The sequence below is a fragment of the Arenibacter flavimaris genome, from assembly GCF_030291335.1.
GTDB lineage: Bacteria > Bacteroidota > Bacteroidia > Flavobacteriales > Flavobacteriaceae > Arenibacter.
Map to the genome: position 1 here is coordinate 1 of NZ_JASWIM010000027.1, position 83,768 is coordinate 83,768.

At 39.5% G+C, this 83,768-nt stretch carries 67 protein-coding genes and 1 tRNA gene; 24 read left to right on the plus strand and 44 right to left on the minus strand.

Features of this window, described 5'->3' with window-relative positions:
- Positions 1 to 268: 268 nt before the first annotated feature.
- Positions 269 to 565 (minus strand): isoamylase early set domain-containing protein, encoded by a 297-nt coding sequence (locus tag QSE00_RS17955; protein ID WP_110357491.1) that lies wholly within the window; start codon positions 563 to 565, stop codon positions 269 to 271.
- A gap of 153 nt (positions 566 to 718) precedes the next feature.
- Positions 719 to 1,801: an aminotransferase class V-fold PLP-dependent enzyme gene (locus tag QSE00_RS17960; protein WP_286106956.1), complete on the minus strand. Its 1,083-nt coding sequence runs from the start codon at positions 1,799 to 1,801 to the stop codon at positions 719 to 721.
- Between the two features lie 56 nt (positions 1,802 to 1,857).
- Here QSE00_RS17960 and QSE00_RS17965 point away from each other — a divergent pair, with 56 nt between their 5' ends.
- Together QSE00_RS17965 and QSE00_RS17970 are read left to right on the plus strand one after the other, a co-directional pair.
- The gene (locus QSE00_RS17965) at positions 1,858 to 2,247 is read left to right on the plus strand and encodes a 2TM domain-containing protein (RefSeq protein ID WP_110357494.1); all 390 of its coding nucleotides are present in this window, start codon (positions 1,858 to 1,860) and stop codon (positions 2,245 to 2,247) included.
- Positions 2,244 to 2,747: a dihydrofolate reductase gene (locus tag QSE00_RS17970; RefSeq protein WP_110357495.1), complete on the plus strand. Its 504-nt coding sequence runs from the start codon at positions 2,244 to 2,246 to the stop codon at positions 2,745 to 2,747. Before QSE00_RS17965 ends, QSE00_RS17970 begins: the two co-directional genes overlap by 4 nt.
- Positions 2,748 to 2,768: 21 nt before the next feature.
- On the opposite strand, the gene murI is transcribed toward QSE00_RS17970, so the two are convergent.
- Both murI and QSE00_RS17980 read right to left on the minus strand, forming a co-directional pair.
- Positions 2,769 to 3,560: a glutamate racemase gene (gene murI / locus QSE00_RS17975; protein WP_286106957.1), complete on the minus strand. Its 792-nt coding sequence runs from the start codon at positions 3,558 to 3,560 to the stop codon at positions 2,769 to 2,771.
- 138 nt (positions 3,561 to 3,698) lie between these two features.
- Positions 3,699 to 5,060 (minus strand): UDP-N-acetylmuramate--L-alanine ligase, encoded by a 1,362-nt coding sequence (locus QSE00_RS17980; protein ID WP_110357497.1) that lies wholly within the window; start codon positions 5,058 to 5,060, stop codon positions 3,699 to 3,701.
- Between the two features lie 77 nt (positions 5,061 to 5,137).
- Between QSE00_RS17980 and QSE00_RS17985 the strand changes: the two genes are divergently transcribed.
- The 5 genes from QSE00_RS17985 (at position 5,138) to QSE00_RS18005 (ending at position 13,254) form a co-directional block, all read left to right on the plus strand.
- Positions 5,138 to 5,320, plus strand: coding sequence for a hypothetical protein (locus QSE00_RS17985; RefSeq protein WP_286106958.1), 183 nt, complete (start codon positions 5,138 to 5,140; stop codon positions 5,318 to 5,320).
- Positions 5,321 to 5,374: 54 nt separating this feature from the next.
- On the plus strand, positions 5,375 to 5,692 hold the full coding sequence (locus QSE00_RS17990) for a cupin domain-containing protein (protein WP_286106959.1): 318 nt from the start codon (positions 5,375 to 5,377) through the stop codon (positions 5,690 to 5,692).
- A 45-nt stretch (positions 5,693 to 5,737) separates the two neighbouring features.
- The gene (locus QSE00_RS17995; RefSeq protein ID WP_353477484.1) at positions 5,738 to 6,523 is read left to right on the plus strand and encodes an SDR family oxidoreductase; all 786 of its coding nucleotides are present in this window, start codon (positions 5,738 to 5,740) and stop codon (positions 6,521 to 6,523) included.
- Positions 6,524 to 6,727: 204 nt separating this feature from the next.
- Complete coding sequence (locus QSE00_RS18000; protein ID WP_286106961.1) at positions 6,728 to 12,802, plus strand: alpha-2-macroglobulin family protein; 6,075 nt, start codon at positions 6,728 to 6,730, stop codon at positions 12,800 to 12,802.
- Positions 12,803 to 12,879: 77 nt separating this feature from the next.
- Positions 12,880 to 13,254: a DoxX family membrane protein gene (locus QSE00_RS18005; RefSeq protein WP_110357501.1), complete on the plus strand. Its 375-nt coding sequence runs from the start codon at positions 12,880 to 12,882 to the stop codon at positions 13,252 to 13,254.
- 113 nt (positions 13,255 to 13,367) lie between these two features.
- Here the strand turns inward: QSE00_RS18005 and QSE00_RS18010 are convergent, their stop codons facing one another.
- The 3 genes from QSE00_RS18010 to QSE00_RS18020 form a co-directional block, all read right to left on the minus strand.
- The gene (locus QSE00_RS18010) at positions 13,368 to 13,895 is read right to left on the minus strand and encodes a DUF4136 domain-containing protein (RefSeq protein ID WP_286106962.1); all 528 of its coding nucleotides are present in this window, start codon (positions 13,893 to 13,895) and stop codon (positions 13,368 to 13,370) included.
- A gap of 172 nt (positions 13,896 to 14,067) precedes the next feature.
- On the minus strand, positions 14,068 to 15,069 hold the full coding sequence (gene obgE / locus QSE00_RS18015; protein WP_110357879.1) for a GTPase ObgE: 1,002 nt from the start codon (positions 15,067 to 15,069) through the stop codon (positions 14,068 to 14,070).
- Between the two features lie 165 nt (positions 15,070 to 15,234).
- Positions 15,235 to 16,350 carry an adenylate kinase gene (locus QSE00_RS18020; protein WP_110357938.1) on the minus strand — a complete coding sequence of 372 codons (1,116 nt, stop codon included), beginning with the start codon at positions 16,348 to 16,350 and terminating at the stop codon, positions 15,235 to 15,237.
- 144 nt (positions 16,351 to 16,494) lie between these two features.
- Here QSE00_RS18020 and QSE00_RS18025 point away from each other — a divergent pair, with 144 nt between their 5' ends.
- From QSE00_RS18025 to QSE00_RS18035, 3 genes are read left to right on the plus strand one after another with little or no spacing between them, the layout of a single operon-like run.
- Positions 16,495 to 17,649 (plus strand): 5-(carboxyamino)imidazole ribonucleotide synthase, encoded by a 1,155-nt coding sequence (locus QSE00_RS18025; protein ID WP_110357880.1) that lies wholly within the window; start codon positions 16,495 to 16,497, stop codon positions 17,647 to 17,649.
- 13 nt (positions 17,650 to 17,662) lie between these two features.
- Positions 17,663 to 18,163, plus strand: a complete 501-nt coding sequence (gene purE, locus QSE00_RS18030; RefSeq protein ID WP_110357881.1) for a 5-(carboxyamino)imidazole ribonucleotide mutase — start codon at positions 17,663 to 17,665, stop codon at positions 18,161 to 18,163.
- 48 nt (positions 18,164 to 18,211) lie between these two features.
- Positions 18,212 to 20,242 (plus strand): M3 family metallopeptidase, encoded by a 2,031-nt coding sequence (locus QSE00_RS18035; RefSeq protein WP_286106964.1) that lies wholly within the window; start codon positions 18,212 to 18,214, stop codon positions 20,240 to 20,242.
- 85 nt (positions 20,243 to 20,327) lie between these two features.
- Here the strand turns inward: QSE00_RS18035 and QSE00_RS18040 are convergent, their stop codons facing one another.
- Together QSE00_RS18040 and QSE00_RS18045 are read right to left on the minus strand one after the other, a co-directional pair.
- Complete coding sequence (locus tag QSE00_RS18040; protein ID WP_286106965.1) at positions 20,328 to 20,738, minus strand: PH domain-containing protein; 411 nt, start codon at positions 20,736 to 20,738, stop codon at positions 20,328 to 20,330.
- A 72-nt stretch (positions 20,739 to 20,810) separates the two neighbouring features.
- Positions 20,811 to 21,170 (minus strand): rhodanese-like domain-containing protein, encoded by a 360-nt coding sequence (locus tag QSE00_RS18045; RefSeq protein ID WP_286106966.1) that lies wholly within the window; start codon positions 21,168 to 21,170, stop codon positions 20,811 to 20,813.
- A gap of 72 nt (positions 21,171 to 21,242) precedes the next feature.
- Here QSE00_RS18045 and QSE00_RS18050 point away from each other — a divergent pair, with 72 nt between their 5' ends.
- A complete protein-coding gene (locus tag QSE00_RS18050) occupies positions 21,243 to 21,803 on the plus strand; it encodes a sigma-70 family RNA polymerase sigma factor (RefSeq protein ID WP_110357884.1) in 561 nt (186 codons plus the stop codon).
- Between the two features lie 212 nt (positions 21,804 to 22,015).
- On the opposite strand, the gene QSE00_RS18055 is transcribed toward QSE00_RS18050, so the two are convergent.
- Positions 22,016 to 22,846, minus strand: coding sequence for a UbiA prenyltransferase family protein (locus QSE00_RS18055; RefSeq protein WP_286106968.1), 831 nt, complete (start codon positions 22,844 to 22,846; stop codon positions 22,016 to 22,018).
- Between the two features lie 140 nt (positions 22,847 to 22,986).
- On the opposite strand from QSE00_RS18055, the gene gcvP reads away from it, so the two are divergent.
- From gcvP to QSE00_RS18075, 4 genes are all read left to right on the plus strand, one after another.
- Positions 22,987 to 25,836 carry an aminomethyl-transferring glycine dehydrogenase gene (gene gcvP, locus QSE00_RS18060; protein WP_286106969.1) on the plus strand — a complete coding sequence of 950 codons (2,850 nt, stop codon included), beginning with the start codon at positions 22,987 to 22,989 and terminating at the stop codon, positions 25,834 to 25,836.
- A gap of 168 nt (positions 25,837 to 26,004) precedes the next feature.
- On the plus strand, positions 26,005 to 27,063 hold the full coding sequence (locus tag QSE00_RS18065) for a 3-oxoacyl-ACP synthase III family protein (protein ID WP_286106970.1): 1,059 nt from the start codon (positions 26,005 to 26,007) through the stop codon (positions 27,061 to 27,063).
- A gap of 106 nt (positions 27,064 to 27,169) precedes the next feature.
- Positions 27,170 to 27,727: a methyltransferase gene (locus tag QSE00_RS18070; RefSeq protein WP_286106971.1), complete on the plus strand. Its 558-nt coding sequence runs from the start codon at positions 27,170 to 27,172 to the stop codon at positions 27,725 to 27,727.
- Positions 27,728 to 27,847: 120 nt separating this feature from the next.
- Positions 27,848 to 28,702, plus strand: coding sequence for a glycosyltransferase family 2 protein (locus QSE00_RS18075; RefSeq protein ID WP_286106972.1), 855 nt, complete (start codon positions 27,848 to 27,850; stop codon positions 28,700 to 28,702).
- A gap of 39 nt (positions 28,703 to 28,741) precedes the next feature.
- On the opposite strand, the gene pafA is transcribed toward QSE00_RS18075, so the two are convergent.
- Positions 28,742 to 30,445, minus strand: a complete 1,704-nt coding sequence (gene pafA, locus QSE00_RS18080) for an alkaline phosphatase PafA (RefSeq protein ID WP_286106973.1) — start codon at positions 30,443 to 30,445, stop codon at positions 28,742 to 28,744.
- Between the two features lie 115 nt (positions 30,446 to 30,560).
- On the opposite strand from pafA, the gene QSE00_RS18085 reads away from it, so the two are divergent.
- The gene (locus QSE00_RS18085; protein ID WP_110357892.1) at positions 30,561 to 31,298 is read left to right on the plus strand and encodes an MlaE family ABC transporter permease; all 738 of its coding nucleotides are present in this window, start codon (positions 30,561 to 30,563) and stop codon (positions 31,296 to 31,298) included.
- Positions 31,298 to 32,065, plus strand: coding sequence for an ABC transporter ATP-binding protein (locus tag QSE00_RS18090; protein ID WP_110357893.1), 768 nt, complete (start codon positions 31,298 to 31,300; stop codon positions 32,063 to 32,065). The genes QSE00_RS18085 and QSE00_RS18090 overlap by 1 nt, the downstream gene beginning before the upstream one ends.
- Here QSE00_RS18090 and QSE00_RS18095 read toward each other — a convergent pair.
- Genes QSE00_RS18095 through QSE00_RS18105 form a run of 3 tightly spaced genes read right to left on the minus strand, consistent with a single transcriptional unit; the run spans position 32,062 to position 35,218 of the window.
- Entirely contained in the window at positions 32,062 to 33,522 is a 1,461-nt protein-coding gene (locus tag QSE00_RS18095; RefSeq protein ID WP_110357894.1) for a DUF389 domain-containing protein, read from the minus strand. The two genes, QSE00_RS18090 and QSE00_RS18095, sit on opposite strands and share 4 nt — an antisense overlap.
- Positions 33,523 to 33,524: 2 nt before the next feature.
- The gene (locus tag QSE00_RS18100) at positions 33,525 to 34,604 is read right to left on the minus strand and encodes a mannose-1-phosphate guanylyltransferase (protein WP_110357895.1); all 1,080 of its coding nucleotides are present in this window, start codon (positions 34,602 to 34,604) and stop codon (positions 33,525 to 33,527) included.
- An 11-nt stretch (positions 34,605 to 34,615) separates the two neighbouring features.
- Positions 34,616 to 35,218: a SprT-like domain-containing protein gene (locus tag QSE00_RS18105; protein WP_110357896.1), complete on the minus strand. Its 603-nt coding sequence runs from the start codon at positions 35,216 to 35,218 to the stop codon at positions 34,616 to 34,618.
- Positions 35,219 to 35,410: 192 nt separating this feature from the next.
- On the opposite strand from QSE00_RS18105, the gene QSE00_RS18110 reads away from it, so the two are divergent.
- Complete coding sequence (locus QSE00_RS18110) at positions 35,411 to 36,454, plus strand: AI-2E family transporter (RefSeq protein WP_110357897.1); 1,044 nt, start codon at positions 35,411 to 35,413, stop codon at positions 36,452 to 36,454.
- A 19-nt stretch (positions 36,455 to 36,473) separates the two neighbouring features.
- Here the strand turns inward: QSE00_RS18110 and QSE00_RS18115 are convergent, their stop codons facing one another.
- The 7 genes from QSE00_RS18115 to porV form a co-directional block, all read right to left on the minus strand.
- Entirely contained in the window at positions 36,474 to 37,118 is a 645-nt protein-coding gene (locus tag QSE00_RS18115; RefSeq protein WP_286106974.1) for an HAD family hydrolase, read from the minus strand.
- 14 nt (positions 37,119 to 37,132) lie between these two features.
- A complete protein-coding gene (locus QSE00_RS18120; RefSeq protein WP_286106975.1) occupies positions 37,133 to 37,813 on the minus strand; it encodes an SDR family NAD(P)-dependent oxidoreductase in 681 nt (226 codons plus the stop codon).
- Complete coding sequence (locus QSE00_RS18125) at positions 37,813 to 38,844, minus strand: M28 family metallopeptidase (protein ID WP_286106976.1); 1,032 nt, start codon at positions 38,842 to 38,844, stop codon at positions 37,813 to 37,815. Before QSE00_RS18125 ends, QSE00_RS18120 begins: the two co-directional genes overlap by 1 nt.
- Positions 38,845 to 39,027: 183 nt before the next feature.
- Complete coding sequence (locus tag QSE00_RS18130) at positions 39,028 to 40,668, minus strand: pyruvate dehydrogenase complex dihydrolipoamide acetyltransferase (RefSeq protein ID WP_286106977.1); 1,641 nt, start codon at positions 40,666 to 40,668, stop codon at positions 39,028 to 39,030.
- A 4-nt stretch (positions 40,669 to 40,672) separates the two neighbouring features.
- Complete coding sequence (gene pdhA / locus QSE00_RS18135; protein WP_110357901.1) at positions 40,673 to 41,671, minus strand: pyruvate dehydrogenase (acetyl-transferring) E1 component subunit alpha; 999 nt, start codon at positions 41,669 to 41,671, stop codon at positions 40,673 to 40,675.
- 196 nt (positions 41,672 to 41,867) lie between these two features.
- On the minus strand, positions 41,868 to 42,353 hold the full coding sequence (gene cdd, locus QSE00_RS18140; RefSeq protein ID WP_110357902.1) for a cytidine deaminase: 486 nt from the start codon (positions 42,351 to 42,353) through the stop codon (positions 41,868 to 41,870).
- A gap of 88 nt (positions 42,354 to 42,441) precedes the next feature.
- Entirely contained in the window at positions 42,442 to 43,587 is a 1,146-nt protein-coding gene (porV, locus tag QSE00_RS18145) for a type IX secretion system outer membrane channel protein PorV (protein WP_286106978.1), read from the minus strand.
- A 439-nt stretch (positions 43,588 to 44,026) separates the two neighbouring features.
- Between porV and gldJ the strand changes: the two genes are divergently transcribed.
- Both gldJ and QSE00_RS18155 read left to right on the plus strand, forming a co-directional pair.
- A complete protein-coding gene (gene gldJ, locus QSE00_RS18150; RefSeq protein ID WP_286106979.1) occupies positions 44,027 to 45,691 on the plus strand; it encodes a gliding motility lipoprotein GldJ in 1,665 nt (554 codons plus the stop codon).
- Positions 45,692 to 45,758: 67 nt separating this feature from the next.
- Positions 45,759 to 47,033, plus strand: a complete 1,275-nt coding sequence (locus QSE00_RS18155) for a UDP-N-acetylmuramoyl-tripeptide--D-alanyl-D-alanine ligase (RefSeq protein WP_110357905.1) — start codon at positions 45,759 to 45,761, stop codon at positions 47,031 to 47,033.
- 23 nt (positions 47,034 to 47,056) lie between these two features.
- On the opposite strand, the gene QSE00_RS18160 is transcribed toward QSE00_RS18155, so the two are convergent.
- A tRNA-Val gene (locus tag QSE00_RS18160) sits at positions 47,057 to 47,131 on the minus strand.
- A 233-nt stretch (positions 47,132 to 47,364) separates the two neighbouring features.
- Positions 47,365 to 48,768 carry an arylsulfatase gene (locus QSE00_RS18165; protein WP_286106980.1) on the minus strand — a complete coding sequence of 468 codons (1,404 nt, stop codon included), beginning with the start codon at positions 48,766 to 48,768 and terminating at the stop codon, positions 47,365 to 47,367.
- Between the two features lie 691 nt (positions 48,769 to 49,459).
- Here QSE00_RS18165 and QSE00_RS18170 point away from each other — a divergent pair.
- Positions 49,460 to 50,692 carry an alkaline phosphatase family protein gene (locus QSE00_RS18170; RefSeq protein ID WP_286106981.1) on the plus strand — a complete coding sequence of 411 codons (1,233 nt, stop codon included), beginning with the start codon at positions 49,460 to 49,462 and terminating at the stop codon, positions 50,690 to 50,692.
- Between the two features lie 97 nt (positions 50,693 to 50,789).
- Here QSE00_RS18170 and QSE00_RS18175 read toward each other — a convergent pair whose 3' ends face one another.
- On the minus strand, positions 50,790 to 50,933 hold the full coding sequence (locus tag QSE00_RS18175) for a hypothetical protein (RefSeq protein WP_181422943.1): 144 nt from the start codon (positions 50,931 to 50,933) through the stop codon (positions 50,790 to 50,792).
- A 92-nt stretch (positions 50,934 to 51,025) separates the two neighbouring features.
- Here QSE00_RS18175 and QSE00_RS18180 point away from each other — a divergent pair, with 92 nt between their 5' ends.
- Positions 51,026 to 51,199, plus strand: a complete 174-nt coding sequence (locus QSE00_RS18180; protein WP_181422944.1) for a hypothetical protein — start codon at positions 51,026 to 51,028, stop codon at positions 51,197 to 51,199.
- Between the two features lie 1,339 nt (positions 51,200 to 52,538).
- Here QSE00_RS18180 and QSE00_RS18185 read toward each other — a convergent pair.
- The 15 genes from QSE00_RS18185 to QSE00_RS18255 form a co-directional block, all read right to left on the minus strand.
- Entirely contained in the window at positions 52,539 to 54,047 is a 1,509-nt protein-coding gene (locus tag QSE00_RS18185; protein WP_286106983.1) for an aminotransferase class V-fold PLP-dependent enzyme, read from the minus strand.
- A gap of 18 nt (positions 54,048 to 54,065) precedes the next feature.
- Positions 54,066 to 56,048, minus strand: coding sequence for a protein-disulfide reductase DsbD family protein (locus tag QSE00_RS18190; RefSeq protein WP_459076850.1), 1,983 nt, complete (start codon positions 56,046 to 56,048; stop codon positions 54,066 to 54,068).
- Positions 56,049 to 56,128: 80 nt separating this feature from the next.
- Entirely contained in the window at positions 56,129 to 56,575 is a 447-nt protein-coding gene (locus QSE00_RS18195) for a protein-disulfide reductase DsbD domain-containing protein (protein WP_286106985.1), read from the minus strand.
- A 101-nt stretch (positions 56,576 to 56,676) separates the two neighbouring features.
- The gene (locus QSE00_RS18200) at positions 56,677 to 59,481 is read right to left on the minus strand and encodes a M16 family metallopeptidase (protein ID WP_286106986.1); all 2,805 of its coding nucleotides are present in this window, start codon (positions 59,479 to 59,481) and stop codon (positions 56,677 to 56,679) included.
- Between the two features lie 159 nt (positions 59,482 to 59,640).
- Positions 59,641 to 60,771 carry a TlpA disulfide reductase family protein gene (locus QSE00_RS18205; protein ID WP_286106987.1) on the minus strand — a complete coding sequence of 377 codons (1,131 nt, stop codon included), beginning with the start codon at positions 60,769 to 60,771 and terminating at the stop codon, positions 59,641 to 59,643.
- A 10-nt stretch (positions 60,772 to 60,781) separates the two neighbouring features.
- Entirely contained in the window at positions 60,782 to 61,441 is a 660-nt protein-coding gene (locus QSE00_RS18210; RefSeq protein ID WP_286106988.1) for an MORN repeat-containing protein, read from the minus strand.
- 11 nt (positions 61,442 to 61,452) lie between these two features.
- A complete protein-coding gene (locus QSE00_RS18215) occupies positions 61,453 to 62,937 on the minus strand; it encodes a RagB/SusD family nutrient uptake outer membrane protein (RefSeq protein ID WP_286106989.1) in 1,485 nt (494 codons plus the stop codon).
- A gap of 19 nt (positions 62,938 to 62,956) precedes the next feature.
- Complete coding sequence (locus QSE00_RS18220; protein ID WP_286106990.1) at positions 62,957 to 66,349, minus strand: SusC/RagA family TonB-linked outer membrane protein; 3,393 nt, start codon at positions 66,347 to 66,349, stop codon at positions 62,957 to 62,959.
- A gap of 96 nt (positions 66,350 to 66,445) precedes the next feature.
- Positions 66,446 to 67,585, minus strand: a complete 1,140-nt coding sequence (locus QSE00_RS18225) for a FecR family protein (RefSeq protein ID WP_286106991.1) — start codon at positions 67,583 to 67,585, stop codon at positions 66,446 to 66,448.
- Between the two features lie 153 nt (positions 67,586 to 67,738).
- Positions 67,739 to 68,308, minus strand: coding sequence for an RNA polymerase sigma-70 factor (locus QSE00_RS18230; protein WP_286106992.1), 570 nt, complete (start codon positions 68,306 to 68,308; stop codon positions 67,739 to 67,741).
- 472 nt (positions 68,309 to 68,780) lie between these two features.
- Complete coding sequence (locus QSE00_RS18235; RefSeq protein ID WP_286106993.1) at positions 68,781 to 69,344, minus strand: DUF1572 family protein; 564 nt, start codon at positions 69,342 to 69,344, stop codon at positions 68,781 to 68,783.
- Between the two features lie 385 nt (positions 69,345 to 69,729).
- Complete coding sequence (locus tag QSE00_RS18240) at positions 69,730 to 71,007, minus strand: hypothetical protein (RefSeq protein ID WP_146216356.1); 1,278 nt, start codon at positions 71,005 to 71,007, stop codon at positions 69,730 to 69,732.
- 460 nt (positions 71,008 to 71,467) lie between these two features.
- Entirely contained in the window at positions 71,468 to 72,520 is a 1,053-nt protein-coding gene (locus QSE00_RS18245) for an FAD-dependent oxidoreductase (protein ID WP_286107001.1), read from the minus strand.
- Positions 72,492 to 73,259, minus strand: a complete 768-nt coding sequence (locus tag QSE00_RS18250) for a carboxypeptidase-like regulatory domain-containing protein (RefSeq protein WP_286106994.1) — start codon at positions 73,257 to 73,259, stop codon at positions 72,492 to 72,494. Before QSE00_RS18250 ends, QSE00_RS18245 begins: the two co-directional genes overlap by 29 nt.
- Before the next feature lie 153 nt (positions 73,260 to 73,412).
- Positions 73,413 to 74,576: a FecR family protein gene (locus QSE00_RS18255; RefSeq protein ID WP_286106995.1), complete on the minus strand. Its 1,164-nt coding sequence runs from the start codon at positions 74,574 to 74,576 to the stop codon at positions 73,413 to 73,415.
- A 119-nt stretch (positions 74,577 to 74,695) separates the two neighbouring features.
- Between QSE00_RS18255 and QSE00_RS18260 the strand changes: the two genes are divergently transcribed.
- A complete protein-coding gene (locus QSE00_RS18260; RefSeq protein WP_286106996.1) occupies positions 74,696 to 75,289 on the plus strand; it encodes an RNA polymerase sigma factor in 594 nt (197 codons plus the stop codon).
- Between the two features lie 963 nt (positions 75,290 to 76,252).
- Positions 76,253 to 77,122: an AraC family transcriptional regulator gene (locus QSE00_RS18265; protein WP_110357932.1), complete on the plus strand. Its 870-nt coding sequence runs from the start codon at positions 76,253 to 76,255 to the stop codon at positions 77,120 to 77,122.
- A gap of 362 nt (positions 77,123 to 77,484) precedes the next feature.
- On the opposite strand, the gene QSE00_RS18270 is transcribed toward QSE00_RS18265, so the two are convergent.
- The 5 genes from QSE00_RS18270 to QSE00_RS18290 form a co-directional block, all read right to left on the minus strand.
- Complete coding sequence (locus QSE00_RS18270) at positions 77,485 to 78,210, minus strand: ThuA domain-containing protein (RefSeq protein WP_286106997.1); 726 nt, start codon at positions 78,208 to 78,210, stop codon at positions 77,485 to 77,487.
- 82 nt (positions 78,211 to 78,292) lie between these two features.
- Positions 78,293 to 80,983: a PVC-type heme-binding CxxCH protein gene (locus tag QSE00_RS18275; protein ID WP_286106998.1), complete on the minus strand. Its 2,691-nt coding sequence runs from the start codon at positions 80,981 to 80,983 to the stop codon at positions 78,293 to 78,295.
- Between the two features lie 79 nt (positions 80,984 to 81,062).
- Complete coding sequence (locus QSE00_RS18280) at positions 81,063 to 81,473, minus strand: cupin domain-containing protein (RefSeq protein WP_110357935.1); 411 nt, start codon at positions 81,471 to 81,473, stop codon at positions 81,063 to 81,065.
- A 7-nt stretch (positions 81,474 to 81,480) separates the two neighbouring features.
- Entirely contained in the window at positions 81,481 to 82,341 is an 861-nt protein-coding gene (locus QSE00_RS18285) for a phosphoenolpyruvate hydrolase family protein (protein ID WP_286106999.1), read from the minus strand.
- 75 nt (positions 82,342 to 82,416) lie between these two features.
- Entirely contained in the window at positions 82,417 to 83,658 is a 1,242-nt protein-coding gene (locus tag QSE00_RS18290) for a Tm-1-like ATP-binding domain-containing protein (protein WP_286107000.1), read from the minus strand.
- Between the last annotated feature and the right edge of the window lie 110 nt (positions 83,659 to 83,768).

Here is an 83,768-nt window from a genome sequence, read left to right on the forward strand (position 1 = left end):
AAGAGCATACCTCCTGTCCAAAAATCATGATCGGGCATAAAAAAATGACCCTAAATAAAATCTAAGGGCAGTTAATATTCTATGTGTTCTACAAAATTAAGCTAACTCCTGAAAGTGCCTAGGAATCCATTAAGGGCTATTTACAAGGCCCTAAACTTCCTATAAATCCGCATTTATTTATAATTCATGCACTTTCAGGAGTAGCCATTACCTTAATAAATCCGATACCATTAAAGCTCTAGACCCAATGGTATCGGAGGTAGATAAATTAAAGCTCCAATACTGAATTTTCAGCACCGGCAAATTCGTTCCACTGGTAACGATCTGCATCAGCGTCGTTTACGTAATTGCCATCCACTATATATTTAAATTCATATGTACCTTCCTTTGGCAAATTGAAAGTTCCTTTAAAGGTTCCGTTTTTCAATTTCTTCAATGCACTTCCTTTTGGGCTCCAATTATTAAAATCCCCAACTACCACCACCTTCTTTGCATCTTCAGCAGGCACAGAGAAAGTCACCTTGCATATTGGCTTGCTCTTTAAATATTGTTTTGTAATTCCCATAACCTCTATATTTTAAATTAAAATTCAAAATTACACCATTAAAGTCCTCATTCCCAATGACCAATATCATTTTTATCATTTTCTTAAAATAAGTTTAACAATTGATCTTCTTTGACAATAATACCAAGTAAAATTCATAAGTAACTAACATGGCTAACTTCCTTTTAAGATCCCAATAATCTTATCTATCTCCCTTTCTGTATTGTAGAAATGAAAGCTTAGTCGTATACCATTTCCACGTTGCGCACACACCACATCCTGCTCCATTAATTTGGCATACAATTCCTTATCCCCAGCAATATTAAAAATAGAGCTATGTATTTTTCTCTTTACCACAGACTCTTCCAACAACCCCAAATTTTCAAATTCGCTCTTTGCCTTTAACGAAAGCCCTCTAATCTGGTCGGAAATAGCCGCCATACCAATGCCGGAAAGAAACCCCAAAGAATAGTTTAAACTACCAAAGTTAAAGGTATCCAAATGTCCCGGCTCCAATTGTTTGACAAAGGATATCTTCTCCCTACCTTCCATATCCGCATCAGCAGCATTAAAACCTGTAGAACTGCAATTGAATTTGGCCGGAACATCATCTGCAAACAACATAAACCCGTTGCCATAGCCACCAAGCAACCACTTATAGGAACTGGCGCCCAACACATCTATACCAGAATCCTCAAAGTTAAAGGTTTCCGTACCTAAAAACTGTGTACCATCCGCAATGATCAATAGATCGGGGAACTCCTTTTTCAATTTTCCCAAGAACTCTAGATCTACCTTAATCCCATTTAACCACTGCACCAAACTAAGTGCCAACACATTTATGTTATCCAACCTTATCCTATCGTAAATATTCTCCTCCAAAGCCTCTGTAACTTTTATATAGAAGGTATGGCAGTCCCTACTTTCAAATGGCCAGTTCAAAGAAGGGTAATCCCCTTCCAACAACAAAACGTTTCTTGCACTCCCCATGCCTTCCAACAACAAATTGAGCCCAATGGAGAAATTGGGCACCAATGCCACATTATCCGCCTTGCAACCAAAAAATTCCCCTATGGTATTTCTAGTTTCCGAAAGAAGCAGGTGACCTTTCATCTTCATGCTACTCCCTCCAATGAGAAAATCAAGATCATGTTCCTGTCTCCAATCCAGAAGATCATCATAAAGAAGACCGGATGTAGCCGTATTTACATAGGTATATTGACTTAAAACTGGGAATTGCTTTATAATTTTTTGCATATCCAAAGAGGTAAAATTTGTATTTATGGTATCTTTGTATAAAGATAGGAATTAGGATGTTCTCCAAGGATAAAAAAAAGTCACTTTTAGAAATAGAGCAGCATGAACTAATGGAACATGCCCAAACTAGAATAAAACAAAAAAAGCGACTTTATAATCATTTTGTTGTGTTTTTGATCGGAAGTGTATTTATCGTCTTCATCAACAAAGTATTAAAGTATGGCTTGGAATACAACTGGTTTGTTTGGGCCATTACCTTTTGGGCATTTTTGTTTGCAATCCATATCTTCAATGTTTATATCACCAATAAATTTATGGGTCTGGATTGGGAAAGGGCGCAAAGGGAAAAGTTGGTATTGAAACAGAAACAAAAAATTGCTGCACTGCAAAAAGAAATTGAAACGGAATTTCCATTATCCAACATCAATAAAAAAAAAGAAGAGTGAACATTCTATCCATAATAGCCGCCGCTGCAGAAAACAATGCCTTGGGAAAGGACAATGACCTGCTTTGGCATTTACCGGATGACTTTAAACGCTTCAAAAGTCTTACCTCCGGACATAAAATAATCATGGGACGAAAAACCTTCGAGAGTTTCCCAAAACCATTGCAAAACCGAACCCATATCATTATTACCAGAGATAAGGGCTATACTGTAAAACACAAGGATTGTATAGTGGTACATTCCATGCAAGAGGCCTTGAACCTTGTGAAACTGGAACCCTTATCCTATATTATAGGTGGGGGTGAAATATATAAACAGGGATTGGAATATGCCAACCAAATAGAACTGACAAGGGTACACGGAACTTTTGAGGCAGACACCTTTTTTCCAGAATTCGACAAGGACAAATGGCAACTTACAAAAGAGGAATACCACCCCAAGGATGAGCGACATAAATATGATTTCACATATTTGACCTACACCAAAAGACAAAAGGAATAAGCAGCCCTAGTGGCAAAAAAGCTAAAAATTTAGAAACTGTGCCTTATTTGGTACACTTACATCCCTTAAAAAAAAATTTAGTACTTCAACGTCACCATTAGTAAAAAACTGCTGCGAACCACTAGGACCATCCTCTGTCGCCAATAAATTGTTTAATTGCAATACATTCCTGGTTTGTCTGGCTACCCCCTCTCCAGAGTCGATAATCTTTATATTTTCAGGTAAAATTTCCCTTATCAAGGGTATTAAATAGGGATAATGTGTACATCCCAAAACCAATTGATCCATGCTTTGGCTTAACATTGGCCCCAAATAACTTTGCAATAACTCCCTAGTTTTTGAAGTATTGATCTCCCCTTTCTCTATCTGCTCAACCAGACCAGTACCAACCTGATCCAGTACCTTTATACCACTTGCATAAATTTCCGAGGTATTATTGAATAAGGCGCTGGACAAAGTACCCTTGGTTGCCAAAACACCTATTGTTTTGGTTTTGGAATTTAAAGCGGCAGGCTTAATGGCAGGTTCAATTCCGATCATGGGAACACTATAACTGGCCCTAAGCTCCTTAATAGCGTTGGTGGTAGCTGTGTTACAGGCAATAACTATAAGTTTACAACCCTTTTGCAGAAGTAGTTCAACATTTTTTATACTAAGTTGGAGTATCCGCTCCTTTGATTTCTCCCCATAGGGGGCATTTTTACTGTCGGCCAGGTAAACAGTGGATTCATAAGGAAGAACCTTGTTGATCTCCCGCCATATGGAGGTACCGCCAATACCTGAATCAAAAATACCTATGGGACCTTTATTCATTTAAAATAAAAAGATTAAACAGCCTTAAAGTTACATTAATAATACTTTTTGGAGTCGTTCTTTTCGGGAAATAAAATGTCCGATTTTTCAAATTTTATTTTAATCCACTTGATTCAACACTACCAAAAGACCAACTACCTAATACTTTTGAACCAACATTTTTACTTCCTCCAAATTGAGTCCACCATAATTGCCCGAGCTCATTAAAAGTAGTACGGAATTATCATATTGTTGACCAAACACAAAGTTTTTGAAATCCTCGGCATCTGTAAAAATCCGTAAATCGTCACGAACAAAAGCTTCCGAAATTTGTTCTGCCGTAACCTCCTTCAGCTTCTTTATCCTTACCGATTCCGGCAAGTAGAAAACCGCTGCTACATCCGCAGCCGCCAAAGCACCATTATACTCCTTTAAAAATTCCGGGTTAAAACTGCTATAGGTATGCAGTTCCAAACACGCAATTAATTTTCTATCCGGGTACTGCTCTTTTACGGCATTGGTAGTGGCCATTACTTTACTGGGGGAATGCGCAAAATCCTTATAGGCAACACATGTCTTGCCTTCTGCTATTTTTTCCAGTCTTTTTGAAGCACCTTTAAAGGATGCAATGGCCTCATAGAAATCATCTTCATCCACACCCATATTCTGACATATCCATTTGGCCCCAGCCAAATTGCTAAGATTGTGCTTCCCGAAAACTTCGATCGGCATAGGACCCTCCGGAGTTTCCAAAATGGTTTGTCCATTTTCAACCACATATTCCGGTGTTGTATAAGGAAGCTTTCGAATGGCATTCTCAGAAGCTTTTACTACCTTGTCCACCTCTGGGTCTTCCTCATTATAGGTTATACTACCTCCCTTAACAATGCTATCCACAAATATCCGGAATTGCTCCACATAATTGTCATAGGTAGGAAATACATTGATGTGGTCCCAGGCAATGCCACTCAACAAGGCAATATTGGGTTTGTACAAATGAAATTTAGGCCTCCTATCTATGGGCGAGGACAAATATTCATCCCCTTCCAACACTATAAAATCGTTCTCCTCCGTAAGATGTACCATACGGTCAAACCCCTCCAATTGGGCACCTACCATATAATCTACTGCTCTGTCGTGATAATCCAATACATGTAATATCATGGAAGTAATGGTGGTCTTGCCATGACTTCCTCCAATAACAACCCTGGTCTTATTTTTGGACTGTTCGTACAGGAACTCCGGATAGGAAAAAATTTTTAATCCCAATTCCTGGGCCTTTAGTAGTTCTGGGTTGTCGGCCTTGGCATGCATGCCCAAAATCACCGCATCCAAATTGGAATTCAATTTCTCTGGAAACCAGCCAAATTGTTCCGGCAATAGCCCTTTGGCTTCCAGCCTAGTTTTGGAGGGTTCAAAAATTACGTCATCGCTACCTGAAACAATATACCCCTTGTGATGTAAGGCCAAGGCCAAATTGTGCATAGCGCTACCCCCTATGGCAATAAAATGAATGTGCATGAAAAAATCGGTTTATGGGGTAAAGATAATCATTGTTGAAGGCTATCAAAAAAAGTTATTGCCATGAACTATTTTTTATGGAAACAACAGCCATAAGCCCTAGACAGGGAGCTGTCCCCCTTCAAGAAAAGGGTTCGTGGAACAGAGGCATTAAACCAGGTTCCCTGCCAAAAATAGCAGGAGTGGTTCAACTATCCCATTTCAAGAAACCTAGGACATTTATAATACGGATCTCAAGAATAAATCCGGAATATGACTAAAAACGATAACCGAACCTTGAATATTTTTTAATTTAGTACCCAAGAGCATTATCCATGAAAATAAAACTTGCCGAAATTGTCCCAAAGGAAATTATGCCTGGCTACCATGGCAAACTCATTCATACCCAAAATATGAGTCTAGCTTTTTGGGAGGTGGAGGCCGGAGCCAAAGTTCCTGAACACGCACACATGAATGAACAGGTGATGCAGGTTTTGGAAGGAAATTTTGAATTTACCCTTGACGGCATTACCAAAATCTATGAGCCTGGGGATCTGGTGATAATTCCACCCCACGTTTCACATAGTGGCGTAGCACTTACCCCTTGTAAATTGCTGGATGTTTTTAGTCCCACTAGGGAAGAATATAAATAAACCTATCATTGTCCTACTGGGATAGTGTTAAAACAAATTACCAAGATGAAGATATCACTCCATAACAAAAAAGCATTGATCGGTGGTAGTAGTCGTGGAATCGGCAGGGCCATTGCCCAACAATTGGCAGCCAGTGGGGCAAGTGTGACCGTCATGGCCAGAAGTGGGGACCAATTGAGATCCCTGATCTCCAATTTACCCACAGATAACGGACAGCAACACCAATATTTGGCCGTAGATTACTCCGATTTTGACACTTATAAAAAAAGTATAGTTACCTACTTCAAAACGAATACGGTTGATATATTGGTCAACAATACCCAGGGACCATCGGCCGGGAGTGCTTTGGATAAAAATATAGATGATTACCAACAAGCTTTTGACCTTCTTTTTAAGACCGTGGTATTTACCACGGAACAGGCACTAAAGGGAATGATATCCCAAAAATACGGTCGCATTATCAATATTGCCTCAGTTTCCGTAAAGGAACCCCTGTCCTATTTGGCCCTTTCCAATAGCATACGCGCTGCAGTTGTTACCTGGTCCAAAACCTTGGCTTCCGACATAGGAAAATATAACATCACTGCAAACTGTACCTTAACCGGATATTTTAACACGGATAGACTAAAGGAGCTTAACGGTGCCAAGGCCAAATCCTTGGGCATCCCTCTTACTGAAGTTGAAAATCATATGCTGGCCCATGTCCCTGTGGGACGATTTGGAGACCCAACAGAATACGGGCACTTGGTTACTTTTCTGGCCTCGGAGTATGCCTCTTTTATTACAGGGACCAATATTCCCATAGATGGCGGAATGCTCAAATCCCTATAAATGTCTGCCATTAAAACAGAAAATTGCCCTGAAGGTCAATACTTCCATGGGTACTAAAAAAATACCCACTCCATAAAGCAACGTTGGTATTCTTTTTGTATCTATTCCTGCATGGCATGTTTACTCACTTAAAATGGTGTTTCACTCATTAAGGATTGTAAACCCAAGAAATAAACGCCAATTTTGTTTTATATATTCATACAGATGAAAAAGATAGCAACAATTTTTACCTTAATCCTCTTCTCCCAAATGGGACATTCCCAATCCCCTAAGGATACTTACTCCTCCTTATGGCAGAGGGTCCAAAAATTTGAGAACCAGGCCTTGACCAAATCCGCATTGGAGATAGTGGCCATAATTTCAAAAAAGGCCAAAAAAGAGCAGAATTCCGTACAGATCATACGATCGCTTTTATACACCTCCAAATATGCGCTCACCTTGGAGGAGGACGCCCAATTAAAAATTGTACGCGATTTTAAAAAGGAAATAGACCATAGCCAATTCCCCACCAAAAATATCTTGGAGAGTTATTTGGCAAATATGTATTGGCAGTATTTCCAACAAAATAGGTATCGATTCTACGATAGGACAACAACCGAGCAAAAAGTGGATAGCATTGATTTTAGAACATGGGATCCCAATACTATCTTCCATGAAATAAATGTACATTTTGATGCTTCATTGGAAAAGCCCTTAGAATTACAACACTTAAAAGTGGAAGCTTTTAAAGAAATCCTCAATGAACAAAAAGGCTCTGGCATATTTAGACCCACCCTGTTCGATCTATTGGCCCATTCGGCATTGGATTTTTATAAGACCAGCGAAAATAGCATTACAAGACCGGCAGATAAATTTGAATTGGACAGCCCAGAAATATTATGCGAGGGAAAACAGTTTGTGGAACAACGGATCAACACCAAGGACAATACTTCTTTACAGTCCAAAGCCATAAAAATCTATCAGCAACTCTTGGATTTCCATGATCCCGCGGAGGAAGCCTATGTGGATGTTGATATTGAACGCCTAAAATATATAAGGGAAAATGCGGTATTCCCCAACAAGGACCAGCAGTACCTGGAGGTTTTACAAAATACCGCCGAATCTATCAAAAAGAATAAAAACTCGGCTTTATATTATTTTGAAATTGCCCAGCTATATCGTGATTGGGGAAATAGCTATCAACCGAAGATAAAAGAGGAGTACAGATGGAAACAGAAGGAAGCTATGGCGTTATGCCAAACCGTAATAGAAAAATTCCCAAAAAGTAGGGGCGCCGAAAAATGTAAGGCGTTACAATCGGAGATCCTATCCAAAGACCTGCGTTTGACCGGGGAACGACATATACCAATCAACCAACCTTCCCGATTATTGTTGCAATACAAAAATCTCCACACACTACAATTATCGGCCCGTAAGATTACCCAAAAGGAGATAAAGCAGCTCAATGCCCTTTATCGTGAGGAAAAAATATTGGCCTTTATTAAAAAACTCCCTGAAGTTAAGAGTTGGGATACCAAACTTATCAACGAAAAGGATTATCAATCCCATAAAATAGAAATCCTTTTGCCAGAATTGGACAACGGCTCGTACCTTATTTTGGCCACCCCCAATACCGATTCTGGCTACACCTTTGCCTATAGCCCCATCCAAGTTACCAATTTGGCATTAGTGGAAGGACAAACCGGTTCTGAACATAACTTCCAAGTAATTGATCGCAATAGCGGAAAACCTATATCCGGAGCTACCCTAAAATTCTCCTATCAACGCAACTACGAAAGGCCTATTCTGACCAATACCTTTGTTTCCGACGAAAAAGGGATGGTAAGCCTTCCCTTATCGAGCGAGCGCTGGAACAACGTGGATATCCTGATCAACACCAAAAATGAAGAGGCCTTCTTTGAAGATTTCTATGTCAATGCCAAATATGACCAAGGGGAGGAAGACGACCGCTACTCCTGTTTTTTATTTACGGACCGCAGCATTTACAGGCCGGGACAACCCCTATATTTTAAAGGGTTGGCCATGGTACAGAAAGATGATAAATCCGCCGTGCTTACCAATACAAGAATAAGGGTAAGCCTTATGGATGTTAATCGACAAGAAGTTGCCCAACAAGATTTTAGAACCAATGACTACGGTTCCTTTTCAGGTGAATTCATTTTACCCAATAATGGGCTTACTGGCAATTATTATTTGAAATTGGATTCTGAAGATGTTGAAATTAACGGCAATAGTTATTTTTCAGTTGAAGAATACAAACGACCGAAATTTGAAACTTCATTGGAAGCCATTACGGAGACGTATAGGGTTAACGATACCATTGCTGTTCAGGGAAAGGCGAAGGCCTACGCCGAAAGCTTTATTACAGATGCCAAGGTGAGCTACACCGTAAGGCGAGTGGTGTATTACCCTAAATGGTATTATTGGCACCTGCCCTATTTTGATGCCACCCCTCAAGAGATTGCACATGGTGAAACGGCAACCGACGCCAACGGTAAATTCGAGATCAATTTCATGGCCATACCAGACCTAAGTATCGCCAAGGAAAATATGCCCACCTTTAACTATGAGGTTACAGCAGATGTTACGGACCTTAATGGCGAAACACACAGTGCAACTACTATGGTCAATGTGGGTTATCATGCCCTTACGGCCGATATCCAAATTGAAGATCCTTTAAACAAGGATAGCCAAAATTCTATTATAACCATCTCCACCAATAATCTTAACGGTGAATTTATTGCGGCACAGGGAAGCCTCAAAATGTATAAATTAAAGGCGCCAGACAATGTCCTTAGGCCAAGACCATGGCCAGCTCCTGATTATGATGGCTTTGGAAAAACCAAATTCAAAGAACTTTTCCCCCATGATGCCTTTGCAAAGGAAGATAATCCAGCCTTTTGGGAGAAAGGGGAATTAGTATGGAAATCCGGCTTTGATACAGGGGAGTCCAAGGAAATCGACTTGGGCAACGTAAAGAAATGGTTGTCCGGAAAATATGTTATTGAATTGGAAACAAAGGACAAATTTGGTCAATTGGTAAAGGACGTTGCACAAACTACTTTCTACAGTGATAAGGACAAAATACCGGCCGATAATCAGCTTTTTCAAATAAAGATCGATAAAAACTCCTATAACATTGGGGAGAAAGTGAAACTTAGTTTACGTTCTGCTATGGAAGGTCTTACTATATCCTTGTTCATTGAAAAGGGTCAAGAAATTGTGGCAACACATCTAATTGAATTGCACAATAATTCAAAGACCATCGAAATTCCTGTTACTGCCGATGACTTGGGTGGATTTGCCATAAATTATAGCTACTCCGCATACAATGCCTTTCAATCGGGTAGCCTTACCATTACGGTCCCCTACCCCAATTCGGACCTAAAAATTGAAACAATTACCTTTCGCGATAAGCTTCAGCCTGGAAAAGAGGAAACATGGTCCTTTAAAATTAAAGGTCCTAAAGGTGACAAGGTATCGGCCGAACTACTGGCAGGTATGTACGATGCCTCATTGGATGCCTTTAAGGGACACCATTGGAATTTCTCTCCAAACTACAAGGGGCAATATTACACCAGCAGACATCTCAATGCTTATAAAAGTTATGGGATTACTTCCTTTAATACCTATCTAAATTTTGGTGACAGGTTTGCCTACGAATCTCAATATTATGACTCCTTTGATTGGTTCGGCCTTCATTTTGGATTTGGGTATGCACTAAGAGACAGAATGATGATGAAGAGTAGTGCTACAGGAATACACAGGGAGGAATTGGCCGAGAGTGAAGCCTTGGATGAAACAATTATTACCGGCAGTGTGGCCCAAGCTCCGGAAAACAATGGGAAACACAACCCAATAACCCCAACAGGGAATAACAGCAAAAATGGCTTTGACGATATCCAAATCAGGAAAAACCTACAGGAAACTGCCTTTTTCTTTCCCCAGCTTCTAACCGATAAAGACGGAAATGTATCCTTTAGTTTCACTACCCCCGAAGCTTTGACCAAATGGAAGCTACAGCTACTGGCACATACCAAAACCATGGAAACTGCCACCTCCACCTTGCAAACCGTTACGCAAAAGGAATTGATGGTTATCCCAAATGCCCCACGTTTCTTACGTGAGGGTGATAAAATAACGATCAGCACCAAAATCGCGAATCTAACCAACAAATTGCTCAATGGCAATGCTAGGCTGGAATTGGTGGATGCCTTTAGCGGAAGGGATATAACCCAAGAGCTTTTGATCAGTAGCCCCGAAACCGTTATACCCGAAAACACTTTTACGGTAGACGCCATGGGGAATACCCAGGTTTCATGGAGTCTAGAAATTCCTGAAGGAATTGGAGCCGTACAGTATAAGGTAATGGCCAAGGCCGGTGATTTTAGTGATGGGGAACAAAATGTACTTCCGGTACTCTCCAACCGAATGTTGGTTACCGAAACCCTGCCAATGTGGGTCCGGGGCAATGAAACCAAAACCTTTACCTTGGACAAATTAAAGAACACTACCTCCTCTACCCTAAAGCATCATCAACTTAGCCTGGAGATAACTTCCAACCCGGCATGGTATGCAGTACAGGCCCTTCCATACTTAATGGAATATCCTTATGATTGTAATGAGCAAATATTTTCGAGATACTACGCCAACACTTTGGGAGGGTATATTGCCAATTCCTATCCAAGAATACAACAAGTATTTGACCAATGGGCCAACTCCGATGCGCTGTTGAGCAATCTTGAAAAGAATGAAGAATTAAAATCGATCTTAATTCAGGAAACACCATGGTTGCGCGATGCCCAAAACGAAACCGAACAAAAGAAACGTATAGCACTGCTTTTTGATCTGAACAAATTAAAAAATGATCAGGACAATGCCTTCAACAAACTTATACAGAATCAAATGTCATCCGGGGCTTGGGCCTGGTTCAAGGGAGGTCCCGAAAACCGATTTATCACCCAACATATTGTTACCGGCTTAGGACATTTAAGAAAATTGACAGCGACCTCTGAAAATGAACAAAAATCCGGGGTTGAAAACAGTGATGATCCCAAAAAATTACAAATAATAACAAATGCGGTTTCTTATTTGGATGAAGAGTTTGTAAAAGAATACGAACAAATGAAAAAATACAGCACTGACCTTAAAGAAGACCATTTAAGCCATACCCAAATACATTATCTGTATATGCGCAGCTATTTTCCAGAACTCATGATCTCCAAAAAAGTGGCTGAAATAATGGAGTACTACAAAATTCAGGCACAAAAATATTGGGTAAAAAAGGATCTGTATTCAAAAGGCCTGCTTTCCCTAATTCTCTATAGGAACGGAAATACAGCTACCGCCAATAAAATAATACAATCCTTGGAGGAAAATAGTATTTTGAGTGAGGAATTGGGTATGTATTGGAAGGAAAACAACAATTCCTGGCATTGGTACCAAGCTCCCATTGAAACCCAATCCTTGCTAATAGAGGCTTTTTCCGAAATTAAAGATGATAATAAAACAGTAGACAATCTTAAAATTTGGCTGTTGAAGAACAAACAGACCAATCAATGGAAAACTACCAAAGCTACCACGGATGCCATTTACGCCCTTCTTTTAAAAGGAAGTGAATGGTTGTCTGTTACAGAGGCAGTAAACGTATTGGTGGGAGGTGAAAAAATTGACCCCTCCAAACTGGAAAATGTACAGGTGGAAGCCGGAACCGGCTATTACAAAACCTCTTGGACCAAGAACGAAATAAGTCCAAAAATGGCAGAGGTACAGCTGAACAAAAAAGGGGATGGTATTGCTTGGGGAGCTTTGTACTGGCAATATTTTGAAGATTTGGACAAAATAACCTCTGCCGACTCGCCTTTGAAATTAAAAAAGAAAGTGTTCTTAAAAACGAATACCGATACTGGTGAGGTTATATCCGAAATTAACAATGAAACACCTTTACATGTTGGGGATTTAGTTCGTATAAGAATTGAATTAAAAGTAGATAGACCCATGGAATATGTACATATGAAAGACATGAGGGCCGCGGGAATGGAACCCATCAATGTGATGTCTAGCTATAAATGGCAAGATGGTCTTGGGTACTATGAAAGCACAAAAGATGCCAGTACCAATTTCTTTTTCGATTACCTGCCCAAAGGTATTTATGTGTTTGAATATGATTTAAGGGTCAACAATGCCGGGGATTTCAGCAACGGGATTTCTACCATTCAGAGTATGTACGCACCCGAATTTAGTAGTCACAGCGAAGGAGTCAGAATTCTAATAGAATAACAAAAAATAAAATATTGCTAAAAAGGTATTGCTTTTTTTCATAAATTGATAAATAACTAACATAAAATCAAGGAATTATGAACTCTACCTTTTTTATTGCGTTACGCTTTGTTTTTGGAATTTTTCTGATCGTCTTCGGGGCGAATAAATTCTTACATTTTATGCCGGCGGGGCAGATGTCCGAAGCCGCCATGAATTATTTTTCGGCCTTGATGAGCACCAATACCCTATATGTGGTAGCCATAGTTGAAATTCTTTCGGGGATATCCTTATTGACCAATAAATTTGGGGCGTTAATGATGATCATATTGATGACCATCTCAGTGAATGCGTTATTGTTCAATGCCTTTTTGGAACCTGGTTCCATTGGCCTCACTCTGGTATTGCTTATTCTTAATATAGTAATGCTGTACGCTTACAAAGAAAGGTATAAAGATATACTGAGAGCATAATTCCAACAATTGGTACATAGCCTTAAAAAATAGGAAGGGGGATCCATTATGGATCCCCCTTCCTATTTTTATTATAGCTATTTCGCCTCTACCCTTACCTTGGGAAGTACGGGTTACTTTCTACTCTTAGGGGGGTATTTTTCAAAAGTTTTGGTCACCAATTCCTGAATTTTTGCCTCCCTTACACTTGGAGAACTATTTTCCCTAAGGCTGCTTACTGTTACGGCCTGCCAAAAAAGCTCATCCTTTTCACTATCCACAAAATCGAACTGAATTTCACGTTCCACATTTGCTGCTCCCACTGGAATTCCAATTGTCATTCCTCCACCAACATTCCTCCCAGAACCTCCTATACCTACCCCTACCGTATTATTTCTAGGCGCCTGAAAAGAGCTGCTCAAAATATTTATTAAAAATTCGGGTTCTTCGGATAATAAAAGACCCTTAGCCCGTAAAGTGGAATCAATAGCCCTTACTAATCGGCGGGTATCCAATTCACTTAAACCGGTATCCATGTCCGAATAGTAGTTATAGGTAGTATATTTAGAATAGTCAGTATCCCTATCATAATCATAATTTACACGAATGGCGCCGCAGGAAACTAAAAATAGCAAGAGCAAGAATGGGATTATACTTTTCATTATTCCAATTTTTATAAGAACCCGTTTAAGAAATTGTGATTGGCATTTCCTAAATAGACTCTAAAATAGTGAAAATTATTCTTGCCGTTTTTTATGAGGGTAAGTTTTCGTTAAAACGCAAGGCATTATAAATACCATAAACGGGCATCTGTATATCCAATGAAAATTGGGACTATCTATTCAGCATGGCCCACAGTCTGTCTTTAAGTTCCACCAGCCCAATCTGGGCTACCGAAGATATGAACATATAAGGTACATCCTTGAAATCCTTGTCCAGTTCAATTCTCATTTCTGCAATAAGCTCCTCGTCCAACATATCGGTTTTGGAGATCGCTATCAAACGGTCCTTATCCAACAGTTCTGGATTATATCTGCGCAACTCGTCCAACAGTATTTCATATTCTTTGGAAATGTCCTTGCTGTCTGCAGGAATCAGGAAGAGCAAGGTTGAATTACGCTCTATATGTCTTAAAAAATAGTGCCCAAGTCCTTTTCCCTCGGCCGCCCCTTCAATAATACCGGGAATATCCGCAACAACAAAACTTTTAAAATCCCTATACTCCACAATCCCTAAATTGGGTTTAAGGGTCGTAAACTCGTAATCAGCTATCTTGGGCTGGGCAGAGGTAAGGACCGAAAGAAGAGTAGATTTACCCGCATTTGGAAAACCTACCAAGCCTACGTCGGCCAATACTTTCAACTCCAGGATAAGGTCCAATTCCTGGCCACTTATGCCGGGTTGGGCGTATCTTGGCGTCTGATTGGTAGCTGTTCTAAAATGCCAGTTGCCGCGACCTCCCATACCGCCTTCCAAAAGAATTTTCTCTTCCTGGTCCTCGGTAATTTCCATTAAGACTTCTAGTGTTTCTGCGTCTTTAATAACGGTGCCCAAGGGCACTTCCAAATACACATCCTGTCCGTCCGCACCACTACTTCTGTTTTTACTGCCATGCTCACCGTGCCCGGCCCTAAAGGTTCGGGTAAACTTAAAGCCCAAAAGGGTCCATAAATTTTTATTGCCACGGACAATTATATGCCCACCACGACCACCGTCACCACCATCTGGCCCACCTTTTGTGATAAACTTCTCCCTATGCAAATGCACAGAGCCTTTCCCTCCGTTACCGGATTCAAGGTGCACCTTTACATAATCCACAAAATTCCCTTCCGTCATTTTTTTAGTTTATTATAGCAAGTTCTATCACAGTAGAACCACAGAACTCTTATAGCTCCCCATTTAATTAAGAACTTATGGGTAGGCAGACAACCGGATCCCGCGAGGTTCATTTATATTAATTCCCTTTCCTAAACTGGGAATACATTCCCAAAGGCCACAAACTTATACCGCCTGTAATTCCTCTATTACTTTTGCCAAGCGGCTGGTAATATCCTCTATGGAACCTATTCCATTGACGCTGTGAAATTTCCCCTGATCATCGTAGTAATCCTTTAATGGAGCCGTTTTTTCATTATATTCATCAAAGCGGTTACGAATCATTTTTTCATCCTGGTCATCGCTCCTACCACTAACTTTACCGCGTTCCAATAGTCTTTGTATCAATACCTCATCATTGGCTTCCAAGGCAATGGTTGCATCGATCCGCATCTCCTTACTTACCAAGAAATCATCCAAAGCCTGGGCCTGGGCCGTAGTCCTAGGAAATCCGTCGAAGATAAATCCACTGGCATCGGGATTCTTCTCTACCTCATCCTGTAGCATTTTAATGGTAACCTCATCCGGTACTAATTCTCCTTTGTCTATATATGACTTTGCCAATGTTCCCAGTTCGGTACCATTCTTAATATTATAACGAAAGACATCTCCGGTCGAGATATGCTTTAAATTATATTTATCCTTTAAAAATGAAGCCTGTGTGCCCTTTCCTGCGCCAGGTTTTCCAAACAAAACTAGGTTTATCATATGCTTTTGGTTTAGTTGATATACTTCTCTTAAATTTCTTCCCAATTCATTATAATCCAATCCATATCCTACTATAAACTTATCTTCGATTTTCATGCCGAAATAGTCTATATCGTACTCTCCGTTGTACACTTCTGATTTATAAAACAGGGTTGCAATTTTAAATTCCTTTACCTTGGTATTGGAGAATAGGTCGATTAATTTTTTTACGGTCCTACCTGTATCTATAATATCTTCTAGAATAATAACACTTCTGCCCTCAATATTCTCCGGAACATCCAAAAGTGTTTCCACAATTCCCGTAGAAGTAAGGCCCTGATAGGAGCTTAACCTCACAAAGGACACCTCACAAGGGTAGGGATAAGCTTTTAGAAAATCCGAAACGAACATAAATGCCCCGTTAAGTACGCCCACAAAAATGGGAGTTTCCTTCTTGTAATCCACAGCCACTTGTTCCGCAATTCTCTTTATCGCGGCGGTAATCTCACCTTCACTTATAAAAGGCTTAAAATATTTGTCGTGTAGCTTAATCAAGACTAATGTTTCTATAATAATTTCAAGATGCCAAATATAGCACTTTGATTTCTCTTTTTTAAGGGTCCAGGCCTAGTTTCTAAGATTTAGCTGTATTTTTGTTTCTAAAATACAATCTACTTTAATACAAGCGAATCTTTTCCAATGAACTATTTTTCTTCTGAATTTAAATTAGGAATACTAGGAGGCGGTCAATTAGGTAAAATGCTTTTGTACGAAACAAGAAAATTTGACATCCATACCAAGGTATTGGACCCATCGGACGAAGCCCCTTCCAAAATAGCCTGCAACGAATTTTTTAAGGGCGATTTAATGGATTTTGATGCAGTTTATGCGCTTGGCAAAAAAGTAGATGTGCTTACCATAGAGATCGAGAACGTAAACCTGGATGCCTTGGAAAAACTGGAAGAGGAAGGATTGAAGGTTTTTCCGCCTACACGTGCACTGCGCATAATACAGAACAAGGCAAAACAAAAACTGTTTTATGTAGACCATAATATTCCCACTGCAGATTTTCAGCGTTTCGCTTATAAAAGTGAGATCGAAGACAGTGTTGCCAACGGCGGCCTTAAATTTCCTTTTATTTGGAAAGCAACCCAATTTGGATATGACGGACAAGGGGTAAAGGTAGTTCGCAAACTGGAAGATCTGAACGGCCTGCCTGCTGGGGAATGCATTACCGAAGAAATGGTGAATTTTAAAAATGAGCTTGCGGTGATCGTGGCTCGGAGTGCCAGCGGCGAAGTAAGAACATACCCCGTGGTGGAAATGGAGTTCCATCCCGAGGCCAATCAAGTGGAATATGTTATCTGTCCCGCACGCATAGATACCAAGGTTGCGGAAAAAGCTCAGGAAATAGCACTGCAACTATCCCATAAAATAAAGCATGTTGGGCTGTTGGCCGTGGAAATGTTCCAGACCCAGGACGATAAAATTCTGGTAAACGAGGTGGCTCCAAGACCCCATAACAGTGGCCATTACAGTATTGAAGCAAGTTATACCAACCAATTTGAGCAACATATCCGTGCCATTTTGGACCTTCCGTTAGGAAATACGGCCAGCAAGGTAGCCGGTATTATGGTAAATTTGGTCGGTGCAGAGGGCCATACAGGTAATGTGGTATATGAAAATATGGAGAAGATTTTGGGCCTAGATGGTGTTACACCCCATATTTATGGTAAAAAACAGACCCGGCCTTTCAGGAAAATGGGTCATGTTACTATTGTGAACAACGACGTTAAGGAGGCTAGAAAAATAGCCGAACAAGTCAAAAATACTATTAAAGTGATTAGTGAATAAAATTTTCAATGATATGAGTAAAGTAGCCGTAGTTATGGGAAGCACCAGCGACCTTCCCGTTATGCAAGAAGCCATTGATATATTAAAAGGTTTTGATATTGAGGTAGATGTTGATATTGTCTCTGCCCACCGTACCCCGGAAAAATTGTTCGATTTTAGCAAGAATGCCCATAAAAACGGATATTCTGTAATCATTGCCGGCGCAGGAGGTGCAGCTCACTTACCGGGAATGGTAGCCTCCATGTCCCCGCTACCAGTAATAGGTGTTCCCGTAAAAAGCAGCAATTCCATAGACGGTTGGGATTCCGTACTTTCCATTCTACAAATGCCGGGAGGCGTCCCCGTTGCAACAGTGGCCCTAAATGGCGCAAAAAATGCCGGAATATTGGCGGCGCAGATTATAGGAAGCTCGGACAAATGTGTCCTGGACAAAATCATTTTTTACAAAGAGGGCTTAAAACAAAAGGTAATGGATGGTGCCGAGGAAATGAAAAAAGCAAACCTTAAAAAATAAACTGTCCCTACCAATTATTGTACCATTAAATAAACGCAATTCCTATATATGAATCCATTATTGACCCCATTTGATACAGCGCCATTCTCCAAAATAAAAAACGAACATTTTAAGCCTGCATTTTTGAAGGCCATAGAGGATGCCAGGGCAGAAATCGATGCCATTGCAAACTCCAAGGAGGTTCCTACTTTTAAAAATACTATAGCCGCCTTGGATTTTGCCGGACAACAATTGGATAGGGTATCAAGCGTTTTTTTTAATTTGAATTCTGCAGAAACCAATCCGGAAATTCAGAAAATAGCCCAGGAGGTATCTCCCCTATTGTCCGAATTCAGCAATGATATTACGCTGAACGAGGATTTATTCAAGCGGGTCAAAGCGGTATACGAACAAAGGGATGATTTGGAATTGACTACAGAAGAACATACCCTACTCGATAAAAAATACAAGAGTTTTAGTAGGAACGGGGCCAATTTGCCTACGGAGAAAAAGAAACGCCTTAGGGAAATTGATGCCGAACTGTCCAAACTAAAGCTTCAATTCGGGGAAAATGTTTTGGCGGAGACCAATAAATACGAAATGCACCTTACTACCGAGGCCGATTTGGACGGTCTGCCCGAAGGAGAAAAAGAAGCTGCTGCGCAATTGGCAAAATCTAAAAATAAGGAAGGGTGGTTGATCACCTTGGATTACCCCAGCTATATTCCTTTTATGAAATATGCCAAGAACAGAGAATTACGAAAAGAACTGTCCATTGCCTTTGGAAGCAAAGGTTTTCACAATGACGAATTGGACAACCAGAAAAACATAATCAGTATTGCCAACCTCCGGCACGAAAGAGCCCAGTTGTTGGGATACAAAACACATGCCCACTACGTATTGGAAGAGCGTATGGCAGAAACCCCTGAAAAAGTCCACCAATTTCTTCAGGAATTGCTGGAAAAAGCAAAACCGGCCGCTGAGAGGGAATTTGCAGAACTGGAAAATTTTGCAAAGCAATTGGACAATATAGATCGGTTGGAAAAATGGGACGGCGCCTATTATTCTGAAAAATTGAAGCAAAAACTGTTCGATTTGGACGACGAAAGACTTAAACCCTATTTTAAGCTGGAAAATGTTATTGCCGGCGTATTTAAGGTAGCTGAAAAACTATTTGGTCTGCAATTTGAAGAGGTGTTTGATATTGACAAATACCATCCGGATGTTAAGACATATCATGTTTATGATCAAGACAAAAATCCAGTGTCCCTATTTTACGCCGACTTCCACCCTAGACCGGGAAAACGCGGGGGAGCCTGGATGACCTCTTACAAAGCGCAGTACGTCCAAAACGGGATTAATATACGTCCGCATATTTCCAACGTCTGTAATTTCACTAAACCTACAGAGAGCAAGCCCTCCCTACTTACTTTTAATGAGGTCACCACCTTGTTCCATGAGTTTGGCCACGGTCTGCACGGTATGTTGGCAAATACGGTTTATCCGGGCCTGTCCGGCACTTCTGTCTATTGGGATTTTGTGGAATTGCCCAGCCAAATAATGGAAAACTGGTGCTATGAAAAGGAAGCATTGGAATTATTTGCCACCCATTACCAAACAGGCGAAACAATACCAATGGAATTGGTTCAGAAAATAAAAGATTCGGCCACCTTCCAAGAAGGAATGGCCACTATAAGACAAATCAGTTTTGGACTATTGGATATGTCCTGGCACGGAATGGACCCCTCAGGGATTACCAACGTTAAGGCTCAGGAACAGCTTGCTTTTAAAGAAACCGACTTGTATCCAGAAAGCCCGGAAACTTGCATGAGCACCTCATTTTCCCATATATTTCAAGGCGGATACTCCTCTGGATATTACAGTTACAAGTGGGCGGAGGTTTTGGATGCGGATGCCTTTGCCTACTTTAAGGAGGAAGGTATTTTCAACCAAGAAGTGGCCACTAAGTTTAAGGACAATGTACTGTCTAAAGGCGGAACTGAAAAGCCTATGGAATTGTATAAGCGCTTTAGAGGGAGCGAACCAAAAATAGAGGCCTTGTTAAAAAGGGCAGGCCTGTTGGCTGAGACTTCCAATTAATTACAGGTTTCGATTAAGGCATTAATCTAAACCGCTAAAGGGATATCCCGCTGTTTCCATTTTATCTTGAAACAGAGTAAACAATTTACAATCCCGTATTATCCTGAATATTGGGATTTAGCTGTTTTAAATGGGCTATAAATGCGCGTTTGTCTTTAGGGGAAATGATGACGCTTTCATATTTGTTATAAAACACCTCCAACCTGTCGAAGGATGTGGCAGGGGCACTTATGGGATTTTTTGTAGCCTCAATTTTTGTAATGGAACTTATTGGAATGGAACGGTTGAGCAGAAATCCACTTCTGACCCTTAGAGCCCCATTTCCAATTTCATAATAGGTAGACATAAAGATGTAACCAATAAAAATTGAAGGTAACAACAACAAGAAAGGCCCAATACTCAAAGAGTGTTCCAAGAACTGGAAAACTGGAGCCAATAGCAAGAGCAGGATTACCACTACCAGAATCCAACCAATTTTTGACTTATATCTTACCATAACCATTAAATTGTCCTGCCCTATTCATAGTCCATGAAATATGACGAATACTGCCCAGCCTATGCCATAGGATCAATTGTTCGCCTTAACGGCATCATATCCCCCCTCCAAGTTAACTACATTGGTAAAACCCAGGGATTTTAATTTTTCCTGTGCCTTGGCGCTACGCCCACCCATCTTGCAGTAGAGGTAAATGGTTTTACTTTTGTCCACTGTTTTAAATTGTTCCGGGAAATCAGGGTCAAACCAATTAATATTATTGGCATTCTCCAGGTGCCCCGCATTAAATTCTTCAGGGGTCCGGACATCTACCAAAATAGCATTATCCAGTAATTCCTGCTTAAAGTCGCCAATCGGCATTTTGCCCACATTTTCCTGTGAACAACTGGTTTGCAGTACAAGTACCACCAAAAAAAGGAATATTGCTTTCATATCTTAAAGACTTATTCAAAAATAAGAATTCTACTTGAGAAAAATCACTTATTTTTGAAACTACAAACAGGTATGACAAAACAAGATTTAAATCCGGATATATGGGTCGATAGTTATTCCGACTACCTCTTTAACTATGCGGTAAGCCGGGTCAACGATTCTGAAATTGCCAAAGACTTGGTACAGGAAACCTTTTTTGCCGGATTAAAATCTGCCAAAAATTTTAAAGGGGAAGCTGCTGAACGCACATGGCTGATTTCCATTTTAAAAAGAAAGGTGATTGATCATTATCGCAAAATAAATTCCAAGAAGGCGAAATCCATGATCCGCATTACCCAAAACCAAAACAGTGAAGCCAATAGCAACTACCTGGAGGAGCAAGTAGCTGATCCTATGAGTCTTTTGGAAAACAGCCAATTGGAAAATGAAGAATTGGGCATGGCCATTCAGGAATGTATAGCCAAGCTTCCAAAAAAACACGCTTTGGCATTCACCCTAAAAACCATAAACGGCCTCAGTACAGAGGAGGTTTGTAAGGAGCTAGATATCAATCCGTCTAATCTTTGGGTCATCCTCCATAGAGCAAGAACAGTTCTTATGGATTGCCTAAACAACAATTGGTTCAAGATATGAAAAGCTGCAAGGACGTTGAAATAATTTGTACTAAAGTACAGTATAAGGAAGCCTCTCTCCTGGAGAAAATCAAGATTAAACTTCATGTTTTATTTTGTAAGACCTGTAAAACATTTTCCAAAAAAAACACCGAATTAACCTCACTCTGCTCCCAAGCCAACATCAAAACGCTTCCTATTGAAGAGAAGGAAAAGATGAAAACGGAGTTAAAATCAAGGACTTAAAAAGGCATCCATCACCAAAATACAGGCCCACCAAAAAATTGGAACGGATTCTACCCAGAATGAAGAAAAAAATTGGGACTGGTTTCTTTTGGTGACCAACAGTAAGCCTCCCAGAACGAAAAATACCAGACCTTTACCCAATACCTCCAAATGTGTCAGGTGATCTTTCATAAAAGTCAATAGAAAAAAAACAACCATCCCGGCGGCACCCAAAATCTTTGTTCTTGGGTACCCAAATCGTTGCGGCAAGGTTCTTAGTTCCGGGTCATCATAATCCAAATCCCTAATTTCAAATGGCAACATTAAGACCAGTACCATTAAAAATCTTTGAGTCAACTCCACCATTATATCCCAATCCAAAGCCATCTCTGCAGCCACAGCAGGTAAAACCACCGTTGTACCCCCCCATACCAAAGCCACAATAAAAATTTTGAGTCCCCCAAAACTCCTAAGGTTTTTTGCGTTGGGCAACAACGGAACGGCATATAAACTAGTTAACACCAACAAAACGGCAATCCCTATCCAAGTTTCAAAGGACACAAACAAAGAATGATACACGGCAAAGGCCCCGGCCATAAAGCTGACTACCTGAATATTCTTATGATAGGTGTTGGAAACTAGAAAATACTTTTTGGCCTCTACCCCATATTTCACAAAATTGTAGCAGGCAATTGTTCCGAAAAATACAAGATACGAGATATGGTTGTCCCTGGACAACCCAAAAAATACACAGGTGATTTCAATGAATGCAAAAACTGATAATGCTACATGTATACTGGCATCCAGGTAAAAATGAAATAAATAGCTACGCCAGTTCATAAATCAAAAGTAACCAAAGTGTTCATAACCTCTTATTTTAGTTAAAAACTTTGAAGGAGTTGGAGGTAAAAGCTGCAAAATAAACATAAATAATGAGTATTTTTGCTGACCTTTATTTTAGATTAAAATAGCTTGAATTTATGAGGACAGACGTATTTGCCTTGCGCCATATTGGCATTAGAGAAGAAGACCTTCCACAGATGCTTAAAACAATCAATGTCAACTCAGTGGACCAGTTGATAAATGAAACCATTCCTAACGATATTCGTTTAGCAAAACCCTTGGCCTTGGAGACGCCCATGAGTGAGCACGAGTATTTGTCCCATATCCAAAATTTATCCGAGAAGAATAAAGTTTTTAAATCCTATATCGGTTTGGGGTATCATGAAAGCATAACTCCTTCAGTGATAAAAAGAAATATTTTGGAAAATGCCGGATGGTACACGGCCTATACCCCTTACCAAGCTGAAATTGCCCAAGGGCGCTTGGAGGCCTTATTGAATTTCCAGACCGTAATAGCGGAACTTACCGGAATGGAATTGGCCAATGCCTCCCTTTTGGACGAGAGTACTGCCGCCGCAGAAGCCATGACCATGCTCTTTGATGTGCGCAGTAGGGATCAAAAGAAAAATAACGTTTTAAAATTCTTCGTTTCCGAAGAGATATTACCACAAACCTTATCACTTTTAAAGACAAGGTCAACTCCCCTAAAAATAGAACTAATTGTAGGCAACCACGAAAACTTCGAATTTCACGATGATTATTTCGGTGCCCTGCTGCAGTATCCGGGAAAACACGGCCAGGTATATGATTATGCCCCATTCGTGGCCAAAGCGGCAGCAAAAAATATAAAAGTTGCCGTTGCAGCCGATATTTTAAGTTTGGCAATATTGACCCCTCCTGGTGAATTTGGAGCCGATGTAGTGGTTGGAACCACTCAACGTTTTGGAATTCCATTAGGCTATGGAGGCCCCCATGCCGCCTTTTTTGCAACAAAGGAAGAGTACAAAAGAAATATCCCAGGCAGAATTATCGGAGTTACCAAGGACACCGATGGCAAACCGGCGTTGAGGATGGCGCTTCAGACAAGGGAACAGCATATAAAACGGGATAAAGCTACCTCCAACATCTGTACAGCTCAGGTACTGTTGGCAGTAATGGCTGGAATGTACGCCGTTTATCACGGTCCAAAAGGACTGAAGTACATTGCAAACAAAGTTCATTCCACAGCCGTAACCCTAGTGGATAGCCTTGAAAAACTGGGGCTGTACCAAACCAATACTACATATTTTGACACCATTAGCATAAAGGCCAATTCCTCCAAAGTGAGACCTATAGCTGAAAAACACGGGGTTAATTTCCTATATGTTGATGCAGATACCATATCCATTGCGTTGAACGAAGCCACTTCCATTAAGGATCTACAATTAATAGTCACTATTTTCGCGGAAGCCCTTGGGAAGCAACCCATTGCAATCAATGGCCTCTTGCCCCATTCCCTCCTTGAGAACAAATTTGGGCGCACCTCAACGTTTTTAGAAAATAGCGTATTCAATACCTATCACTCGGAAACCGAATTGATGCGGTATATCAAAAAACTGGAACGAAAGGATTTGGCGTTGAACCACTCCATGATTTCCTTGGGATCCTGTACCATGAAATTGAACGCGGCCTCGGAAATGCTTCCGTTGAGCTTGGCGCGTTGGGGAAACATCCATCCCTTTGTTCCCGTTGAACAAGCCGAAGGGTATCAGATCATCCTTAAGGAATTGGAAAAAGACCTTAATATCATTACTGGATTTGCAGGTACTTCTTTACAGCCAAATTCTGGAGCACAAGGAGAATTTGCCGGCCTAATGGTCATAAGGGCATATCACGAATCCAGAGGGGAAGGCCACAGAAATATCTGCTTAATACCTGCCTCGGCACACGGTACCAACCCTGCTTCCGCAGTAATGGCAGGCATGAAGGTAGTAGTTACAAAAACAGACGGAAACGGTAACATAGATGTGGCCGACCTAGCTGAAAAGGCCGAGTTGCACAAGGACAATTTATCCGCCTTAATGGTAACCTACCCATCTACCCATGGTGTATTCGAATCTTCCATAAAGGAAATTACAAAATTGATCCATGACAATGGAGGTCAAGTCTATATGGACGGTGCAAACATGAACGCACAGGTAGGATTGACCAATCCCGCCACCATTGGGGCCGATGTATGCCATTTAAACTTGCATAAAACATTTGCTATCCCACACGGTGGAGGCGGCCCTGGGGTTGGCCCCATATGCGTAGCGGAACAATTGGTGCCATTTTTACCAGGAAACCCCGTGATTAAAACGGGGGGAGAAAAGGCTATTACAGCCATATCGGCAGCACCGTGGGGAAGTTCATTGGTCTGTCTAATTTCTTATGGATATATAAAAATGTTGGGGGAAAGTGGATTGACCCAATCTACCAAGACCGCAATCCTAAATGCCAATTACATTAAGAATAAGCTCAGTGGAAAGTTCGAGGTACTTTATACAGGGGAAAAAGGAAGAGCTGCCCACGAAATGATTATAGACTGCAGGCCCTTTAAAGAAAATGGCATAGAAGTTACCGATATCGCCAAAAGATTAATGGATTATGGATTCCATGCCCCTACGGTTTCTTTCCCAGTGGCAGGAACACTTATGATAGAGCCTACGGAGAGCGAAGGCTTGGCCGAACTGGACCGGTTCTGTGGTGCCATGCTATCTATTCGTGAAGAGATTGATGCCGCATCCGCTGAGGACAACAACAATGCCCTGAAGAATGCACCCCATACCTTGGAAATGATTACCACTGACAAATGGGAATATCCATACTCCAGGCAACAGGCTGCCTTTCCATTGCCCTACATTTTGGAAAACAAGTTTTGGCCTAGCGTAAGACGTGTGGACGATACATATGGAGACCGTAATTTAATTTGCACCTGCGCGCCCATAGAAGCGTACGCAGAAGCCTAAAAAACTCAATAAAATAGAGCCTTTTAAAGCCTTTCACTCAATTGCGAAAGGCTTTTTTTTTGACATTTGCAAAAGTGGAATTATCTTGAACATCATATCAAATACCAGGGACACAAATTACCCCGGTCCAATTAGTTTATATTTATATTATTAAAATTGCACATTATTATGAACATTGGCATTACTGGCACTGGTTCTTACCTTCCAACTATCGTAACAAAGAATTCAGATTTCAAAAATCACAAATTTTTAAATGCGGACGGGACCCCTTTTAAACATCCGAATGATGTGATCATTCAAAAATTCCAAGGGATTACCGGAATTAGCGAAAGGCGCTATGCCGAGGATAACATGAACACTTCCCAATTGGCATTTTTTGCCGCAGAAAAGGCAATTGCCGATGCAAAAATTGACAAAGAGGAATTGGACTACATAATTTTTGCCCATAATTTTGGAGATGTGACCTTTGGCCGATCACAAGGGGATGCACTTCCCAGTTTGGCCACAAGGGTAAAACATCAACTGCAGATTAAGAATCCCAAATGTGTTGCCTATGACCTCTTATTTGGTTGTCCAGGTTGGATAGAAGGTGTAATCCAAGCAAATGCATTTATCAAAAGTGGTATTGCCAAAAAATGTCTTGTAATCGGCGCAGAAGCTTTGTCAAGGGTCGTGGACAAGCATGATCGGGATTCCATGATCTATTCTGATGGTGCCGGGGCCACCATTGTTGAAGCCAAGGAAAATGCTGGCGAAATCCTGGCGCACAAAAGCGCAACTTATGCCAATGAAGAAGCCTTTTTTCTCTTTTTTGGTGAGTCCTACTCCAAAACTTCAAAAGAAGACACACGATATATAAAGATGTATGGTAGAAAGATATATGAATTTGCGGTAACCCATGTTCCTCAGGCTATGAAAGATAGTTTGGATAAAAGCGGGGTGCCTATCAATGAAGTAAAAAAAATATTCATTCACCAAGCCAATGAAAAAATGGATGAAGCCATAATAAAACGTTTTTACAAACTTTTCAATATGGAAATGCCAGATGGAATTATGCCCATGAGCATTGAAAAATTAGGTAATAGTTCCGTAGCTACCATACCCACCCTGTTCGATATGGTAAAAAATGGAAAAATGGAAAATCAATCGATAAAAAAGGGAGATGTTGTTATATTTGCGAGTGTTGGTGCAGGTATGAACATAAACGCCATTGTCTATAGAGTATAATCCTTGGACTTCTTAACACTTTTTCAAATATACTTGTTTTCGTTTATAAGGTCCGCTGCCTGTTGAACCGAAATATACATGTTAAAAACAAACCAGATCACTGCCGATGTACGAAAGAACCTTCCCGAACAAACGTTTTAAACATACCCTGGAATTCCTACAGAAACACATATCTACCGACCAACCCATTTTAGATCTTGGGGTAGAGAATCCCTTTTCCAGGATTATGAAAGAAAATGGTTACCAGGTAGAAAACACAAGGGGTGAGGATTTGGACCTCGATTTTTCAGCTGCCTTGTCCACCAAGGCCGAAGTTGCCACTGCCTTTGAAATCTTTGAACATCTTTTGGCCCCATTCAATATTCTAAGCCAAATTAAAACCGATAAATTAGTGGCCAGTATCCCACTAAGATTATGGTTTTCATCGGCCTACAAGAGCAAGACCGATCCTTGGGATAGGCATTATCACGAATTTGAAGACTGGCAGTTCGATTGGTTACTGGAAAAGGCGGGGTGGGAAATTAAAGATCGGGCAAAATGGACGAACCCCGTAAAAAAAATTGGGATAAGACCATTACTCCGGAGTTTTACCCCTAGATATTATATAGTTTATGCAGAAAGAAAAAATAGCCTTGAATCCGACCCGTCAAAGATTAGAAAGTAAAACCTTCAAATAAATATACCCCAAACCCAAATTGGGAATACTTATTGAAATATTTACATGTTTACTAAAACAAACTTAAAGCAGACCGGTCCGATACCCAAAGCAAATAAAATTTTATAGGTGAACTACTATATCATCATTCCAGCACATAACGAAGGTCAATTCTTAACGGATACCTTGAATTCTGTGGTTGCACAAACCATGCCCCCAAAAAGAGTTGTTGTGGTAAATGATAATTCATCGGACAGCACAGAGCAAATAATAGATAATTTCACTGCCAAACATAATTTTATCTCAAAAATAAATGTAAAATCTTCTTCATCCCATTTGCCAGGTAGTAAGGTTATCAATGCCTTTAATAAAGGTTTGGAACAATTGGATGACGAATATGACTTTATTGTGAAGTTGGATGCCGATATAATTCTTCCCAATTCTTATTTCGAAAGAATAGCCAACATTTTTACAACAGACGCTAAAATTGGAATGGCAGGTGGATTTGCATATGAACAGGACATAAACGGCGAATGGAGATTAAATCACCCTATGGACAAAGACCACGTACGTGGTGCCTTTAAAGCTTACAACAAGAGATGTTTTAATGCTATTGGCGGACTCAAAACTGCCATGGGGTGGGATACAGTGGACGAGCTACTTGCCCAGTACAACGGTTTTAACATCTATACCGATAGCAACTTGCACGTTAAACACTTACGGCCCTTGGGAAATGCTTATAACAAAAAGGCCAAACTACTACAAGGGAAGGCCATGTACAGTATGAGGTACGGTCTACTTATTACCCTGATAGCTTCTATAAAAATGGCTTTGAAACATAAAAAACCGAGCGCATTTGCAGACAATCTTCAAGGGTATTTTTTGGCCCGGAAAGAAAAAACAGATTTTCTGGTAAGCGCCGAGGAAGGCAAGTTTATTCGGCAGCTGCGATGGAGAAAAATAAAAGCCAAACTCTTCCAGTAAGAAAAATTTGGCTTTTATTGAATTTATATAAATTTACTGTTATTCCATTACCTCCTCAATTGGCTCTCCACTGGTTCCTGAAGGTGCGTTCATTCCCATCAAGGCAGCTATTGTGGGAGCTATGTCCGGAATTTCTGTCCTATTTACCGTGCTGCCCTTCTTAATGCCTTTACCATAAAATAGCAAGGGTGCATGGGTATCATAGTTCCATGGCGATCCATGTGTAGACCCCGTATCCCCATATTTTCCACTTCCTGGATCGAATACTATCAACACATCCCCTGAACGTTTTTGATTAAATCCGTTTTGGACTATATAAGGAACACCACTGGTATATTGATTCTGCCACATCTGATTGGCGGTAAACACCTTATAGACACCATCATATTGAATTAATTCCAAAGCCATCTCTTCCTCAACATCTGCAATGTCCAAATCCAAACTCTTGATCACCCTATAATCCAAAAACAACTGATTATTGGAAGTCTTCTTCACAATATCCGTTGTTCCATAGGTATATTTCAAATATTCAGTAAGTCGGTCATCCAATTTTTTTGACTCCACTACGCTAGCTGGCAGTTTCTGATCCCTAAGATAGGCCGGAACATTAATAGCCGCATGATCTGCGGTTAGGAAAACGGTATATTCCCCTGTTCCCACTTTCTTGTCCAGGGTCTCAAAAAGACGTTTTAAATCTTGGTCCAAACGCAGGTAAGTATCCTCTACCTCCTTCGAATTTACCCCCCATTTATGTCCCACATAATCCGTACTTGAAAAGCTAATTGCCAAAAAATCGGTATTATTGTCAGTTCCAAGCGACTCTTTTTCCACTGCCTCCAAAGCAAAATCAGTGGTTAGGCTATTTCCATAAGGTGTACTTTTCAAGATACTATATTTGCCATTATTATCCCACAGGCTCACCAAATCATGGGGAAAGGTAGGTGTGGCCTGACCTTCAAAGAGCCCTTCGTAACTATTGTTATCCTCACCACTTTCCAAATAGCTATTGATGTCTTTAAGGGTTGTCCATGGTTTTTTGTATTTGTCCACACTTTTTTGTGCATTAAATTCACTTACCCAATTAGGCAATTTGTCCATATAATAAGAGCTCGTAATCCAATTACCTGCGGACCCGCCATCAAACCAATATGCGGCATTGGCAGTATGCCCTCCAGGCAGAACGGCACCTCTATCTTTAATGGCAACGGCGATTACCTTACCACGCATTTGGGTGTGCAACCTAACTTGGTCCGTGATGGTCGTCGTCTGCATCCTATGTGGGGACATTTTTCCGGCATCGGAAGACGTCCCTACAGAGTTATAATTAGGATCCCCAGCGCAATAAACACTTTCATCCGCATATTTATCATACCAATCATTTGCAATTATACCATGTACAGATGGTGTTGTTCCGGTGTAAACCGAGGCGTGACCGGCACCAGTAACTGTTGGAGCATAATTAAAATGATTGTTTTTGCAATTAAATCCATCATTTACCAAACGCTTAAATCCTCCATCTCCAAATTGGTTCCAAAAACGGGTTAAATAATCATACCGCATTTGATCTACCACAATGCCCACTACCAATTTAGGAGTGGTTGCAATATTCCGATCAGTGACATTCTCGGCTTTGACCATGGTTTCCACCCTGTTTTTTTTAGATTTTCTCTGGGCATTTACCTCAACTGGCTTAAATCCTATTACCAGCACTAAAAGCAATAGGAACAGACTCTTATTTTGCATTCTTTTTATTTTTAAAGCAACAAAAATATAGAAATAAAACCTTTAAATTTTAATTGGAAGTTAAATGATTCTTAATATTGTTATTTTTACATTCCTAAGCAGTAATTTATATTGAATGAATTATATAGCATCAATCGGCAGCTATTTTATAATGATCAAGGAAGTTTTCAAAAAACCCACCAAATGGTCCATTATGAAAACTCTAATATTAAAGGAAATAGACGAACTGGTTTATGGTTCCATGGGCATTATTATTTTCATTTCCTTTTTCATCGGAGGTGTAGTCTCCATACAGACGGCCCTGAACATCACCAACCCACTTATACCCCGAAATCTTATTGGGTTTGCTACTAGGCAATCGGTTATACTTGAATTTGCCCCCACCTTCACCTCTATTATTATGGCCGGTAAGGTTGGATCCTATATCACATCCAGTATTGGAACAATGAGGGTAACGGAACAAATCGATGCCTTGGAGATTATGGGAGTAAATTCTTTAAACTATTTGGTTTTTCCGAAAATAATAGCAATGTTGTTCTATCCTTTTGTTATTGCCATAGCCATGTATGTGGGTATCTTTGGAGGTTGGACAGCCGGTGTTTTTGGAGGGTTTAGCTCCAGTGCAGACTTCGTTGAAGGTTTGCAATTGGACTTTATTCCCTTCCATGTCACCTATTCCTTTATAAAATCGATAGTTTTTGCACTAATTATTGCCACTATACCTTCTTTTCACGGGTATTATATGAAGGGAGGGGCTTTGGAAGTCGGTAAGGCGAGCACCACAGCCTTTGTTTGGACAAGTGTTGTGATCATCATTATAAATTATATTTTAACGCAATTACTTTTGGGCTAATGATAGAAGTAGACGACATACACAAATCCTTTGGGGAAAGTCATGTTTTAAAAGGCATTAGTTCCCATTTTGAAAAAGGCAAGACCAATCTTATAATAGGACAGAGTGGCTCCGGTAAAACGGTATTTTTAAAATGTCTTTTAGGTCTTTTTACACCAGATGAAGGTACTATTAGCTACGACGGTAAAATCTATTCCGAACTATCAGCCAGTGAACAGCGAAATTTAAGGCAGGAAATGGGAATGGTTTTTCAAGGTAGCGCGCTGTTCGACTCCATGACCGTAGAGGGCAATGTTATGTTTCCCCTGGGCATGTTTACCAAACAATCGAAATCAGAAATGCAGGATCGGGTAGATTTTGTACTAAAACGGGTAAACCTTGTTGATGCCAATAACAAATATCCATCTGAAATATCGGGAGGAATGCAAAAGCGGGTCGCCATAGCCAGGGCTATTGTAATGAATCCAAAATACTTATTTTGTGACGAACCCAATTCGGGACTGGATCCCAAAACCGCCATCCTTATAGACAATCTTATCCACGAAATTACCCAAGAATACAATATTACTACGGTAATCAACACCCATGACATGAATTCTGTCATGGAAATCGGAGAGAAGATAATTTTCCTTAAAAATGGCCTAAAGGAATGGGAAGGCAGCAATAAGGAAATTTTTAAAACAGATAACGAAGCCGTAACCGATTTCGTCTATTCTTCGGAATTATTTAAAAAGGTGCGACAGATGTATATAGAAGAGAGGAACTAACTCTGTTCTTCCCGTACTTGAATCTTCGAATTCTTGAGCCTTAGTCGCAACCAATCCGTTAGTTTTTTGGAATCGGTTTTTATTTGTTGTGCCGGTAATCCCTTTTTCCACTGTACATTAAAAACAGGAATGGTATCCAGTTTATTAAAATCCGTTGTTATGGTATAGGAAAAGCCCAAACTGGTTAAATTCTCATAATTGGTCTTGGCTTCGGCACTAATTTCCTGAAAAGGAATCTGTTGTTCAACTATCTTGCTCATTTTACCTACCTCCTCCTTTAACACCTGAATCTGCTGCTCTTTACTTAGCAGTTCCGCCTTTTTGGATTCATATAGTTCGCTCACATACTTCATTTGATCCAGCTCCTGATTTTTAGATCCCTGTACTATTTTTAATTCTACATTTTTAAGCTTATCAAAAGTGTTCTTTTGCGTATTCCAAGTTGCAATAACATTGTCGGGGATAGTTTCGTTCCCCATAAAAACCAATTCTATAAACCCATCCACGCCATGATTGTATTGAATATCGGTCAAATTCTCTAAATAACGACCCTCTCCCGGTAATTCATAAGGGACAATATTGTTGGTCACAAATTGCTTGGCCTCCTTTTTAAACAAGGACTCTTGAAACACATCGTAAAAGGTAAATCCAGCAGGAATCATGACCAAAATGGCCACTATGGATGCCATTCTGGCTATAAATCTTCTACGTTGCGAATTGGCATAGCGCACCATGGGAAAACGCAATAATTTTATAACCAAAAACGTGGCCAGTGCAATAAAAATAGTATTTATGGTAAAGAGGTACATGGCCCCGGTGGCATAGCTAAAATTCCCAATGGCCAAACCAAAACCAACGGTACATAAAGGGGGCATCAAGGCTGTTGCAATGGCTACCCCATATATAACACTGGCAATGGTCCCTTTTTTTGCCCGGGCAATCACCAATGCCAATCCACCAAAAAAAGCAATTAGCACATCCCTAATATCCGGAGCGGTCCTTGCCAGCAACTCCGATGACTCATCCCTTAAGGGAAATAAATAAAAGAATAAAAAAGCGGTAATAACACTTAAGGCCACCATAACCGCAAAATTCTTGAGCGAACGCCTCAGGGTGTCAATGTCATTGATTGCCAAGGATAGCCCCATGCCCAAAATAGGGCCCATTAAAGGTGAGATTAACATGGCACCAATAACAACCGCCGTAGAATTGGCATTAAGGCCAACCGATGCAATAAAAATGGAACATATTAAAATCCAGGAAGTATGGCCTTTAAAAGGAATATCCGCAACAATGGATTCTTTGGTGGCCTCCTGATCCGTATTCTTGCGTATATCCAGTAGATCGGCCAAAAATACTTTAACACCTTCCAAAAGACCTCTAAAATCTCTTTTAATGTCCTGTCCACTTCCCTCAGGAAATTCCTGATTCTGGTCCTTATTTAAATTTTCCTCCATAATTAAGCCAGCTGATCTCCAAATTTATCTTTAATTTTCGCAAGTACCTTTTTAATATCCTGTTCCTTGGATTTTGGATATATGAGCAAAACCTCTTCCTTGTCTACTACAATATAGTCTTTTAATCCATCAATAACGATAATTTTTCCTTTTGGGGATCGAATCATATTCCCGTGGGCATCTTCCGCCAAAACTTGACAATTCACCAAAGCGTTGTTATTATCGTCCTTATCCAATTTATCGTATAAAGAACCCCATGTACCAAGATCGTTCCAATCAAAAGTGGCTGGAAGGACATAAATATTATTGGATGGTTCCAAAATGGCATAGTCTATGGAAACATTATCTGCCTTGGGGTAATTTTCATTTATGAATGCCTTTTCCTGATCTGTATTATAATAATTCCATCCGCTCATAAATAGATGGTATTGTTCTGGTTGATATTTTTTAAAAGCATCCACGATAGTTTTTATGCTCCACATAAAAATACCGGCATTCCACAAAAAATTACCTTGTTTTATGAAACCCTTGGCCGTTTCATAATCTGGTTTCTCCCTAAACTGTAAAACATTTTTTAATGGTTCCCCTTCGTTCTTTTCAAATTCTATATACCCAAAGCCGGTATTGGGAAAAGTAGGTTTTATTCCCAAAGTGCAGAGGACTTTTTCCTTTTCACACTTATCAAAGCAGCTTATAACATCCTTGGCAAATGCTTCCTCGTCCTCTATCCAATGGTCACTTGGAGCTACCATCATAACGGCATCCGGGTTCTTTTTCTGTATTTTTAAGGCTGCATATAATATACATGGGGCCGTATTGCGCATAGTCGGCTCCAAAACTACTTGTTCTTGTTTAACCTCCGGTAATTGCTCCAAGACCAATTCGTTATATCTTTCATTGGTCAAAATTAAAATATTTTCAATCGGGATAAACTTCGCCAGCCTTTTAAAGGTCTTTTGAATCAGGGTATCGCCCGTACCCAACATATCATGAAACTGTTTTGGATACGCAGTGGTACTTATTGGCCAAAATCTGGATCCTAAACCACCTGCCATCAAAACTGCATAATAATTCTTATTCATAGTGTTTTCCCTTAATCTTTTATTAACTCCACCTCGGCATTGGGCTGAAATAGATAGACCTTTCCAGTAGCTACTTCGATACATTCGTATCGCTTTACCCTTTTATTCTTTTTTTGAAATAATTTTCCATTGTATATCCTAAAAATACTACCGTGGGGCAATTCAAAAATATAGGTTTTTTCACTATCCTGTACATCAAAACGCTTCAGGGCCAAAGACAGACCAGCATCCGTATCACTACTCGCTTTTGGGTTTCTAAAATGCTTGGCCAACAAGGGTAAAAGATGGTTTGGAAAAACCTCAGGCCTTAAAAATGGTAACATTAGAAATTGAAATGTTCTTTTCCACTCCAATCCGTGTGGTTTTATTTTACGTCCATATTTTTCAAAAGCAACCAAATGGGCTATCTCATGAACCAAAGTAATCAAGAATCGATATTTATTTAGAGTGGCGTTCACGGTAATCTGATGGGATCCGTTGGGCATCCTCCTATAGTCACCATGACGGGTAACACGCTGATTCACAATCTTAAGATGTACTCCATTTTCCTTTATAAGCTCCATACTTAAACTTACCGCCCGTTCAGGAAGATACTTATTCAAAGTGTCCTGCATAGTAACAAAATTAGAAATTTTAAGATTCCTTAATGCCTTAACCAATAATTAAATACAAAATACAATTAACGAAACCAAAAAAAAATGTATCCCTAAGAATATTTACACTTTTATTAACGATTAAAGACAACTTCTTTCCACTAACTTTGCATTCCCGTTGAACACAACGAAAAACAAACTATTATTATAATTATGAACGAGTTAAGAACCACCAATAAGTTATTGCTTATTATAGTAATCCCCCTAGTGTTTTACTTACTAAAGCTTCTCTCATTTATTTTTATCCCCCTCATCTTCTCTATGTTCATTGCATTGTTGTTCCTACCCATCATGCGCTGGCTCAACAAAAAGAAGGTATCCAAACCTGTCAGTATCGTTATAGTTATACTCATTTTCATCGGCACCTTAAAAATTGGCGGGGAACTTATACAACTTACTAGCAAGGAAATATTGAATGCAGACAATGCCTTTTTCCAAAAAGCAGAGACCAAATTGGAAGCCCTGTTATTGGGTATGGAAGATTATCTTGGAATACCCTATTCCAAAGAGGAGAACATCATCAACAATTTTATTCCCAAGGAAAGTATGATGAAGAATTTTGGGACCACCTTGGATTTTATTGGCAATACGGTCACCATGATATTAATGACCGTGTTTTTCGTTGTGCTTTGGTTGGCAGAATCAATAAACGTTCAAAAATTAATGAACAATACCATACTAAAACAAAAGCACACCTCGGTCAAAACGTTTGTAAAAGTTGAAAGAGACCTAATTAAATTTATAAAAGTCAAATTTTTGGTTAGTCTTTTTACGGGAATCGGAATTGGGCTGGCCTGCGTGTTCTTCGACGTCAGCTTTCCAATATTTTGGGGCTTGTTCGCCTTTGCCATCAATTTTGTTCAGATGGTCGGCTCCATTATTTCCGTTGTGCTTTTAGCCATTTTTGCCTTTGTGGAACTGGAACCAACAAGTACCCTCCTGTTCTTTGTGATTTCCATTACCGGGGTACAGGTGTTGTTTGGATCCATTCTGGAACCCATATTTATGGGAAAATCTTTTTCCATAAATATCATTACCGTATTGGTGATGTTGATGCTATGGGGATATATTTGGGGAGTACCCGGATTGATCATGGCCATTCCAATAACCGTTTTTATCAAGATTATTCTGGAGCAGTTCCCCCAAACCAAGATAATAGCCACCCTAATTTCGGGCAACAAACCCGCAAAGACGTAATAATATGAAAAGAAGTGGTCTACTTTAAATTCAGTAAGGAAATAAGTTCGGTCATTTCCTCAAAGGTTTTGGTCACTTCATTCTCAAAATCGGGATCCTCGTTCAACAGCGTATAGCCGTAAACATCAAATCCTCCTGAGGTAGCTGCCTTAGCCCCCTTAAAGGAATCCTCTATCACCAAGCACTCGTTTGGATCATAACCCATGATTTTTGACGCATGTAAATAAATAGCTGGGTCGGGCTTCCATTTTCCAATGTCATAACAACTAAAGATATTGTTTTTAAAATAAGAGGACAGACCGGCCGTAGCCAAATTCCTTTTGATTTTTTCCTGTGGTCCACTGGATGCAACGCAAAATGGAACTGTCAATTTGTTCAAGACCTGTTCAACTCCTTCCACAGGCTTCAAGTGGGTAGAAAACACCTCGTAGGACCTTTGCCTATATTCATTTTCAAACCCCGAAGGCAATTCCTTTTGTAAAATTGTCTCTAGCTGTTTAATACTATCATTTAAAAACCCACCTTTAAAATGCCGCATGGCATAGGATATATCTATCCCAGCACCATGTTCATTGGCCATATCCACAAATACCTGGTTCCCCAACAGCTCACTGTCTACCAATACCCCATCACAATCGAAAATAACACACTTATAATCTTTCATTGGCTTTATAAGAATTAAGGTGTTGAGTTGGACACCTGTAGTAATTTTCCATTGTAAAGTTTATGACCGGTAAGTGCAAAGTCCTTAATATAGGTAGCCATTTCCAGAGCAGTGGTAGGAGCCTTATATCCAGGAAAAGCCTCCTCCAACATTTCAGTCTGTACCGCCCCCAAGGCCAATACATTGAATGATGGTCCCGTTTCCTTAAATTCTTCTGCCCACAATTCTGTCATTGTAATTACGGCACCTTTGCTGGAACTATAGGCGGATAAGCCTGCAAACTTCACACTACCCTGTACTCCCCCCATGGAACTAATAGTAACCACATGACCCTCTTTAGGCATTAAGGGAATAATTCTTTTGGTGATATTGGCAACTCCAAAAACATTCACTTTATAGACCTCTTCAAATGCTTCCATGGAAGTTTCCAAAAAAGGTTTGTTCAGTAATTTACCCGCGTTGTTTATAAGGACATCGACCTGTTTCCAGTTATTTTTAAGAAACTCGTCCAGTTGGTTATAATTGGACCCTTTGCCCAAATCAAAGGGGAAACTGGAGATATTAGGATGATTTAATGCGGCAATCGGGGCATTATTTCTAGATAGTGCCAACACTTTATGTCCTTCATTTGCAAACAACTGTGCCAATTGAAAACCAATCCCCCTACTACTACCTGTAATTATAATATTCGCCATTAGTTATATTCTATCTCCCTCCTAGGGGCATTAATAATACCTTCCAAAACAGGAATGGTCTTATTTACCAATAAGGCCATATGTCCAAAATCCATTATAGAGACCTCGTCGCCTACCTTATGATAGTGGTCGAAATTGGTAAAATCGAAGGTACAAAAGGTTTGGGAAGGAACTCCAAACTCCAAATGAAATGGATAGTTATCCGATCTTTTAAACAGATTGTATTCCTTTGCCGTAGGGAGAAATCCAACTAATTTTTCTTGGGCATAGGTATTGCTAATATCCGCCAAATTGGATTCTTCATATCCCGTTACATACATAAAATAATCTTTCCCCACCAAGGGAACCCCCACCATTTCAAAATTCAGCATGGTATAGAGATCCAAATTTTGGTCCTTTAGCCGTTTTGCCAAGTGTTTGGATCCCAATAAACCCTTTTCCTCTGCACTGAACAAGGCAAAAATTACACTCCGTTTATTATTCTTTAACTTCCCAAAATACCGTGCAAATTCCAAAACCGCGGTTGTACCGGAGGCATTGTCATTGGCCCCATTGGCAATATGATCATTGGCGACCGCATCAGCAGAACCAATATGGTCATAATGGGCGCCGATTATAACAAACTCGTTTTTCAAATGTTTGTCCGTTCCTTCAATAAATCCAACTATATTGTATGCCGGTTTTTCAAAATTGGCCAACGTATCCCTGTAATTTTTAAAGAAGGGATCAATTCCATTACTTTTAAAAATGTTTTCTATATATCCGGCTGCCATTTCTATTCCTTCACTACCGGCTTCACGCCCCTTTAGTTCATCGGAAGCCAAATAGGAAATTATTTCCCCAACCTTTTTTTCTGTGGAAAAAACTGAAACTACCGAAGAAACTCCCTTGCTACCCTGAACTGCGGAGGCATCCTTGGCAATTGCACCGGAACCATTGGTCCCTGTTGCCGAACCAACCGACTCATCTATTTTAGCGCCACCACAACCCAATGCGATTGATAATATGGCTAGACCTATAATGTTTTTCATAAATTGATTTTTATTTGTCATATAAACGAATTGTATTTTATTCCCATTTTTACATAAAGGTCATGATTAATTATGAATCCTTTGGAAGCATACCTATAACCCTCTAGACCAGAAAGGACTTAAAGTTAAAAAAGCATCCTGAAAATCAGGATGCTTTTTATATAATTGTTTAAAATAATAAATTTAAGCCAACATGGTAACCGGGTTCTCCAAATACGCCCTAAGTGTCTGCAAAAACTGAGCTCCCGTAGCTCCATCCACGGTTCGGTGATCGCAGGCCAAGGTTACTTTCATCGTATTGCCTACCACTATCTGACCATTTTTGACCACTGGTTTTTGGACAATTGCCCCTACTGATAGTATTGCAGAATTGGGCTGGTTAATAATAGAAGTAAATTCAGAAATTCCAAACATTCCAAGATTGGAGACGGTAAAAGTACTGCCCTCCATTTCCGCTGGACTTATTTTCTTATTTCTTGCCTTTCCTGCCAAATCCTTCACGGAGGCCCCTATTTGGGTCAATGTCATTTGATCTGCAAATTTAAGCACAGGTACCAAAAGGCCTTCATCAACCGCAACGGCTACCCCAATATGGATATGATGATTATATCTGGTAGTCTCATTGTTCCATGAGGTATTTACCTGTGGATGCTTTTTTAACGCCATAGCACAAGCCTTAACTACCATATCGTTAAAGGATACCTTGGTGTCTGGCAAACCATTGATCTGCTCTCTTGAAACCTTGGCATAATCCATATCAACCTCTATCGTCAAATAGTAATGTGGCGCGGAAAACTTCGATTCCCCCAAACGCTTGGCTATAACCTTGCGCATTTGAGAATTTTTCACTTCCTCAGTCCCCTCTTGCCCTACCGGCAAATTAATTGGGGCCGCAACAGCAGCTTGTGGAGAGGAAGCTTTTTCCTGGGCAGGAAGCGCTTTCCCTGCAGCTTTTTGATTTGGCTGATAATCCTCTATGTCTTTCTTTATAATTCTTCCTTGATCACCACTACCTTTTACATCCGCTAGGTTTATTCCTTTATCCCTGGCAATTTTCTTGGCCAATGGGGAAGCAAAAATTCTTTGACCATCATTAGCGGTTATAGGTGCCGATTCCTGGCCGCTATTGGAAGGAGTTTCATCCTGCTTAGTTTCCTTGGCAGTATTTTCTTCTACCGGAGCGGAATCTGATCCTGCACTTAATACAGCATCAACATCTGTTCCTTTTGGACCAATTACGGCAAGCACAGAATCTACCGGGGCTGTTTCCCCTTCCTTGATTCCAACATATAAAAGGATTCCTGAATAAAAAGATTCAAACTCCATGGTGGCCTTATCGGTTTCAATTTCGGCAAGAATGTCCCCTTCTTCAACCTCATCCCCAACTTTTTTCAACCATGTTGCCACAGTACCTTCCTCCATAGTATCACTTAGACGGGGCATCTTTACAATTTCGACACCTTCCGGGATAGTGGCTCCTGTAGACTTAGGGGCTTCCTTTTCCTCCTTCTTGTCAACAGCCTCATCCTGTTTTGCCTCCTTGGCATCAGAATTTGCACCATTTATCAACTCGGAGACATCCTCACCTTTTTCACCAATTATGGCCAAAAGTGAATCCACTGGGGCCGTATCACCTTCCTTAATACCTATATATAATAAAGTTCCTTCATTAAAAGATTCGAACTCCATGGTGGCTTTGTCGGTTTCAATTTCCGCCAAAATATCACCTTCTTCTATCTTGTCGCCTACTTGTTTTAGCCACTTAGCAACGGTCCCTTCTTCCATGGTATCGCTAAGTCTTGGCATATTTATTACCTCTGCCATTTACCTATATTTTATGTTTTACAAATGGATAGTCCTCTTGATCGTATACCATATCATATAATTGATTTATAGGAGGATAATCCGATTCCTCTGCAAATTTTTCACACTCCGAAACCAACTTTTTAACTCGGGTATCTATCTCTTTTATCTGAGCATCCGTGGCATATTTGTTTTCCTTAATAATAGCCAACACTTGCGATATCGGGTCGATCTTCTTGTACTCTTCTACCTCTTCCTTAGTCCTATAATGCTGGGCATCGGACATGGAGTGACCTCTATACCTGTAGGTTTTCATTTCCAGAAATGTAGGACCGCCTCCGGATCTGGCACGCTCTATAGCCTTACTCATCTCTTTGGCAACCGTTACCGGATCCATTCCATCTACTGGTCCACATGGCATTTCATATCCCAATCCCAACTTCCAAATCTCCGTTGAATGGGAGGTTCTGGCCACCGATGTACCCATGGCATAACCATTGTTTTCACAAACAAAAACAACTGGCAATTGCCAAAGCATTGCCAAGTTAAAGCTTTCATGGAGCGATCCCTGTCTAACGGCACCATCTCCCATATAGCATAGTGTTACAGCATCCCTTTTAAAATACTTGTCTGCAAAAGCCAATCCAGCTCCCAAGGGAATCTGGCCACCAACAATACCATGACCGCCATAAAAACGATGCTCTTTGGAAAAAATATGCATGGAACCCCCCATTCCCTTTGAGGTTCCCGTAACTTTACCATAGAGCTCTGCCATAACTTTTTTGGGATCAACCCCCATACCTATTGGCTGAACGTGATTCCTATAAGCAGTAATCATTCTATCCTTGCTAAGATCCATTGCATGTAATGCTCCCGCAAGAACCGCTTCCTGCCCATTATAAAGATGTAAAAATCCACGAACTTTTTGCTGAATATAGACTGCAGCCAGTTTATCTTCAAACTTTCTCCAGAACAACATGTCCTCATACCATTTAAGGTAGACCTCTTTGGTTATTTTTTCCATTAATTGATAATTTATGTAGTAATACGCTCCGAACAAAAACAAGTTTAAGACAGAAACGGAAAACAAAAATACATATATAAATCAATAGGAAAAAAAATTAAATCAAAAGCTTCCTACAAAGGGATTATAAAAAACAAAAAAGGGAATAATTGGGAAATACCAATAGGCTAAAGTTATAATGTTTTATCTTCGTCTCCTACCCAAGGAATGCACTACTAAAGGCCAACGGCAGAATATCGGAAACAGACTTACATTTTAAAATCTCTCCGGTTTCCCCGGACATAATTATAGATATAGGCCGAAGTTGTTTTATTTCATATTCCGAAATAGACTGTCTGCAATTACCGCAAGGAGCGGCGGGCTTATCCACCACAAAATTTTTGGAAGTGGCACTTATGGCAATGGCCTTGATACCAATACCTGGAAATTTGGCAGAAGCATAAAATATAGCTACCCTTTCCGCGCACAAACCGGAGGGATACGAGGCATTTTCCTGATTGTTGCCAATTACAATTTCATCATTATCCAATAAAACTGCTGCCCCAACATTGAATTTTGAATAAGGAGAATAGGCGTTATTTCTCGCCTTCACTGCTTCGATCATTAAGATTTGATCCTCCTTTTCCAGCTCGTCCACAGATTCATAGACCATGAGATCAAACCCGATCTTACGTAGTTTCATAGATATTTAGCATTATAGAATTTAGTAAAAATAAACAAAACCTGCTTGAAGGCAGGTTTTGTTTATAAACTATATGATTTATAGCAACTTAATCGTTCAAGAATTCTTCTCCTAAATTGAATGTGAGCGAAAACCTAAGTGTATTCTCCAAAGGGTTTCTGACCTGTGAAGTTGAGAACAAATAAGACAGGTCTACCTGGGCCGACTTAAATCTAAAACCGGCGCCCAAGGTGAAAAATTTTCTTGACCCCTTTAAATCGCTCTCATTAAAATATCCCGTTCTTAACATAAAAGCATTTTGGTAGGTATATTCTGCACCCAGTGCCCAAGTAAATTCCTTCAACTCCTCACTAAAACCATCAGGTGCATCGCCAAATGATTTAAAGACCCCTTCAAAAAAAGTGGTCTGTTGATACTCGTCATTATCCGTTCCATCAATTACCCCGTCCTCATTATAATCCTGCGGGGTAGGCACCAATAGTTTATTAAATTCAGTGGTAAGTCCAAGCACATTATCCTGGTCCAAAATAAAATCGAAGCCAAAACCAGCTTTCAAATTGGTAGGAAGGAAATTTTCCTGCCCAGCATCGTCATACTTTATCTTGCTCCCTAAATTTGAAATATTGAAGCCGGCCCTCCATCGGCCATCAAAACTATTATAAGCAATTTCCCTAGAGCGATAGTAAGCGGAAACATCCACAGCAAATGAACTTGCCGCCTTGGAATCCTCACTACCATTATCAGGCAATTTAAGGTTTGAGCTAATAAATCGCCCGCTAACTGCCATAGAAAATGTTTCACTAAGTTTTAAAGAATAGGAACCATCAAAAGCCAATTCGTTGGGCTTGGCCAATCTTGCCTGGTCCCCTGCAAATTGCCTAAGTTCTATTTCCCCTAAGGTAAAGTATCTGATACTAAAGGCAAAGGCACTTCTATCGTTGATCTTGTTGTGAAAGTTTGCACTCAACAAGGCAATATCCGTGATTATACTTTCCAAATAAGGGGTATAACTCAATCCAATTCCCATTTTCCTTTCAGCGAAGGCAAATTTTGCCGGATTCCATTGTTGGGAGAAAGCATCAGTAGATGTTGCAACCCCCATATCCCCCATACCTGATGCCCTGGCATCTGCAGCAATCGTCAAAAATGGGACAGCGGTAGTAATCACCCTATCTTCCTGAGCAGCAACTCTAAACACCAAGAAAAGCAAGAAAAGTATTGATAATTTTTTCATTTTTACTTGTTAAAATTAAGATTTGGTTTCCATAGTCATCCAAAAGAACCCAAATAAAATTATCCCGGTTCATTATAGTCAAACGTCCTTTTTCTGAATATCTTATATAATCCATTAAAAAAATCGGGATTTAAACTCATTTTACAATATCATACTATACATAAGAATGATCAATGTACTATATTGTATCATTGTGATGGATTTCACTTGATATTTTTCAAAGAATTATCAATTAACCATACTATATTAAATTTTAAGTCGTTATTCATGTTAAGCGATGCTCTTTGCATGTTAAATAAATGATCAATTTTTTTTCATTTAACAAAATATTATGCCTTAATCATCGTTCTAAATGCCGAAAGCGACATAAAATATTAATAAAATATGAATCGCAAACTCCTTTAAAAAGAAGTTTGTCTTTTGAACTCAAGTCCTAATTATGAAAAAACAATTCATCAAAGTTGTACTCTCTTGCGCTATAGTAGCTGGTGGTTTTTCAAGCTGTAAAAACTCATCATCCTCTAAAAATGTTTCAAGGGCTACAGGCTGGAATATTAACGCCAAGGAAGGTGGATTTCAGTACAATTCAGACTTTAAAGAGCAGGAAACTGCCCCTGGTTTAGTGTTTGTAGAAGGTGGTACCTTTACAAAAGGTCAGGTTCAAGATGATGTGATGCACGAATGGAACAACACCCCTACCTCCCAGCACGTGCAGTCTTTCTATATGGATGAGACCGAAGTTACAAACGTAATGTATTTGGAATATTTGGATTACCTGAAGAGTGTTTACCCTCCAGAAAACCCAAAATATGTACATATTTACACTGGTGCATTGCCTGATACATTGGTTTGGAGAAACAGGTTGGGATTCAACGAAACTATGACGAATAACTATTTGCGCCATCCAGCTTATGCGGAATATCCCGTGGTTGGTGTTAATTGGATACAAGCTACCCAATTTGCCGAATGGAGAACAGACCGTGTTAATGAGGTAATGCTGGAAAGGGAAGGCTATCTTTCTGAGGAAGCCAAATACAAAGTAATTAATGGTGAAGCAGAAGGTGGCTTTAGCACAGAAGCGTATTTAAATAGACCGGAATCTGTATACAACGGACAGATAGACTCCTTACAGGGAAAGAAGAAAAAAGATTCAGTTTCTGTCTTTGCCAAAAGAAGCTCAGGGATCATCTTACCTGAATATAGATTGCCTACAGAAACGGAATGGGAATATGCGGCCCAGGCTCAGATTGGTAGTAGGGAATACAATAACTATAGAGGTAGAAAAAAATATCCTTGGGAAGGAGATTATACAAGAAACGGTCAAAGAGTTGGTAGAGGAGATCAATTGGCCAACTTTAAACAAGGAAAAGGAGATTACGGTGGAATTGCAGGATGGTCCGATGACGGAGCAGATATTACTGCGGAAGTTAAATCGTACAAGCCCAATGATTTTGGATTATATGATATGGCAGGAAACGTAGCCGAATGGGTTGCGGATGTATATAGACCTATAGTAGACGATGAAGTTAGTGACTTTAATTATTTCCGAGGAAACGTTTATATGAAAACAGCCATTGGAAAAGACGGAAAAGTAAATGTAATACGCGACTCTATTGTGTATGACACCCTACCCAATGGTAAAGTAGTAGCTGTAAACTTGCCAGGGGAAATAAAAATGGTACCAATTGATGAAGAGGAAACCTTCTTGAGAACCAACTTCTCATCCAGTGACAATCGTGGATATAGGGACGGTGAACCGGGATCTACCAGATTTTATGATAGGTTTAACGAAGAGGACGAAGATGAACAGAACAAAAGAAAAATGTACGATGCTCCTGTGAGCAAGGTACAGGTAGACTCTACAGGCAATATTGTGAGAGCTTATGACAAATCCAATAACAGAACTTCACTGATCAATGATGAGGTCAGAGTCTTCAAAGGAGGTTCTTGGAGAGATAGGGCCTATTGGTTGGACCCAGCGCAAAGAAGGTATTTACCACAATATATGGCAACGGACTATATAGGATTTAGATGCGCCATGTCTAGAGTAGGTTCCAAATCCAAAACAAAAAACAAAACCCCTAGAGGCAAGAAAGCCAAATAGGTTCAACAACTAAATAAATATATAGAGAAGCCCTTTTTAAAAAGGGCTTTTTTTATATCTTAGATTTATGACAATAGAACAACTGCACCAACTCTTTATGGAGTTCCCACAGGCCTGCACAGACACTAGAAAAATAAGTCCAAATTGCATATTTTTTGCTTTAAAGGGAGATAATTTCAATGGCAACTCCTATGCCCTCCAGGCTCTGGAAAGTGGCGCCGCATATGCCGTAATCGACGAAGAGGAATATGCAGGCCACGAAAAGGCCATATTGGTTGAAAATGTACTTACAACGCTACAAAATCTATCCCAATATCACCGAAATTATTGCAAAGCAAAGGTAATCGGCCTTACCGGAAGCAATGGCAAAACCACCACCAAGGAGCTCATTACCGCCGTTCTATCCAAAAAATATAAGACTATTGCCACCAAGGGAAATCTAAACAATCATATTGGTGTACCCTTAACTCTGCTTACCATAAGCCCGGATACGGAAATGGCCATCGTTGAAATGGGTGCCAACCATCTTAAGGAAATAGATTTCTTATGTAAGCTGGCGATGCCGGATTACGGGTATATTACCAATTTCGGGAAGGCTCATCTAGAAGGTTTTGGAAGTGAGGAGGGGGTAATAAAAGGAAAAAGTGAACTGTATAATTTTTTAACAAGCCATGACAGATCCATTTTTTACAATGCAGACGACCCGATCCAGAAAGAAAAACTGGCCACGGTCATAAAAAAATACGGGTATAGCCAAAACAATAGCGAATTTTTTGAAATAAAATTTATAGGCGCCGACCCATTTGTTAAAATTGCCGTTGGCGATGTCCATATTACAACCCAACTGGTGGGCAGTTATAATTTCACCAATTGCTGTGCCGCAATTTTAATTGGAAAATACTTTAACGTTGCGCTGGATGAAATAAAAAAAGGGATTGAAAATTACGTTCCCCAAAATAATCGTTCCCAAATAATAGACAAAAACGGCCACCATATAATCCTGGATGCGTATAATGCCAACCCTACAAGTATGAAGGCCGCATTGGACAACTTTCAGCAATTGAAAGCGGACAATAAGGTTGCGTTCTTAGGAGACATGTTCGAATTGGGAAATACAGCGGAAAAAGAACATCAGGAAATTGCCAATATAGTCACCCAAATGAATTTAGACCATGTGTTTTTAATTGGGGAAAACTTTTTCAAGACAAAAAACGACCTTAACAAATATAAATCCTTTGACCATCTTAAGGAAATTCTCAATACCAACACCCTAAAAAATGGTACTATCTTGATAAAAGGATCAAGAGGCATGGCTTTGGAAAGAATACTCGATTTATTGTAACCTATAAAATCGAGGTGTTTTTGTGGGACATACTGGATTCGAACCAGTGACCTCTGCCCTGTCAAGGCAGCGCTCTAAACCAACTGAGCTAATACCCCATTATCTGTACAAACAGAATGATAGTCCGCCAAAATTACACCAATTTTAAGAGTATAAAACAAGCTTGGAGATTTTTTTTCAATAAATTGATGTCCTATGCTATCAAAATAAAGTTATGGCTATTGGACCAAATGTAGGATACCGCCCCGGCAGGTCTATGTTTCAACAGCGGTGGGCAAATAAATCAATCCACAATTAAATTGAAGGGACACGGCTACCTACCACTTCCATATTATGATTTTCCAAATAGGAATACTTCTGAAGGAGTCCTGGCATTTTCCAAAATCCTTTCAATCCTAGCCACAATCTCAGGAAAATCGGCCGCCACATTATTCTCCTCGCCAATGTCCTTGGAAAGATCATATAGCTCTATCCGGGCATCAGGATTCTGTAGTACATTGTACTTTACCGCCTTCCAGTCTCCCATTCGTACCGCTTGTCTACCCCCTTTTTCATGAAACTCCCAATACAGATACCCGTGCGCTTTCTGCTCAGCGGATTTACCTAGCAAGGTGGGCAATAAGGAAATCCCGTCCAAACCTGGAGTATCCTTTACCCCCGCTATTTCAGCCAAAGTGGGAAAGACATCCCAAAATGCGGAAACATGCTCGGTGATAGTTCCCGGTTTGATTCTTGTGGGCCATTTTACCATCATGGGGACACGAATTCCCCCTTCGTACAAGTCTCTTTTATATCCTTTTAAAGGACCATTACTGTCAAAATAATCAGGATCCGCCCCTCCCTCTAGATGCGGACCATTGTCGGAGGTAAAGATTATAAGGGTATTATCCGCAATTCCCAAATCCTCGACCTTCTTAACAATTTCACCTACCTGTTCGTCCAAGATACTCACCATAGCTGCGAAAGCGGCATGCGATTCGGGTTGGGAACCGTAACCCCCCAATTTAAAAGTTGGACCCCCATCGGCTCCTTTGTATATTTTTTCAGGTAAGTATTTACCACTAAATTTATTTTGTATTTCCGGAGGTGCAATTAATTCTGCATGGGGAATTATCGAAGGAATATAGGCAAAAAAAGGTCTATCCTTATTCTCTTCAATAAATTGCAAGGTCTTTTCATGGATGAGATCTGGAGCATAAATACCTTTTTTCTTGCCCGAATTCTCCGGAAGCACTATCGAGTCTTGATTGGACCATAAATGATAAGGATAGTAATTATGCCCTAATCGTTGACAATTATAGCCATAAAAGGTGTCAAATCCTTGGTTATTGGGATCACCCTCAGACCCAGGATATCCCAATCCCCATTTTCCAAAGGCCCCTGTCCTATAACCAACTGTCTTTAAGACTTCGGCTATGGTAAGGGTGCTATCAGGAATGGGATACTGTCCTTCCGGCCTAACCTCATGATTCCCCCTAACCACCGTATGCCCCGTATGCATACCGGTCATAAGTGCCGATCTTGAGGGGGCGCAAACAGTACTCCCAGAATAATGTTGGGTAAAAAGCATACCCTCGGCAGCCAACTTGTCTATGTTGGGGGTTTTAAATTTTTTTTGTCCATATACACTAAGATCCCCGTACCCCAAATCATCGGCAAGGATATAAATAATATTTGGCGGGGCAATTGTTTTTGATACTTCGGCCGAACCCACATGGGATGGTTTCGTTTCCATTTTACACGAAAGGAACGTAAATACAACAACAATCATTGTACCCATAACAACTTTAAGACCCATAGTTCAACATATTTATTCAAACATACATAGAATTTTAAAATGTTGGGCGTTGAAGAAATGAAAAAAACCACTTTAAACCCAAGGATCACTGGCTGGGAAAAACTTGCCATTAAAAGCCCGAAACAACAACCTTGCCGTACTATAAAATTGATACTGCCGATACATCCACATACTCCCCCTTACATTTTTTCATGACGCCTAACCTATGACAAATTAACAATCTGACTTCTTTTTAAAATATTTTTGAACAGATAGCCCAAAACCATGGCTGTTGTTTCAGAAGGTTCAAAATCCGTAAAGGACAACATATACATCTCCTACCATTCTCAAGCTGAAATATTGCCGGTATCCCTAAATTCGATTTGACCCAATAATTCCAAATTTTTATTGGGACTACAGCCATTGGGAAACCCACGTTTAGTTTCAAACCCATTTAGTTGAATATTGTAAGTCATGATTATATTCTTTTTATTGCCGGGGCAATCCAAGTAATGGACATGAAAATTCAATACAATCTTAGAAAATATCCACTACAAATTAATTCCAATCCAAAATAACATTCCGTAAAATTAAAAGTATATTTATACCTATCATACACCTTGAGAAAAACCAATAAACAATCAGTACCTTGAAACTTTATAGCCTCATTTTAATCAGCCTTATTTACTACTCCACCCTCTTCGGACAGAAACAGAACACCAAAATAATGTTTGTTATAGTTGATGGTATCTCTGCTGATGTTTTGGAAAACGTGGAAACACCCCACCTCGATACCATTGCCAAGAAAGGGGGATATACCCGTGCCTATGTAGGAGGAACTAAGGATAGTTATTCTGAAACTCCTACTATTTCCGCCGTAGGATACAACAGTCTGTTAACCGGTACTTGGGCCAATAAACACAATGTGTGGGGCAACAGTATCGAAGATCCCAATTACAATTATTGGACAATTTTCAGATATGCCAAAGAGAGCAGGCCAGAATTAAAAACAGCTATATTCTCTACATGGTTGGACAATAGAACAAAATTAATTGGGGAGAGCCTTCCTCAAACCAATTACCTGAAATTAAACTATCATTTTGATGGCTTTGAATTGGACACCATAAATTTTCCACATGACGAAGACCGGCTTTACATCCATAAAATAGATGAAATGGTAGTTGATGAAGCCGCCAGGTATATAATAGAGGAAAGTCCAGATCTTTCATGGGTGTATCTTGAATATACAGATGATATGGGGCACCGTTACGGGGATAGCGAACAATTTCACAATGCCATTACCATAATGGACAAACAAATAGGGCGTATATACAAGGCAATGGAATTTAGACGAGGGAAATATGGCGAAGATTGGCAGATATTCATCACTACAGATCATGGCAGGAACAAGGAAACGGGCAAAGGGCATGGTGGACAATCCGACAGGGAACGCCTGACCTGGATCATTACCAACGCCGATAATTTAAATGACTATTTTAAAAACGAAACCCCAGGTATAGTTGATATTTTGCCGGCGATGCTCAGAAGTTTGGAAATCAACCCCGAGCGTAACAGGGCGTTTGAAATTGACGGGGTCTCCATTACCGGACCACTTTCGGTGAGTAATTTAAAGGCGAGTGTTCAAGGCAACGACTTAACCCTTAACTGGAGGAATTATAATAGGGATAAAGAACTTAAAATTTATCTAAGTACGGAAAATGGTTTTAAAAATGGTAATTACGACCATTTTAAATTGGTTAAAACAGTAAAAGGGAGCCGTAATAGTACAAAAATAGATTTACGTAAATTTCCTTCCCGATTTTATAAAATTGTGATAGAAGGAAAACACAATTCTACCAATACTTGGGTAGTGTTCAACTAGATAGGTCAACGGTTCCATTTACTGCCGGAACACCATCAGTGGCATGGTGTTGTCCATGGAAACGCCATATTCATTCAAACCGATTGTGCAGGAAATGTTACCATTTATACATTTCCATATCCAACCACTGTATATACTCCCTATCTTCATTCAAAATTAAAATGGAATTACGGCCATAGCCTTTAAACTGACTTTTATTTATACCAAACAGAATAGTCTTTACAGTTTTTAAACGGTCCATTTTAGAATAATTATATAACCTATTTTAAAAATTGTATAACACCCAGCTTCCCCTATTTTCGACATTTGTATAACACCCAAAAACCCTATATCATGTCACAGATCATAAGCATAATACTCGTATTGAATCTTTGTTTTGCAGGAGGCACCATCTTCGTAATCCTTCATGGGATGTATATTTCAAAAAAAACACGTTCATTGGATATGGACTCCATTCACAATTTGGAAAAAAGTAAGATCAGCCAAGGCCAAGAAGGTCAATTTTAAGGTAAAAAGTGTTGAACCATCCATTGCGGATTGTATTCTTGAGGATCGTTTTGCAAAATGCCTTATAATTTAGAGATACTTCCAATCATAATACCTAGGCAACCCAGTATATTTATTGGAACCAAGGATATCGGTTTTCAGTCCAGAGAATTATTTAGGATCATGACCAATTGTTGTGTTTATCAAAAAGTTAGGAATAATTTGATCAGTCGTGTTTTTTAATCAATAGTTTTAATTAAGAGGAGCAATTTATTAAAACCAATGATTAAATTATTCTTTCATTTTACTCAAGTGGTTTTTATGTTTTTTAATGGTTTTCGTGAATCTTCGATTTCTTTGCTTGTCCAATGAAACCGACGCAGGAGGTTCATGAATACCTTATTATAAAATGAAAAGGCAATGAATAAAACGAAACCGCAGGTTCAAGAATACATAATTAGGAAAATAACCAGCCATGAGCAAAACAAACCTGCCTTCCGGCAGGCAGGAGACAAGACCCTTCTTAGCTAGGTGGTCCCTAAAATCTCTGGATTTTAAGGACCGATGCCATGGCCTAAATTATTTCCAAGGCTTCAATAATTCTTAACGGCCAAGCCATCTCCACGACGGAAGAAGAACGACCAAACGATAGACCTTGAGGGCAATGTCCAAAGGTTTATAATAACGGAAAATGACTTATCCCCACATGAAGGTTGACGAAACGAAAGGACCGGCCTATTTTCAATTTCGTATTAAATCAAGTAGTTTCCACATTGGTTTCAGGTAGGCGTCCATAGAGCATTTCACCCAAGTGAAAGCGGCCTGGACGCCGGGGCCGTGGAAAGTGCGTAGATTTAAAGAAATTTAAAATCAGCTTGGCCATGGCTACAGCTGGCTCCTCCTAACCAAGGTACACCGTACCTTGGTTATTCGGCCCTGGTCGTTTTTTATTCATCGGCTGGTCTATTGGTTTTTAATGGTATTCATGAATGCTACGCATTTGGGCGATGCAAAAAATGAACAGGACACAAACTTTAAATAGTAAATTATATTTTTTTGTAATTCACACACAACTTTTGGGATTGATCCATTATTTACTTTGACAAGCTTTAAGCCACTTTCCCCATTTTACACAATTTGTTATATGGCAAAGGATCTTTTGATTATCACGTTGTTTTAATAAAGATCAATCTTTAAAATTTATATTTGCTTTCAGTTTTCCAAAAAGGAACAAAAGGCATATAGACTTCGCCAAGTTTGGCAATAAGTAAAATGCCTTATACAAAATTTACGGAAAAGAAATGACAGTTGTTCCGACTTCACAAAAATCCATAAGTTATAAAGGGAAATCGCCCCAAGCTCAGATAACAAACCAATCCTTGGTATGTTGAACAATCCCAAGGTCCCCATCCATGTGTTCAAATTCGTTGGTAGCCCTATTATAACTATAGTCCCGGCCCCAAACTTCACTGTATTGGGCAACCTGCTTAATGGCATCACAAATAAAGAACAATTCCCTATTGGTAGTTATGGGATGTAAGGATAGGCGTACCCAACCAGGTTTATGGGTCAAATCCCTTTTCTTAAGGCCGTCCACCATTTTGCCCGACCTATCCTTATCAAAATCAAAAAGATAATGACCGTAGGTACTCGCACAGGACCAACCGCCCCGTAACTGTATCCCGAAGCGATCGTTCAACAGCCTTACTATCAAGTTGTAATGTATATTCTTTATTGTAAAGGATATACAGCCAATGCGCTTTTCTTCCGTACTCCCCAAAATATACAAATTGGGGATTTGGCGCAATTGGTGAAAACATAATGAAAGTAGTTCCTTTTCCCGTTGCTCTATTTTATCGGTCCCCATTTTATCCTTTAGACGAATGGCCAAGGCTGCTCTCATGACCTGTAAAAATCCCGGGGTCCCCCCATCCTCGCGTACCTCTATATCAGTAAAATAAGCATAATCCCCCCAAGGATTGGTCCATTGTACATTACCCCCTCCCGGAACATCGGGGCATTGGGTATTGTATAAATCCCTATTGAACACCAATACGCCACAGGTTCCTGGTCCACCTAAAAACTTATGCGGAGAAAAGAAAATAGCATCCAACCGCCCTTCGTCATCTTCAGGATGCATATTAATATCCACATAAGGCGCCGATGCCGCAAAATCAACAAAACATTTACCGCCATGTCTATGCATGATTCTTGCTAGTTCGTAAAAAGGGGTAATAATTCCGGTAACATTGGAGCAGGCCGTAAACGAACCAATTTTTGTCCTTCTATTGCTATATTGTTTCAATGCCGATTCCAAGGCATGTGGACATATCAACTTTTTATCATTGCTCTCCAAAATCACTACATCGGCAATGGTCTCTAGCCATGGCACGTGATTGGAATGATGCTCCATATGTGAGATGAAGACCACAGGTCTGTCCCTTTCCTGCAAGTTCGCCTTGACGTCCCATACATTAGGAAAGCGTAGGCCCATTATACGCTGCAAATGAGACAATACTCCAGTCATTCCTGTATTAGCTGTTACCAATACATCATTTTTATCGGCATGTACGTGATTCTTAATAATCTGTCTGGCATATTTATAAGCGTAGGTAGTTGCCTTGCCTGTTTCACTGGAAAAAGAATGGGTATTGGCCACCATTGGGCCAATTTTTTCTCGCAAGATGTTTTCTATGGGGGCGTACAAACGGCCACTTGCCACCCAGTCCGCATAGACCATTCTTTGTAAACCGTAACTATTTTTAAAGGTATGGCCATTACCTATAACTCCCTCTGCATAAGTTTGAAAATAGGCCTCCAAATCGGTCCTTAATTTCAATTCATCCATTATTTTGAGATAATTGTGCATTGGCAATCTAAATTTTATCTATTGATTAAACTGTGCAACACCTTCCTTCAACCACCTGTGATATTCCACTGCATCGGGCTTATAGCCTACTGGTTCGGACAAATTATTTTCATCGTGGTCCATGAGTACGTAAAAGGGTTGGGAATTGGATTTATAGCGGACTATCTGTAATTCGCTCCATTTTTGTCCTATGTACTTTAATTTTTTTCCAGGCCTTAATTTGGATGCTACAATTTCATCTCCTTCCAAACTACGTTTATCATCCACATAAAGGGAAATAAGTACCACATCATTTTTTAAAGCATTCAAGACCTCCGGTTTGGGCCACACATTTTGTTCCATCTTCCTACAATTTACACAGGCCCAACCCGTAAAATCCAACAATATAGGTTTTCCCACTTCTTTAGCGTAAGCCAATCCACTGTCGTAGTCGTTGAAGGCAAGAATATCATGTGGTGCCAAGAGGTGGCCACCCTCCGGTAGTTCATCATCATCGGTATTGGTGTATGAAATACCCATTTTGGAATACCCTACCCCATAAGGCGATTCACTATATTCCATTGGTGGGGGAAACGCGCTAATAATATTTAACGGGGCACCCCAAAGTCCAGGGACCATATAAATGGTAAAGGCCAGTACCACAAGCCCCATGCCTAATCGCCCCACAGAGATATGGGAAAGCTGTGAGTCGTGCGACAATTGTATTTTTCCAAATAAGTACAATGCCAAAGTCCCAAAAATAGCAATCCAAATAGCTATAAAGACTTCCCGTTCCAACAAATGGAGCTGCAATACCAAATCTGCCTGGGATAAAAATTTGAATGCCAGGGCAAGTTCCAAAAACCCGAGGACCACTTTTACCGTATTTAACCAAGCTCCCGACTTTGGCAGGGAGTTCATCCAGCCGGGAAATGCGGCAAATAAAGCAAAGGGTAAAGCTATGGCCGAGGAAAATCCCAACATGCCAATTATGGGTGCCATTCCTCCTTTGGAAGCAGCTTCCACCAACAAAGTTCCGACAATAGGGCCGGTGCATGAAAAGGAGACCACTGCCAAGGCCAAGGCCATAAAGAAAATTCCAACCAACCCGCCTCTATTGGTCTGCGAGTCTACTTTGTTAACCCATGAATGTGGCAACATTATTTCGAAGGCACCTAGGAAGGATACCGCAAAAATGATTAAAAGCACAAAGAAAATAAGATTGAACCAAACATTGGTCGCTAGGGCATTTAAAGCATCCGCACCAAAAATAGCGGTTACCCCCGTTCCCAATAATACGTAGATTACAATTATGCATAGCCCATAAATAATCGCATTTTTGATGCCCGACGCCCTAGTTTTACTCTGTTTTGTAAAAAAACTTACCGTCATGGGAATCATTGGGAACACACATGGTGTTAGTAAAGCTGCAAAACCGGACAAGAATGCAATTATAAAAATATACCAAACGCCCCACTCTGAATTGGCTCCCATTGGTTCCCCAAACTCCGTATTCGATTTTTTGGCAACATCTTCCCTTGATATTTCTGGTTCAGCAACTACTTCTTTTTCATTAACTCCCTGAAACCTAAATACCAGGTTTATCTCCTGAGCAGGCAGACATTTAACCTCGTCACAGACCATAAATTCCACAAATGCCTCAATTTCCAACAATTCTTTTAAGACCTCGATTCTTTGTTCAAAAGTAGTCTCATCCTCAAAAAATTTAATGGGCATTCCAAAAACGGGGTCATCTGCAGTGGATCCCTCATTTTCGGTGGTATTTCCCAATAGGTTAAAAGCCCCATTGGCATCGAAGGTAATAGTTGTTGGAATAGGGCCATCGTCAGGCACTTCCTGTGAGTACAAATGATATCCCTTTTCAATGGATGCCCTCGCAATCAACTTATATTCCGTGCCGGATATTTTTTCTATGGACGTTGTCCATTTTACCGGACTAGGTAACTGTGCACTCATTAACCAGGTACCAAATAGTAACACAAACAATACCTTTTTTTTTATTCTTCCCATATTTTGTAACATAGTTGACAACAACTAATGAATTATCTCTGAATTGAACGGACCGAAATCAAAATAACTACCTAATTTATTTCAAAAACAAGCTCCACTTCTTTTGGTGGCAAGCATTTTGTGTCATTGCAAACCATATACTCAACCACAGCATTAACATGGAAGGCTTTTGTATTCTTTAACCTGATCCGCTGTTTAAAGGATACTTTGGTAACAAAGTATTTAATTTCCATATTAAAAATGGGGTCATTGATAATTTGGCCGTTCTCCTCCTTGGTATTTCCCTTTTTGAGGTAATTATCATTACCCTCAAAAGAGAAGGTAGTAGGTATAGGCCCGTCATTCGGAACCGCTTGGGAATACAAATGCCAATCTCCATCTATACTGGCCATTGCTATCAATTCGTATTCCGTACTGGAGATTTTCTCTACCGTTGTAGACCATTTTACCGGATCATAAATCTGTGCCTTTACAATCCACGAACTCAATAATAATGCTACTAATATACTTTTCTTCATTTTATGTTTTAAAAATATGGGAGTTATTAACGGCCCTTTACTGTTTGTATTTGGGGAGCGAAATGGATCTATGAAAACAAAAAGTAAACTAACCGTAAGGCTTATGATTTTAAGGGTTTAAATACTATGGAATACGACTGCGCCTTTTTTAACAGCTTTTTTGTAAACTTTTGGACATCTTTCCTTGATATCGAGTTTACAATATCCTCGAAATTCCCAGGATGGTCCATATCGTAACCCTCACGATAAAATGTGGTCAATAAATTCATATCAAAATCATTATAATCCTTTTCCTGTTTTCTTTCTTTTATATAATTGGTAAGTGTTTTATCCAAATCCAACTGCTTGATATCACCATTCGCAATTTTTTCAATTTCCTCGTGTACAATGGCCGTTAAGGTAGATACCTTGTCCGGATTGCAATCGAAGTTTACCGATATGGACGCTTGCTGCACTGGCCGTTTGGACAGACTGGCATTGGCCCTTGCCCCATAAGTCCCTCCTTCTTCCTCCCGGAGAGTATCTGTATACCTCAAGGTTAGGATATCACCCAAAACACGGGCGATCATAGCATTTTTTAAACTGTACCTAAAGTTATTTTTATAGGCTATCCTTACCGAACTCTTTGGGTCCTCCATCTTTAAGTAGATCTCTTTCTCTATGGTATCATTCAGCCAAGAAACCGAATTGTCCTTCCACAATTCCCTTTCTGAGGTAGTGGGAATGCTGGCAATATAGTTTTCCAATAAGGGCCTTAGATTCTCCTTTTTAACATCGCCTACTATAAAAAACTCGAAATCCGCAGCATTGCCAAACCGTCTATTATAAATAGACTTTATTTTATCAAAAGAAATATCGTTGATATAGGCATCGTCAAATAATCGATATTTGGGATGATTTCTTCCATAGAGGGTAACTGTGGTACTATCTGCCATTTTTTCACCAAGTATCTCGCTCCTTCTTACCTGATAATTTCTGACGTTTTGCATAATTACATTGTATCCATCCAAATCGAACCGGGGCCTAACAAATCGTAGGTAAACCATTTGCAACATGGTTTCAACATCCTTGGAAACGGAAGATCCTGAAATGTTTTCGGTTAGATCGTACAGACCAACAGAGGCTGAAGCAGTCTTACCAGCTAGGACCTTTGGTAAATCTGTGGAAGAATATTCTCCCAAACCAGAAAACTGGATTACATTTCCAAGCAAATTGGCCGAAGGCAGTTCCCCATCCTGCAATAAGGAGGTACCGCCATAACTTATGGCATTGAGTTTTACATCATTCTTGTTTTTATCTGCAAACTTGTAATGAACCTTGACGCCGTTGCTAAGGGTAAAAGTAGTGGCGCCAAGCGAATCTTCCTTTTCGGAAACTATACCACCTGGTACAATATTGAGTCCCGATACCAAAGTTTTTCCGCTAAAATCATCGGTATAGGCTACCAAGGTGTCATCATTTTCTACACCCTTTATGATTTCCAAGGCTTCCTCACGGGACATGTTTTTCTTACCTTTTACCCCTGTGACCAATAAAAACCTGTTATTGTCCTTATATATTTTCTTTATTGCCTCATGGAGTTCCTTGGCATGTAGAGAATTAAAAATGGACTTTGCAATTTCGTATTCTTCCGCAATATTGGTTATAGTGGTATTGTTTAAATAGTTATTCTGTATTGTAGATACAATACTGCCATGTGATTTATCATCTTCCTTTATAATCTGGTTTTCATAGAAGTTTTTAAACTCTGTTATTGTCCTTTCTATTTCGGCTTCGGCAAAACCAAACTTTACAGCCCTAACAATCTCGCCAAGCACCGATTTAAATGCCTGATGTTGTTGATCCGGTTTTGGCGATATGGATACATTGAAGGCTTTACTAGTTCTTGAATGATCATCATAACTAATCCGAGCGCCCAAAAAAGCAGCTTCAGGTTTTCTGGAAATTTCGTTGATTCTTTTAGACAGCATACCCATTATCATACCATTATGCAACGACTCCTTGAAGTCGGCCACGGTTTGGTCCTTCAGTGATTTTGGATGCCTAATTCCAAAAGATATACTTGAGGTCGTAACTTCATCATCCATGGCCATATTGTACAACAGTTCCTCATTGTCCGGAATATCCACATTGAAACGATCCTTGGGACTTTCTACGGCTTCAATATTGGAGAACAGGGCTTTTATTTTGGACTCGATTAAATTTACATCCACATCCCCTATAATGGCAATGGCCTGTAAGTCTGTCCTATACCAATCGTGATAAAAATCACGTAGGGTCTGATACTCAAAATTATCGATAATATCCATAGATCCAATAGGCATACGCTCAGCGTATTTAGTATTGTTGAACACCGTTGGAAGCGACTGTTTCAGAACACGCATTCCACCGCTTTGACGAGTCCTCCATTCTTCCTTGATAACCCCTCTTTCCGCGTCAATTTCTTCATCGGTAAGCAATAAGAAATTGGACCAATCATGCAGTATCAACAAGCCTGTGTCTATCAGTTCTGGCGTAGTCGGAATATTATTGATATTATAGACTGTCTCATCGAAGGAAGTATAGGCATTAATATCCCTCCCAAAGACAAGTCCATGTCTTTGCATGGTGTTAAGGACTCCCTTGCCCTCAAAATTTTGGGTTCCGTTAAAAGCCATATGTTCCAAAAAATGCGCCAAACCTTGTTGGTCATCATTTTCCAAAACCGAACCCACATTCTGAATAATATAATAACTAGCTACCCCTTTAGTAACATCGGTGCTTTTAATATAATAGGTCATTCCATTGGAAAGCATCCCCTTTCTAATGCTTAAATCGACGGGCAATGGACTTCCCAAGTCCAAGTTTTGCGCCGGGACACTGAGGTAAAGTCCTAGGATTAATAGATATGTAATACTGTATTTCATCTGATACCTTTGTTTTATGCTGTAATAAGGTTATTTTGTTTCCCTGCTTTCCAATAAAAGTACTGGTCAAAAATTCTTCCCTGAAAAAGAAGAGACAAAAAACCGTCATGAAAAGGGGATGTTGGAGTGACCCTGGAATTCTTAATTGTTCCTTGCGATTTAATTTAAATGTTTTACCAAAAAATCTTCCAAGTCCTTTCCCCTGAGTGATTCTCCCAATATTTCTCCTTTGGCATTTACCAATATATTGTAGGGAATACCAGTAATTTCATAATCCTTTACACTTTGGGACTTCCAAGCCTCCAGGTCTACGGTATTGATCCAGCTAGTTTTTTCCTGTTCCAAGGCCGTTAGCCACTTTTTTTGGCTTTCGTCCAAGGATACAGCATAAATTTCAAAACCTTTATCCTTATATTCATCATATGCAATTCGCAGATGTGGGAATTCTGCCCTACAGGGACCGCACCAGGACGCCCAGAAATCAAGAAGTACCAATTTGTTATTTTTCAAAATTTCGGAAAGCCTATGGGTATTCCCTTCAACATCTACAGCGGTAACTTCCATAAATTGGGTTCCAACCCGCGACTTCTTAAAGATACCTGCCTCTTGTTCCTCTTTGTTCTTTTTATAATATTCATATGCAAAACCCATTCCCATGGTTTCGGGATGGTCGGGATAGTTGGCCTGGAAGAATTTCACCTTTTTTTCAAAGTTATCAAAATCCGTTTTTGGGTCAATTTCATAAAGTGAATACAATTGATAACTGGAATGCGATTTATCGAACCAATCCTTGTCGACATTATTCATATAGGAGCCCAACTCTTGTTGTAGTTTCTGCAGTTCAATCTTCTCTTCATCGGTCGTTTCACTTGCCTCAATGGCCATTACCTCTTCCCGTAACCTTAGATATTTTGGATCTTTATGCCCGGCAAAGATTTTATGGGCATATTTACTTCCTTTGACATCAAAAACTGGATATTTCGTAAACAGCCCAGTATACTTTATTGTTCCTTTTTCAACAAACAACCTACCGTAAACGGTATCCTTACCCTGTGTAGTGACCATGGTATAATACCCGTGTTCATAAGGAACGTAGCCCGTTAATGTAAATTTACCCCTCTTCACTTTGGCCTTGGAAAAAGGAACGAGATTCTTTTTGTCCACGTTACAAATGAAAATGGAATCGGCTTCCTTTATGTTGTCAAAGTTGCCAATAATTTTAAAATTATCCTTTTGGGCGGTGGCCTGAAAAGACAATAGGCCAATAAATATATATACAAGTGTTTTCATTCTGTTTCTTTTAATTTAATCCTTTTATGTATGTTAAATCTGTTCTAATTTCCCATAGGCCTGCCTGGAGAATTTCGATCTCAATAAAATCCTGTCCATAGGAGGCCTTAAGTTTAATGGGAAAGGTAACATTGGTAAGCTCCACAAAATCATTGTTGTCTATTTGGGTTTGATATTGGCCAGAGTTGACAACAAAAGTGAGACGGGGGTATTTTACCTGTTCTTGATTGGCCTTTATATAAAACCGCAAATTATGGATATCTCCCTGCACCCTATTTAGTGTATAGCCCGATACATTTGGAGATTTATTGATTTTCTTGTAAGGGTTTTCAAACAACCCCACATACTCGTCCTTCCTCCAAAAACCTATGAGAACGCTATCCATTGCAAAAGTCAATTTACCCTGACCCTCCTTTTCGCCTTTTTGGAACTCCCCCTCATAGCTTTTCCCATCATTCCAAGTATATGTCCCTGTGCCATGTGGAAGTCCTTTCCTAAACTGCCCTTTATAGGTGTCGACGCCTATGGCCACCCCTTCTCCTTCTGCCTTACCCTTTTTACAATCTCCTTCATAAGTGCCATCGATGGATTTCAATAACACCTTGCAGTCCTGAGCCTTCGCGGTACCTGCGTACAACAAGGTCAATAGTAGGTATACTAATAGTCTCATATATTAATTTTTTAGTAGTTTGGATTTTGTTCAACTATATTTTTACCTGCTTCGATGGCTATATAATCAATAGGCAAAATATATTTATCCGGATTATCCGCTGTAGCCTTCACCGTTGTTATATCCATGCCGTCCACAAAGTGGTACCGGACCAAATCGAACCAATCTTCTCCGGTCTCAATCCCCAGTTCAACCCTTTTTTCAATACGCACCGCCTCCAAAAATTGGGCGAGTGAAATGGTTGATGGGTAGGTTTCAAAGCCATCACCACCGGTGGTAGTTGCCCCAGCCCTGGTCCTTATGGCATTGAGCGCATTCAAAGCATCTGGGCTTACAAATTCCACGGAACGGGCATGGGCCTCCGCATAAATAAGATAAATTTCGGCCATTCTTAAATGATAGACCATTTCATATTTGTTTTCAGGTGGCAAAAAGTTGAAATTGGATTTGAGGCTATCAAATCCGAAAAAACCTTCCTTGATCGTCGTGGACACCCGGGTTCCGTCATGGGAAATAACTTGCCCCCCTACGGTTGTTGTCTCCAATACAGAGCTTATATAGGATGGAGAAACTGCAAAAATAGTCCCAATTACGTTGCCAATGCCTACACCTGCTATCGGATCGCCTTTGGTACCAAACACTATTTCGTCACTATCGAATAGGTCTGGGGTAGAATGATCCAAAAATATTTCTCCATAGGTCGGAGTCAGGGAAAAATCTGCCCCCGAAGTTTCCATAACCTCTTTTGCCAAAACGGCCGCTTCCATATATTTTCCTTGATACAATAATATTTTGGATTTTAAACCTTTGGCATAGACCAAATTTGTATAATATTTTGGTCTAATGGCCGGTGCGTTTTCAATTGCATAATCCAAATCCCCAAGAATGGCTTCATAGGTCTCCATTACCGTACTCCTAGGCAATGCCTCCCCTGATCGGGAAGGCTCCATTCTAATACTGATCCCATATTGGGAATCGAGGTCATAAAACTGTCCCCAAAGTCGCAGTAGATAAAAATTGGCCGTAGCCCTTAACATTTTTGTCTCCGCTATAATCTCAAGCCTCCTTCCAGCGGTAGGAAATTTATCATCGGTAAGTGCAGTGGCTTTTTCAATCAACCAATTGGCCCTATTTATTATATCGTACATTCGAGTATAGGCACCCAAGCCTTGGGATGTATTTACGGCAAGGGGATTATTGTTCACATACCCCTGTACTTCATCGTTATTGAAAAGAAAAGTGTTCACCAAAGTACCGCTCATCAAAGAGGGAATGGTATATATCTCTGGAATTCCAGATCCACCATTTTGTTGGTGAAAGCCTGCATAAACACCGGCCAGTGCCAATTCTGAAGTAGATTCATCAACTATTGCCTTATTGGCATCCAAGGCATTCAGTGGTTCGTAATCGTCCAAGTCTTCGGCCAATTGACATGAGAATAGGCTCAAAACTATCAAGCTTGTAATGAACCTATATATATAATAAGTTTTTTTCATCTTTTGTTTTTTATATGGATTATAGGCTTAGATTAAGCCCAATGGTAAAAGTTCTTGCTTGTGGATAGGAAACCCCTGTATCCCTTGTAAGTTCTACTGTAGATCCACCGCGTTGCGATTCAACGCTCTCGGGATCTATACCAGGATATTTGCTAAAGGTTATCAGGTTGTTTCCCGACAAGGTCAATTTTACATTCCCAATACCGGTATTTGTCAACCATTCTTTGGGAAAGTTGTAAGCCAAGGAAGCAGATCTGAATTTAATATAATCACCAGCCTTTACATTCTTACTGGTAGTGGTGGAATTACCATGGGTAGCTGAACCGATACGGGCATACTTGGCCCCAGTATTGTCTGGTGTCCATGTATTATAGACCTCTGTTGTGACATTGGAGGTAGTACTGGCCGATAAAAACTCGGTGGCACCCCTATACCAATTTCTCTTATTTCCCTGTACAAAATTAAAATTGAAAGAAAAGTCAAAATTTTTATAGCTGATGGAATTGTTCCAACCTCCATAATAATTTGGATTAATATCCCCTAAAGGGGCAATGTCCTCGGTTGTAATTTCATTGTCGCCATTTATATCCTTATAAACATAGTCACCTGGCTGTGTCAACCCACTATAATAGGTACCGCTGGGGGCGCTGTTATTCAAGGCATCAATTTCTTCTTGAGACTGGGCAATAGACTTGACATCATAGCCTGTGATGACCCCAATAGGTTGTCCTTCCATGATTCCGGTACTGCCGAAATTGGTCGTTGCCCCATTGTTCAGTGCATCCACATTATTCTCAATAAAAGAAATATTAAACGCGGAATTCCATCTAAAATGCTTGCTCCTAATAACATCTGCCCCAAATTCCAATTCCCATCCCTTGTTCGAGACATCGGCTATATTGGCGTTCCAACTGGAATAACCTGTCTGGGAAGCTACTGGCACCAAAAGGATAATATCACTGGTCTCCTTCTTAAAATAAACGACTTGGGCGTTAAATCGTCCATTAAACAACCCCAACTCCAACCCAAGATCCAATTGATCCGTTTGTTCCCATCTAATGTCCAAATTAGGTACACCATCCACGGCAATGCCATTGATCCCATCATAATAGGAATCGGTTCCACTTAAGGACTTATAATTTACCAAGTAGGAAAAGGCAGGTAGGTTATCGGAACCTGTACGCCCTAAACTTGCTCTTAATTTTAATTGACTGATAAAGTCATTATTGTTAAGAAAATTTTCATTATGGACGTTCCACGCCAAGGCAGCCGAAGGAAAGAATCCCCTTCTATTGTTTGGTCCAAATTTAATGGACCCATCATATCTGGCGGTGAAAGTTGCCAAATAACGGTCCTTAAAATTATAATTCAACCTTCCGAACAAAGAATTCAATGCTGTTTGTGTAGCTTCGCTGGCTACATCAAAAACACTTTGGGCAGAATTGATATCCGTTAAAATTTCGTCGTCTGGAAAACCAACATATTGCTGGGAATCCAAATTTAATTTGGAATGATCCCATGAAATTCCCACCAAGGCATCGATGGTATGTGCATCCGCAAAGGTCCTGCTATAATTTAATGTATTGGACCATGAGGTACTAAGGCCCGAAGAATGCTGGACTAACAATAGGGCTCCATTGGCCAAACCTCTCCTGGTATAGGAGGGATGAAAGACATCCCTTTGATCATTATTGAAATTAAGGCTCAACTGGGATTTAAACCTTAAACCATCTATAAGTTGATACTCTCCATAGGCTGTACCCAATAAGTTTTGGGATATCGCCTTATTTCTCACCTTACCCTCATCCCCCAAAGGGTTTCTAAAGTCTATACCGGAAAAGTTCATAGAAGTATAAGTCCCGTCCCCATTAAATACTGCGAGGTCCGGCCTATAAAAAGCCCCAGTGGACAAACTGTTCAGTTCGGACTGTTTATTATCGGAATAGTTATAACTAATACTACTTCCCAGCCTTAACCTTTTGGTAAAGTTCGCATCTAGACTGGCAGAAAACGTATATCGGTTAAATTTGTTGCCTACCATAAGTCCCTCCTGGTCACTAACATGTCCGGAGACCAAATAGTTCACCGTCTCACTTCCTCCTGAAATCCCCATGCTGTATTGACGCCAAAGGGCATTATTGTTGGTCACTTCCTCTTGCCAATCAGTATCGGCATTGCCAAAAACAACCTCATCCTCCAGACCTTGCTCAACCATAAATTTTTTGAATCCAGCCGCATCCAGGACGTCAAAGGTGTTGGTTGGGTTTTGCATTGTGGCATTATAGGAAAAATTGAATCTGGGCACCTGATTTCTTTTACCCCGTTTGGTAGTAATCAGGATTACCCCATTGGCAGCCCTTGAACCATAAATTGCGGCAGAAGAGGCATCCTTGAGGACGTCTACCCGTTCTATATCGGCCGGATTAATCGTTAATAAAGGGTTCTGACGGTTATCATTAAGGCCCAATCCACTTCCAAATTGTGGGTTTATAACAATGGGAACCCCATCTACAACATATAGGGGCTGGTTGTCCCCTATCAACTGACTAAGACCCCTGACATGGACAATTGCACCGCTCCCAGGAGCTCCGGACTGGGCGGAAACGTGTACTCCGGATAATTTTCCTACCAAAGCCTGATCTATGGTCTGTGAATTTATCTGAACGATATCCTGGGATTTTAGTGACCCAACAGAACCGGTCAAGTCCTTGCGCCTGGTAGTACCGTAACCAACAACGACCACTTCGTCCAAAGTGCTGACATTTTCTTTAAGAACAATATGGTACTGTTCCTTGTTTTCGACAATTACCTGAACGGATATCAAGTATCCCATTCCCGTTGCCACCAAATAATCTCCCGGTTTTGCGCCCAAGGAAAAATTTCCGTCTATATCGGAAGCAGTTGCTCCCAACAAAAATTCCTGTTCCAATTTTTCCCCGGTTGGTTTTGCACTGGTAACATAAACGGTAATCCCAGGTAAGGGTACATCATTCACATCTTTTACCTGTCCTTTTATCTTAAGTTCCTGATAATCGGAAGAATGGGTATCTTCACTGATAAGAATGGTGTTGTCCTCGGAAATTTTAATCAGAAAATTCCCCGCGGATAAACTTTTCTCCAATAATTTATTGGCTTTAATAGTCCCTTTTTTTACACTGACCTTTGGATAGTCCTTAAACATATCGGATCTGTAAATGAAATTAAAATCCGTCTGTTGTTTAATAATATCAAAAACCTCGTCAATGCTTATGGTCTTATCGGATTCAATTTCAATAGTGGTTTTCTGGGAAAAAATAGTTCCTGAAGTTAAGCCGAATACTGAAGAACAAAAGAAAAATAAAAATGTTCTCATAATGACGTCTAGCATGTTCTTTCCTCTATAGAAATGAACCCTACTTAATTTAATTTCCATAAATTTGTGGTGTTAGTTATTTATTTAATTAATACTAAAAGGGAATGCCGAGGCAAGTTTGGTGAGATATTCAAACCTCGGTTCCCTTTGCTTTTGTTATTTAAAAATTACAGTATTCTCGTTTATTTCATAGTCCATATTATTAGTGGTTTTAATAGATTCCAATATCGCTTCAATATTTTGGTTCTTTCTCAACACCCCATTAAAGGTGCTATTTCTAAGTTTTGGATCTCTAAAGATCACATCAATATCATACCATCTCGCCAACACTTTCATTATTTCTTCAAGAGGCATCCCATTAAAACTAAAAATCCCCTTTTTCCATGAAGTTGCAGAATACACATCTGCATCCACCAGCTCCATATCCTTAAGGCCATCATATACTATAGATTGTTTTTCAGGGGTTAAACTCCTACTTTCCCTTCCATTGGCAACCGTAACCTTGCCTTCTACCAAAGTAGTATAAATGGCCATTTCATCCTTGTACGCCCTAATATTGAAAACAGTCCCCAAAACTTCTACCTCTTGGGCGCCTGTAACAACTTTAAATTTAGCTCCATTGTGCTCCGAGCTAGGAGAAACCTCAAAATAGGCCTCCCCATACACCAGTTCTACCTCCCTTGGTTGCTCTTTGGCAAACGCCACGGGATACTTAAGCTTGGACTCCGAATTCAGCCAAATCCTTGTTCCGTCCGATAACTTTACAAAAAATTGACCCCCTCTGGGAATTGTCAAATAATTAAATGAAACTGTCTTAAAATCGCTCTCTTTTGGTATCGGGTGATAAACAATTTCCTTGCCATTTGAGGATGCATTGGGCAAGGTTTTGGAGCCTTCCTGCTCCAATGCCAACTCCTTACCATCGCTCAAAGTCAATACTGCTTTGTCCGATCCTATCTTTATGTTCGATCTTAAAACTTTTGGGGAAGTTTCATTTATTGATGGGAGAAACTCGCCCCTCAACAATAAAACAGACACAAAAATACCTACCACTGCTGCAGCTGCTGCATAGTGCCAATATCGAATCCCAGCCCTTCCTCCAAGACTACCCTCCACAACTTGCCAGGCCTTTTCTTGGTCTATAAAATCTAAATCCTTATTGTAATTTGCCTTTACCTTATTGTAGTAGGCTAAATGATCGGGCGATTCACTGATCCATTGATCAAAGGCTATTGCCTCTTCAGGGGAAAGTGAGTTATTGATCTTTTTTATGATGAGCTTAAATTCCGTGTGCACGCTTTGATGGATAAATTAAAAGGTTAAGTTTGATTGATGTTTTTTTAACCTTTTGTTTATATGACACATTATATTTAAAACGGGTGACAAAACTTGATCAAAATTTTATAAAGTTGCCAAATAAGTGGTTCCAATTACTAAGATTAGGTATTATTACCAATAATTGCCCAGTAAAAAAACAACAATCGAAATTGCATCACTAATTTTTATTTTTGCCCTTTTGAGTTGGGTCTTGACAGAGTTGATGGAAATGCCCAACTCTTCGGCTATTTCAGAGTACTTATAGTTTTCAAGGTATTTCAATGTAAAAATACGCTTCATACCCTCCGGAAAATGTTCTACGGTCCTTAAGACCATGTCGTACACTATCAACTTCTCTTGACGCTCCAAAACATCCAAATCATTATCGGTAGTAAGGTAATTATTGAAATCAAGCAGGTTAATATTATCCTGAATCTTTAATGACCGTAAGTAGTTAAAACATTTATTCCGGACCGTAGTATAGAGATAAGCCCTAATAGAAGTATGTATTTCCAGCTCATGGGAATTTTCCCAAAGCTGAATAAAAATATCCTGTACAATATCCTCGCTAGATTGTTGATCGAATAAAAAATTATGGGCATAAACAACCAACTCTTTATAAAATTGATTGAAAACATCCTTATAAACAGCCCGGTTTTTCAAATCACTAATAGCAATGTTTTTATCCAAAATAACAGACAAAGCTTGTGTTATGCGGTAGGCAAATCTAAATAAAACAAATTTAAAACGAGTATCTCTCCAAGTGTATTTCAGAAAGGGGAAAACAAATGCGATTGCTCTAAATGAACCCTACCTTTTATGTCAATTTAAAAATTAGAACAATCCATATTTACATTCATCACATAGGGAATTCCCAAGTCCGCCTGTAGCCTTACCCACTTTACTCTATAGTTCCCGGTAGAGCTGGTATATTTTCAATAGGTTTTACAAGTTGGATCATCATTGGGAACTATACTGGTTGTTTGCTTTATTTTTGAATCCTTAAAAAGGAAACATTTAATTGAACATAAAAAATCCTTGGAACGGTCGCCACCAATTCCACACCCCAAAATCAACATTATGGACCCATCTAAAACAAAATAGTTACTGCAGGGTCTCATATGTATGGGGATGGACTAGTGATTTACATAGCTTATGTTGTTGTAGCCAGTTATTATTCTTGTTTTAAATCATCAGAGAAATGTCCTTTGTGTTTTCCTTTTGAAAATTTCTCTTCGTTAAATTCATTCGATTTCCCTTTCGGAATAGTCAAACTTTCCCATCCGTCTCCTTTTATTACTTTTCCGATATATACGATTTGTCCAATGTGATAAGGATAATGAGCGAATTGTCGGTTTATTGCTTCGAGAATTGAATGTTCTTGATTTCGGATATATACTTTTGTTTCAAAGTTATCTTCATTTACCGAGTCCAACGCCTTGAATAAGCATTTCCACCCGTCATTCCATTTTTCAAGTAATTCATCTTTGGTTTTTATAACCCATTCAAATTCCATATCTCTATTCCGCCATTCTTTTTCTCCGTCAGTAGTCAAAAAATTAGTCCAACGAGATTTCATATTTCCCCAAAGATGATTTACTATTACAGCAATAGAGTTTGAGTCTTCATTAAATTGCCAAAAAAGGTCTTTTTCATTCAATTGGTCAAATGTTTTTTCTCCAACAGATTTGTAATATTCAAATTGTTTCTTGATACTATTTAGATATTCGGTTTTCATTTAGCGTTCAATTTTCAAAATGGCTACAACACTTAATATAGTAATTAGTGCTTACAGTCCATTATGGGTCTTGATAAAACATTCACTTTCATACAAATAAATGCTGTCTTCTTTTTTTGAGCAACCATAGCCAAGACTTAACCATTTGATATCATAATCCTTTCCTCGGATTATTTCATATTATTTGCCCGATTTATACGTATAAGCCGCCTGTCCCAAAAAATAGCTGTAATTGCTAGTTCTCCTATTGTTTATTCTTATTAAAAACTATGCCTCATCGGCACCAATTCATAGGAGAACATGATCGTTATTAGTTACCCTTTATTTTATGTTTTGTCTTTTTTCCCGCAATTATTCCAAACATACATTGGTAATGGGTTATCATCTATTTGGGATGATAATCCCAAAAGAATATTTTGGCAGGATTTGAGTGTACTGCAATAATTTGATTGTTCACTGCATCAAAAAACAGTCCTTTCATATAATTGGTTTTCGGCTCCAAATTAAGCACAGCCAAACTCCCCATTGTCTTTAGGTCCCATACAGCCAGATGATTATCCTTTTTGTCAGAAAGTATGGAAGTTATCAAAAAATCGTCTTTCCTTTTGTACAGATGTTGGACTCCTACGCCGTGAACGAGTACTTTTTTCAGCTCAAAATTATTTTTATCATTCACCAACAAACCTGTGTATCTTGTTTGTTCTTTACTGCTCATAGAGTTTATAGTTGAATTTATTTCAACTTCAAAACTTGGAGTTAAAGTTTTTGGGTTTAAATAATAATGGAAGGGAATCAAAGAATACCGGCTTTTATCATCATTATTGATTTCCTGCAACCCAAAAGAAGCTCCAATATTACTTGGTGGAGCATTGTATATTTTTCCGTTTTCAAACTTTAAGGGCAATGATGTATAAAAATTTGTAAAGTATAAACGTTTTTCAACTTCCTTATCACTCATCCCATAAGAATCTATAGTTGGAAAATCTATAGTTCCTGTTTTTGGTTTGGAAATTATTTTTTGTAGTGATGGAAACTTGATGGTAGTATAGTAATTCTGAACATCATTTTTTTCATCATAGTTTGCTTGTGAATGTTCTATTTGGAAACCATTGTCATCGGTAAACGAAAATACCCCATAAGAGCTTATGGAGTTTGGTAGAAATGAAAAATCCTTTCCCTCAGGAGGGAGCAATTGATTGGTTTTTTTATATATAATAAGTCTATCCTTTATAAAATCCTCTATTTCATATGTTATGGAACTCTTTAAATCTAAGGCAATCAGTTTAAAGGAAGTATTACCATTTCCTCCAATTGAAAAAAGGAAATAGTCCTTTTTAGGAGATAAACCATATATTTTAGATCTAGAAATGGCACCATAGGTTTTATATAATTCGAGGAGAACAGATTCCTTAATTTGTTTTGTATTGGTATTTAGAACAATTAATTTATTAGGTTTTTCATATTCCTCAGTCATCATTATGATATGGTTCCCATCAAGCCATTCAACGAATATAATAGAGGAATGGTCATCAAATATATGTTTGGAGCTATATGGGATCAATGGAATATCTTCCCCGCCAGCAAAAACAAATTTTTGCTTGACTTTTTGAAAAATAAGACTATCGTTAATGCTTGGTAAATTGTTGTTATTGCGATTTTTCACAGCTAATGATTTGGATTCCTCTCTGTTTTCCGAATTGCTTTTTTGCTGAGACAGGAATTCGCAACTCACCAATCCAAAAAAAAGTAAGGCTAGTATTATTGAGCTATATTTATTTATTGGGATACAAAACATTAAATAATTACTTACGATTCAATATAGTTATTGACTATATTTATTTTACAGGCCAATTTAGTAAATCTTTTTTGTTTGCCTGTAACGCAATACCTTAGTAATAGATACTCTATACTATCTTTATAGCCCAAAGTGAACCTTTTTTCAATTTCACGCCCAACAAAAAAAGGGAACTATAGTTCCCCATTGTTCCCTTTGAACAAACTAACAACTCAATGCGTATAATAATATAGTGACCCCAAATATTCCTTAGACGAAATAACCTAAGATTAATACCGCTATGAAACTTTAAGGAAGTTAATTTTTGATTTATGAGGTTCCTTTATAATTAAGCTTTCTTATACTTGATTTCTTGTGGAAGTTTATTCTCCAATGCGGCTTTGGCGGCCACCTGGCCTGCAGCTTCACCCATAGCAACTGCATTTCCGGTTACTCTGTAGCTTGCATGAGCAAAAAAATCTCCGCTGATACACCTTCCTGCCATCATTAATCCATTGACATCTTTTGCTATTAGAGCCCTCATAGGAATTTCATAAGGTTTAGATGGTATACCGTGATTACCATAACCTCCTCCTGAATCCTTTACCAATGAATGAACATCTACACCAAAATCAACTCTACAAACTCCGTCATCAAATTCTGTCCCATTGATGAGATCATCCTTTGTTATTGTATATCTTCCCAATATTCTCCTTCCCTCCCTAACTCCTATTTGTGCTCCTGTTGAGACAAGTCTCACGTTGGACCATATGCCACCTAAAGACCGCAGTCCATTAACAATTTCATTAATCTCATCCCGTGCCTCCAGAGTAGCTCTGCTTACCTGATCAGCATCCAAAATCGAAACTCCATATTGATGGTTGGCCATCATAGCGACTAGACCTTCCCTTACTGTAAACAGGGTAGGTTTTGTGTAACTAGCCTTTAATCCGGCACGCTCAGTTTCGCTATATAAAAAATTCTTTTCCTCTTTGGTTGGAAATCCAATTCTTCCTGTTAAACCACCATTATTCAGTTTACTTTCTTTAAGCCCGATTAACATGGCCATTAAAGACATGGGTTGCGTCTTTCCCGATATAGGATGACCAATATCATAATTACAGCCTGCAAGAGAAGCCAATTGGCCATTACCCGTAGTATCAATAAAAACTTTGGCCTTCCATGCTTCTCTACCTGAAAAACTCTCCGTTATAATATTTTCTAGATTATTTTTAGAATTTTTATACGCTGCGGTGACCTTGGTATGAAGCCTAATGTCCACACCAGCATCTAAGCACATTTTATCCAATGTCCACTTCATTAATTCCGCATCATAAACTTTTGCAAAATGTTGTGCATCACTTCGTTCAAGATTACTTACTAACTCCTTGTTTTGAAACAGTTAATCCAGCTACTTTACCTGACAGCAATTGTTCTGCGCTATTTAAATTTCCCCGGTTAAAGCTTCCTTCTTTAACACTTACAATTGCACTTGTAACTTCTTTCTGTTTTAAAACTCCATATCCTACAACGACAACCTCATCCAAACCGGCGGCGCTTTCCTCCAATATAATATTTAGATTTTCCTGACCATTGACGCTCACTTCTTTTGAAGCAAACCCTATATAGGAAATTACCAAAGTGGCGTCCTCTTTATCCAGTTTAATAGTAAAATTACCATCAAAATCTGCCTGTGTACCATTGGTCGTACCTTTCTCAAGTATGTTGGCACCAGGTAAAGGAATTCCTTCCTTATCGGTAATGGTACCGTTTACTTGATATTGCATATTTTGATCTTTCAACTTAGTTTGGCCGGTATTGATTGCTTCCGCCTGCTTCTTTTTTACAATAATGGTTCCCCCATCCGTAAAATTGTACGTAAACCTTATAGGGGATAAACATTTATCCAGAAGTTCCCCAGCTTTAATCACTCCCTTTTTAAGATCTATATCTGGAGCAACCTTTACAAGATCGTGCCTATAAACAAACTTATAATCCGTTTGCTTATTGATTAATCGGAAGGCCTGTTTAATCGTTAAGGTCATATCCGCATCAATAATAATCTCCGCATTTTGGGCCTCGCCATTTAGGGAACTGAGTGCAAATGAAATCGAACAAAATAGAAATATAATGGATTTCATAAAAAAGTGTAAAAGAACTTTGCCCCAAGGACAAGGTGGTCGTTTGGTTAATTTAAATTTCATAAATTTGTAATGGTTTAGTTAAACATTGTTTTAATTAATCTACTTGGAAAAAGGCCATTGCTGTGGAAGGTGCTGGCCTTTTCCTTTTTTTTATTTAATAATAATTGTTTTATCGTTGATTTCAAATTTTATCTGGCCCTCGCTCGTGGCCTCTATTAATTTTAAAATATCATCTACCGTCTCGGTTCTTTCCAATATTCCTGTAAAAACAAACTTCTTTTTTTGCGAATTTGTAAAAACAACCTCGGTATCATACCATCTTGACAGAACCAACATTATTTCACTTAAGGGTTTTTCATTAAAAGAAAACAATCCGTTGATCCACGAAATTTCCTGGGATACATCAATTTCTTCAATATCTATATTATCATTTTCATAGTTAATCGTAGCCTGTTGGTTGGGCACAAGAGTTTCACTAACTGCTCCTTTTTTAATTTTAATTTTTCCTTCAACCAAAGTTGTGGCCATTATCGTGTCATCATTATAAGCCTTAACGTTAAATTCCGTACCCAAAACATCAATTTCCTGGGATTTTGCAAGCACATGAAAGGCTGCTCCTTTGTGCGCAGTACTTGGCGAAACCTTAAAATAAGCCTCCCCATATAGTAATTCCACATTTCGGCTGATGCCCTCTATAAATTTTACCGGATACTTTAACTTAGTTTCTGAATTCAACCAAACTTCTGTACCATCCGATAATTTAACGAAGAACTGGCCTCCTCTGGGAATAGTCAAATAATTGTACAATTGCCCCTTTTCAGCAATATCACTTTGCCCTTTATCCGTATATACCAATTCTTCACCATTGCTGCTAACCTTCCCCGTTTGATATTTTTTCCCTTTTTCAAGTGCCACTTCATCCCCGTTCTCAAGGGTAAGGATGGCCTTATCGGTACCGGTCACAATTAAGTGGGGTTGTTTTTCAGGTTCAATTGGTTTTACATGTCCGTTGTTATATATCATGTAAAAGGCCATGCCAAACATAAGCATAATGGAAGCCGCAACAGCGATTTTCTTATATAGGTTTACCCTTCTTGTCAGTTTATCCTTTTTTAACCTAGTTTTTATGGTCTCCTTGGCCTTATCAACATCGTATTTTGTCATCGAAATTGTACTTAGGTACTGTGTTTTAACATAATTATTAAAGATTCGTATGCCCTCCTCATTCTTAAGTTGATTTTCCAATTTTTCCAACTCGGAATGATTTGCTTCTTGATTTAAAAACTTAACTATTAATTTATTTATTTCGGCCATTTGAACTTTAACACTTATTTACTTAATACGTTCAAAATTTTAATACCCCTCTATTTTTTGTGATTTTTATTCAATATTTACTATTATTACATAATTATTTAGAGAATAAAATATTTTAAATGGACGGTAAAAGAAATTTTTTTTTAGCTCAAAGATTAATTATAGGGGATTCAAAAGCCTACGATTTCTTAATGGGTTTTTATTACCAAAGTTTGTGCGGTTATGCCCAATCCTTATGCCACGACCATGCCTTGGCCGAAGACATTGTCCAAAATGTCTTTGTCACGATATGGACCAATAGAAAGAATATTAATCCCAAATTATCTATAAAGAGTTATTTATATAAATCTGTCTACAATGAGTTTATTAATCAATACAGAAAGAATAAACCTGTAATTTATTTGGAGAAAAAATATTTTGAGGCCATCGATTTGATCGTAGATATAGAACCGACTGAATTGGATAACTTAATAAAATTGATGAATGCCGAGATCGAGAATTTACCGGCAAAATGCAGGGAAATATTTTTAATGAATAAAAAGGAAGGCCTTACCCATACCGAAATTTCCGAATATCTTAATATCTCCATAAAAACCGTAGAAGGTCATATTACCCGGGCATTTAAAATCCTTACCGAAAAAATGGGTGCAAAAATGGAAGCCGTTCTATTTTTACTTTTCAATTTCAATAAACAAATTCACCATTCTTCTTAGCTTTTTATTGGATTAAACATTGGCAATTTGTTATAATCAAATACTGGACACTTATAATTTTACAACCTTAATGGAGAATAGTCTCTTGTTGAAGTATTATAATTATATTACTTATTTTAAAGGAAATGTATAGCTATAACTGCTTTTGCAGTTTAACAAAAAATTAAACCTATAATTATATAAAATTAGCCTTTCCATTCTTTAGGGATAGTTGTAACCGAACAGACAATCGATGTCGTTTTTGCACGTGATTAGACCCCTAAATCATTATTAACCGATAACACCCTTAAAGGAGCCCAAGTCTTTTTAAACTACTCAAAACCAAGTAATTACTTTAATTTACCGTTCTAGCGGACAGATACGACTATTGTGTTGAATTGCGCTTAAGAATTAAGAGTAGCTTTGGTATCGAACGCCTCAAGAATTACAAAATTGATGTTATCCTATTGCCCATTTTGGCAATGGGGAATAATAAGGATGTTATTTCCTACTTAATTCTTTTTTAAGCGGTTTAAGATACGTAAAAATCCAACTCACAAATTTTTAAGGTTATTTCACTTCAATAGATTTTATTTGAAATTGCTTAAAAACTTAAGCTCTTGAAAAAAACCAATCCCTAGTCGAAAACCAAGGTGGACGTTTTTACGTCGTATGTACCAATAACAAAGGGAAGAAGGTAAATGGGCGGAAGTCCTTGACATTAACAGCCATATTGCCTATTATACATAGATATCGTTAATTTACCAACCCTATCTTTATGGCTGCTTTTTACGCCCTACCTTATATGTTTAACTAATACTTTTTTGTTTTTCTAGAACCTTCTGAACCAATACACTACAACAACAAAAATGTTTGGTTATGAAATAATTGATTTCCCAGCAAAAATTATCATCCGGCAATAAAACCCGAAATCCTTCTTAATTATTTCCCCTTTTATTAAAAATTTTCTAATCTTGTAACATTATGAAATCAGCGGTTAGCAAATTCCCAATTCCTACAACAAAATGCCTAAAGATAAAACAACTTATTGAGCCACATTTCGACCCTACTTGGCACTTCCACCCTGAATATCAACTAGCCTGCGTGTTTGAAGGCACAGGGACACGATATGTAGGAGACAATATTAGCCAATTTGATTCGGATGATATGGTCCTAACCGGAGCAAACCTACCTCATGTTTGGAGAAGTGATGATAAATATTTTGAAAAAAAAGGATTAAGCACAAAAGTCATCGTAACCTATTTTTCCCTTGACTTTATGGGTCCTATTTTTTTAAACAAGGATGAGATGGCAAGAATTAAAAAGTTATTGCAATCCGCGGACAGAGGTGTTGAGGTTAAGGGGAATACGAAACAAACTATACGTAAAATCGTAAAAAAAATGCTTCATCAACAAGATTTTGAAAAAGTGTTGTCACTCCTTCTAATATTGCATTTACTTTCAAAATCAAAGGAACTACATATCATTAACAAACAAGGTTATATTAACAGAGTTTCCGATTCAGATTCAAAACGAATGCAACTTATACACAGTTATATTTTAAATAACTATAAGAGAGAAATTAGATTAGGCGACGTTGCTAGTTTGGCCAACATGGCTCCCAACTCCTTCAGTAGGTATTTTAAATCAAGAACCAATAAATCTTTTACCGAATTCATAGCAGAATTAAGAATTAGTATGGCCTGTAAATTGTTAAAGAGCAACAATCAGGCTATTTTAGATATTGCATTTGACTGTGGTTATCAAACCTTATCAAATTTTAATCGAAAATTTAAAGAAATCACTGGAACAAACCCTAAATCGTATAGAAAGAATTATTTAAAAATACTTTAGGCTATCAACCTAATACATTTTGCGTGTATTAATCCACTCTTATGTCCATAGTACCCTCCTATTTAAATGGATAACTAAAAACAATCGTATGTAACATATAACAGCCTGTTATTACCTGTGAATTGTTATATGCTTTTACTATACATTTTTTTTCTGTATAGAAAGCTATTCACCATAGCCAGATACTATTGGTAAAACCAAAAGCGGTGACCTTAACGACTATTTCATACCTAAACTAAGAAAACCTACTCAAAATTTATGAGCAAGAAACCCACATGAACGGGCCTCTTACCCATAATTATCATCCTTGATGATGGAGCGCCACAAGCCAAATTAAAAAAGTGCAAATTTGGTTGCAGGCATTAATGTTTTACCCACTTCACACTATTTCTTAAAATCGTTTGATAAGCCTTATGGCCATGTGCTCTTTCATCATGCCCTAAAGTATTGCCCACAATTTTTGCCGTTGGATGTTTAACAATCCAAACGATGGGGTATTCTTTACCGGAATTTAATCCACGGCCTACAGCTAGTACTTCTATCTCTGCTTCTGGATCTTTCTCCCAACGATATAATTCATCAATAATTCTAAATTTGGTGGGAACTCCTTTCATTAAAGGGTGGTTGGGTTTAATTACGTTTACCTCAAATTCTTGAAGTTCTTCATGTGATGTGGCTCCTCCGCCAACCAACTTTTGATTATACTCTGGCCAATCCTTCCAATTATACCACGTACTCGGATGATTGATCAATAGGTTCAATCTGCCTGCGTTTATTTCATCGAAAATCTTGATTTTAGCATTTTGCTCTAACGGACGGTTGTTGGTCAACATGAGTACATCGGAATTTGATAAAAGTGTACTCAATTCTTTGGAGTCTTCAGTATACCTAACTGAATATTTACCTTTATTGCTAATGATTTTTCCATCAGCGATTCCGAATAATTTTAAGAAATCGTGGGAAGAACCACCTCCCCCCATTATGGTCACTTTTGGGGCGTTTTTTTTCTTGGATATGTAATTTCCATCTTGTGCTCGACCATTAAGAACAATGGCAAAAAACATTACTATAATTCCAATTTTTTTCATTTTATTTATTGTTTCAGATTAAAAATTATTTATTTCCTAAGCCCAGTATAAACCACTATATTTTCTAGGGTAACCAGTAAACTTATGATTCGGGAGCAGTTACTACAATTACCCCCTGCATCATTCGCCAATGGCCGGGAAAGGTACAGACAAAGGGATAGGTTCCCGGAGTATCCGGAAGTTTAAAAGTTACAGACCCTGTAACCCCTGGTGTCAACATTTCTGTTGCTCCCAAGACATATCTTGATTTTGGAACGTAGCCCATTTTTTCTGCTGCGGGATTCTTAAGGAAATCATCAACCATGGCTCCAAAAGTATCCAAACTTCCGGGTTGGATGACGACCAAGTTATGCGACATCTGATCTTTATTGTTCAAAACGATCTCCACTGTCTGACCTGCCGTGGCGTGAAGTGTCTTTTTATCAAAGGCCATTTCCTGATTTACGGTATTGAGCACAAAAGTAACATCGGCCTTAATTTTCCCCACCTTGCCAATACCCATATCAATGTGCTGATTTCCTCCGGTATTAACACAGTGAACGGCAATTAGATTTTTGCCCTTCTTGAATAGTTCTCCTTTCTCCTTGTCCAGTTTTATGTATTTGTAGGACTCGCTGGAACCGGTTTCCGATATCAAAAGTTGACCATTGACATAAATTTCATAATCGTCGTCATGGGCTATCTTGACTACTGGTTCCAAAATTTCATCGGAGACTACTACTTCTTTCCGCATCCAGATATCGGAGCTGCTCCATTTGGTATTCACCTGCTTCATATTATCGCCTCCAAACTTGGCGACTCCCTTTTTCCACTCGGAAGCATCAAATTCCGATTTCATCCAATTATCCGCGGGCTTATCAGTTGTGTAATTCCATGTGGATTTTTTCTCTTCGGCCGACGGTATTATCATGACCACAGAGGAAGGATCTACCTCTTGGAAATTCATTTCCCTGAAATAAATTTTTATAGCGGCATTGAGCCATTTGTCCGAGGTAGTTGCACCGTCATTGGACAATTTTTCCATTTCCGTATATAGGGCATTCGATTCCGGCAATTCCCCTGCACGGAGTACCGCGGCGAGCTTGACCTGTGCATCGGAACTACTTAAAAGACCTGATTGCGCCAGGCTTTCGCTACTCTCTTTGGTCGAAGGCAATAAGGCCAGTGCTGCCCGTTTTACGGCATAGGAACTACTGTTCAATGCTTTTGTTACCACTTCGTTGGCTTCTGCATTGGAACCATTGAGTGCGCCCAAGCCATCCAAGGTCCATAGGGCATGTAATGCCGCTGCATTGAGTCCAGTTTTATCCTGGGTTTCATTGTTTCCGGCCATATTGATCAAATCCGGGATTAATGACACCTTTTTGTTCTCTACTATTAGGCGCTGTGCAGTGGTCCTCCAAAACATATTGTCGCTTTGCAAGGCCTCCAAAAGTTCTTGATCGTTATTCGGATCCAAAGTGGTGATTTCCGAATCATCCCCGTCCTCATGGGTTATAATATATATTCTACCATGTCCGTAATCGCGCAACTTATTTTTATGGGCATTACCTTCACCTTTCTCGGCGTTCCAGATCTGATTGTCCATTCCGCGTTTATCGGGATTATGCTGTATTACAGGATTGTACCAGTCTGCGACCCAAATATTTCCATCAGGGCCGGTCTCTGCAAAAACAGGTGCTGTCCAGGCATCCGTACTGGCAAAAATATTGCCCCCATCAACCTCTTTGTACCCTGCCCCATCCTTGATTATTTTGGCAATATGTACCAGATGGCCGGTAGGCTCGCAAACATACATCTGATTTTGGTAGGCCTCCGGATAATTTCTGGCCGTATAAAAATTGGCCCCGGCAGCTGCCGTATAACCTCCACGGACATCAACTTGCTGCAAGGGAATGGTATCTACGGAGGTAATTTCATAGTGGCCCTGGATAAAATCGGCATTGACCGCCCAAGACGGCATTTTGTTTAAATAATCATAATGTTTTAAAGGTATCCCTACATAACAACAGTGATTATTATTGGCTGTTGAACCAAATATTTCAAAATTCTCGTTAAAACCAAGTCCCCAGGTGTTGTTGTTGAATTGCCCTACAGGTTCAAAATAGGAACCATCCTTGGCGAATTTGTAAACGCCCATCTTGAATTCCACAGGCTTGCCCTGAAACTGATTTTCAAAGCCCGAATATCCAACCGAACCCCATATCATGTTATCCACTCCATAGCGCAGGTTGGATGGTCCTGCATGGGTGTCCCAGGTTCCAAAACCTTCGAACAAAACAGTGCTCTTGTCCATTTTATCGTCCCCATCGGTATCTTCCAAGAAGACCATATTGGGAGCTTGGGACACAATGGCCCCACCTTTTACCAAGGTGATTCCCGTTGTTAGATTTTGCTCGGTGGCATAATCGGTAAATTTATCGGCCCTGCCATCCCCATTAGTATCCTCGCAAATAGTGATCCTATCACCTCCAACATCATTGGCCAGTCCATGGGGATAGTCCTGGGACTGTACCACCCAAAGTCGGCCCCTTTCATCCCAGGTAAATGCTATAGGGTTGATAATATTGGGCTCCGAGGCAAATAATTTTGCACTAAAGCCTTCCGGGAGCTGTATATGTTTTTGGGAATCTTCGGGGCTTAGCGGGTTCTGGACCCTTGGGCTTTCTCCAGTGTAGGTCAATGGGGGTGGTGGTTCCTTTTCTCCTGAACAGCCAGTTAAAATGACCATTCCACTAAAGATCAATGAAATGTAAGCAGATATTTTTTTCATTTTTAAAATTTTAATATTATAGATTACTCTTGTCAGTTCCAATATAATGGCCCTTTGTACCTGGGCATATGATAAAATATCAGATTCTTGGGCGATATTCCGAATAGGGGGTATTTTCACTTACATCCACCGTACCTGCCTCCCATCCTTCCGGTGGGGATAGAACGGCCAAAAATTCCAATTCGCCTTCTCCGGCGTTAAAAGTGCCATGCGCTACATTGGCACCGATATAGACCGAGTCGCCTTCCTCCAAAATCTGCATCTCATCCTCTATCCATTGTTCGGCAGTACCTTTTAAAATGTAAAGGATTTCATGCATTTCCGGGTGAACGTGAAAATTATGCCCCCCTCCTTCAGGTACTACCACCTTCACCATATAGGAGTCTGCCTGTTTTATTATTTCAGGATGATAATGCCAATGATGTATCCGTCCAAAAGCCTTTTCGAACATTTGGTCCTTTTCCTTTACAAATTTCCAATTCCTCTCCATAAATTTACTATAGGGTTAGTGCCTTAAATTCCCTTGTCAGATTGGTCAATGATTGCTCTATTCCCATTCTTTCCAAGGAGGATGCCCCTACAAAACCATGTAGACCCTTGCAGTGCTCCAAAACATATTTTACATCGGCCGGGGTGTTGATAGGTCCGCCATGGGCGAGAAGGAAGGTATCGGGATTTGATTTTTTTACGGCATCCACAATTTTCTGGGTACGCTCCAGAGCATCGTCCATGGATGCGGTGGCACTGGTAACCCCAATAGATCCCCCAACCGTTGTCCCTACATGGGCAATTATGGCATCGGCACCCACATCGGCCATTTGAACTGCCTCTTCAGGTTTTCCAACATAAACTACCGAAAACAGGTCCATTTTAGTGGCCAATTCTATCATATCCACTTCTTTTTGAAAACTCATTCCCGTTTCTTCCAGTACATTTCTGAAATGGCCGTCTATAATGGAATGTGTAGGAAAATTGTTTACCCCTGAGAATCCCATATCCTTTACTTTTCCCAGAAAGTGCCACATTCTTCTACGTGGATCACTACCGTGTACCCCACATATTACAGGGATTTCTTCCACCACTGGAAGTACCTCGAATTCTCCAATTTCCATGGCTACGGCATTGGCATCGCCGTAGGCCATCATACCTGCGGTTGAACCGTGGCCGGACATTCTAAACCTGCCGGAATTGTATATTATTATTAGATCCGCTCCACCTTTCTCTATAAATTTAGCACTGATCCCCGTACCGGCACCGGCTGCAATAATGGCCTTTTTTTGATTAACCACAGCTTGTAATCTATCTCGTACTTCTTGTTTTGTGTAAGGGTTTCCTTTCCCTGTCCATGGATTGGGCATAATTGTTCTTGTTTAGATTAATTGTTTTCTTTTAATTTTTAATTGGGGTACTATAAATTATATTTCTGCGCCCCCTTATTTTCTAATAATATCCAATAAGGATTTCACTGCCTGTACCGCAAAATCCTCGGTATTTATATTTGAAGGAACTTCTTTTATTTCAATATTTTTATTAGTGTGGCCTTTAATCGCATTGAACAATTCCTGGTCTATTTCAGGATTGTGAAATACTTCCCCGATTCCACCAATTTTGGATACCCCTCCCATGGGAAGCAATACGGTTACCGGAGCTTTAGATCTATTGATTTTTTCTGCAATGGTCCTGCCCAGTATTCTGTTCTCTTCTTTGTTGGTTCTCATAAGGGTTACATCCGGCGCCCAGCTAAATAATTGGCGGTTTTTATATTTTTCGGGAACGGTGTCCAACGCACCAAAATTTACCATATCCAAACATCCGGGCACAACAACTTGGGGGATTCCTATTTGTGAAGCAGCTGTTAACCGCTCCGGTCCTGCGCTGCATATTCCTCCGCAAAGTTCATCGGCAAGCTCCGTAGTGGTTATATCCAAAATGGCATCAAAACATCCGTCCAATGTTAATCCTTCCATGGTCTTTCCCCCCACCCCTACAGAATGGAAAGCCATAACCTCATAGCCTTTGTCTTTCAATAATTCCGAACATTTGTCCACACAAAGGGAGGTATTGCCAAATACACTGATGGCTATGGAATGTTTCCGCGCATGATAATCCGATCCAGAAGCTTGCATCATTCCAACAATGGCGGCAGCCCCTTGATGCATCACTACTTTACTGATACTATTCAGTCCGGCCACATCCACAATGGATGGCATAAGGGTAATATCCTTACTTCCTATGTGTGCGGAAAGGTCTTTTGTTGCCAAAGTGCTAATACATAATTTTGGATATCCAAATGGTAAAACCTGCATGGCTTTAAGGGCTATAAAGGTACCGCCCCCGCCACCCATGCCAATGGCGGCATTTACCTTATTCTGGGATAAAAGATCTTCGATAATACCTGCCGAACCCTGTCCCATAATTTCAATGGCACTACCACGGTCTTTTTGTTCCCGTAACCTAGCGATCGTAACACCTCCTCTTTTGGCGACCTCTTCGGCCTCAAAATCTACTGGAAACAGGTCGGTAGAGCCCATAACACCCGTATTTATGGCAATTACCTTTATTCCTTGATTGATTAAACAGCTATACAGATACCCAAAATCCTCCCCTTTGGTATCAAAGCATCCCAGCATTACAATACTTGCTCTTGACGATTTTTTATTTAGTTCGATACCCATTTTAATTCCATTGAAAATCTTTGGCCCTTAAGATTTGTTAAAACATTTTATAGTCAACATTATATTTTTGGCACAGTCCTGAATTAGCCCTGGGGCCTGATCCATTGCCT

Coding starts and splice junctions, on each gene's coding strand:
- QSE00_RS17955 (WP_110357491.1), bottom strand. CDS start 565: ATGGGAATTACAAAACAATATTTAAAGAGCAAGCCAATATGCAAGGTG.
- QSE00_RS17960 (WP_286106956.1), bottom strand. CDS start 1,801: ATGCAAAAAATTATAAAGCAATTCCCAGTTTTAAGTCAATATACCTAT.
- QSE00_RS17965 (WP_110357494.1), top strand. CDS start 1,858: ATGTTCTCCAAGGATAAAAAAAAGTCACTTTTAGAAATAGAGCAGCAT.
- murI (WP_286106957.1), bottom strand. CDS start 3,560: ATGAATAAAGGTCCCATAGGTATTTTTGATTCAGGTATTGGCGGTACC.
- QSE00_RS17980 (WP_110357497.1), bottom strand. CDS start 5,060: ATGCACATTCATTTTATTGCCATAGGGGGTAGCGCTATGCACAATTTG.
- QSE00_RS17985 (WP_286106958.1), top strand. CDS start 5,138: ATGGAAACAACAGCCATAAGCCCTAGACAGGGAGCTGTCCCCCTTCAA.
- QSE00_RS17990 (WP_286106959.1), top strand. CDS start 5,375: ATGAAAATAAAACTTGCCGAAATTGTCCCAAAGGAAATTATGCCTGGC.
- QSE00_RS17995 (WP_353477484.1), top strand. CDS start 5,738: ATGAAGATATCACTCCATAACAAAAAAGCATTGATCGGTGGTAGTAGT.
- QSE00_RS18000 (WP_286106961.1), top strand. CDS start 6,728: ATGAAAAAGATAGCAACAATTTTTACCTTAATCCTCTTCTCCCAAATG.
- QSE00_RS18005 (WP_110357501.1), top strand. CDS start 12,880: ATGAACTCTACCTTTTTTATTGCGTTACGCTTTGTTTTTGGAATTTTT.
- QSE00_RS18010 (WP_286106962.1), bottom strand. CDS start 13,895: ATGAAAAGTATAATCCCATTCTTGCTCTTGCTATTTTTAGTTTCCTGC.
- obgE (WP_110357879.1), bottom strand. CDS start 15,069: ATGACGGAAGGGAATTTTGTGGATTATGTAAAGGTGCACCTTGAATCC.
- QSE00_RS18025 (WP_110357880.1), top strand. CDS start 16,495: ATGAACTATTTTTCTTCTGAATTTAAATTAGGAATACTAGGAGGCGGT.
- purE (WP_110357881.1), top strand. CDS start 17,663: ATGAGTAAAGTAGCCGTAGTTATGGGAAGCACCAGCGACCTTCCCGTT.
- QSE00_RS18035 (WP_286106964.1), top strand. CDS start 18,212: ATGAATCCATTATTGACCCCATTTGATACAGCGCCATTCTCCAAAATA.
- QSE00_RS18040 (WP_286106965.1), bottom strand. CDS start 20,738: ATGGTAAGATATAAGTCAAAAATTGGTTGGATTCTGGTAGTGGTAATC.
- QSE00_RS18045 (WP_286106966.1), bottom strand. CDS start 21,170: ATGAAAGCAATATTCCTTTTTTTGGTGGTACTTGTACTGCAAACCAGT.
- QSE00_RS18050 (WP_110357884.1), top strand. CDS start 21,243: ATGACAAAACAAGATTTAAATCCGGATATATGGGTCGATAGTTATTCC.
- QSE00_RS18055 (WP_286106968.1), bottom strand. CDS start 22,846: ATGAACTGGCGTAGCTATTTATTTCATTTTTACCTGGATGCCAGTATA.
- gcvP (WP_286106969.1), top strand. CDS start 22,987: ATGAGGACAGACGTATTTGCCTTGCGCCATATTGGCATTAGAGAAGAA.
- QSE00_RS18065 (WP_286106970.1), top strand. CDS start 26,005: ATGAACATTGGCATTACTGGCACTGGTTCTTACCTTCCAACTATCGTA.
- QSE00_RS18070 (WP_286106971.1), top strand. CDS start 27,170: ATGTACGAAAGAACCTTCCCGAACAAACGTTTTAAACATACCCTGGAA.
- pafA (WP_286106973.1), bottom strand. CDS start 30,445: ATGCAAAATAAGAGTCTGTTCCTATTGCTTTTAGTGCTGGTAATAGGA.
- QSE00_RS18085 (WP_110357892.1), top strand. CDS start 30,561: ATGAATTATATAGCATCAATCGGCAGCTATTTTATAATGATCAAGGAA.
- QSE00_RS18090 (WP_110357893.1), top strand. CDS start 31,298: ATGATAGAAGTAGACGACATACACAAATCCTTTGGGGAAAGTCATGTT.
- QSE00_RS18095 (WP_110357894.1), bottom strand. CDS start 33,522: ATGGAGGAAAATTTAAATAAGGACCAGAATCAGGAATTTCCTGAGGGA.
- QSE00_RS18100 (WP_110357895.1), bottom strand. CDS start 34,604: ATGAATAAGAATTATTATGCAGTTTTGATGGCAGGTGGTTTAGGATCC.
- QSE00_RS18105 (WP_110357896.1), bottom strand. CDS start 35,218: ATGCAGGACACTTTGAATAAGTATCTTCCTGAACGGGCGGTAAGTTTA.
- QSE00_RS18110 (WP_110357897.1), top strand. CDS start 35,411: ATGAACGAGTTAAGAACCACCAATAAGTTATTGCTTATTATAGTAATC.
- QSE00_RS18115 (WP_286106974.1), bottom strand. CDS start 37,118: ATGAAAGATTATAAGTGTGTTATTTTCGATTGTGATGGGGTATTGGTA.
- QSE00_RS18120 (WP_286106975.1), bottom strand. CDS start 37,813: ATGGCGAATATTATAATTACAGGTAGTAGTAGGGGGATTGGTTTTCAA.
- QSE00_RS18125 (WP_286106976.1), bottom strand. CDS start 38,844: ATGAAAAACATTATAGGTCTAGCCATATTATCAATCGCATTGGGTTGT.
- QSE00_RS18130 (WP_286106977.1), bottom strand. CDS start 40,668: ATGGCAGAGGTAATAAATATGCCAAGACTTAGCGATACCATGGAAGAA.
- pdhA (WP_110357901.1), bottom strand. CDS start 41,671: ATGGAAAAAATAACCAAAGAGGTCTACCTTAAATGGTATGAGGACATG.
- cdd (WP_110357902.1), bottom strand. CDS start 42,353: ATGAAACTACGTAAGATCGGGTTTGATCTCATGGTCTATGAATCTGTG.
- porV (WP_286106978.1), bottom strand. CDS start 43,587: ATGAAAAAATTATCAATACTTTTCTTGCTTTTCTTGGTGTTTAGAGTT.
- gldJ (WP_286106979.1), top strand. CDS start 44,027: ATGAAAAAACAATTCATCAAAGTTGTACTCTCTTGCGCTATAGTAGCT.
- QSE00_RS18155 (WP_110357905.1), top strand. CDS start 45,759: ATGACAATAGAACAACTGCACCAACTCTTTATGGAGTTCCCACAGGCC.
- QSE00_RS18165 (WP_286106980.1), bottom strand. CDS start 48,768: ATGGAAACGAAACCATCCCATGTGGGTTCGGCCGAAGTATCAAAAACA.
- QSE00_RS18175 (WP_181422943.1), bottom strand. CDS start 50,933: ATGGACCGTTTAAAAACTGTAAAGACTATTCTGTTTGGTATAAATAAA.
- QSE00_RS18180 (WP_181422944.1), top strand. CDS start 51,026: ATGTCACAGATCATAAGCATAATACTCGTATTGAATCTTTGTTTTGCA.
- QSE00_RS18185 (WP_286106983.1), bottom strand. CDS start 54,047: ATGCACAATTATCTCAAAATAATGGATGAATTGAAATTAAGGACCGAT.
- QSE00_RS18195 (WP_286106985.1), bottom strand. CDS start 56,575: ATGAAGAAAAGTATATTAGTAGCATTATTATTGAGTTCGTGGATTGTA.
- QSE00_RS18200 (WP_286106986.1), bottom strand. CDS start 59,481: ATGAAATACAGTATTACATATCTATTAATCCTAGGACTTTACCTCAGT.
- QSE00_RS18205 (WP_286106987.1), bottom strand. CDS start 60,771: ATGAAAACACTTGTATATATATTTATTGGCCTATTGTCTTTTCAGGCC.
- QSE00_RS18210 (WP_286106988.1), bottom strand. CDS start 61,441: ATGAGACTATTAGTATACCTACTATTGACCTTGTTGTACGCAGGTACC.
- QSE00_RS18215 (WP_286106989.1), bottom strand. CDS start 62,937: ATGAAAAAAACTTATTATATATATAGGTTCATTACAAGCTTGATAGTT.
- QSE00_RS18220 (WP_286106990.1), bottom strand. CDS start 66,349: ATGGAAATTAAATTAAGTAGGGTTCATTTCTATAGAGGAAAGAACATG.
- QSE00_RS18235 (WP_286106993.1), bottom strand. CDS start 69,344: ATGAAAACCGAATATCTAAATAGTATCAAGAAACAATTTGAATATTAC.
- QSE00_RS18250 (WP_286106994.1), bottom strand. CDS start 73,259: ATGAAATCCATTATATTTCTATTTTGTTCGATTTCATTTGCACTCAGT.
- QSE00_RS18255 (WP_286106995.1), bottom strand. CDS start 74,576: ATGGCCGAAATAAATAAATTAATAGTTAAGTTTTTAAATCAAGAAGCA.
- QSE00_RS18260 (WP_286106996.1), top strand. CDS start 74,696: ATGGACGGTAAAAGAAATTTTTTTTTAGCTCAAAGATTAATTATAGGG.
- QSE00_RS18265 (WP_110357932.1), top strand. CDS start 76,253: ATGAAATCAGCGGTTAGCAAATTCCCAATTCCTACAACAAAATGCCTA.
- QSE00_RS18270 (WP_286106997.1), bottom strand. CDS start 78,210: ATGAAAAAAATTGGAATTATAGTAATGTTTTTTGCCATTGTTCTTAAT.
- QSE00_RS18275 (WP_286106998.1), bottom strand. CDS start 80,983: ATGAAAAAAATATCTGCTTACATTTCATTGATCTTTAGTGGAATGGTC.
- QSE00_RS18280 (WP_110357935.1), bottom strand. CDS start 81,473: ATGGAGAGGAATTGGAAATTTGTAAAGGAAAAGGACCAAATGTTCGAA.
- QSE00_RS18285 (WP_286106999.1), bottom strand. CDS start 82,341: ATGCCCAATCCATGGACAGGGAAAGGAAACCCTTACACAAAACAAGAA.
- QSE00_RS18290 (WP_286107000.1), bottom strand. CDS start 83,658: ATGGGTATCGAACTAAATAAAAAATCGTCAAGAGCAAGTATTGTAATG.